The sequence below is a fragment of the Pseudomonas sp. 910_21 genome (genome assembly GCF_052850735.1).
In genome coordinates, this window is the sequence record NZ_VXCY01000005.1 from 173015 (window position 1) to 288357 (window position 115343).

The 115343-nt window shown below is 64.2% G+C and carries 91 protein-coding genes (2 of these 91 running past the window's edge); 52 read left to right on the forward strand and 39 right to left on the reverse strand.

All coding sequences use genetic code 11. From position 1 onward, the window contains the following. From FW796_RS17470 to FW796_RS17485, 4 genes are all read left to right on the forward strand, one after another. On the forward strand, window positions 1-265 hold the final stretch of the coding sequence (locus FW796_RS17470) for a histidine phosphatase family protein (RefSeq protein ID WP_346635313.1). The gene continues 446 nt to the left of window position 1, outside the view; 265 of the gene's 711 nt are visible here — the last part of the coding sequence; its start codon lies off the left edge, out of view; the stop codon is at window positions 263-265. A gap of 50 nt (window positions 266-315) precedes the next feature. Beyond that, window positions 316-630 carry an SCP2 sterol-binding domain-containing protein gene (locus FW796_RS17475; RefSeq protein ID WP_011061945.1) on the forward strand — a complete coding sequence of 105 codons (315 nt, stop codon included), beginning with the start codon at window positions 316-318 and terminating at the stop codon, window positions 628-630. 259 nt (window positions 631-889) lie between these two features. Continuing rightward, window positions 890-2608 (forward strand): hydrogenase maturation protein, encoded by a 1719-nt coding sequence (locus tag FW796_RS17480; RefSeq protein WP_404937211.1) that lies wholly within the window; start codon window positions 890-892, stop codon window positions 2606-2608. Window positions 2609-2713: 105 nt separating this feature from the next. After that, a complete protein-coding gene (locus tag FW796_RS17485) occupies window positions 2714-3607 on the forward strand; it encodes an aminoglycoside phosphotransferase family protein (protein WP_346635311.1) in 894 nt (297 codons plus the stop codon). Between the two features lie 39 nt (window positions 3608-3646). Here FW796_RS17485 and FW796_RS17490 read toward each other — a convergent pair whose 3' ends face one another. Beyond that, on the reverse strand, window positions 3647-6274 hold the full coding sequence (locus FW796_RS17490) for an MGH1-like glycoside hydrolase domain-containing protein (protein ID WP_446439658.1): 2628 nt from the start codon (window positions 6272-6274) through the stop codon (window positions 3647-3649). Between the two features lie 238 nt (window positions 6275-6512). Between FW796_RS17490 and FW796_RS17495 the strand changes: the two genes are divergently transcribed. From FW796_RS17495 to FW796_RS17515, 5 genes are all read left to right on the forward strand, one after another. Continuing rightward, complete coding sequence (locus tag FW796_RS17495) at window positions 6513-6746, forward strand: hypothetical protein (RefSeq protein WP_446439659.1); 234 nt, start codon at window positions 6513-6515, stop codon at window positions 6744-6746. 349 nt (window positions 6747-7095) lie between these two features. Beyond that, window positions 7096-7365, forward strand: coding sequence for a hypothetical protein (locus tag FW796_RS17500; RefSeq protein ID WP_346635308.1), 270 nt, complete (start codon window positions 7096-7098; stop codon window positions 7363-7365). A 258-nt stretch (window positions 7366-7623) separates the two neighbouring features. Continuing rightward, window positions 7624-9018 carry an amidase gene (locus FW796_RS17505; RefSeq protein WP_446439660.1) on the forward strand — a complete coding sequence of 465 codons (1395 nt, stop codon included), beginning with the start codon at window positions 7624-7626 and terminating at the stop codon, window positions 9016-9018. Window positions 9019-9105: 87 nt separating this feature from the next. Next, window positions 9106-10455, forward strand: coding sequence for a citrate-proton symporter (locus tag FW796_RS17510; protein WP_446439661.1), 1350 nt, complete (start codon window positions 9106-9108; stop codon window positions 10453-10455). Window positions 10456-10571: 116 nt separating this feature from the next. Then, window positions 10572-11930: an OprD family outer membrane porin gene (locus tag FW796_RS17515; protein WP_446439662.1), complete on the forward strand. Its 1359-nt coding sequence runs from the start codon at window positions 10572-10574 to the stop codon at window positions 11928-11930. Between the two features lie 95 nt (window positions 11931-12025). Here FW796_RS17515 and FW796_RS17520 read toward each other — a convergent pair whose 3' ends face one another. After that, window positions 12026-12928 (reverse strand): LysR family transcriptional regulator, encoded by a 903-nt coding sequence (locus tag FW796_RS17520; protein ID WP_346635304.1) that lies wholly within the window; start codon window positions 12926-12928, stop codon window positions 12026-12028. Window positions 12929-13122: 194 nt separating this feature from the next. Here FW796_RS17520 and FW796_RS17525 point away from each other — a divergent pair, with 194 nt between their 5' ends. Together FW796_RS17525 and FW796_RS17530 are read left to right on the forward strand one after the other, a co-directional pair. After that, on the forward strand, window positions 13123-13596 hold the full coding sequence (locus FW796_RS17525; protein WP_346635303.1) for a hypothetical protein: 474 nt from the start codon (window positions 13123-13125) through the stop codon (window positions 13594-13596). A 391-nt stretch (window positions 13597-13987) separates the two neighbouring features. Next, on the forward strand, window positions 13988-14614 hold the full coding sequence (locus tag FW796_RS17530; RefSeq protein ID WP_346635302.1) for a response regulator transcription factor: 627 nt from the start codon (window positions 13988-13990) through the stop codon (window positions 14612-14614). Window positions 14615-14636: 22 nt separating this feature from the next. Here FW796_RS17530 and FW796_RS17535 read toward each other — a convergent pair whose 3' ends face one another. Then, entirely contained in the window at window positions 14637-15878 is a 1242-nt protein-coding gene (locus tag FW796_RS17535; RefSeq protein WP_404937215.1) for an EAL domain-containing protein, read from the reverse strand. A gap of 530 nt (window positions 15879-16408) precedes the next feature. On the opposite strand from FW796_RS17535, the gene FW796_RS17540 reads away from it, so the two are divergent. After that, complete coding sequence (locus FW796_RS17540; protein ID WP_346635300.1) at window positions 16409-17032, forward strand: response regulator transcription factor; 624 nt, start codon at window positions 16409-16411, stop codon at window positions 17030-17032. A 10-nt stretch (window positions 17033-17042) separates the two neighbouring features. Further along, entirely contained in the window at window positions 17043-20633 is a 3591-nt protein-coding gene (locus FW796_RS17545) for an ATP-binding protein (protein ID WP_446439663.1), read from the forward strand. 107 nt (window positions 20634-20740) lie between these two features. Here FW796_RS17545 and FW796_RS17550 read toward each other — a convergent pair whose 3' ends face one another. The 4 genes from FW796_RS17550 to FW796_RS17565 form a co-directional block, all read right to left on the reverse strand. Beyond that, the gene (locus tag FW796_RS17550; protein ID WP_446439664.1) at window positions 20741-21490 is read right to left on the reverse strand and encodes a fimbrial biogenesis chaperone; all 750 of its coding nucleotides are present in this window, start codon (window positions 21488-21490) and stop codon (window positions 20741-20743) included. A gap of 330 nt (window positions 21491-21820) precedes the next feature. Beyond that, window positions 21821-22738, reverse strand: coding sequence for a LysR family transcriptional regulator BsrA (gene bsrA / locus FW796_RS17555; protein ID WP_346635297.1), 918 nt, complete (start codon window positions 22736-22738; stop codon window positions 21821-21823). 88 nt (window positions 22739-22826) lie between these two features. Continuing rightward, window positions 22827-23306: a hypothetical protein gene (locus tag FW796_RS17560; protein WP_404937219.1), complete on the reverse strand. Its 480-nt coding sequence runs from the start codon at window positions 23304-23306 to the stop codon at window positions 22827-22829. Then, a complete protein-coding gene (locus FW796_RS17565) occupies window positions 23303-34414 on the reverse strand; it encodes a two-partner secretion domain-containing protein (protein ID WP_446439665.1) in 11112 nt (3703 codons plus the stop codon). Before FW796_RS17565 ends, FW796_RS17560 begins: the two co-directional genes overlap by 4 nt. Before the next feature lie 367 nt (window positions 34415-34781). On the opposite strand from FW796_RS17565, the gene FW796_RS17570 reads away from it, so the two are divergent. Together FW796_RS17570 and FW796_RS17575 are read left to right on the forward strand one after the other, a co-directional pair. Next, window positions 34782-35957 carry an SRPBCC family protein gene (locus tag FW796_RS17570; protein WP_446439666.1) on the forward strand — a complete coding sequence of 392 codons (1176 nt, stop codon included), beginning with the start codon at window positions 34782-34784 and terminating at the stop codon, window positions 35955-35957. A 26-nt stretch (window positions 35958-35983) separates the two neighbouring features. Then, window positions 35984-37087 carry an SMP-30/gluconolactonase/LRE family protein gene (locus tag FW796_RS17575; protein WP_404937222.1) on the forward strand — a complete coding sequence of 368 codons (1104 nt, stop codon included), beginning with the start codon at window positions 35984-35986 and terminating at the stop codon, window positions 37085-37087. A 156-nt stretch (window positions 37088-37243) separates the two neighbouring features. Here the strand turns inward: FW796_RS17575 and FW796_RS17580 are convergent, their stop codons facing one another. From FW796_RS17580 to FW796_RS17630, 11 genes are all read right to left on the reverse strand, one after another. Beyond that, window positions 37244-37477, reverse strand: coding sequence for a DUF465 domain-containing protein (locus FW796_RS17580; RefSeq protein ID WP_446439667.1), 234 nt, complete (start codon window positions 37475-37477; stop codon window positions 37244-37246). Between the two features lie 135 nt (window positions 37478-37612). Continuing rightward, a complete protein-coding gene (locus FW796_RS17585; protein ID WP_446439668.1) occupies window positions 37613-40279 on the reverse strand; it encodes an excinuclease ABC subunit A in 2667 nt (888 codons plus the stop codon). Between the two features lie 116 nt (window positions 40280-40395). Then, window positions 40396-42114, reverse strand: coding sequence for an ATP-binding protein (locus FW796_RS17590; RefSeq protein ID WP_446439669.1), 1719 nt, complete (start codon window positions 42112-42114; stop codon window positions 40396-40398). Between the two features lie 238 nt (window positions 42115-42352). Further along, entirely contained in the window at window positions 42353-43012 is a 660-nt protein-coding gene (locus tag FW796_RS17595) for a DUF799 domain-containing protein (protein WP_346635290.1), read from the reverse strand. Next, on the reverse strand, window positions 43009-43380 hold the full coding sequence (locus FW796_RS17600) for a DUF4810 domain-containing protein (protein WP_402887303.1): 372 nt from the start codon (window positions 43378-43380) through the stop codon (window positions 43009-43011). The genes FW796_RS17595 and FW796_RS17600 overlap by 4 nt, the downstream gene beginning before the upstream one ends. Before the next feature lie 28 nt (window positions 43381-43408). Beyond that, window positions 43409-44068: a CsgG/HfaB family protein gene (locus tag FW796_RS17605; RefSeq protein ID WP_346635379.1), complete on the reverse strand. Its 660-nt coding sequence runs from the start codon at window positions 44066-44068 to the stop codon at window positions 43409-43411. Between the two features lie 277 nt (window positions 44069-44345). Continuing rightward, window positions 44346-47450, reverse strand: coding sequence for an error-prone DNA polymerase (locus FW796_RS17610; protein ID WP_446439670.1), 3105 nt, complete (start codon window positions 47448-47450; stop codon window positions 44346-44348). Next, window positions 47447-48862 (reverse strand): Y-family DNA polymerase, encoded by a 1416-nt coding sequence (locus FW796_RS17615; RefSeq protein WP_346635287.1) that lies wholly within the window; start codon window positions 48860-48862, stop codon window positions 47447-47449. Before FW796_RS17615 ends, FW796_RS17610 begins: the two co-directional genes overlap by 4 nt. A 7-nt stretch (window positions 48863-48869) precedes the next feature. Then, on the reverse strand, window positions 48870-49487 hold the full coding sequence (gene imuA / locus FW796_RS17620; RefSeq protein ID WP_446439671.1) for a translesion DNA synthesis-associated protein ImuA: 618 nt from the start codon (window positions 49485-49487) through the stop codon (window positions 48870-48872). Beyond that, window positions 49487-50104: a transcriptional repressor LexA gene (gene lexA, locus FW796_RS17625; protein WP_404937228.1), complete on the reverse strand. Its 618-nt coding sequence runs from the start codon at window positions 50102-50104 to the stop codon at window positions 49487-49489. The genes imuA and lexA overlap by 1 nt, the downstream gene beginning before the upstream one ends. A gap of 38 nt (window positions 50105-50142) precedes the next feature. Further along, window positions 50143-51060: a LysR substrate-binding domain-containing protein gene (locus tag FW796_RS17630; protein ID WP_446439672.1), complete on the reverse strand. Its 918-nt coding sequence runs from the start codon at window positions 51058-51060 to the stop codon at window positions 50143-50145. Window positions 51061-51163: 103 nt separating this feature from the next. On the opposite strand from FW796_RS17630, the gene FW796_RS17635 reads away from it, so the two are divergent. Beyond that, on the forward strand, window positions 51164-52906 hold the full coding sequence (locus FW796_RS17635; protein ID WP_446439673.1) for an amidohydrolase: 1743 nt from the start codon (window positions 51164-51166) through the stop codon (window positions 52904-52906). A gap of 104 nt (window positions 52907-53010) precedes the next feature. Next, window positions 53011-53748 (forward strand): TorF family putative porin, encoded by a 738-nt coding sequence (locus FW796_RS17640; protein WP_446439674.1) that lies wholly within the window; start codon window positions 53011-53013, stop codon window positions 53746-53748. Window positions 53749-53921: 173 nt separating this feature from the next. Here FW796_RS17640 and FW796_RS17645 read toward each other — a convergent pair whose 3' ends face one another. The 3 genes from FW796_RS17645 to FW796_RS17655 all read right to left on the reverse strand — a co-directional run bounded on the left by FW796_RS17645 (window position 53922) and on the right by FW796_RS17655 (window position 56952). Beyond that, a complete protein-coding gene (locus FW796_RS17645; RefSeq protein ID WP_446439827.1) occupies window positions 53922-54890 on the reverse strand; it encodes a Gfo/Idh/MocA family protein in 969 nt (322 codons plus the stop codon). 17 nt (window positions 54891-54907) lie between these two features. Beyond that, window positions 54908-55795: a Dyp-type peroxidase gene (locus FW796_RS17650; protein WP_446439675.1), complete on the reverse strand. Its 888-nt coding sequence runs from the start codon at window positions 55793-55795 to the stop codon at window positions 54908-54910. Window positions 55796-55914: 119 nt separating this feature from the next. Further along, window positions 55915-56952, reverse strand: a complete 1038-nt coding sequence (locus tag FW796_RS17655) for an AraC family transcriptional regulator (protein WP_404937233.1) — start codon at window positions 56950-56952, stop codon at window positions 55915-55917. A gap of 260 nt (window positions 56953-57212) precedes the next feature. Here FW796_RS17655 and FW796_RS17660 point away from each other — a divergent pair, with 260 nt between their 5' ends. Further along, entirely contained in the window at window positions 57213-58163 is a 951-nt protein-coding gene (locus tag FW796_RS17660) for a SphA family protein (protein WP_346635279.1), read from the forward strand. Between the two features lie 60 nt (window positions 58164-58223). Here FW796_RS17660 and FW796_RS17665 read toward each other — a convergent pair whose 3' ends face one another. The 8 genes from FW796_RS17665 to FW796_RS17700 form a co-directional block, all read right to left on the reverse strand. Then, window positions 58224-59432: a DSD1 family PLP-dependent enzyme gene (locus FW796_RS17665; protein ID WP_404940052.1), complete on the reverse strand. Its 1209-nt coding sequence runs from the start codon at window positions 59430-59432 to the stop codon at window positions 58224-58226. A gap of 85 nt (window positions 59433-59517) precedes the next feature. After that, the gene (locus FW796_RS17670) at window positions 59518-60846 is read right to left on the reverse strand and encodes a D-arabinono-1,4-lactone oxidase (RefSeq protein ID WP_446439828.1); all 1329 of its coding nucleotides are present in this window, start codon (window positions 60844-60846) and stop codon (window positions 59518-59520) included. An 85-nt stretch (window positions 60847-60931) separates the two neighbouring features. Beyond that, complete coding sequence (locus FW796_RS17675) at window positions 60932-61339, reverse strand: c-type cytochrome (RefSeq protein WP_346635278.1); 408 nt, start codon at window positions 61337-61339, stop codon at window positions 60932-60934. 235 nt (window positions 61340-61574) lie between these two features. After that, window positions 61575-62378 (reverse strand): energy transducer TonB, encoded by an 804-nt coding sequence (locus FW796_RS17680; RefSeq protein WP_446439676.1) that lies wholly within the window; start codon window positions 62376-62378, stop codon window positions 61575-61577. Then, window positions 62375-62821, reverse strand: coding sequence for a protein TolR (tolR, locus tag FW796_RS17685; protein ID WP_041118949.1), 447 nt, complete (start codon window positions 62819-62821; stop codon window positions 62375-62377). Before tolR ends, FW796_RS17680 begins: the two co-directional genes overlap by 4 nt. A 16-nt stretch (window positions 62822-62837) precedes the next feature. Continuing rightward, on the reverse strand, window positions 62838-63548 hold the full coding sequence (gene tolQ / locus FW796_RS17690; protein ID WP_236204130.1) for a protein TolQ: 711 nt from the start codon (window positions 63546-63548) through the stop codon (window positions 62838-62840). Window positions 63549-63629: 81 nt separating this feature from the next. Then, window positions 63630-65552, reverse strand: coding sequence for a phytase (locus FW796_RS17695; RefSeq protein ID WP_404937236.1), 1923 nt, complete (start codon window positions 65550-65552; stop codon window positions 63630-63632). A 39-nt stretch (window positions 65553-65591) separates the two neighbouring features. Then, window positions 65592-68114 carry a TonB-dependent receptor gene (locus FW796_RS17700; RefSeq protein WP_404937237.1) on the reverse strand — a complete coding sequence of 841 codons (2523 nt, stop codon included), beginning with the start codon at window positions 68112-68114 and terminating at the stop codon, window positions 65592-65594. Between the two features lie 445 nt (window positions 68115-68559). Here FW796_RS17700 and FW796_RS17705 point away from each other — a divergent pair, with 445 nt between their 5' ends. The 11 genes from FW796_RS17705 to FW796_RS17755 all read left to right on the forward strand — a co-directional run bounded on the left by FW796_RS17705 (window position 68560) and on the right by FW796_RS17755 (window position 80281). Continuing rightward, complete coding sequence (locus tag FW796_RS17705) at window positions 68560-69474, forward strand: GGDEF domain-containing protein (RefSeq protein WP_346635273.1); 915 nt, start codon at window positions 68560-68562, stop codon at window positions 69472-69474. A 9-nt stretch (window positions 69475-69483) separates the two neighbouring features. Continuing rightward, on the forward strand, window positions 69484-70521 hold the full coding sequence (locus FW796_RS17710) for an AraC family transcriptional regulator ligand-binding domain-containing protein (protein ID WP_446439677.1): 1038 nt from the start codon (window positions 69484-69486) through the stop codon (window positions 70519-70521). A gap of 183 nt (window positions 70522-70704) precedes the next feature. Further along, window positions 70705-72330, forward strand: a complete 1626-nt coding sequence (locus FW796_RS17715; RefSeq protein ID WP_446439678.1) for an NADP-dependent glyceraldehyde-3-phosphate dehydrogenase — start codon at window positions 70705-70707, stop codon at window positions 72328-72330. 128 nt (window positions 72331-72458) lie between these two features. Next, the gene (locus tag FW796_RS17720) at window positions 72459-73502 is read left to right on the forward strand and encodes an FUSC family protein (protein WP_346635270.1); all 1044 of its coding nucleotides are present in this window, start codon (window positions 72459-72461) and stop codon (window positions 73500-73502) included. Between the two features lie 334 nt (window positions 73503-73836). Continuing rightward, complete coding sequence (locus tag FW796_RS17725; RefSeq protein ID WP_346635269.1) at window positions 73837-74373, forward strand: CS1 type fimbrial major subunit; 537 nt, start codon at window positions 73837-73839, stop codon at window positions 74371-74373. 196 nt (window positions 74374-74569) lie between these two features. Then, window positions 74570-76705 (forward strand): TcfC E-set like domain-containing protein, encoded by a 2136-nt coding sequence (locus FW796_RS17730; RefSeq protein WP_446439679.1) that lies wholly within the window; start codon window positions 74570-74572, stop codon window positions 76703-76705. A gap of 26 nt (window positions 76706-76731) precedes the next feature. Further along, entirely contained in the window at window positions 76732-77400 is a 669-nt protein-coding gene (locus FW796_RS17735) for a hypothetical protein (RefSeq protein WP_446439680.1), read from the forward strand. Beyond that, on the forward strand, window positions 77400-78446 hold the full coding sequence (locus tag FW796_RS17740) for a hypothetical protein (RefSeq protein ID WP_404937242.1): 1047 nt from the start codon (window positions 77400-77402) through the stop codon (window positions 78444-78446). Before FW796_RS17735 ends, FW796_RS17740 begins: the two co-directional genes overlap by 1 nt. A 14-nt stretch (window positions 78447-78460) precedes the next feature. Next, entirely contained in the window at window positions 78461-78949 is a 489-nt protein-coding gene (locus FW796_RS17745) for a hypothetical protein (RefSeq protein ID WP_404937243.1), read from the forward strand. A gap of 3 nt (window positions 78950-78952) precedes the next feature. Beyond that, the gene (locus FW796_RS17750; RefSeq protein ID WP_446439681.1) at window positions 78953-79498 is read left to right on the forward strand and encodes a hypothetical protein; all 546 of its coding nucleotides are present in this window, start codon (window positions 78953-78955) and stop codon (window positions 79496-79498) included. Window positions 79499-79567: 69 nt separating this feature from the next. Next, a complete protein-coding gene (locus FW796_RS17755; protein ID WP_446439682.1) occupies window positions 79568-80281 on the forward strand; it encodes a hypothetical protein in 714 nt (237 codons plus the stop codon). On the opposite strand, the gene FW796_RS17760 is transcribed toward FW796_RS17755, so the two are convergent. Both FW796_RS17760 and moaB read right to left on the reverse strand, forming a co-directional pair. Beyond that, window positions 80278-81483, reverse strand: a complete 1206-nt coding sequence (locus tag FW796_RS17760) for a molybdopterin molybdotransferase MoeA (RefSeq protein ID WP_346635262.1) — start codon at window positions 81481-81483, stop codon at window positions 80278-80280. The two genes, FW796_RS17755 and FW796_RS17760, sit on opposite strands and share 4 nt — an antisense overlap. Further along, entirely contained in the window at window positions 81480-82019 is a 540-nt protein-coding gene (gene moaB, locus FW796_RS17765) for a molybdenum cofactor biosynthesis protein B (protein WP_102881605.1), read from the reverse strand. Before moaB ends, FW796_RS17760 begins: the two co-directional genes overlap by 4 nt. A 225-nt stretch (window positions 82020-82244) precedes the next feature. On the opposite strand from moaB, the gene mobA reads away from it, so the two are divergent. From mobA to fdhD, 3 genes are all read left to right on the forward strand, one after another. Continuing rightward, on the forward strand, window positions 82245-82862 hold the full coding sequence (mobA, locus tag FW796_RS17770) for a molybdenum cofactor guanylyltransferase MobA (protein ID WP_446439829.1): 618 nt from the start codon (window positions 82245-82247) through the stop codon (window positions 82860-82862). A 108-nt stretch (window positions 82863-82970) separates the two neighbouring features. Beyond that, on the forward strand, window positions 82971-83864 hold the full coding sequence (locus tag FW796_RS17775; RefSeq protein ID WP_346635261.1) for a LysR family transcriptional regulator: 894 nt from the start codon (window positions 82971-82973) through the stop codon (window positions 83862-83864). 54 nt (window positions 83865-83918) lie between these two features. Further along, window positions 83919-84746 carry a formate dehydrogenase accessory sulfurtransferase FdhD gene (gene fdhD, locus FW796_RS17780; protein WP_346635260.1) on the forward strand — a complete coding sequence of 276 codons (828 nt, stop codon included), beginning with the start codon at window positions 83919-83921 and terminating at the stop codon, window positions 84744-84746. Window positions 84747-84833: 87 nt separating this feature from the next. On the opposite strand, the gene moaE is transcribed toward fdhD, so the two are convergent. The 5 genes from moaE to moaA are packed head-to-tail and all read right to left on the reverse strand — an operon-like array spanning window position 84834 to window position 87996. Beyond that, window positions 84834-85292 carry a molybdopterin synthase catalytic subunit MoaE gene (gene moaE, locus FW796_RS17785; protein ID WP_446439683.1) on the reverse strand — a complete coding sequence of 153 codons (459 nt, stop codon included), beginning with the start codon at window positions 85290-85292 and terminating at the stop codon, window positions 84834-84836. 3 nt (window positions 85293-85295) lie between these two features. After that, window positions 85296-85547, reverse strand: a complete 252-nt coding sequence (locus tag FW796_RS17790; RefSeq protein ID WP_346635258.1) for a MoaD/ThiS family protein — start codon at window positions 85545-85547, stop codon at window positions 85296-85298. Further along, window positions 85544-86026: a cyclic pyranopterin monophosphate synthase MoaC gene (gene moaC, locus FW796_RS17795; RefSeq protein ID WP_446439684.1), complete on the reverse strand. Its 483-nt coding sequence runs from the start codon at window positions 86024-86026 to the stop codon at window positions 85544-85546. The genes FW796_RS17790 and moaC overlap by 4 nt, the downstream gene beginning before the upstream one ends. Window positions 86027-86052: 26 nt before the next feature. After that, window positions 86053-86952 carry a bestrophin family protein gene (locus tag FW796_RS17800; RefSeq protein WP_102881610.1) on the reverse strand — a complete coding sequence of 300 codons (900 nt, stop codon included), beginning with the start codon at window positions 86950-86952 and terminating at the stop codon, window positions 86053-86055. 45 nt (window positions 86953-86997) lie between these two features. After that, window positions 86998-87996: a GTP 3',8-cyclase MoaA gene (moaA, locus tag FW796_RS17805; RefSeq protein WP_446439685.1), complete on the reverse strand. Its 999-nt coding sequence runs from the start codon at window positions 87994-87996 to the stop codon at window positions 86998-87000. Window positions 87997-88452: 456 nt separating this feature from the next. On the opposite strand from moaA, the gene FW796_RS17810 reads away from it, so the two are divergent. The 5 genes from FW796_RS17810 (at window position 88453) to FW796_RS17830 (ending at window position 93639) form a co-directional block, all read left to right on the forward strand. Continuing rightward, the gene (locus FW796_RS17810) at window positions 88453-90777 is read left to right on the forward strand and encodes an FdhF/YdeP family oxidoreductase (protein WP_346635255.1); all 2325 of its coding nucleotides are present in this window, start codon (window positions 88453-88455) and stop codon (window positions 90775-90777) included. 132 nt (window positions 90778-90909) lie between these two features. Further along, window positions 90910-92331, forward strand: a complete 1422-nt coding sequence (locus FW796_RS17815) for a cytochrome ubiquinol oxidase subunit I (protein WP_346635254.1) — start codon at window positions 90910-90912, stop codon at window positions 92329-92331. 16 nt (window positions 92332-92347) lie between these two features. Beyond that, complete coding sequence (gene cydB / locus FW796_RS17820; protein ID WP_446439686.1) at window positions 92348-93364, forward strand: cytochrome d ubiquinol oxidase subunit II; 1017 nt, start codon at window positions 92348-92350, stop codon at window positions 93362-93364. Continuing rightward, window positions 93351-93491 carry a hypothetical protein gene (locus FW796_RS17825; protein ID WP_404937250.1) on the forward strand — a complete coding sequence of 47 codons (141 nt, stop codon included), beginning with the start codon at window positions 93351-93353 and terminating at the stop codon, window positions 93489-93491. The genes cydB and FW796_RS17825 overlap by 14 nt, the downstream gene beginning before the upstream one ends. Beyond that, window positions 93484-93639 (forward strand): DUF2474 domain-containing protein, encoded by a 156-nt coding sequence (locus FW796_RS17830; protein ID WP_346635251.1) that lies wholly within the window; start codon window positions 93484-93486, stop codon window positions 93637-93639. The genes FW796_RS17825 and FW796_RS17830 overlap by 8 nt, the downstream gene beginning before the upstream one ends. 58 nt (window positions 93640-93697) lie before the next feature. Here the strand turns inward: FW796_RS17830 and FW796_RS17835 are convergent, their stop codons facing one another. The 3 genes from FW796_RS17835 to FW796_RS17845 all read right to left on the reverse strand — a co-directional run bounded on the left by FW796_RS17835 (window position 93698) and on the right by FW796_RS17845 (window position 98227). After that, window positions 93698-94672, reverse strand: a complete 975-nt coding sequence (locus FW796_RS17835; protein WP_446439687.1) for a Dyp-type peroxidase — start codon at window positions 94670-94672, stop codon at window positions 93698-93700. 127 nt (window positions 94673-94799) lie between these two features. After that, entirely contained in the window at window positions 94800-97085 is a 2286-nt protein-coding gene (locus tag FW796_RS17840; protein ID WP_346635249.1) for an FdhF/YdeP family oxidoreductase, read from the reverse strand. Window positions 97086-97333: 248 nt separating this feature from the next. After that, window positions 97334-98227 (reverse strand): DMT family transporter, encoded by an 894-nt coding sequence (locus FW796_RS17845; protein WP_446439688.1) that lies wholly within the window; start codon window positions 98225-98227, stop codon window positions 97334-97336. A gap of 132 nt (window positions 98228-98359) precedes the next feature. On the opposite strand from FW796_RS17845, the gene FW796_RS17850 reads away from it, so the two are divergent. From FW796_RS17850 to gspK, 15 genes are all read left to right on the forward strand, one after another. Then, the gene (locus FW796_RS17850) at window positions 98360-98797 is read left to right on the forward strand and encodes an Lrp/AsnC family transcriptional regulator (protein WP_346635247.1); all 438 of its coding nucleotides are present in this window, start codon (window positions 98360-98362) and stop codon (window positions 98795-98797) included. A gap of 293 nt (window positions 98798-99090) precedes the next feature. Further along, entirely contained in the window at window positions 99091-99732 is a 642-nt protein-coding gene (locus FW796_RS17855; RefSeq protein WP_346635246.1) for a response regulator transcription factor, read from the forward strand. Window positions 99733-99769: 37 nt separating this feature from the next. After that, window positions 99770-103423, forward strand: coding sequence for an ATP-binding protein (locus FW796_RS17860; protein WP_446439689.1), 3654 nt, complete (start codon window positions 99770-99772; stop codon window positions 103421-103423). A gap of 136 nt (window positions 103424-103559) precedes the next feature. Beyond that, window positions 103560-105146 carry a lytic polysaccharide monooxygenase gene (locus FW796_RS17865; RefSeq protein WP_346635244.1) on the forward strand — a complete coding sequence of 529 codons (1587 nt, stop codon included), beginning with the start codon at window positions 103560-103562 and terminating at the stop codon, window positions 105144-105146. A 242-nt stretch (window positions 105147-105388) separates the two neighbouring features. Beyond that, window positions 105389-106915: an N-acetylglucosamine-binding protein GbpA gene (gene gbpA / locus FW796_RS17870; RefSeq protein ID WP_346635243.1), complete on the forward strand. Its 1527-nt coding sequence runs from the start codon at window positions 105389-105391 to the stop codon at window positions 106913-106915. Between the two features lie 66 nt (window positions 106916-106981). Continuing rightward, on the forward strand, window positions 106982-107488 hold the full coding sequence (locus FW796_RS17875) for a cytochrome b (RefSeq protein WP_404937255.1): 507 nt from the start codon (window positions 106982-106984) through the stop codon (window positions 107486-107488). Continuing rightward, complete coding sequence (locus FW796_RS17880; RefSeq protein ID WP_446439690.1) at window positions 107485-108018, forward strand: type II secretion system protein N; 534 nt, start codon at window positions 107485-107487, stop codon at window positions 108016-108018. Before FW796_RS17875 ends, FW796_RS17880 begins: the two co-directional genes overlap by 4 nt. Window positions 108019-108032: 14 nt before the next feature. Next, window positions 108033-109949, forward strand: coding sequence for a type II secretion system secretin GspD (gene gspD / locus FW796_RS17885; protein WP_446439691.1), 1917 nt, complete (start codon window positions 108033-108035; stop codon window positions 109947-109949). After that, complete coding sequence (gene gspE, locus FW796_RS17890; RefSeq protein ID WP_446439692.1) at window positions 109946-111439, forward strand: type II secretion system ATPase GspE; 1494 nt, start codon at window positions 109946-109948, stop codon at window positions 111437-111439. The genes gspD and gspE overlap by 4 nt, the downstream gene beginning before the upstream one ends. A gap of 2 nt (window positions 111440-111441) precedes the next feature. Continuing rightward, the gene (gene gspF, locus FW796_RS17895; protein WP_446439693.1) at window positions 111442-112659 is read left to right on the forward strand and encodes a type II secretion system inner membrane protein GspF; all 1218 of its coding nucleotides are present in this window, start codon (window positions 111442-111444) and stop codon (window positions 112657-112659) included. Window positions 112660-112677: 18 nt separating this feature from the next. Beyond that, window positions 112678-113112 (forward strand): type II secretion system major pseudopilin GspG, encoded by a 435-nt coding sequence (gene gspG, locus FW796_RS17900; RefSeq protein WP_446439694.1) that lies wholly within the window; start codon window positions 112678-112680, stop codon window positions 113110-113112. Window positions 113113-113115: 3 nt separating this feature from the next. Beyond that, a complete protein-coding gene (gspH, locus tag FW796_RS17905; RefSeq protein ID WP_446439695.1) occupies window positions 113116-113610 on the forward strand; it encodes a type II secretion system minor pseudopilin GspH in 495 nt (164 codons plus the stop codon). Continuing rightward, complete coding sequence (gspI, locus tag FW796_RS17910) at window positions 113585-113980, forward strand: type II secretion system minor pseudopilin GspI (RefSeq protein WP_404937257.1); 396 nt, start codon at window positions 113585-113587, stop codon at window positions 113978-113980. Before gspH ends, gspI begins: the two co-directional genes overlap by 26 nt. Further along, window positions 113977-114612: a type II secretion system minor pseudopilin GspJ gene (gspJ, locus tag FW796_RS17915; protein WP_446439696.1), complete on the forward strand. Its 636-nt coding sequence runs from the start codon at window positions 113977-113979 to the stop codon at window positions 114610-114612. The genes gspI and gspJ overlap by 4 nt, the downstream gene beginning before the upstream one ends. After that, window positions 114605-115343: the 5' portion of a type II secretion system minor pseudopilin GspK gene (gene gspK / locus FW796_RS17920; RefSeq protein WP_346635233.1), read on the forward strand. 149 nt of this gene lie beyond the right edge of the window; the window shows 739 of its 888 coding nt (coding positions 1-739); it begins with the start codon at window positions 114605-114607; its stop codon lies beyond the right edge, outside the window. Before gspJ ends, gspK begins: the two co-directional genes overlap by 8 nt.

A 115343-nucleotide genomic window follows, 5' to 3' on the forward strand; every position in this document is an offset into this window, starting at 1 on the left:
TGTCCAGGGCGGCCTGCAACGGATTCTCGAAGCGGCGGACAACCCGCACAAGATCGCGGTATTCACCTCCGGCGGCACCATCACCGCCCTGCTCCACCTGATCACCCGGATACCTGCCCAGCAGGCGTTCGAACTGAATTGGCAAATCGTCAACACCTCGCTCAACCAGCTGAAGTTCCGCGGGCGCGAGGTGTCTTTGGCTTCCTTCAACGGTCATGCCCATCTGCAACTGTTGAAGGCCCCGGAGCTCATCACTTTCCGTTGAGCCCGGCTTACTGTGACCCTTGCTGTAACCACCCATAAAAGGATCGAACCATGACCTCCGTAGCTGACGCCGTACAAGCCATGCAAGCCAAGTTCAACCCAGCTGCCGCTGCCGGCCTGGACCTGGTTTTCGGTTTCCGCATCGATGACTCCAAGCACTTCTCGCTGGTCGTCAAGGACAGCACCTGCGAACTCAAAGAAGGCGAGAACCCAGACGCACAAGTCACCCTGGTGATGGACGGCGAAACCCTGGACGGCATCGTCAGCGGCGAAACCGACGGCATGCAAGCCTTCATGGGCGGCAAGCTGCGCGCCGAAGGCGACATGATGCTGGCCATGAAACTGAGCGAGCTGTTCCCAGCCTAAGACCCCACAAGGTCCGGCTGCACACAAATCCCGCCCCTGTGGCGGGATTTGTCGTTTCTGCACCACGCAACGCCTCTATCCCCCCGCTTTGCCCTGGATCAATACCACTGGGCGGCTCAGCCTCCAGGCCGCACGCTTGATTGATCTCGGTCAGCTTGCGCCCCGCAACCCCCCTCTACTCTTGCGCCTCCATCGCGGCCAGGGACGGCACAGCCGGAGCCCTTTGCCACACCGCTATCACTCACGGAAGAGTCTGCTTATGCGATCACTGAAGATCATCCTGCTGTCCACCGCCTTCAACGGTCTGACCCAACGGGCCTGGCTCGACCTGCGCCAGGCCGGGCATCGTCCCAGCGTGGTGCTGTTCACCGGCGAAGAAGAGGTCTGCCGGCAGATCGAAGAAGCCCAGGCCGACCTGGTGATCTGCCCCTTCCTCAAGGATCGCGTTCCGCAGCAGCTGTGGAGCCACCCCAAGCGTCCGGTGGTGATCATTCACCCAGGGATTGTCGGCGACCGTGGCGCCAGCGCCCTGGACTGGGCCATCAGCAAGGAACTCAAGCGCTGGGGCGTGACCGCCCTGCAGGCCGTCGAAGAAATGGATGCAGGTCCGATCTGGTCGACCCATGAATTCAACCTGCCCAGCGGACTGCGCAAATCCGAGCTGTACAACGGCCTGGTGAGTGACGCTGCCATCCGCTGCATCCGCGACGTGGTGGAAAAATTCCGCAACGGCTTCAGCCCTGAGCCCCTGGACTACGACAACCCTTCGGTGCTCGGCCGCCTGCAACCGAACATGAAGCAGTGCGACCGCACCTTCAGCTGGCACGACAGCGCACAGTTCATCAAACGCAGCATCGACGCCGCCGACGGCCAGCCTGGCGTCCTGGCCAGCCTCGCCGGCGGCCAGTACTACGTCTACGACGCCCACCTGGATTCACGCACCGGCATGCCCGGGCAACTGCTGGCGGTGCACGACGATGCGGTGCTGGTGGCCTGCGGCGATCACAGCCTGTGGATCGGCTACCTGCGCCTCAAGCCCCAGCCCGGCGAGGAAACCTTCAAACGCCCCGCCCGCCACGTACTCGGCGAACGCCTGGCCGACGTGCCGGTGCTGGACTGGTCAGTGTCCAGCAGCCCGTTCAGCACCGAAGCCTACCAACCGATCCGCTACCGCGAATCCGGCAGGGTCGGCGAGCTGACCTTCGAGTTCTACAACGGTGCCATGAGCACTGAGCAATGCCAGCGCCTGGTCAGCGCCCTGCGCTGGGCCAAGGCCCGGGACACCCAGGTGCTGCTGGTACGCGGCGGTCGCGGCGCCTTCAGCAACGGTGTGCACCTCAATGTGATCCAGGCCGCCCCGGTGCCGGGCCTTGAAGCCTGGGCCAATATCCAGGCCATCGACGACGTCTGCCTGGAGCTGCTCACCGCCCGCCAACTGGTGGTCAGTGGCCTGACCGGCAACGCCGGCGCCGGCGGCCTGATGCTGGCCCTGGCGGCGGACGTGGTTCTGGCCCGCGCCGACACCGTGTACAACCCGCACTACAAGAGCATGGGCCTGTACGGCTCCGAATACTGGACCTACAGCCTGCCCCGTGCCGTCGGCCAGCCCATGGCCAAGCAACTGACCGAAGCCTGCCTGCCGATCAGCGCGCTCCAGGCCCTGCAGATGGGCATGGTCCAGGAAATCGGCCCACGCTGCCCGGATGAATTCGGCCTGTGGCTGCTGCAGCGAGCCAACGGCGTGCTCAACGACCCGCGCTACCAGCACCTGCGCCAGCGCAAGCTGGATGCCGATCCCCAGCTGATGCAGCACTGCCGCAACGCCGAGCTGGAAGACATGCACATGGACATGGTGCAGAACCGCAAGGGCTTCGCCGAGAAGTGCAGCAACTTCGTCTACAAGCGCAAGACCTGCTGCACACCAGAGCGGCTGATAGAAGCCTGGGCCAAGCCCCAGGACATTGCCCTGGTGGGCTGATTCACAGCCTGAGCGACAGGCTTTAAAAGCACCGCCAGGCCACGTACCATTCGCCGCCTTTTATTGCCGCCCCCAGGGGCGGCAATACTTTGCAAGGAGGCGATCATGCAAGACATTCCAGGCCACGCCACATGGCGCAGCATCGAAGCACAAACCCTTGGCTGGTCCAGCGATCGGATCTTTCACATCGTCGACGAACAAGGCCAACACCTGCTGTTGCGCACCAACGACTCATCCCAGTACGTCAACAAACGCGACGAGTTCCAGTGGACCCAGCATCTGGCGGCAAAGGGCATCGCCATGTCCCAGCCCTTGGACTTCGGCCTGTTTGATTCAGGACGCCAGGTTTACTCGCTGTTGTCGTGGATCGAAGGCAAGGATGGCGCGCAATGGGTGGCTGAACAGCCCGCCGCTGCCTGTTATGAGCTTGGTCTGCAAGCCGGTCAAATACTCCAGCAGATCCACAGCGTTGCTGCGCCTGAAGGCACTGAAAACGCCGAACAGCAGATGCGTGCCATCTACCGTAAAAAGCTCGAACAATACCGGAGCTGTGGCCACAAGGTGGCCCATGAGCAAGACTTCCTGCAGTTTCTCGAACAGCACTTTCATCTGCTGGCAGACACGCCGCTGGTGTTTCTCCACGGTGACTATCACCTGAACAACATGATCGTGGGCGCCGATGACCAATTGTCGATCATCGACTTCAACCGCTGCCGTTTCGGAGATCCGGCGCGGGACTTCAACAGGCTGGCGCTGTTTTCCTGCAACCTCAGCAGCGACTTCGCCCGCGGGCAGATCGACGGCTACTGCGCAGGTCATGCCGACCCTGTCTTTCTCACCCGCATGGCGTTCTACGCCGCGTTCGATACCTTCTTCAGCGTGCTCTGGGCCATGGCTTTCGGCGAGCAGGAAGTTCAGGCCACCCTGCAACGCACGCAAAAAGTCTGGGAGGACTTCGCCGGTTTTTCCAGGCATGTGCCGCGCTGGTATGGCGAATGAACGCTTTGGGCTGCGTCCTGTAAGCCGCCGGCAAAGCGATCACGGCTGCAACAGCAACGCCACCAGCGCCGTCCAGCCGGTCTGGTGGCTAGCCCCCAATCCGCGCCCGGTTTCACCATGGAAGTACTCATGGAACAGCACCAGCTCGCGGTCCTCGGCCTCCACCTGCAACTGTGGGTAGCCGCTCATCGATGGCCGATGCCCCTCCTCATCCCGCAAAAACAAACGAGTCAGGCGCTGGCTCAAGCCGTCGGCCACTTCCTCCAGGGACGCCAGGTATCCAGAACCTCGCGGATACTCCACCGAGAAGTTGACGTCGTAGTACCGATGAAATTCACGAAGGGATTCGATCAGCATGTAATTGATCGGCATCCACAGCGGCCCGCGCCAGTTGGAGTTGCCGCCGTACAACCGTGAATCGGACTCCGCCGGCTCATAGCGGGCACACAACTGCTTGCCATCCACCTGCATGGCGAACGGCTGCTCGAAGGCCTTGGACAGGGAGCGGATACCGAAGTCCGAGAGGAACTCGCTTTCATCGAGCATGCGCTTGAGCAGGTCCTTGGTGCGCTCACCTCGCAACAGCGCCAAGAGCATGCGGTTGCCCTTGCCCGGTTCGTACCAGCGCGACACCAGATTCGCCAGGTCCGGACGATGATGCAAAAAGCCCAGCAGACGTTGAGCCAGTCCCGGCAGGTTCTCGTGCTCGTGCTGCTCCAGCACCTGCACCGCGAACAGCGGCATCAGGCCGACAATGGAGCGCAAGCGCAGGGGTTCGTTGTGGCCGTCGGGCCGGTGCAGCACGTCGTAGAAAAACTGGTCCTGTTCATCCCACAGCCCTTCGGCGCTTTCATCCACCCGGTTGATGGCCCCGGCTATATAGAGGAAGTGCTCGAAGAACTTCACCGCAATGTCCACGTACACGCCATTGCGCTTGGCCAGTTCCAGGGCGATGCGCATCAGGTCCAGGGCATAGGCCGCCACCCACGCCGTACCGTCGGCCTGGTCCAGAGCGAAGCCTTCCGGCAACGGCGCGGAACGGTCGAACAGGGCGATATTGTCCAGGCCGAGAAAGCCGCCCTGGAACAGGTTGCGGCCCTCGGCGTCCTTGCGGTTGACCCACCAGGAAAAATTCAGCAGCAACTTGTGGAAAATGCGTTCGAGAAAATCCAGGTCACCGGCGCCGGTCATGGACTTTTCCTGCTGATAGACCCGCCAGCAGGCCCAGGCGTGTACCGGCGGATTGGCGTCGTCGAAGCGCCACTCGTAGGCCGGCAACTGACCGTTGGGGTGCATGAAGCGGTCTTTCACCAACAGCAATAACTGCTGCTTGGCAAAGCCGGGATCGATCAGGGCAAAGGCTACCGCCTGGAAACCCAGGTCCCAGGAGGCATACCAGGGGTATTCCCAGGTGTCGGGCATGGACACGATGTCGCAGTTGGACAGATGGCGCCAATGGGTATTGCGCAGGTGCGCGCGCGCCTTCGGCGGTGCCGGCTGCCCAGGATCACCATCGAGCCACTGGTTGACGTCGAAGTAATACAGCTGCTTGGACCACAGCAGCCCGGCCAGGGCCTGACGCTGGACATTGCGCGCATCCGCATCATCGAGGGGCTGTTGCAGCGCCGCATAGAAGTCATCGGCCTCGCGCCGACGCTGCTCAAACAGGTGGCGAGCATTGACCTGCTCACTGCCCGCCGGGGCAAAGCGCAAGAACAGACTCTTGCTCTCGCCGCCCGCCAGCTCCAGGATAAAATGCGCCGCGGCCCGGGTGCCGCCATCGAGGGCCACCGCAGTGGCCTGCCCGTTCACCAGATAATCGTTGATGCCGTCCTTGAACGGCCCCGCAGAGGCCACCCCGTCCAGCTTGGGAAAGTTGCTGTCGTTATTGCAGAACAGCCATTGGCAAGGCGCCGCCCCCCAGGCGGTGACCTGCCGATCGGCTAGCTGCGTATGCCGCGCCAGTACCTGATCACCTTCCAGGCGCAGGCTGGGCCGAGGCCCATCGCCGCCCCAACTCCAGGTGTTGCGCGCCCAGACCTGGGGCAGCACCCGCAAACGGGCCGGCTGGTGAAAACGGTTGTGCACGGTGACCCGCATGAAGAGGTCGTCCGCCGTGTACTTGGCGTACTCCACCGTCACATCAAAGTAGCGATTGTCCTCGAAGACCCCGGTGTCGAGGATCTCGTACTCGGCCTCAGACAGACCACGCCGGGCGTTTTCCGCCACCAGATCGGCATAGGGAAAGGCCGCCTGGGGGTACTTGTAGAGCATGCGCATATAGGCATGGCTGGGCACGCCGTCGAGGTAGAAATACAGCTCCTTGACGTCCTCGCCATGATTGCCTTCGGCGTTGTTCAGGCCAAACAGACGCTCCTTGAGAATACTGTCGTGTTCATTCCACAGCGCCAGCCCCAGGCACCAGTGCTGGGCCTTGTCGGAGAACCCGGCCAGGCCGTCCTCGCCCCAGCGATAGGCACGGCTGCGGGCGTGCTCATGGGGAAAATAGTTCCAGGCATCGCCGTCGGCACTGTAGTCCTCGCGCACCGTGCCCCACTGCCGTTCACTCAGGTACGGCCCCCACTGGCGCCAGTGCTCGGCATCGCTGCCCTGCAGGCGCTGGCCTTCCAAGGTGTCGAGAATGCTCGCTGGGGTACTTGCCGTCATTGAGGGAGTCCTTGGCCATGGAGGTGAGTTGCAGTGTAGGAGCGACCCGCCCCGCCGGTTCATGACATATGTTTCATGGTGCGAAGGGCTAACACCGGTTAAACCGCAGCAAAAGCTCGATCCAGAGCTGTTGCCGCTAAATTTTCGGCGCCGGGCTCGTTATAATCGGCAACCCTTTTATGGCAATGCGGATTCGATGATGTTCAGTTGCAAAGCGTTTTTCCCAGGCTTGTTGCTGATGGCAACCTGTTCGACCCAGGCCGCAGGCCTGGACCTGAGCTACCCGCAGCCTCCGTTGCCGGCCCCCGCCCAGACCCCGGCGCCAGAGCGCGACACGCCGAAGCTCAAATTGCAATTCAAGCCGACCATCAGCTACGAGCACCGCTGCAGCGGGCAATGCACCTACGAGACCAACATCGATCAACTGCACGAGCGCGAAACCCGCCACAGCGCAAGCGTCGGCTTCGACTGAGCCCCGCCATTGAACCCGCGGCACGCTTGATCCACACTCGCGCTCCTGAGTCCTACAGCAAACTCAGAAAGTCCTGCCCTGCCAGTGCCTTGTTCCGTTTTGGGGTACATGCCTATAGTCCCGGGTCGTCCTGATGACGAACGGGTTTGGCGACCCGATGACCGTGTGCGAGAGCCCTGTGCTTATTTGCAGGGCTTTTCGCATCCGTAACGCTGCCTATATGGCGGCTGTACGCGGGAGACCTTCGGGTCTGCCGGCTCCCCGGTCCCGGTTCGCCAACCTGCGTACAGCTGCCACCTTTCGTTTGGCGACGATCCAGTGGCGCTCTCAACCGACCGAGGCGTTACTTATGAACAGATACATGCCGATCACCGGCCACGACTGCACCATCCCTTCCCTGCTGATCGATACCCAGGCCCCTGCCGATGTGCTGTACGAAGCGGCCGCCTATCGCATCCGCGCCGTCACTCATCTGCTGGAAAACTTCGCCGCCCGCCCCGACATCCCCGGCGATGCCGTGGTGCTGCAAGAGCTAGCGCTGATCTGCGCCATCCCGCTGCGCGATGGTTGCGATGTGCTGGATGTGCTGGGTCGTCAGTTGCAAGCGCAGACCCGCTGAACCGGTAGGAGCCGGCTTGCCGGCGAAGAGGTCCGTGAGCCTTGTGCAAACCTTGAGGCCGCCTTCGCGGGCAAGCCCGCTCCTACAGAACGTCTCGAACGGGTGGGGCCGCATTCAATCAGGCCGAGGAATACGCCGCCGCAGTGCTCACAAAAACGCAACACCAGGCTGCGTCCTTTGTGATGGTTGGGCTAGGGTGGAAGCGATACAGTCGGGCCATCAGCAACCCGACTGACGCCCGACACAAGGATGCGTTCGATGACTGATTTGCACGATCTATCCACCACCCAGCTGCTGGCGCAATTCGCCAGCCGCACGCTCTCGCCTCTGGATTATTACGAGCATCTGCTGGCCCATATCGAGCGCTGGGAGCCGCATGTCCGTGCGCTCTACGCCTTCGATCCGGAGCAGGTGCGCCAGCAGGCCCGGGCCGCCACCGAGCGCTGGAACAAGGGCACGCCCAACGGCCCGCTGGACGGGATTCCAGTGACGATCAAGGAACTGATCGCCACCCAAGGCACGCCGATTCCCCTGGGCAGCGCGGCCACCACCCTGAAGCCGGCCCTGCAGGATGCTCCACCGGCCGCGCGGATGCGTGAAGCCGGGGCGATCATCCTGGCCAAGACCACGGTGCCGGATTTCGGCATGTTGTCGTCGGGGCTGTCGAGCTTCCACGGCATTACCCGCAACCCCTGGAACACCGCCTGCAATACCGGCGGCTCCAGTTCCGGAGCCGCTGCGGCCGCCGCGGCCGGTTACGGGCCGCTGCACATCGGCACCGACATCGGCGGCTCGGTGCGCCTGCCGGCCGCCTGGTGCGCTCTGGTGGGGTTCAAGCCGACCCTGGGGCGGATTCCCATCGACCCGTATTACACCGGGCGCTGCGCCGGGCCCATGACCCGCAGCGTCGCGGATACCGTGCTGCTGATGCGCCACCTGGCCAGGCCCGATGCCCGGGATGCCACCAGCCTGCCGCCCTTGACCACGGACTGGAGCGATGAGCCGGTGTCGGTCAACGGGTTGAAGATCGGCCTGATGCTGGAGCCCGGCGCAGGGCTGCAGCCGGAAGGTTTTGTCTGCGCAGCGGTGGAACAGGCCGCTCGACTGTTCGAGAGCCACGGCGCCCAGGTCCGCCCCCTGGCGCCGATCATGGATCGCGCCCAACTGGACGGCCTCGACCGCTTCTGGCGCGCCCGGCAATGGGCGGAACTTTCGGCCCTGGGTGCCGAGCAGTTCGCCAAGGTGCTGCCCTATATCCGTGACTGGGCGGCGCCGGGGGCCGACTTGTCCGGGGTCGAGGCGGTGCTGGGCTTCAACCAGACCTTCGAGATGCGTCGCCGCGCCGCCCAAGTGTTCAGCGAGTTCGACCTGGTGTTGTCGCCCACCAATCAGATCAACCATTTTCCCGCCCAGTGGCCATCGCCGAGCAACGACCCGCAGCAACCGTTCGAGCACATCGTCTTCACCCTGCCCTGGAACATGGGCGAACAACCGGCGCTGTCGATCAACTGCGGTTTCGCCGCCGATGGCATGCCCATCGGCCTGCAGATGATCGCCCCGCGCTTTGCCGATCAATGGCTGCTGCAAGTGGCCAAGACCTATGAGAGCTGGCGCGGAGCGATCCACAGCTGGCCAAGTCCGCCGTCCCACTGACACACCGAAACTGCCACCTTCACCCCAGCCCCGGGCCTCGCCGCCCGGGGCCTGGGCAACCTATGAATAAAAATTCGAGGGGCCAGTATGCACAGTCACGATTCCACCCACTCCCAGCACCAGGATCCTGAAGCGCCGAATGTCCCGGGGGGCAAGCGCAGCGTGTTCGCGGTGATCCTCGGCAACGCCGTGGAGTTCTTCGATTTCGGGGTCTACGCCACCTTTGCGGTGATGATCGGCCACACCTTCTTTCCCTCCGACAGCGCCTTTGTCAGCCTGATGCTATCGGTCACCGCCTTCGGCGTCGGTTTTATCGTGCGGCCCCTGGGGGCGGTGCTGATCGGTGCCTATGCCGACCGCGTCGGCCGCAAGCCGGCGATGCTCCTGACCCTGGTGATGATGGCCGTGGGCACCGGCAGCATCGCCATCCTGCCCAGCTACGACAGCATCGGCATCGCCGCGCCGATCCTGCTGGTGCTCACCCGGCTGATCCAGGGCCTGGCCTGGGGCGGCGAGGCCGGCCCCGCCACCACCTACATCCTCGAAGCCGCGCCGCCGCACAAGCGCGGCACTTACGCCTGCTGGCAGGTGGTGGCCCAGGGCGTGGCCGCCATGGCCGCCGGCACCGTGGGCTACACCCTGACCCAGGTGCTGTCCCCCGAGGACCTCAACAGCTGGGGCTGGCGCGTGCCCTTCGTGTTCGGTCTCTTGGTGCTGCCAATCGGCATCTACATCCGCCGCAACCTGGCGGAAACCTTCCATGGCCAAGGCGAAGAAGCCAGCACCGGCAGCCTGGTGCGTCAGGTGTTCGGCGAACATCGCCGGGCCCTGGTGCTGGGGCTGCTGATTCTGTCCGGCAGCACCATCACCCAGTACTTCATCAACTACATGACCACCTTCGCCCTCACCGAACTGAAACTGCCCACCAGCATCTCCATGCTTTCGACCCTGGTGGCCGGCGCGGCCATGGCGGTGTGCGCGATTGCCGGCGGCATGCTCTGCGACCGCTTCGGCCGCCGCACCATCCTCATGGCGCCGCGGGTGGTGCTGTTGCTGGTGCTGTTCCCGGCGTTGCAGTTGATGACCGAGCACCCCAGCCCGGCGACGTTCCTGCTGACCCTGGCGGTGTTGTCCGGCCTGCACGGCATGAGCGGCGCGGCGCTGATCGTGTTGCTGGTGGAGAGTTTCCCCAAGGCGGTGCGCTCCACAGGTTTCTCCATCGTCTACGCCTTTGGCGTGGCGGCTTTCGGCGGTACGGCGCAGATCATCATCACCTGGCTGATCGGCACCACCGGCAACCCAATGTCACCGGTGGGCTACCTGCTGGTGGCCAACCTGGTGTGCCTGACCGCCGCCTGGTTCGCCAAGGAAACCCGCCCGCAAGCACCCGGACGCAGCAACCCCGGCCAACGGCTCGCAGAAGCCCGCGCCTGCTGATCGCGCTTCGCACTGCCCAGCACTCTTTTCCGGCACCGCGTTTTTCTCTACCCTGCCGGCCGCGCATAACCGCGGTCGGGCGGTGGCTTGACGCCTTTGATTTGTGGGGAAGCAGCATGAAACAGCTTGTACTTTGCGTCCTGGCCATGAGCGCCAGCAGCACCCTCCTGGCCCAGGACAACCCGCGCCCGAGCCAGCAGGATCAGGCGCCGGGGTTTATCCAGGGCAGCCACCTGGACCTCAACCTGCGTCACTACTATTCCAACCAGCACACCCAGCGCGACACCTACCTGTCGATCAAAAAGGCCGACGGCATCGAGCGCACCCGGGTGCGGGAAACCTGGGTACAGACCGGCATGCTCAAGTACAGCTCCGGCTACACCCAGGGGCTGGTGGGTTTTGGCGTCGACGCCGGGCTGTTCAGCGCGGTCAACCTGGAGCGTGGTCATGGCCGGGTGGCCAACGGCGGCGACCGGGTGCTGGTGGACAGCGACGGCGATGCCCTGCCCACCTGGAGCCGCCTGGGGATCGGCGACGTACGCCTGCGCCTGTCCAACACCGAGCTCAAGGCCGGACGCCTGATGACCGACAACCCGGTGCTGCGCTACAAGGACAACCGCGCCCTGCCCTCGAGCTTCCAGGGCGTGGGCCTGTACAGCAACGAAACCGACTGGCTGTCGCTGCAGGCCGGCAGCTTCGACCGGGCCATCCCGCGCACCGGCACCGGCAGCGAACGCCTGACCACCACCTTCGGCAACCGCGCCTACAGCGGCGAGCGCATCAGCTACCTGGGGGCGACGGTAAAGCCCGGCCTGGGCCTGGAAGGCAGCCTTTATGCCTCGCGCTTCGAGAACATGTGGGACCAGTACTACCTGGGCATGACCCACCGCGCCGGGGACAAAAGCCGGCTGGCGCTGAAGACCGCGTTCAACTACTACCACACCCGGGACCAGGGCCAGCAGCGCCTGGGCTACATCGACAACGACGCCTTCAGTCTGGCGCTGACCGGCAGTCACCAGGCCCACAGCCTGACCTTGGCCTGGCAGCAGGTGTTCGGCAACGAGTACTTCGACTACGTCTGGGAGTCCACCGGCAATTACATGGCCAACTCCCTCTACTCGGACTACAACGGCCCCAATGAAAAGTCCTGGCAGTTGCGCTATGACCTGGATTTTGCCGCCTATGGCGTGCCGGGGCTGAGCGCCAGCCTGTGGCACGCCAAGGGCTGGGGCATCGACGGCACGCACTACGACGGCGATCGCGATGGCCGCAACCGCGGCTACAACGTGCGCGGCCTGGACGGCGCCAAGCACAACGAAAACGGCCTGATGCTGGCGTATGTGGTGCAGTCCGGGCGGCTCAAGGATGCGGTGCTGCGCACCATCGTCTACAACCACCGCGCCAGCGGTGGGCAGATCGATGGCAGCTACGACGAATTCCGTCTGGTGGGGAATTTCCCGTTCAACCTGTTCTGACCCCATCACCCTCCCCCGTAGGAGCCGGCTTGCCGGCGAAGCGGCCCGCCAGCCTTGCATCGCCCTGGCAGCCGTCTTCGCGGGCAAGCCCGCTTCTACGCCAGGCTATGGCGTTGCATGGCGCGGGCGAGCATTTCCTGGCATCTGAGGGTCGCTACCGATAGGGGGCGGTGACGGACCACGCACAAATCGACACGAATCCGTTCCAGGTGCTCGTCGTCAATCGGCACCGCCACCAGGCCATCACCCAGGTCCCGGGCCTCGGCGTCCACCTGGGGCAGGATCAGCACTGCCGCGCGCTGGCGGGCCAGGCTTTTCTGCACCTCCAGGGAGCTGGTGGTGAACACCGGCAAAATGTTCACCCCTCGCTTGCGGGCTGCGCCTTCCAATGCCTGACGCACGCCGTAGGCCGAATCCGGAATGGCCAGTGGCTGCCCTTCCAGGTCCTCCAGGCGAATGCTCGGGCACTGGGCGAAAGGATGCTCGGCGCTGACCAGTACCCGGTGCCACAACTGGCAATGGGCGGTCACTTCCACTTCGACCCGTTCCTGCAGGTAAAAGGCCAGGCCCAGATCGGCCTCGCCGCTGCACAGGGCATCGAGGGTGGCGCCGGCACTGGCGATGACAATGTTGAAGGTGACTTTGGGATGGGCCCGATTGAACGCGGCCAGTACCGGCGCCAACACGCTGGAAACGATACTTTCCGACACATGGATGCTGACGTTACCCGCTACCTGGCTCTGCCGGCTGGCGATCACGTCACGCACCTGATCGAAGCCGCGCAAGGTGGAGCTGACCTGCTCGGCCAGGCACTCGCCTTCCACCGTCAGGCGAATCCCCCGGGGCCCGCGCTCGATCAGCGCGGTGCCAAAGAAGTGTTCCAATTGCTCGATCTGCCGACTCACGGCGGTGGGCGTGACGTACAGCCGCTCTGCCGCCTGGCGCAGGGAGGCGCAACGGGCCACCTCGTGAAAATAACGCAACGCTCGTAACTGCATGGCCGCTCGCCCCCTCGCTGAACTGATCCATGAAGCACGCAATTACTGCGCCAGAGCGCCTGGACTTTGCCTGCCAAGCCCCGACAAAACATTGATCTGGGCGCCAGCCGTGCCTACCCTGCTAGGCAGCCGATTGCACGATTCGGCATGAACCAAGCCCGGCGCCACTGCCGGCCCTTCGCCAAGGATTGTCCATGAGTACTCTGCCCCGCACTGCACCGCTTGCCGCCCTGCTCGCCGCCCTGATGCTGCTCAGCGCCTGCTCCAGCGTCACCCGCAAGATCGACCCTGAACCCACCATCACCTCCGCCGGTATCCTGGCCTTTCGCGATATCTGCCTGAAGTCCGCACCGTCCTTCGCCGGGGCCGAAAGCGCCGCCCGGGCCCATGGCATTGTGGAACTCACCGACGCCGGTTTCGCCAAGATGGGCATGAACCAGGACCAGACCTTGGGGGTCCAGGTCCAGATCAACAAGGAATGTGCGATCACCACCCCCAGCCAGAACGACAGCTCGCTGACCCTGCAGTTCTTGAGCAGCGTCGCCAAGTTTTCCAGCACGCCGGTGGCGCAGAACGTCCCGGCGCGGATCACCCTCGACGGCCAGAGTTTCATCCTCATGCACGATCGCCGTGGCGGTGAAGCCTATGTGATGCTCAAGGCGCCGTAACAGCGCAACAGCCCCTGGGCTGTGTCTGCGACCGGTCGCCCGGCCATCCTCAGTCCCTGGCCGGGCTGAGGACGCCGCGCAAATTTCCCACTTGAGTACAGCCTTCAAGGACAGCGCGCCCCCCCTGGCAAGAAGCGTCTTGGAAATTTACCAGTCGCTTCTTGCACGAATCTTTTGCCCGTTCTTCTGAACTAACATGCTCGCGCCGTTTGCCACGCCTTCACTCTCTTGGGGTTGTGCCGCCGTCATCACGGCCCGGCAAAACAACTTTGATCCCCTGCAAAAGAGTCATCGGGCCTATGACTTCCACAACAAAAACAGTGACTGCCGAGTGACCCATTTTCCGCAACGAGCCCTAACGGCGCTCCCTAGGGTGTCTTCCGAGGGCCCCATGAAAAACAGACGTGTGCTTATCGTCGACGACCATCCCATCATCTGCGCCGCTGTCAGCGAGCTGCTTGAAGAAAACGGCTACAAGCCTATTGGTGAATCCTCTGACGGCTTCGACGCGCTGGACAAGATTCACAAGCTGCGCCCCGACTACATGCTGCTGGACATCACCCTGGACAACCTGGATGGACTCTCGGTCCTGCAACGCATTGCCATGGACCATCTGGAGGTCAAGACCCTGGTGTTCACCGCCAATCGCGCCAGCACCTACGGCGTGCGCTGCATGCAGGCAGGCGCCATGGGCTTCATCAGCAAGAGCGCCGGCCTGCAGGAGCTGGTCAAGGGCCTGAATGCCCTGGCCGACGGCTATCTGTATTTCCCCAGGGAAGTGCTGGAGATGTACCGGGGAACCGGCCACGACCCGCGCGATGCGCTCAACAACCTGACCAACAAGGAGCTGGTGATCCTGCAGTTGCTGGCCAACGGCTACAGCAACCTGGAGATCGCCACCAAGCTCAACTTGAGCAACAAGACCATCAGCGGCCACAAGATCAATGTGCTGAAGAAACTTGGGGTGCGTACCACCATCGAACTGGCCACTATCGCCAGGCAACTGAACCTGATGTGAGAACCGCGGGCCTGCTGCGCAGCTAGCCCTGACGAATCAGCCGCAATGGCGAGTGGCTCGCGCTCAGCACCTGGAGCAGCGCCTGGCCCTGCATCGGCTTGTGGAACAGATAGCCCTGGGCCGCATCGACCCCCAGGCGCTGCAGGTGGGCACGTTGTTTCTCCGTCTCGATGCCCTCGGCCACCAGCTCCAGATTGAGCGAGCGTGCCAGCCCCACCACCGCCTCGATGATCCGGGTTTCCTTGAGCCCCAGGGCGTTGGCGACAAAACCCGAGTCGAGCTTGATCTGGCCAAAGGGAATATCCGCCAGGCGCATGATCGACGAATGGCCGGTACCGAAATCATCAAGGGACAGGCGCACACCGCTTTTCACCAGAACGCTGATGTTCTCGATGCTTTGCATGTCCAGGGTCAGGGCCTGGCGCTCGGTGATCTCCAGGGTCACCTGCTTCTTGGGCACCCCGGCCTCCTCGATCTGCCGCAGCACCTGGGCGGCAAACTCGGGGTCGGTCAGCTGGCTGGCTTCGATGTTGTAGGAGAACACCAGGGCCTCACCCTGGGTGTGGGCCTGCAGTTGCCGCTGCAGCATCAGGCCCTGTTGCAACAGGCAGTCGAACAGCTGTCGCTGGCGCTCCGGGCTGTCGAACAGATCGAGGAAGAACTGTGGCCCCAGCACGCCCTTGTGGGGATGCTGCCAACGGGCCAGAACCTCGGCACCGGTGATGCGCCGGGTCTTCAGGCACACCTGGGGCTGGAAATAGGCAACGATCTGCTGCTGTGCCAGAGCCTCGGCGACATCCAGCTGCGCCATCCAGTCATTGCTGGCGGGGGCACGCCGATCGGTCGCCAGGCTGTTGCTGCGAGAGTGGTTCTTCACCGTGCGCTTGACGGTCAGGGCCTTGAGCAGCAAGCCACTGATCTGCGCCGTGTCCAGGTCGCTATAGCTGCCGACGCAATACTTGCCGGAGCGCACGCGAAAGTTCGCCAGGCCCCAGCGGATAGACGCCTCCAAGGCTTCGCACTCGAGCATCGAGAAGAAACCGTAGTGTTCGCAGAGTCGGCGCAGGTAATAAATGGCCGTCAGGGAGTGCAACGAGTCGCAGATCACCAGGTCCAGTTCACCCAGTTCCGGTGGGAATTGGGTCCACTGGCTTTCCTGGCTGATCACCTGAACCCGGGCAAAGCCCGAAGCCGCCAGTATTCTGGAAAACCGTCGAGCCCGAAAAGCGTTCGAACACAACAACAGTACGCTTAGCGTCGACATGACCTGCGGCTCCGGATAAAAAATCATGCTATCCAAATCAGACTCAACTGAATTCAGGATGCTTCTTGAATGGAGGTAGGAAGCGTCTGAGACTGAGCATCTTCTTCGTCAATAACGCCCAAACGCCTCAGCAACTGACCTTTGCTCTTACTTGCAAGTGAGGGTAAAGGCCGCCCGGGGATTGGCCGTGCCCTTATGAAAATCCGCATAAACATTAGTACTGCCACTGATGCAATCAGCCCGGGCGCCACTACTAATACAACAACTCAAGGACAACAACTGACAACCCATTGACTGCCTCTGCGGTTCTTTTCCAGCACAACTAGAAGAGCCCTCAGACTAACAAAAGCGCCCGCCAAAGAACCCGAGATGCTTCTCGCATAAAACCAAGAAGATCCTTAAAAGTGCACCAGACAGTCAGCTTTAGAGCCGGAAAACGAGTGCCGGAGGGTATAGTAAGTCCGGCGATTCGAAACCTTATTGCATACAGCTATAAGCGTTCTAGAGGTAATAATGAGAATGAGGGAATCATGAGTAAAACCGTACTGATTGTGGACGACCACCCCATCATCTCTGGTGCGATTAGAGCCACCCTTGAGCAAAACGGCTATCAGGTTGTCGCCGAGTCCGCCGATGGCCTGGATGCCCTGGCGAAAGTACGCAGCCTTGCTCCCGAGTACCTCCTACTGGACATCGGGCTTGATAGCCTGGATGGTTTGTCGGTGCTGCAGCGCCTCAACTCGGAAAATCTCAAGATCAAGACCCTGGTCTTCACCTCGCAACTGGCCAGCACCTATGCCGCGCGCTGCATGCAAGCCGGGGCCTTGGGGTTCATCAACAAAAGTGCAAGCATGGATGAACTAATCAAGGGGCTTCACACCATCAACGATGGTTATCTGTATTTCCCCAAGGAAGTGCTGGCCCACTACATGGAACACGGCCAGAACAGCGACTTGAGCGCGCATAAACTCACCAACAAGGAAGTTATTGTCCTGCAACTACTGGTCCAGGGCCTGAGCAACGTGGCCATCGGGGAGAAGCTGCACTTGAGCAACAAGACCGTCAGCGGACACAAGATCAACATCCTGCGCAAAATGGGAGTACGCACCACCATAGAACTGGCCGGTATCGCCAAAGAAATGAACCTGATTTGACTCGCGCAAGATGAAAACCATCCTGCTGACGCTACTCATGACACTGAGCCTGACGCTACTGCCCGGCGTTGCTTCAGCCGCTGAAACCTTCCAACTGTCCTCACGGGGACAGAACCTGCAGTTTTCCGCCCAGGTCAGTCCCGAGGACCAGGCCTGGCTCAATAAAAAGGGCTCCGTAAGAATCGGCGTAACCTTCCCCGACTACCCGCCCCTGACCATCTTCTCCGAGAAAAGGGAGCTGGAGGGCATACTCGCGGAAAACCTGCTGGCCCTGCAGAAAGTCCTGAATATCCGTTTCGACATCATCGGTTATCCGGACCGCTGGAGCGCCTTCAAGGCACTGAAAGCGGGCGAGATCGACCTGGTGGACGCCACCACCCCGCCAGAGGCGGAGAAATACGGCGTGCAGATTTCCGCCCCTTACGCCTATACCCAGATCGCCTTGTACTCCACCACCGGTAGTCTGCTGGATGTGGACCTGCGTGATCCCACTGCGCAGATTTCATCGACCCATGATGGCTTTATCGATGAGGACACCTTCAAGATCTTTCGCAGCGCCACCATAAAGAACTACAACTCGCCCTATGAAGCCATTGCCGCCGTGCTCAAGGGACATGCCCAGGCTTATCTGGGAGATACCGTCAGCACCAACTACCTGCTGAACCAGAGTTTCAACAATCAGCTGGTGACCAACGTCAGTGTCAACGGCCTGGAGGCGAACATAGGTTTTGCCTACACCGACAACAACAGCCACCTGGCGTCCATCCTCGACCAGCAACTGCAGTCCCGCAGTCGCTGCCAGATCATCAGGATGGTCAATTGGTGGGTGGTGACCCTCAAGTGCAGCGATGACGAATTCGTCAGCGTGCTCAACAGCGAAGAGAAACAACTGCTGGGCAGCAAGAAGCCCTTCAGGATTGCCGTCAGCGAAGACTTGGCGCCCTACGCCCTGTTCGACAACAGCGGCCAGTTCGGCGGCACCATGTCCGACATTCTGGAGCTGGTACGCCTGAACTCCGGGCTGCGTTTCGAGATCGTCCGCACCCGCTCGGTGCACAAGGCCATGGAGTTGCTGGACAAGGGCGAAGTGGACCTTGGCATCATGTCGGAGACCGACTCCCGAGATCGCAAGTACCTGTTTACCCGACCGGTCATCACCACGCCCTACACCCTGATCACCAAAAATACCGGCCCCGAGGAGTTCGAGCTCCAGGACAATCCCGAACAAAGCATCGCCCTACCCCGCTCCGATGCCCTGCTGGAGCATATGCGCCAGAACTACCCGCACCTGAAGATCCACACCACGGACAACGTCGCCGACTCCCTGAACCGGGTTCGCGACGGTGGCAGCGACTTCACCCTGACCTCCACCAACCAGGCCCGGTACTACCTGTCGTACAAATACGAGGACGCCCTGAAGGTCTCGGGTCTGCTCAAAGGCGTCAACGCCCAAATCGGTCTCGCCAGCCAGCCGCATAACAAGGTGCTGATTTCCATTATCGAAAAGGCCCTGCTGCGCATTTCACCCAGTGAAACCGCGGCCATCTCCGGACGTTGGCGCGCCAATGCCGCGACCGACAACATGTATTGGGAAGGTGTGGGTCTGAGGGTCTACCAAGTGCTCAGCGCGTCCTTCGTACTGCTGCTGGCCACCTGCATCTGGATCCTCTACCTGAGAAAGCTGATCTTCAAGAAATCCATCGTGCGCCAGCAATTGCAGGAACGCCTGAGCCTGATCCAGAACATCGTCGACAGCATTCCCCACCCCATTTACGTACGTGGCCGCGACGGCGAACTGTTGCTGTTCAATACCCCCTACGCCCAGACCTTCATACCCGGCGCTACCTCAAATACCCACACCCAGATGCTCGACGCGATGCTCGGGCGCGCGGTGCTCGGACAATGGCTACAGGACTACGAGCAGGTCGCGACCAGCGGCGTCGCCCTCTCCCGTGACCAGACCTTGCCCCTGGGCGGCCAGACGCTAGACATCTACCACTGGGTCCAACCGCTGCGGGACGACCGGCAGCAGGTCTTTGGCGTGGTCTGCGGCTGGCTGGACATTGGTGATCGCCTGCGCATCCTCGAAGAACTGCGCCAGGCCAAGGAGACGGCGGATCAGGCCAACAGCGCCAAGTCGATTTTCCTCGCCACCATGAGCCACGAAATTCGCACCCCCATGAATGCCATCATCGGCATGCTGGAGCTGGTACTGACCCGCAAGGCGCCCCAGGGCAAGAATCTCGAGTCGCTGCAATTCGCCCATGAAGCGGCCGTCAGCCTGCTGGAACTGCTGGGGGGCATCCTCGACATCTCCAGCATCGAATCCGGGCAGACCCGCCTGCATCTCGAGACCTGCACCCTGAAGCAGATCGTCACTTCCACCCTGGCAATCTTCGACAGCCTGGCGACCCGCAAAGGGCTGTCGATCAAGACCCGGTTCGATGCCTGTGCCGATCTGCCGTTGCGCCTGGACCGCCTGAAGATCAAGCAGATCCTCTCCAACCTGATGAGCAACGCGATCAAGTTCACCGACAGTGGCGATATCACCCTGCGGGTCCAGGGCGTTGCATTGGGTGAGCGACGTTTCGCCTTTTCCATCAGCGTGCAAGACACCGGCCCGGGCATCGCCACTGCCGACATGGCCACCCTGTTCACGCCTTTCTCCCGGGTCACCGCCAACCGTAACAGTGGCGCCGGCATCGGCCTGTGCATCTGCCAGTCATTGAGCCGGATCATAGGCGGCGACCTGCTGGTGGACAGCGCCCCGGGCAAGGGCACCACCATGACCCTGACCGCCTGCGCCGAGGAAGCCACACCCAGCGACACCCCGCTGGCACTGCCTGTGAGCGAGCCCGCCCCCCCGATCCAACAGCGCCTGAAGATCCTCATCGTCGAGGACCATCTACCCAGCCTGACCCTGCTCAAGGAGCAGATCGAGCTGCTCGGCCATCTGCCGATCCTGGCCCACGACGGGCTTGAGGCACTGTTCATCTGGGAGGACAGCGACGTCGACCTGATCATCACCGACTGCAATATGCCGGAGTTGGACGGCATCACCCTGACCGAAGAGATTCGTCGCCTGGAACAGCAACTGCGCATTCGTCCCTGCACCATCATCGGCACCACCGCCAGCGCCCGGGCAGAAGACATGCAGGCCGGTCTCGCCGCCGGCATGGATGTGTGCCTGCTCAAGCCTCTGAGCGTGTCGATGCTGGCCCGCTACGTGCCATTGTTCGCCGAGAGCACGGCACGGGAGGCGGTGGAGGACGGGAGTTTGGCACTGCAGTTGTTCAACCTCCCGGAGGACAAGCGGCGCAGCCTGCTGGGTAACCTGATCGTATGCAATCAGCAGGATCTCCAGGCCTTGGAGGACGCCATGGCCCGGGTTGATCTCAAGGCCCTGGCCCACACGGCCCACAAACTGAAAAGCTCGGCGCAGATGATGCAGTCCGAGTCGCTGCTACGGTTATGCGAAGCCCTGGAGCAAGCCCTTGAGGACAATGCCGCCACCAGCACCTTGTCGCAGCTGTGCAATGAGGTGCGTGGGCTGATGGACAAACTCAACAGGACCCTGACGGCCTCCGCCAACCCCGACTGAGTGCCGCCGCAGACACGACAACGCCCACACGCCAGAGCGTGTGGGCGTTGCCCGGATTGAGGTCGAGCGCTCGCTACGTTGCAGCAGAGCTTGACCCGGCCAGCGATTCAGAACCTGACACTGGACTTCAAGGGCTCGCTGTAACCGCCGTAATCGTTGATGATCGAAAACTCGACGGTGGCAGTGCCGGACTTGAGCTTGTGTTTGAGCCGGTAGTCCTGGCTGGACTTGGGCGCCACCATGCCGACATTTTTCAACTCGATGGGCCGGCCGCCGTCCATTATCCGGACCTCCATGAAAGTGACGTGATAGGCACTGGGGTTGGTGACGCGCAATACCGTCCCGCAAGGTTGGTCCAGCAGTTTCCATGACAGCTGGCTGGGGGCTTCCCGGGCCGTACCCGGCAACTTCCCGGGGCGGTAGAACAGCTTCACCCGGGTGCGTGCCGCGACGTTCAACGGTTTGTCCTGCTTGTGCGCCAACGGCAGAATTTCCTCGGCATTGAAATAGAACAGCGACTCCCGATCCTCCGGCAGTTGCCCGGGGGTCTTGATGATCCGCACCACTTGTTCTTCGCCTGCCCGCACCTTGAACAGGGCCGGCATGGCAATGAACGGGGTGTACGGATCCTGACTGTCCCTGGCATCGTTGACCCAGGCCTGCACCGCGTAATCGCTGCTGGTGAGGTTGGACACAACGGTCGACGCGCTGTGTTCATCAGCACTGAGGATGATTCGCGTCGCGCTGAGCATGATCTCGGCGGATGCCTGGGAGTCTGGCCAGAGTGTTATCAAGGCTGCGCAGAACAGCCAGTTCCGGTGAGACAAGCCAGTACGCAATAGAAGAGAAGTAGTCATATCCGCTCAACCCCGGGGAGAATACAGGGCATGCCGGGGCCGGCCGCAGAGCACAGGGTCGACTCCCGATTGGGGATTAACTTCATTGGTTTTTTACCTAACTCGTGTGTGGCATTGGCCTTATGCCCAAGGCCCGGAAAGCCTACAAACGTTAACTTCCGAATGAGACAGGACGGCTCTTGGCCTTGACCAAGAAGGCTCTTGATTGCCAGCCGGACACCCACCAAGACCTCTGGCCGGCAAATGCCCGCGAGCCTTGCTACACGAGCGCTGCAACCACTAGGAACCCCTCGAGAGTCGCACTTTCAAGGCGCCGGGACGGTGCGCCCTTCACTGCGCAACCCCACTGGCAATCGCGCTGACCTCTCCCCGCAGCCATTGCAACCCCGGCGCCTGCTGTTGCTGGCGGTGCCAGATCAGGCTGACCTGCACCGGCGCTGCCAGCAGCGGCAGGCGGGCGATGCGGATCGGCAGCAACGCGGCAAAATGCTCCGCCAGATGCCGTGGCACCGTACCCAGCAGATCGGACTGGGCCACGATCAAGGGAATGCTCAGGTAATGGGGCACCCACAACTGCACCTGACGCTGGACCTTGGCCGAGCCCAGGACGATCTCCAGCGGCGAACCGCGCCCGCCGCGATCGGGAATCGCCACATGCCGGCTGCCCTGATAGGCGGCCAGGTCCAGCTCCGGGGTGAAGGCCGGATGGCCGGCGCGCCCGATCACCACCAGTTGCTCCTCCAGCAATGGCTGGTAGCACAGGTCCGGATTGTCGAAGTACAGGTAGTCCACCGCCAGGTCGAGCATTCCGGCGCAGAGCCAGGCCGCCAGCGAATCGGCGCTGTCGCTGCGCACCGCCAGCCGGACTTTGGGCGCCACCTGCTGCAAACGCTGGGACAGCGCCGGCAGCAGCCGCGCCTGGGCGTAATCGTTCATCGACAGGGTGAACAACGGGTCGGCCGCCGCCGGATCGAACGCGGCGGTCGGGTCCAGGCCCTGCTGCAACAGATGCAGGGCCTGGCGCACAGCGATATGCAGGCTTTGCGCCCTGGAAGTGGGCTGCATACCCCGGGCGGTACGCAGGAACAGCGGCTCGTCCAGGTGCCGGCGCAGGCGCGCCAGGGCATTGCTTACCGCCGGCTGGCTGAGGTTCAGGCGCACGGCGGCCCGGGACAGGTTCTGCTCCTGCATCAGGGCGTCGAACACCCGCAGCAGGTTGAGGTCCAGGCGTTGCACATTCAGCTTCATGAATAATGCCCACTGAGGTTATCCGGGGGCTGGATAATTCGCAGCGCCGCCCCCGGCTGTCAATAACGGCAACCGGGGGGCACGTGGATCATTCGGCCACGGTGGGACCAGGATCCTGCTGCGGCAGGAACAAACGCGCGGTCAGCCAGCAGGTCATGGCTGCGGCCAGGAAGATCAGCAACAGGCCAAGCAGGTAATCGGAATATCGGGCCGTTGCAACGTAATTGACCACTTCGCGAATGAACAGCAAGGCCCATGACATGGCAAGACCGCCGCCAATCAGCGACACAGCGCTGCAACTGAACGCGCTCCTCCTGACTTTTATCAGCGCCACCCCCAGGGCCAGCCCGAGGAAAGGCACGAAGAACACCAACAGCGTCATTAGCGGCGCCAACACGGGCATCAGCAACAGCTCCCCTCCCCTGACTTCGCCCAGCAAGCGCGGATTGCTGGTCAGATGAGCAAGCAGCAACACGAAGTTCACCAGGCCGGCAACAAAACCCGGCACCAGGGGACACAGCACAAACACTGCAAACACCTTCAGACGTGGGTATTTCACCTCAGTCATGGAGCGCATCCCTGACTTTTTGAGTAACCCAGCAGCTTGCAACCAAACTCGACCCTGGAGGCGTAATCCAGAATATTGATTCCACCTGGAACACCCTGCCTCTCCTCAATAAAGTGCCCTGCTATTCCTGAAGTATTGGTGGCCTTGCCCGATATCGTCTGAAACAGATCACGGCCCCCCAGGTACTTCTCATGAACCGGCTGCAATATAGTCTGTTCGCCTTTCAACTGCTTGATATCCCAGGCGACCGGATCGGTGGTGGCCTTGTTGTAGAGATTCTTGAAATTATCGAAGCCACCGGTGATCAACGCATCCCCGGCCGCCTTGCGCCAGTCGTAGACCGGCGCCACTACTCGTCCAGCAGCGAAGGTGATGTAGGACGGCAGGTAGGTCCCATCACCATCGGCACCCAACCCGGTCAAAAAGGCCCTGGACACTTCTTCCGCCCCGCCAAACCACTTGGCGCCAATGCCCAGGTTCTGCTCATAGACATTACTGGCACCGAAGAAGTTGGCCCGGTTGTCGATGGTGTTCAGGTAGGTCACCAGGCGCGTCGCTGCCCCTTCAGTGTTGTAGAGGTAGTCGAAGGTGTTCTTCGAGGAACGGACCACGTCCTTGTTCATGATTTTCCAGGCATCCTTCATGGCCACGTACTTGATCGAAGCGTTGACCGCCGCCCGGCAACCGTCGCCGGTCGGCGCCTTGTCGCAGATGCTGCGCATCTCCGAGTCCAGCCACTCGCTGAGTTTCTCGGCCTTGGTCACGGCGGCCTTTTTCTGCTCATCGGTGGAGCAGGTACGGCCCGACAGGCAGTTGCCCAACTCGTCGAAGGCCTGGTGCGTCAGGTAGTTGTTCTGGGTGCCATTGGCCGCCACCGTCGAGGCGATGCTCAGGTCACCGCCGGCGGCGGCCGCCCCGAGAACCCCGACAATCTGCGACAGGGCCATCAGGTTGGCCTGGGCCTGGATGTACTCCGGCGAACCGGGGATCAGGTTGTCCGGTAGCAGCTTGTCCCCCAGCACCCCCACCAACAACTCGTTGGCACCACCGGCGATGGCTCCAGTGCGGAAATCACCGCCCATGGCTTCAGACAGCAGGCCGCCAAGCCCGGCATGCAGGGCAATTTTCGCCAGGCCGCCCTCGGTCAGGCCCAGGTCGCCGATCTTGCCGGCGCCATACGCCCCGCCGATGCTGGCGGCGGTTCCGGCTGCCGAAGCTGCCAGGTTGTCCTTGAAGCTGCCGCCATAGACTGCGGTCTTGATCAAGGCATCGGCCGTGACCTTGACCGCCACGGTCTGCAGGCTCTTGGCATCCAGGCCCATGGCGCTCGGGTTGTAGTTCAACCCCTGGGCCACCCCGGCGGTGGCTGCGGCCACTGTGTAGCCCTTGATGCTCTCCTTGGAAGTCACGTCCTTGAGGACCTTGCCCAGGTTGCCGCGGTTGTCGATGGTGCTGACCGTGGCCTTGGTGGCGACGTTCACCGCCACTGCCTGGAGCATGGTGTTCATCCCGGCCATCATCGGCCCCATCACCGCCGCCAGGGCGATGGCGATGATCAACTGCGCTGCCGGGCCCAGGCCCGAGTTGTTGTACTTGAAGGACTCGTGGATCTCCTTGACCTGGCGCCAGTCGACGTCGCCCCGGGCCTCGGCCTGTTTCAGCCAGGCCAGTTGCGGGTCGGCCTGGACCATGGCGTCGATAGCCTGGCTGACGCTTTTCTGGTCGATGTGCTTGATGTCGATCTTCAAGCCTTCCACGGCCTTGATGGTCAGGCTGCCGCCGGCCACCAGGCTGCTCTGGCGCAGGGTTTCATCGGTGTTGCCGCGGCCTTTGGAGGAATTCCAGAAGGCATTGTTGTTGCTCTTGGTGTGGCTTTCGTCGTGCAGGTCCTTGACCCCCTCGAAGGTGATCGCGCCGCCACTGTCCAGGGTCAGGTCCTTGGCGCTTTCCAGCTTGGCCACCTGGTACTTCTGGTCGCCGCCGCTCTTGAGGGTCAGGTCGCCGCCAGTCGTGATCTCGCTGCCGATGTTGGTGACCTGGGTCACCTCGTCACGCCGGGTCTTCTTGCGGCCCCAACTGCCCTTCTTCTTCATGTCGTACAGCGAGTAGTCGCTGTCCTGGGCCGCCAGCAACTCCAGGTTGTCACCGGCCACCAGGTAGGCTTCGTTGCCGGCGCTGATGCGACTGGAGATCAGGCTCAGGTCCTTGCCCGCACTGAGGACCACATCGGCGCCGGCGGTCAGCGAGGTGCCGACCTGGCTGACATGGTCTTCCTGGCGGGTGACCTTCTTGGTCTTGGAGTAGCTGTGCTGCTCGTCCGCCGCCGAGGCCAGGGTCATGTCCCCTACGGCATCCATGGCGATGTTGCGCTTGGCCTCGATCTGGCTGGCGACCGCCGTCAGGTCGCGTCCGGCGCTGACCGCCAGATCCCGCCCAACGCTGACGCTGGAACCGTGCTGGGTGATGCTTTCGTTCAGATAACGGTCGCGGGTGAGCTTGTCGTGCTCCTGAGCCGATACCAGATTGACGTCACGAGCGGCGATCAGGGTGGTGTCGCCACCGCTGCTCAACACGCCGCCGACGTTGTTGATGTCGCGCCCGGCGCCCAGGTTCAGGTCGTTGCGGGCCTCGATCCGCGCCGCGTTGTTGACGTAGTCCTGGCGCTGGGTGGTGGAACCGGGGTTGCTCTGGAACGTGGTGACGCTGCGCTCGTTGATCACATCCCCCGCCAGGGCGCGGACGGTCACGTCACGCCCGGCAATGATGCCGCCGGCCTGGTTGACCACGTTGTCCCCGGCCAGCAGGTTCAAGCGATTGCCGGCCTCGATCAGGCCACTGTTGAGCAGGTCGGTGCCCGCTGTCGCACTGAGGCTCTCACTGGCACGCAAAGTCCCGGAGTTGACCAGGTCCTTGCCGGCGATCAGGGTCACGTCCCGGCCCTGGACCAGGGCACCGTTGGCCGCCAGACGGTTGTTGGCGTTGGCCAGGTACAGCACCGGCACCAGCACCTTCTCGCCGTTCACTTCCTGTTCTTCGAGCCAGACAATGTCGTGGGTCAGGGCCGCCACTTGCTGGGAGGTCAGGGTCACACCCACCGCCAGGTTGAGCGAGTCCTTGCTGGCGATGGCGTTGTTCATCAGGTACTTGAACATGCCCTCGTCGCTGTTCTGGCCATCGAGGAACCGCTGACCGGTGCGCGCCGTCACCGCCTGCTGGATCAGCCGCTGCTCATAGAAGCCGTCCCCCAGGCGCTTGGCACTCTGGTCCGGGTCATACCCCAGGTTCGAGAGCAGATAATCGGAACTCATGAACTGCTTGAGGTCGGTGAGCAGCGGGTTGGTTTCGATCAGGTATTTGTGGGGATTGCTGCGCACACTGCTGTCCGGCAGGCCCTGGACCCGGCTGACGCTCTGGTTGCCGGTGCCGCCCACTGGCGACAGCACGCCCAGCGGCGAGTCCGCCGCCGTCGCGCTGACCTGGACCGCGGCAGTGCGGCCATCGATGCCGGTGGCCTGGTGATCCTGCAGATTCAGCTCGCGGGCGCCCAGGGCCACCTGCGGCAGCGGTTGGCTGCTCAGGTCCCGAGGGCGGATCGGCTCCGGCCCGGCCTGACGCGAGGTCAGCTCCAGGCTCGCGCCCCCCATGTTCCAGCTTTGCGCCGGCGCTGCGGGCGGCGCAGTGCCCCCCTGGCCACTCAAGCGAAACAGCCCGTTCTGCCCCGACGGCAGGCTGAAGTTCGGCAGGCTCAGGGGATTGACCTGCTGCTGCGCCAGGTCCGGCGGCAGCTGGGAGTTGAGCACCACCATCAGCGGCTTGCTCGATGCCCCGACGCCGGTGTCCCGGGCGCGATCGCCCACGGCAATGGCGCTCTTGATCACGCTGATGTTGCTGATGTCGTTGGCCGCCGTGAGCCGGGCCTTGCCGCCGGCCTGGATGATGGCCGGCGCCGAGGAAGAACTCAGGGTCGAGGTCTCTACCGGCCGGTCGATGCCATAGAAGATCCCCGGGTTGAACTTGGCCACCAGGGCCGCGAAGTCCTGCTGGTTGAAGGCACTGCCCTGGGGGTGCGCCCGGTCGTAGGCCTGCACGTCACGGGCCAGCTGGAAGAACAGCCCGCGCTTGATCTTGACCCCGGCACCGACTTCATAGCCGGAAGACCCGGACGCCACCAGAGAGGCCTGGTTGGTGATGGTGCCGCTGCTGATGGTCAGGTCATTGCCTGCCGATACGGTGCTGTAGCGGTTGAGGAAACTGCTGCTGTTGACCGTCAGGTTGCCCCCCGCGTTCAGGGTCGACTGCGGTGAGTCGCTGGTCACCACCCCTTCTACCGTCCGGTAGATAAACACCGGCCCCCGGACCCAACTGGCGCCACCGCCGCAGTGCTGGGCGCAGCGGATGGTCATGCGGCCATCAGTGATCTGCTGGCTGGCCTCGTATTTTTCCCGGTCGTTGACCAGATCCAGTGCAGCGATATTGATATCGCCGCCGCTCTGGATATTGCCGGAGATGTTTCTCAGGCTTTGGGCCGAGGTGCCGGCCGCCATGCCGGCCACGGTCAGGCCGCCCAGGCTGTAGAACTCGCCATAGCTGTTGGTCAGGGTGTTGATGTTGAGGCTGGCGTTCTGGCCGCTGAAGACAAAACCATGGTCGTTGACCAGAGTCGGGGTGGTCAGGCTCAGGTCCTGGGCGCCGCCCAGGGTACCGGTGTTGAGCACGCCGCCGGCCTTCACGGTGAGTTTGGCGTTGGAAGTCAGGCGCCCGGCGTTGTTCAGTTGCCCGCCGATATTGACCTGGGTATCACCGCCGCCGGCGATGCTGCCGGCACTGCCCAGGTTCACCTGGGCAGCACCGAAGGTCATGCCGCCCAGGCTGGACACCCGGCCATTGCCGGAATAGGTGCCGCCGATCTGCAGGTCCAGGCTGCCATCGCTGGCCAGCAACCCGTCGTTGCTCCAGTTGCCGCCCCGGGCCTGCAAGTGCTGGCTGGCCAACAACTGGCCGCTGGCGGTCTGGGCGAATTGGTTGACGTTGAGGTTCAGGCGTCCGGCCTGGATCACACTGCTGTTGGTCCAGCTGTCGGCAGTGAGGGTCAGGCCTCCACGGGTGATCAGGCTGCCGCCGGCATTGATCACATTGCCGGTGGCGATATCGAAGTTGCCTTCACCCAGGTGCAGCAGGCTGCCACCCTGGTTGAGCAAACCCGACGCCGCCAGGGTCAGGTCGGTGTTGGCGGTTTCCAGCAGGCCGTTGCGGTTGTCGAACTGACCGCCGATCTGCAGTTCGGTCTTGCCCCCGGTCGCCAGGGCCCGCAGCTTGCCGCCCTGGTTGTCGAGGCTGGCGCCTCGCAGGGCCAGGCTCTCGCGGCTTTCAATCAGGCCGCCACGGTTGTTCACTGGCCCCTTGAAGTCCAGGTCGATGTGCTGGCCGTTGACCTGCCCGACACCGTTGTTCAGCGAGTTGCCACTGGCCTTGACCCGCCCGCTGGCGTACAGCCCGCCGTTGCTGTTATCCACCCCTGCGCCACCGCTGTTGAGCAGCAGGTCGCCGCCCTTGGCCGCCATCCGCCCACCACCGTTATCGATCCCGGCCAGGGCCTGCAGGTCCAGGCTCTGGGCCTCGGCCTGGCCGCCATGGTTGTTCAATTGCCCCCAGACACGAGCCTGAAACAGACCCTTGAGGCTCGACAGCACCCCGCCGCGGCTGTCCAGGTTGGCGCCCTGGATACGCAGGTCGCCGTCTTCGGCGATCAGCTTGCCACCCTGGTTGTCGATGTCCCCGGTCATGGTCAGGGTCTGGGCCTTGGCGCTCTGGATCGCTCCCTGGGCATTGTTCAGGCTGCCGGCATTGAGACTCAACCCGGCGTCACGGCTGTAGATCAGGCCATCACCCTGGTTGCTCAATTGGCCAGTGGTGGTGATTTGCAGCGCACCGTTGGCGGCCAGGGTGCCACGGTTGCTGTTGTCCAGGCTGGCGCTGAACAGGGTCATCAGGTTTTGGCTGATCAGTTGCCCGCCCTGGTTGTCGATCCGGCTCGAACGCTTGAGCAACAGCGGACCACTGGCGGCCAACTGGCCCTGGGCATTGACCAGGGCGCCCAGCAGGTCGAGGGTCACCGCGCCTTCACTGCGCAGGTTGCCACCCTGGTTGTTCAGACTATTGCCGGTGAAGTTCAAGGCGCCCACGGCGCTGAGGCGGCCGCCCTGGTTGTCCAGTTCGCCGGCGCCGATGTCGAGGCTGGCGCTGCTTTCAATCAGCCCGCCCCGGGCGTTGTTCAAACCGCCACTGCCAAGGATCAGTTGCTGCTCGCCCTTGCTGGTGACGATGCCCTTGTCGCTGTTGTCCAGGCTGGCAGCCTTGAGGGTCAGCTGACCCTGGCTGGCCAGCCCGCCTTGCGCACTGTTGAGCAAGGCGCCGCTGAGGTCGATATGCAGATCCCCCAGCAGGCTCGACAGGGTGCCTTGCTGGCGGTTGTCCAGGCTGCCACCGCTGAGGTTGAGCCCCTGCCAGCCGGAGACCAGCCCCTGCTGGTTGGTCAGCTGCGCTGCCTCGACCCCTAACTGCTGGTTGCTGATCAGTGTGCCGGCGCTGTTGTCCAGATTGCGCCCGGCCAGGTTGAACCCCTGGGCGCTGGAGATTTCACCTTTGCGGTTCTGCAGGTCCCGCAGGTGGGCGATGCTCAGCACGCCCTGGGTGTTGATCAGGCCCTGGCGGTTGTCCAAGTCCGAGGTCTGCGGTCCCAGATCGATGCTCAGCGCCGTGCCGCCCAGCAGCTTGCCGCCCCGGTTGTCCAGGCCCTTGGCGCTGAGCTGCAAGCCCCCGGCGGACTGGATCAAACCCTGGTTCTGCAGCGGTCCGGCGACCCTCAAGCCCAGGTCGTGGTCACTGAGCAGCGAGCCACTGTTGTCCAGGCTGCCGGCATCGATCTGCAGGGCGGCAGCGGCAATCTTGCCCTTGAGTGCGGTCAGCGCGCCGTCGATACGCAGGGTCAGCGCCTGCTGGCTGAGCAGTTGCCCGGCGCTGTTGTCCAGGCTTTGCGCCGCCAGTTCGAAGGCCTGCTCGCTGGAGATTTCACCCTGGCGGTTGTTCACCGAGCCCAGGTTGTTCAGCACCAGTGGACCGGGGGCGTTGATGAAGCCGCCCTGGTTGTTCAGCGTGCCGTGATTGAGGTCCAGGCTCAGGGCAGTCTTGCTGAACAGCTTGCCGCCTTGCTGCTGCAGGCCACTGACCGAGGCCTGCAAGGCCTTGGCGCTGCCGATGCTGCCCTGGTCGTTGTTGACCTGGGTCGCGGTCAGGTTCAGTTCATCACCGCTGTTGAGGTTGCCGCCCTGGCTGTTGTCCAGTTCGCCCGTCTCCAGTGCCAGCTTGGCCTTGCTGCTGATAACGCCCTGCTGCTGGTTGTCCAGACGAGCGCTGGACAGGGTCAGCGCGGCGTCGCTCAGCAGCTTGCCGCCCCGGTTGTCCAAGGCCTCCCGGGCGCTGATCTGCAGGGCGCCAGCGCTGGACAGACTGCCCTGGCGGTTGCCGAGATTGCGCACCTGGATGCCCAGACGGCCTTCGCTGCTGATGCGGCCTTGATGGTTGTCGAGGTCGCCGGCGAGCGCCAGGTCCAGGCGCTGCAGCCCCACCAAGTGCCCGTCCTGGTTATCCAGGCTCGTGCCTTTGAGGCTCAGGCCCTGGTCCGCGCTAATCAGCCCCAGGCTCCGGTTGATCACCCGGGCCACGGTCAGCGTCAGGTCGCCGCTGGCCAGTACCCGCCCGGCATCACTGTTGTCCAGGCGCTCGCCGACCAGGCCGATCTGCCGGCTGGACAGCTCGCCGCCACGGTTGTCCAGTTGCCCGATGTTCAGGTCAAGCTGCCGGGTCGCCCCCAGCAGGCCGTCCTGGCGGTTATCCAGGGTACCGGCCTTGAGGATCAGTTGGGCGTCGGCCAGGATCACTCCGCCCTGGTTGTCGGCCGCCTCGGTGACCTGCAACTGCAGGTCGCCACGGCTGTGCAGCTCACCCTCGCGGTTGTCCAGACGGGTGCTGCGGCTGTCCAGTGCCGCCGCCGCCATCAGGCCCTTGACGTTGATCAGGGCCTGTTCGATGCGCAGGGTCAGCGCCTGGTTGCTCAGGACCTTGCCGCCACTGTTGTCCAACTGCCGAGCGTTCAGGCTGAAGGCCTTGGCCCCGGAGATCTCGCCACCGCGGTTGTCCACCTGATCGAGGTTGTGCAACAGCAGTTGCCCGGGGGTGTGAAGGTTGCCGCCCTGGTTGTTCAACTGCCCGTGGTTGAGGTCCAGGGTCAGATCAGCGTTGCTGAACAGCTCGCCCCCCTGCTGATCCAGACCGCTGACACTGGCGTTGAGGGCCTGATCGCTGCCGATCCGGCCCTGGTGGTTCGTCAGTTGTGCGGCGGTCAGGGTCAACTGCCCGGCGCTGGTGAGGCTGCCGCCCTGGCTGTTGTCGAAGTCCCCGGTGTTCAGACGCGCGTCAGCCTTGGCGCTGATCACGCCCTTGCCACTGTTGTTCAGGCTGGCGCTGTCCAGGGCCAGGCCTTGTTCGGCGACGATGGCGCCAGCCTGGTTGAGCAGCGCCCCGCGGCTGTCGATGCTCAGGGCCTGGGCGCCGGTCAGGCGGCCGCCGCGGTTGTCCAGGCTGCCGACCTTGAGGGTCAGCAGGTCTTCACCGCTGATCAGGCCACGCTGGTTGTCCAGGGCTGCGCTCAGGGTCAGCAGCAAGGGCTTCTGACTCACCAACTGGCCGCCGCTGTTGTCCAGGCTACTGCCGCTGAGATTCAGGCCCTGCTTACTGAACAGCAGCCCCTGGTTCTGGTTGATCACCCGGGCCACCTTGAGCAGCAGGCGATCGTCGGCCAGGATCTTGCCGCCGTCGCTGTTGTTCAGCCCCTGGCCGTTGATCTGCAGCTCGCCCCGGCCCGACAGCGCACCGCCACGGTTGTCCACTTCAGCGACGTCCAGGGTCAGGGTCTTGAGGGACGCCACCAGGCCTTTGTCGCGGTTGTCCAGGTGCTGGCCTGTGAGGTGCAGATCGCCTTCGGCCACCAGTTCGCCGCCCTGCTGGCGCAGGCTGTCGACCTGGGCCTGCAGGTCACGTTTGCTGGCGATACGCCCGCCGTTGTTGAGCACTTCCCGGGTCTTGAGCTCCAGGCCGGAGGTGGCGCTGAGCAGGCCGCCACTGTTGTCCAGCCGGCGTCCTTCTACAGTCACCGCGGCCTGGCTTTCCAGGCGGCCCTGGTCACGGTTGTCCAGCTCGCTGCTCAGCAGGTTCAGGGCCTGGTCCGCCCGCATCACCCCGCCGCGGTTGTCTGCCATCTCGCCACTGACCTGCAAGGTGTCGCTGGCGGAAACCTTGCCCTTGCGGTTATCCAGATGCCCGGCCTGTACCTCAACGACTCCGGTGGCCTGGATTAGTCCCTTGTCCTGATTGTCGAGACGCCCGGCGACCTCGGCGCTGAGGCGCCCCTCACTGCGCAGATTACCGGCCTTGCTGTTGTCCAGGTCCCCTGCGCGCACCTTCAGCAGTTGCTCCGCCCCCAGGGCCCCGCCCTGGTTGCTGATCTTCCCGCTGGCGCTGATGTCCAGAGTGTCGCCCGCCATCACCAGCCCGGCGACGTTGTCCAGTGAAGTCACTTGCAGGGTGACCTGGGTCAGGCTGGTCAGCTCACCGTGGCGATTGCCCAGGTGGCCGAGATTGGCCTTGAGCTCGCCATCACTGGTGATCAAGGCGTTGTGGTTCAGCAGTTGCCCGGCTTGTAGCACCAACGCATCGCTACTGAGCACCCGGCCCTGGTTCTGGTTGTCCAGGGTGCCGGCACTGAGCGTCACCTGACGTTGCCCACTCAAGGTACCGCCCCGGTTGTCCAGGGTCTGGGCGGTAGTGATAGTCAGATCGCGGCTGGCGACAATGCTCTTGCCGCGGTTGTCCAGGCTCTGGGCGGTGAGGGTGATGTCCGCGTCGGGGTTGCGGCTGTTGTCGACATTGATCCCGGCTTCGATGATGCCCTTGTTGGTCAACTGGCCACCGCTGTCGAGGGTGATGCGGTCCCGGGCGGCGAGGGTTTTCTGGCTGCTCAGGTCGTCCCGGGTCTGCACCTTGAGCTCGCTGCCGGCGTAGACCGCGCCCTGGGCATCGAGGCTGCCGGCCTTGATCGCCACCGCGCCCTTCTCGGCAGTAGCGTCGGCCATGCGCAGCTGGCCATCGGCATCAAGCTGGATGTCGCCGCCACTGGCGATCAGCTTGCCGTCGAGCTTGACCCCGACCCCGGCCTCGGTGCCCACCAGCTTGATGGCCCCGGCGTACATGCCGCCCAGGGCTGAAGAGTCGATCGCCAGTTGCGGCGCATCCGCTGGGTTGGCGGCGCGGGCCGTGGCGTTCAAGGTCTTGGCGTCGACATCGTTGGCCCCGGCGATCACCGCCAGGTGCTTGGCCTGGATCTCGGCGTTGATTTTCGCGCTGCGGGTGATGATTTCGAACTGGTCGATATTGCTCGCGTTGAGGCCCGCGCCCTCGATGGACACGCTGCCCTGGTCCACCTGATAACGCTGGATCTGGCCGTTCTCGATCACCGGTTTGCCGGTGGTCAGGGTGGCCTTGGGGGTGTTGATGAAGCCGCAGCCGTTGCAGCTGACGCCGTAGGGGTTGGCGACGATGACATGGGCCGATTGCCCGGCCACTTCGGTGTAGCCCTTGAGCTGGCTGGGGCTGCCGCCGTTGACTTCGTTGAGAATCACATTAGCCGAACGGCCGCCCAAATTGGCGTTGCCGAGGATGATCCCCCCCAGCTGGGTGGACTGGGTGCGGCCGGTGGCGTTGTTGAGGATCACGCCCTGCTGGCCGACGTTGTAGTCGCTGAACTTGTTATGGGACAAGCCGCTGCCATTGGGCGCGGCAATGTTGACGATGGGCACGCCATTACCCGCCTGACCGAGTGTGGTGCCGCTGCCGTTGACCACAATGCCGTCGGCCATCACCACCAGCGGCTGCCAGAACATCATGTTGGCGAGAATGAACGCTAGGCTGCGCTTGGACAAGCCGCAGAAAGAGTCACGCGATTGCAGGGCAGCCGAAGGCTGGCGGGCCATAAAGGCGAGTTGGCGAACGTCCATGTCAGTCTCTCAACAATGCAGGAGTCAAAACCCCAAAGGCCTTCATCCCGAAGGCCCACGGCGAGCGATAATTGATTTCACGAGGCAAGATCGGACTGGAAATCCATCGATCCGCAGCAGAGAAAAGCGGGTCAAAAGAAACAGAACATCAGCAAAAGTAATATCAATTTGATGGCAAAATACTAAATAGTCACTATTCTGGCGTCAATCTTTCATTCACCCCGTCGCCGCCTCGACACGCTTTCCCCCGGCCCTTTTCACGGTCTTTTCAGCTTGATGAATAATGCTCATTCCCACTATCCATTGGCTGGATAAAGGGTCGACGGCTACGCTGCAGCCCACAAAAACAACAACGGGAAACAGCGCCGTGCGAACCACCACCCAACACTTTCGCGAGCAGTATCGAGCCGCGGTCAGTCCGCGCTACAACCCCTGGCTGCATGGCGGCTTCGTCCTCGGCTACGGCGTGCTGTGCATCGCAGTGCTGTGCAGCACCCTGGAGCGGGTGCTGCCCCTGGAATGGCTGGCGGTGCCGGTGTCGCTGCTGTTCTTCAACCTGTGCATCTACGTGGTGCATCGCTGGCTGGGGCATCACAAGCAGCCTTTCGCCCGGCTGTTCTATGCCCGGCATACCGGCGACCACCACAGTTTCTTCACCCCGGGACTGATGACCTATGAAGGCCGCAAGGACTGGCGGGTGATTCTGTTTCCGGCCTGGCTGATCGTGGTCCACAGCCTGCTGTTCGCCCTGCCCCTGTGGGGGTTGCTGAGTGTCTGGAACAATAACGTCGCGGCGCTGTTCGCCAGTGGCACCTTGATCGGCTACCTGGCCTATGAGGTCTTCCATGCCTGCGAGCACTTGCCCGCCAGCCATCCCCTGGCGCGCCTGCCCTGGGTGCGGCAGATGCGCCGCCTGCACGAACTGCATCACCGCCGGGAGCTGATGCAGGAGCGCAACTTCAATATCGTCCTGCCGCTGATGGACTGGCTGTTTGGCACCTTGTACTGGCAACCGGAAGAGGTGCCGGCCCCCGTTCCCTTTCCTGACGAGTCCACGCCCATGACCCGCATGCAGCATCAGATCGAGATCCCCCGCAGTGCCGCCACCACCCTGGCCTACGCCGCCAGCCCACGCTGCTGGCCACAATGGCATCCATCCTCTCTCAAGGTGTTCGGTGACGATGGGCCCCTGTTCGCCGGACAGGGTTTCGAGGAAGACATCCATGCCGGCGGACGCAGCGGCCACCTGAGCTGGCAGGTCCAGGAGTACCTGCCGGGGCACCGCTGGCGCGCCACTGCCCGGGGCGATCATGGCCTGGAACTGCAAGTGACCTATGAATGCCAACCGCTGGCGGCCGAACGCACGCGTTTTGTGCGGACCCTGGAATACCGCTTCGACAACCTGCTGATGCGCCTGGGCAATCAGCTGTTATTCAAACGGCGGATAGAGCGAGAATCCGCCGCGTCATTGCTGGCATTGTGTGAGACGGCCCAACAGGCCATCCCGCTGCCGACCAGCGACCCGGCCCGCAGCCCATCCTGAAGCCGCCCCACGACAGGAGTCCTTGCATGAATCAGATTGCCCCCCGACGCTTTTCCCCCGGCCGCATCCTCCTGCTGCTGGTGGTCGCGATCCTGGCGTTCCTGCTGCTGGCACCGACCCGGGTCCAGCCAGTGGCCTGGACCCCGGCCCCTGCCCCCTCACTGAGCCAGGGCACCTATGCCGAGAACCACAAGCTCAAGGCGGTACAGCCCGTGGGCGCTCGGGACATCGATGGCCCCGAGGCCCTGCTCCTGGAAAACGACCAACTGATCACCGGCCTGCACGACGGCCGGGTGATCCAGACCAGCCTCGACGGCAGCGTCCTCAAGGTGCTGGTCAACACCGGTGGCCGTCCTCTGGGCCTGGCCCGGCATCCGGATGGCCGCCTGATCATCGCTGATGCCATCAAGGGCCTGCTGGCCCTGGACCGGCAAGGTCAGTTGCAGACCCTGAGCACCGCCGCCAATGGCCTGAAGTTCGGTTTTACCGACGACGTGGCCGTGGACGCCGCCGGGCGCTATGCCTATTTCAGCGACGCCACCAGCCGTTGGGGTTATGGCCACGACGGCGAGGCGGTGATCGAGCATGGCGGCGATGGCCGCCTGTTGCGTTACGACTTCCAGAGCGGCAACACCGAGGTGCTGCTGGAGCGCCTGGAATTCGCCAACGGCATTGCCCTGGGGCCGGACGAGGCGTTTGTCCTGGTCAATGAAACCGGGGCCTACCGCATCAGTCGTTACTGGCTCAAGGGCGACAAGGCCGGCAGCCATGACCTGTTCATCGACAACTTGCCGGGGCTGCCGGACAACCTCAGTTTCAATGGCCGGGAGCGCTTCTGGGTGGCCCTGTATGCGCCGCGCAATGCCCTGCTCGATGGCACCGCGGCCTATCCCTTCGTGCGCAAGATGCTGGTGCGGGCCATGACCGTGTTGCCCAAGCCGGTGGAAAAGCGCGGCTTTGTCCTGGGCCTGGATACCCAGGGCCGGGTGATTGCCAACCTGCAGGATGGCAGCAGCGGCAACTACTCGCCGATCACCACGGTGCGCGAATATGGAGATGACTTGTACCTGGGGTCCTTGAGTGCCAGCCATATGGCACGGCTGCCATTGAAGGAGGCGCTGGCGCCTTGAGGGGATGAGAGGGGTGCGCTGATGAGAGGGCTGCGCTGTAGCGTGTAATGGGGACAGCGCGGCGGGCGTCAGGGCGGCTATGCCGCCCAGCGGGAGCAAGCTCCCTCGCCACAACAAGCCTCTGCTACAGCGAGCGCCCTTGTCACAGGGGGAGGGTCAGGAGCGGGCGGTGAGTTTCTCGGAGATTTCGTCCTTGATCAGCAGGCGCTTTTCCTTGAGTGTCTTCAATTCGTCGTCTGCGGCGGCTGCAGCTTCGGCCTTGAGCACCTGATTGTCGATGCTGGTGTACTTGTCGAACAGCGCATTCAGGTGGGGATCACTGGCCCGACGCTGTTGAATGTCCTCTTTGCTGCAGCTCAGGTCCTGGTAAAGGTCGTGGATCACCGGCATGGAACACCTCCGTGGTTGATGGCAGCAAGGGCTTCATTACGCCCCTGCCAGTCATCAGAATGGCCTTGGCGCCCCGGGTCTGTCGACCGCCAATCAGACCAGCGGTAACCGTTCGTCGCGGGCCCCTGTTCTGGATCAATTTCCGGCCAGGGCCTGGGCCAGAAACGCGGCGGTGCGGCTGTTGCGCTGCGTGGCCACATGCTCCGGCGTGCCGCAGGCCACCAGGCTGCCGCCGTGGTCCCCCGCGCCCAGGCCAATGTCCATGACCCAGTCGGCCTGGGCCACCACGCGCATTTCATGCTCGACCACCACCACGCTGTGGCCCGCCTCCACCAGTTTGTCCAACTGCTCCAGCAGACGGTCCACATCCCGTGGGTGCAGGCCGGTGGTGGGTTCGTCCAGTACGTACAGGGTGGCGCCCCGGGCATTGCGCTGCAGCTCGGTGGCCAGTTTGATGCGCTGGGCCTCGCCGCCGGAAAGCTCGGTGGCCGGCTGGCCCAGGCGCAGGTAGTCCAGGCCGATGTCCCGCAGCACTTCCAGGGCGCGGCGAATCCCCGGCTGCTCGGCAAATACCGGCAAGGCCTGTTCCACACTCAGTTGCAGCACCTGGGCGATGTTCAGGCCCTGCCAGGTCACCGCCAGGGTCTGGGGGTTGTAGCGCGCGCCCTGGCAGGTGGGGCACGGGGCGAAGACGCTGGGCATGAACAGCAGCTCGACGCTGACAAAGCCTTCGCCTTCGCAGGCCGGGCAACGACCCTTGGCGACGTTGAAGGAAAACTGCCCGGCATCAAAGCCCAGGGCCTGTGCCTCGGCGGTAGCGGCGAACAGCTTGCGCACGTTGTCGAACAGCCCGGTGTAGGTCGCCAGGTTGGAACGCGGCGTGCGACCGATGGGTTTCTGGTCCACCTGCACCAGGCGCTTGATCCCCTCCATGCCCGCCGTGATCTGCCCCGTGCCACTGACCGGTGCCTCGTCCGCAAGATCCAGCTCCGGCGCCTCTTCGCGGCCCGACACCTTGCCCAAGTGACTGCCCACCAGTTCCAGCAGGGCCTGACTCACCAGGCTGGATTTACCGGAGCCGGAAACTCCGGTCACCGCGGTGAAACAGCCCAGGGGAAACGCTGCGTCCAGGTCCTTGAGGTTATTGCGGGTGATGCCCTCCAGGCGCAGCCAGCCCCGGGGCTGGCGCGGGGTACGCCGGGCCGGGGCCTGTTCGGCAAACAGATAGGCCCGGGTCTGGGACGCTGCGACGGCCGCCAACCCCGCCGGCGGCCCGCTGTACAGCACCTGGCCGCCGCGTTCCCCCGCCGCCGGGCCAACGTCCACCAGCCAGTCGGCACGGCGCATGGTCTGCACATCGTGCTCCACCACAAACAGCGAGTTGCCCGCAGCCTTGAGTCGTTGCAAGGCCTCGAACAGGGCCTGCGCATCCGCCGGGTGCAGGCCCGCCGAAGGCTCATCCAGCACATAGATCACCCCGAACAACTGCGACCCCAGCTGCGTGGCCAGACGCAGGCGTTGCAACTCGCCGGACGACAGGCTCGGGGTGCTGCGCTCCAGGGCCAGGTAACCCAGCCCCAGGTCGGTCAGGGTGCTGACCCGCTCCAGCAGATCCTGGGCGATGCGTTGCGCGGCCAGACGCTTCTCCACGGACAGGTTGGGGGTATGCCGCACATCCGGCGCGCCACGGTGCTCCGGGGCACCCTGGGCATGGCGCTGCTGGCGCGCAGCCCGGGTCTGCGCCTGGCTCAGCACCTCGTCACCGGCCGCCGCCTGCTCCAGGTAGTCTGCCGCCGCCACAGGCCGGAGCACCTCGGCCAGCTGCAGCAACGGCAGGCGCGACAGTTCGCCGATATCCAGCCCGGCAAAGGTCACCGCCAGGGCCTCGCGCTTGAGGCGCTTGCCTTCGCACAGCGGGCACGGGCTGCCGCGCATGAACTGCGACACGCGCTTTTTCATCAGCGCGCTCTGGGTGTGGGTAAAGGTGTGCAACACGTAGCGCCGGGCACCACTGAAGGTGCCCATGTAGCTGGGTTCCTGTTTACGCTTGAGGGCTTCGCGGGTCTGCTCCGGCGTCAGCCCGGCGTACACCGGCACCGTGGGGGTTTCCTCGGTGAAGAGAATCCAGTCGCGCTGCTTTTTCGGCAGTTCGCGCCAGGGAATGTCCACGTCGTAGCCCAGGGTCACCAGAATGTCCCGCAGGTTCTGCCCCTGCCAGGCCAGGGGCCAGGAGGCCACGGCGCGCTGGCGAATGGTCAGCGAAGGGTCCGGGACCATGGTCGCTTCGTTGACTTCATACACTCGGCCCAGGCCGTGACACTCGGGGCAGGCCCCCTGTGGCGTGTTCGGCGAGAAGTCCTCGGCATACAGCATCGCCTGCCCCGGCGGGTAACTGCCGGCCCGGGAATAGAGCATGCGCACCAGGCTGGACAAGGTGGTGACGCTGCCCACCGAAGAACGCGTGCTCGGCGTACCGCGCTGCTGTTGCAGGGCCACTGCCGGCGGCAGGCCGTCGATCCGGTCCACATCCGGCACCCCCACCTGATCGATCAGCCGTCGGGCATAGGGCGCCACCGATTCGAAGTAGCGGCGCTGGGCCTCGGCATACAGGGTCGAGAAGGCCAGGGACGACTTGCCCGAGCCGGACACCCCACTGAACACCACCAGGGCATCCCGGGGAATGTCCACGTCGACATTCTTCAGGTTGTGTTCGCGGGCCCCGCGCACCCGGACAAAACCGGAACTGAGGGTCGGCAGCGTGCTCGTCAGGGGATCAATGGGGGCGTTGCGCGAAGAAGTCATGGACCTGCCTGGTGTTGAAATTCGGGATGTGTCGCGCATGCAAACGGCGCGAGCGGCGATCATCACACAACCCGCAGGTGCCGGGGCAAGCCCGGCAGCGGGTAGGCGAAGGTGCTTCAGGCCCCCAGCAAGGACCGCACCATGGCGCTCAGGTCCTCGGGCCCGTAAGGCTTGCTCAACAGATGAGTATCCGGGCTGAGCTGATAATTGCGCGAGATCATGTCCCGGGTGTGCCCCGAGGTGAACAGCACCGCGATGGGCGGTGCCTGGGTCCTGGCCCAGATGGCCAGGTCGGTGCTCTTGATCAGGCCGGGCATCACCACGTCGGTGAAAATCAGGTCGACCTTGAGCCCTGCCATCAGCAAGTGCATGGCGGCATCGCCATTGGCCGCGGTACGCACCCAATAGCCCTCGTGCTTGAGCATTTCCACCGCCGCACTGCGCACATCGGCGTTGTCCTCCACCACCAGGATGCGCTCCTGCCCTCCTGGCTCACGCGCCGGGCAGGCCGATGTTGGCTGGGCCTCCTGAGCGGCACTGCGGGCGAAATACATCTGCACCCGGGTGCCCTGCCCCGGACGGCTGAGGATGTCGATATGGCCGCCGCTCTGCTTGACGAAACCGAACACCATGCTCAGGCCCAGGCCGGTGCCGTGCCCATCGGACTTGGTGGTGAAAAACGGCTCGAAAGCCTGCTTGAGCACTTCAGGGGACATACCGCTGCCGCTGTCGGCCACGGTCAGGCGCAGGTACTCGCCGGGCTTGAGGTCCTTGCCGGCACAGAAGCTGCGGTCCAGCAGCAGATTCTCGGCGCTGATGCTGATGGTGCCCTCGCCGCCCATGGCGTCCCGGGCATTGATCGCCAGGTTGAGCACGGCGTTTTCCAACTGATTGCGGTCCACATGGATGCACCAGGGCTGGTCGGGCAATTGCACCTTGATAGCAATGGTTTCGCCCAGGGCTCGCTGCAGCAATTCACCCAGCCCCTCGTACAGATGGCGCGGATTGTAGATCGCCGGCGACAACGGCTGGCGCCGGGCAAAGGCCAGCAGTTGGGTCGACAGCTTGGCGCCGCGCTCCACCGCCGCCAGCGCGGCTCCGGTACGGCGCTGCACATTGGCGTTGTCCGGCTCATGGCGGGCCAGCAGGTGCAGGTTGCCGGAAATCACTTGCAGCAGGTTATTGAAGTCATGGGCCACGCCACCGGTGAGGCCGCCAATGGCTTCGAGCTTCTGTGATTGACGCAACTGCTCCTCGGCGCTCAGGCGCGCATTGACCTCCTCCAGCACCCGCTGCTCGAGGTTGCGGGTCATCTGCCGCAGGTCATCCTCGGCGGCCTGCCGGCGCTGCTCGGATATCACATGGGCGGTGGTTTCCACGACGATGGCAATGACCCCGGCCGGCGCCTGGTCATCACCGGCCACCGGGCTGTAGTAGAGGTCCAGCCAGACGTTTTCCGGTTCGCCGTTGCGCAGCAGCACCAGTTCCTTGTTGCGGTAGGACAAGGTGCCGCCACTGAGGCAGGTGTTCATCACGCCACGATTGAACTCGGCCACTTCCGGCCAGCCCAGCTCCACCGCGCAGCCCAGCAGATAAGGGTGGCGACCGCCAGCGAACACCGCGTAGGCATCGTTGTAGATCATGTAGCCCAGCGGGCCCCAGAGCATCACCATCGGCACCGGCGAGCCGAGCATCAGCTGCACCGTGCTGCGCAGGCTATGGCTCCAGTGCTGCAATGAGCCCAGGCTGGTGACGGACCAGTCGAAGGCGCGGATGCGCTCGGCCATCTCGCCTTTCCACCCCTGGCACCCGTGATGATCTGATAAGAACGGCATGAACGGACTCTACGAAAAACGTGATACAGCATGGGTTTTCAAGAGGTTGCGCACAGCCTCCAGAGCCTTTGAGCACGGCCCGGGCGGATGGTTTCACGGTTTTCAGCCCTGGACCGGAAAACCTGGACACGCCCGGTTCAACAGCACTGAACACTCAGGATAGGCGATCCCGGCAAGTCCAGGAGGACGCCGGCAAGCGCCTCCCTGGCAAAGGGCGGATTGCCCGCCCGCGAGGACCTCAGTCGGTGCCGTATTTCGGCGAGCGCGGACCGTACAGCAGACCGGTGCGTTGCCCGGCCGACAGCAGGCGCTGGCTGGTGATGCCGGCGATCGGGTGCCCGGCGTCGGTGGAAGTGTTGATGATCTGCTTCACCGCAGCGGTGATCAGCATGCCCACCAGGCCGCCGTTGTTGCCGTTGTTGCCTTCCTCGCTGGAAGCACGGGCGCTGCCGGTCCACAGGGTGGTGCCGGTCTTCAGGTCCACCAGGGTGGCACTGGCAGTGACCACGGTCTCGCTGCTGATCAGCATGTAGCTGGTGCCGTATTCCTTGACCGTGATGTACAGCCCGGCGTCGGCGCCGAAGATCTCGTTGAGCTTGGCCGGCGACAGGCCGTGGATGTCCGCCGGGTTGGTCAGGCCGTTGTGACGGAAGGTTTCATCCACCAGCGCAATCGGCATCACGTAGTAACCGGCTTCGGCCAGGGGAAAGGTCACCTGGGACAGCATGCTGTAGGTGGCCTTGACGTCCGGCGACTCATTGAGCGGCGGCAGCACCAGGATCGACTTCGGCCGGGCCTGCTTGTAGGCCGAGTAGTCCACGGTCTTGGGCGCGGCGCAGCCCACCAGCAAACTGACACTGAGCAGGCCCAGCAGGTTGCGCAGGGTATTGAGGCTCATTGGGCAGCTCCCTTCTTGGCGCTCTTGAGCAGAAAGTCCATGTAGCGCGCCGACTCGGGGAACAGCGCCTTCTCGGTGTTGAACTGCTGCACCATCTGGTCATCCTTGCCCAGGTCTGCATAGAGCATGCCCAGGTGGGCGTGGTAGCCCGGTGGCACGGCCTTGCCGGTGGACTTGATCTTCTGCAGGTCGCGCTCCAGCGCCTCGACCTGGGCTTCCCTGGCTTCCTCGCCCTTGAAGTACTCGTAGGTCTGGGCCTGGTAGGTTTCCCACTGGTATAGCGTCTTGGGCCCACTGCAACCGGCCAGCAAAACGCTGCACAGCAGGGCGCCGGCCAGCAGTGGCCGCGCGGTGATTGTCTTGAACATGCTTACGTCTCCCTGTCAGCAGTGTTGATCAGTGGCCGGGTTTCCAGGCACCGGCGTCGATGGCCTCGACCATGCGGTTGACCGCCTCGCGCATGGCCAGGTCCAGCACTTTGCCGTTGAGGGTCGAATCGTAGGAAGCGGTGCCGCCGAAGCCGATCACTTCACGGTTGGACAGGGCATACTCGCCAGCGCCCTGGGTCGAATACACCACTTCGGAAGTGCTGATATTGACGATGTTCAACGCCACCTTGGCGTAGGCCACCTGGGTCTTGCCACGGCCGAGAATGCCGAACAGCTGGTGGTCGCCGGTTTCCTTGCGGCCGAACTCGGTGACGTCACCGGTCACCACAAAGTCCGCGCCCTTGAGCTTCTGCGCCTGGCCCTTGATCGCCGCTTCCTGCTGGATCTCGCCCATGTTGTCGCGGTCCAGCACGTTGAAACGGTTGGTCTGCTGCAAGTGAGTGATGAGGATGGTCTTGGCCTGGCCGCCGAGGCGGTCGACGCCATCGGAGAAGATCCCGCGCATGTAGCTGGAACGGTTATCGAACTTGCCCACCGCCATCGGCACCCGAGCGCCGGTCCACACCTGGCTGGCGCTCTGGACTTTTTCCACCGGCAAGGCCCGGGAGCTTTCGGTGGCACAACCGCTCATGCCCGCCAGCACCGCCAGCGCTGCGCCGGACAACATCAACTTCGAGATCAATCTCACTCTATGTTCCTTTTTGAGTATCCATTTAGAGGCACTGTCTAGGTGCACTTTCGCCCTGCCGTACTTCTGCAAACCCCAGTCTGTGCGGGCTCGAAATCGTCGGCAGGGCGTTCTGAAACTTGATGCGGGGGGCATCATCGGCGGCGATTATGCCAAAGCGCCATCAGGCCGAAAAGGAATAAAAAACCTTGGCGCCATTTCATTGACTGCTTGATTCCTCAGTGCACCCAAGCACTTCAGACAAGTGCCTGATCCCTCAACGAAAATCCCGACTGCGCACGCTGATGCCGTCCAGCAACGGACTCAGGTCACTCAGGCGCCCGGCAATCAGGTGACGCACTTCACCTTCTGCTTCCAGGGTGCCGTCGACCCGGAGCAACTGCGACCCCACCAGTACCCGACGCTGGCGTTCGGCCAGGTCGCGCCAGACCACCACGTTGACGTTGCCGAACTCGTCTTCGAGGGTGACGAAGGTCACCCCGCTGGCAGTGCCCGGGCGCTGGCGCCCGGTGACCAGCCCGGCCACGCTCACCGAGCGCCCGTGCTCCACCTCCAGCAGTTCCCGCGAGCTGCGGCAACGCTGGGCCTTGAGCTGTGGGCGCAACAGCGCCAAAGGATGCGGCCCCAAAGTGGTACCAAGGCTGTGGTAATCGGCCTGCAGGTCCTCACCGACGCTGGGCCGGGGCAGGTTCACCGGGATCTCCTCCTGGCGTGGCAGCTCGGCGAACAGCCCTAGCTGCTTCTCCACCCCCGCTACTTCCCAACGCGCCCGATAGCGATCCCCCGCCAGGCCGCGCAAGGCCCCGGCATCCGCCAGCAACTCCTGGGCACGCAGATCAAGCCGGGCACGCTGGCCCAGGTCGGCGACATCGGCAAAGGCCCGTTGCTGCCGGGCGCTCTCGATACGTTGGCCATCCTCCTGGCGAAAGCCCTTGATCATGCGCAGCCCCAGGCGCAGAGCCGGCTGCCCGGACATGAGGTTTTCAGCGCGTCCGGGGTGGCTGGGGATCGGCTCCAGGCTGCAGTCCCAATCACTGGCCCCCACGTCCACCGCCAGAATCTGCAAACCATGGCGCCGGGCGTCCTGGAGGATCTGGTCCGGACTGTAGAAGCCCATGGGCCAGCTGTTGATCAGGGCGCAGGCGAAGGCCGCCGGTTCGTGGCACTTGAGCCAGCAACTGGCGTAGGTCAGCAAGGCAAAACTGGCGGCATGGGATTCGGGAAAGCCGTAGCTGCCAAAGCCCTTGATCTGCTCGAAGATCTGCGCCGCGAACTCGTCGCTGTAGCCGTTCTTGCGCATGCCTTTGCGCAGCCGTTCACGGTGCGGTTCCAGGCCGCCGTGGCGCTTCCAGGCGGCCATGGAGCGGCGCAACTGATCGGCCTCCCCCGGGGTGTAGTCGGCGGCGACAATGGCGATCTGCATCACCTGCTCCTGAAACAGCGGCACTCCCAGAGTACGCTTGAGCACCGCTTCCAACTTCGGCGACGGATAAGTCTCCGGCTCTTCACGGTTACGCCGACGCAGGTAGGGATGCACCATGCCGCCCTGGATCGGCCCGGGCCGGACGATGGCCACCTCGATCACCAGGTCGTAGAAGTTCTGCGGTTTGAGCCGGGGCAGCATCGACATCTGCGCCCGGGACTCGATCTGGAACACGCCAATGGTGTCGGCACGACTGATCATCGCGTAGGTGGCGGGGTCTTCAGGCGGAATGCTGGTAAGGCTGTAGCGCTGGCCACGGTAGCCGTGGATCAGGTCGAAGCAACGGCGGATGGCGCTGAGCATGCCCAAGGCCAGGATGTCCACCTTGAGCAGGCCGACCATGTCCAGGTCGTCCTTGTCCCACTGGATCACCGTGCGCTCAGCCATCGTCGCGTTCTCCACCGGCACCAGGCTGTCCAGGGGCTGCTCGGAAATCACGAAGCCGCCGGGATGCTGGGACAGGTGCCGGGGAAAGCCGATCAATTGCCCGGTCAGGCTCAGGACCCGGCGCAGCACCGGGCTCTCGGGGTCGAACCCGGCCTCCTGCAGGCGCTCGACACTGGGCGGCGTATCGCTCCAATGGCCGCAGCAGTCGGCCAGGGCATTGACCTGATCCGGCGGCAGGCCCAGGGCCTTGGCCACATCGCGCACCGCCCCGGCGCCGTGGTAGGTGCTGACCACAGCGGTCAGCGCCGCGCGATGTCGGCCATAGCGCTGGAACACGTACTGCAGCACCTCTTCCCGGCGCTCGTGCTCGAAATCGACATCGATGTCCGGCGGCTCGTTGCGTTCCCGGGACAGGAAGCGCTCGAACAGCAGGGTCGAGCGGTCCGGGTCGATCTCGGTGATGCCGAGGACGAAACACACCACCGAGTTGGCCGCCGAACCCCGGCCCTGGCACAGGATGCGCTGGCGCCGGGCGAAGTCGACGATGTCGTGCACGGTGAGGAAATAACTCTCGTAGCCCAGGTCGCCAATCAGCTCCAGCTCCTTGTCGATCTGCTTCAGCACCTCGGCCCGAGCCCCGGCCGGCCAGCGGCGCAGAATGCCGCGCTGGGTCAGCACCCGCAGCCAGGAGCCGGCGTCGTGCCCCTCGGGCACCAGTTCCCGGGGGTATTGATAGCGCAGTTGGCCGAGGTCGAAAGCACAACGCCCGGCAATCTTCAGTGACTCATCGAGCAGGGCTTTGGGGTACAGACCTTGCAGCACTTCGACGGGCCGCAGGTGGCGCTCGCCATTGGCGAACAGCCGCTGCCCGGCCTCGGCCACCGGCAGGTGATGGCGGATCGCGGTCATGGTGTCCTGCAGCGCCCGGCGCCCGCGCACATGCATATGCACATCGCCACAGGCCACGGCCGGCAGCCCCGATTGAGCGGCCAGGGCCAGCAACGCCTGCAGGCGCCGGGCATCGTCCTGGCCGCAATGCAGCTCCAGCGCCAGCCACAGGCGCTGGGGAAATACCTGGCGCAGCCAGGGGCCGTGGTCCGCCGCCTGGCCATCGTCCGCCAGCCACAGGGCCAGCAGCCCCGGCAGCGGTTCGACAAAGTCTTCCCGCAACAGGCGATAGTTGCCCTTCTCGGCCCGGCGCCGGGCCCGGGTGATCAGTCGGCACAAGCCCTGGTAACCCGGCAGGTCCTCCACCAGCAGCACCAGGCGCGGGCCGTCCTCGACCTGCATTTCGCTGCCGACGATCAGTTTGAGTTGCGCCTCCCGAGAGGCCTGCCAGGCCCGGACAATTCCCGCCAGGGTGCATTCGTCGGTGATCGCCAGGGCCTGATAGCCCAGGGACTTGGCGCGCTGGAACAGCTCCTGGGCACTGGAAGCTCCACGCTGGAAACTGAAGTTGGACAGGCAGTGCAGCTCGGCGTAACCGCTCATGCGAACCAGCCTTGCAGCAGCAAGGGCCCAGGCTCGCCGACCTGGCGATAGGCCCAACCCTGCTGGCCGGCGGGGGTTTCGATCAGGTAGTAGTCGCGGCGCACATCGGCACCGTCCCACCAGCCGGACTCGATGCGCTCCGGGCCCATGAGAACCCGCACCGAGCCCTCGCCCAGAACCTGGGGTTCGGTGAACAGCCAGCCGGGGCGGCGCAACCCGGGGCTGGCCGGACAGGGTCGCGGATCGGTCTGGGGCTGCCAGCTGCGCTCCGGTCGGTGATCGGCGCGGTGCCCCAGGCCTTGCACCGCGTCATCCCCCAGGCGCGCCCGCAGGCGTTCGCGCAACTGCTCCCAGGGCAGGTTCTGCTGCGGGCGCTCGTCGAACAGTTCGCTGTGCTGGGGCACGAACAGCGGCAAGTCCTCGGCCACCAGCCGCAGGTTGCGCACCGGCGCCGGCACCTGGATCTGCTCCAGGCGCCCGCGGGCCAGTTCAAACAGCATCGCCGGGTCGCGCTCGGCACTGAGCAGCCCCACCGGAATCAAGGTGTCGGCGCCGTCGGCATGCTCCAGGTGCAGGGCGAAACGCTGCACCCCGCTGTCACGGCCACAGAGGAAGGCCGCCAGATCGGCGGTCAGCCGGCGCAGGGGGAACAGCAGCGCCTGATGGGACAGCACATCGAAATTCAGCTCGATGCGCAGGTCGAAGCGATCCGGCGGCTGATAGAACGCCAACCCCAGCGGACGCTCGCCGAGCAAGGTATCCAGGTGCTTGAGCAAGCGGCCGTCAAAACGCCGGGCCAGGCTGGGCCGGGGCAGATCCCGCAGTTGCTCGAAGCTGCGCACCCCCATGCGCGACAGGGCCGTGGCCTGCTCCGGGGCCAGGCCCAGGCGCTCGATGGGCATCGCTCCCAGAGCCTGGGCCAGGGCCTGCCGATCGGCCACCGCCAAGCCGTCATAGGCATTGGCCAGGACCCGGGCCGCCGCCGGGTTCGGCGCGGCCACGATGCGATGACGAAAACCCAGAGCCTGCAACTCCCGGCGCAGGCGCGCTTCCAACTGCGGCCAGGGGCCGAACAGGCCCAGGCTGGACTCGATCTCGAACACCAGGGTACGGGGGTAGGCCACGCTGACCTGGGAGCTGAAACCGTAGGCCCAGGCAGCAAGAAACTGCTGCCAGTGCTCGATCTGCTGCGGGTCGTATTCGGCGCTGGCAAAGGCCTTGGTCAGGGCCTGGGCGGCGGTCAGGGATTGCCCGGGGCGCAGGCCCAGCTCCCGGGCGGCGCCATTCACCGCCTGGATCACCCGGCGTTGCGGGGTGCCACTGAGCAGCGCCAGGGGCGCATCGGGTTCGGCGCGCTGACGCAACACCGCGTCCAGCGCCAGTTGCGGGAACAGGATACAGACCCAGCGCATGCCAACCTCAGTGCCCGGAATACAGGGCAATCGGCGCCGGATGGGCCAGCCCGCCCCGGCACTTGAGCACTCGCAACTGCGGGGGACGACCTTGCACGGCAATCCGCAGGGCCGCCGGCGACGGGTTGTGCGCGGCGTCCAGGGGCCGATAGGCAAAGGCCAGGGTCTGGCCGCTTTCCGCCGCCACCTGCAAACGGCGCAGGGCACGGTCGTCGGCCTGCTGCGGCCAGCACAGCACCGCGCCGCAACTGCCGGAACGCAGGCACTGCCCGGCGGCCCACAGGGCATCGCGCTCCCCGGCCTGGATGAGCGACAGCTGGCGCACATCCACCCCGGCGCTCTGCCAGGCCTGGGGATAGGGCACGAAGGGTGGCGCCACCAGCACAATGCGCTCCCCTGCTGCGGTCAAGCGCGCCAGGCTGGGCCACAACAACTGCAACTCGCCCAGGCCCTGGGCGGCGATGAGGATTTCCGTCAGCGCCGCCTCCGGCCAGCCGCCACTGGGCAGCACCGCATCCAGAGCAGCATGCCCCGTGGGGTGCAGACTGACCGGCGCGGCGGCCGGGCGGCCTTTCCACACCCGTCCGGCATTGAACAGGGAATCCAGTGCGACCACGGCGCCCATCAGCCTTGCCTCACCAGACCGCAGAACACGCCTTCGATAAACAGTTCGTGGTCGGCCGTGACCTCGATCGGCTGATAGGCCGGATTGCGCGGCAACAGGCGAATGCCCTGCCCCTTGCGCTCGAAACGCTTGATGGTGACCTCACCGTCCAGCCGGGCGATCACGGTCTGACCGTTGCGCACCTCACTGCTGCGGCGCACCGCCACCAGGTCGCCGTCGAGAATGCCGTCATCGATCATCGAATCGCCCTGGACCCGCAGCAGGTAATCCGGAGTACGAGAGAACATCCCCGGGTCCAGCAGCAACTGGCCGTGGACTTCAGCATCGACGCCGATAGGTGCACCGGCGGCCACCCGCCCCAGCACCGGAATTTCCAGCAGCTCGGGGCGCCGTGGCTGGTTGAGCAGGCGAATGCCCCGGGCCTGATGCGGGTTGACCTCGATGAACCCGGCCTCGGTCAACGCCAGCACATGCTTGCGTGCCACGCTGCGCGAGGCGAAACCGAACGCCTCGCTGATTTCAGCGAGGCTTGGGGGCTGACCGTGATCGGCGATGCGCTCGCGGATAAAGGTCAGGATGGCACTGCGGCGGGGAGATAAAGTCGTCATGGAGTACATTTGTACTCCTCTCGGATTTATCTGACAAGAACCGCCAATCAGTCCAGGCCACGGCTGGCCAGAAAGCCGCCGACATAGTCGATGAACGCCTGCACCTTGGCGGTCGCCCGCCGATGGCTGGGGTAGACCGCGAGGATGTGCGGCCCGAAGCTGTCCGGGTCGATCTCGTAGTCGGCCATCACCCGCACCAGGCGCCCGTCTGCCAGGTACGGCGCGGCGCTCCACAACGGGGTGTGCAACAGGCCGCGCCCGGCCAGGGCATTGGCCAGCAGCAGGTCGTAATTGTCACTGCGCAGGCGTGGTGCCTGGGGCTGGGGCAGGCTCAGGCGCTGCCCGTCGCGCTCGACCCACCAGAACTCGCGGCTGAGCAAGGGGTGGCGATACAGCAGCCATTCATGTTCTTCGAGGCTCTGCGGGGTCACCGGCCGCCCCTTGCGCGCCAGGTAGGCCGGGCTGGCGCACAGGGCCAGACGGTTGCGCCCGACCACCCGGGCAATCAGCCCCGGCAGGTCGTCATGGCCTTCGCGCAGGGCCAGGTCGTAGCCGCTTTCCAGCAGGTTGACGAACTCGTCGCACAGGTCCACTTGCAGATTGATCTGCGGGTACTGCTCAAGAAAACCGTCACACACCTGATCCAGAAACGCCTGGCCGTAAGCCAGCGGCGCGGTGACCTTGAGGTTGCCGCGCAGGCCATGCTGCAACTGCTCCACCTCCTCGCCCACCTCTTCCAGCCGCTGCAGCACCTGGCGTGCAGTTTCCAGATAAAGCCGGCCGATTTCGGTCAGCACGATGCGCCGGGTACTACGCTCGAACAACCGCGAGCCCAATTCGGCCTCCAGGTGATTGACCGCCTTGGTCAGGGCCGACGGGGTCTTGCCCAGCTGCTCGGCGGCCCGGCTGAAACTGCCCAGCTGGGCAGTGACCACGAACATCTTCAAGGCATTCAACTTGTCCATGGTTTTTCCATCCAGGCAAAAATGTTTTTCGTGAAGCAGCCGTTCTGCCCGCTATGGACAGCCCCTAATCTGGCGATCAGACGCAATAACAAGGAAATGTTCAATGAAAAGATTGACCCCCACGCTGTTACTGGCCGCCATGAGTTTTGCCTCGTTGGAAGCCGTGGCGGCAGCCGACCTGGTGCTGCTCAACGGCCAGATCTTCACCGCCGACCGCGCCCAGCCCAAGGTCCAGGCCCTGGCGGTGGAAAATGGCAAGATCCTGCAAACCGGCAGCGACCCGCAGATCAAGGCGCTGATCGACAGCCACACCCGGGTCGTCGACCTGGGCGGCAAGACCCTGATGCCGGGCCTGATCGACACTCACTCTCACGCGATCTTCGGCGGCCTGGAAATGACCGGCGCCAACCTGCAGGACGAGGTGGTCAGCCTCGACGAACTGGAGAAACGCCTGCGCGCCTGGCGTGACGACGGCAGCGCCCGGCATGCCGACGTGCTCAACATCGCCGGCATGAGCTCGGCCTACTGGGCCCAGGCCGAGGCCCTGGGCCAGCGTTTCAACCAGGGTGAATGGGCCGGGGCGGCGGTGGTATTCACCGGCAGCGATCACCATACCGCCTGGGCCAATGACGTCATGCTCAAGCGCGCCGGGATCGACGCCGCCCTGCTCAAAAGCCTGCCCGAGGCCGAGCGCAACACCATCGGCCAACTGCCTGACGGCCGCCCCAACGGTTTCCTGGTGGACGCCGGCTGGGACCGGGTGGCCGCGAAAATGCCAGTACCTGGACCCGCCCAGATGCTGCGCGCCGCACAATCGGCCCTGCACTACAACAACAGCCTGGGGATCACCGCCTGGATGGACCCGGCCGCCAACGCCGCCCCCGGCGAGGCGGTGTTCGCCCTCAAGCCCACCGAACACACCGTCGGCGTCCTGCCGGCCTACAAGGCCCTAGCCGAGAGCGGCGGGATGACCGCCCACGTCGCCGCGCTGCTGGTGGCCAACCCCCGCAGCCGACCGGCCGACCTCGACACCCTGGACAAGGTGCGCCAGCAGTTTCAGGGCATCCCCAACCTGACCCTGCCGGGCATCAAGATCTTCGCCGACGGGGTGATCGAATACCCGGCCCAGAGCGCGGCGATGCTCGAGCCCTACAGCAACTCGCACAAACCCGGCGAGCTGCTGATCGACCCGGCGCATTTTGGCGAACTGGTCAGCGCCATCGACCAGCGCGGCTGGCTGGTGCACATCCACGCCATCGGCGACCGCGCGGTGCGTGAATCGCTGAACGGCATCCAACAGGCGCGCCAGGATCGCCAGAGCGGCATCAGCCACTCCATCACCCACCTGCAGATGGTCAACCCCAAGGAATTCGCCCGCTTCAAGCCGCTCAACGTGATTGCCTCGATGCAACTGCTCTGGGCCTCGGCCGACGACTACACCCTGGACATGATCAAGCCCTACGTCAGCGCCCTGGCATTCCGCTACCAGTACCCGGCGCACTCGCTGCTCAAACAGGGCGCGACCATCGCCGGCGCCAGCGACTGGCCGGTGTCGTCGCCCAACCCGTGGAACGCCATGGCTCAGGCCATCACCCGCCAGGGGCCCCTGGGGGTGCTCAACGCCGACGAACGCCTGGACCGCGAAACCCTGTTCTACGCCTACACCCTGAATGCCGCGCGCACCCTGGGCCTGGAACAGCAGATCGGTTCGCTGACGGCCGGCAAGCAGGCCGACTTCATCGTTCTCGACCGCGATGTGTTTACCGTGGACGAAAAGGCCCTGCATGAAACCCAGGTACTGCAGACCTGGTTCGCCGGCCGCGAGATCTACACCCGCCCGCTCTGACCCAGCCCCACCGTTGCACCGCCTGCCCCGCGTCCTGGTGACGCCGGGGCACGGCACCACCTTGCCCGCTCCACGCCCATAACAATCACAACAACGGGATACCCATGAAGACCCTCACCCTGCTCACCCTGGGCGCCGCGTGCCTGCTGCCCCCGGCCAGCCACGCCCTGTCCCTGACCGACGAACTGGCCGTGGAACTGCAACTGACCCTGGCCAGCGACTACCGCACCCGCGGCATCTCCCAGACCCAGAACGACCCCGCGGCCCAGGCGGCCGTGACCCTGCTGCACAACAGCGGCCTGTACCTGGGTGCCTGGAGCTCCAACGTCGACTTCGGCGGCGGCCTGAAGACCCGCCAGGAGCTCGACTACTACGGCGGCTGGCTGTGGCAGGCCAGCGAAGACATCAGCCTGGACCTGGGCTACCTGAAGTACAGCTACCCCCGGGAAGCCCAGTTCAACCAGAGCGAGGTGTACGGCATCCTCAGCGTCTACGGAGTCAAGCTGGCGACGTATTACTCCAGCGATGCCCCCGGCATCGACAGTCAACAAAGCACCCTGTACCGCTACCTTGGCTACGAGACCCGACTGCCCCTGAAGCTGGGGCTGCAACTGCGCTATGGCCAGATGGACTTCAAGGACCCGCGGCTGATCCGCGCCTCGGGCCAGGGCGAGGACAGCTACCACGAGTGGGAGGCCAAACTGACCCGGGACCTTGCAGGGCTGGAACTGGGCCTGAGCTACATCGACACCGACCTGTCCCGCAGCCAGTGCACCAGCAACTACGGCTTCAGCGACCTGTGCGGCGCCTCCTGGGTGGCCAGCGTCAAGAAGACCTTCTGAGCGACCAGCCGCCCGCCCCCGTAGGAGCCGGCTTGCCGGCGAAGAGGCCCGAAAGACTGGCACCCTCCTCAAGGCCGCCTTCGCTGGCAAGCCAGCTCCTACAAAAGCTCGCTGGAAACCGCCGGCAATGCCCCCGCAAACCCCGTAGAAGCCGGCTGGCGGGCGCCCCGGGATCAGCCGCGCTGCAGAATCCGGTCCATGACCCAATCGGTCTTCAGGGCTTCGCTGGCCAGGGCCGGGTGCCGGGACTCGCCGCGGATATGGGCGTTCATGCCCTGTACGTGATGCCACTGGATGTGCACAGGGTTGTCGATGACCAGGCTCAGGGGCGCTTCGGCTTCAAGTTGCAGCGGATGCTCGTCGAACACGGAAAAGCCGATGCGTCCCTGGCTGCCGATGATGTCCACCCGGTCCACCCGGCGGTCCGCCACAAAATTCCAGGCGCCGCTGCCCAGGGCCCCACAGGCGAAGCGCCAACTGGCGCTGACCGCATCCTCGGCGGCATAGAGTCCGGCCTGGCGGGTACTGATGCCGGCCACCTCGACGATGTCGCCCAGCAGGTACTGGAACAGGTCCAGGCCATGGCTGGCCAGGTCGGCGAAATAACCGCCACCGGCAATCTGTGGATCGGTACGCCAGTTGGCCGCGCCGCTGCGGTCGGCCTCGGAAGCGGCCTTGCTCAGGCTCCAGTGCAGATGCCGGACCTCACCGATGCGCCCGTCCGCCAGCCATTGCCGCACCTGCGCAAAGCGCGGCAGGGATCGCCGGTAGTAGGCAACGAACAGGTGCAGCCCGGCCTGCTCGAAGACCTGCTGCATGGCCAGGCTCTGCCCGGCATGCAAAGCCATGGGCTTTTCCACGCAGCAATGCTTGCCGGCGGCAGCCACTTGCAGGCTGTAGGCGTAATGGCTGTCGGGGGGCGTGGCGATGTACACCGCGTCCACCTCGGGGTCGTCGATCAGCGCCTGAGCATCGGTGTAGTACCGGGCAATGCCGTGGCGCTGCGCGTAATCGCGCACCGCCTCGGCCCGGCGTCCCATCACCGCCACCAGCGCCGAACCCGCAACCTTGTAGAAGGCCGGGCCGCTCTTGCGCTCGGTGACGCTGCCACAACCGATCATGCCCCAGCGCACGGTGCGCAGCGACGCGGCCTCGGTGTTCATTTCGGCGCTTGCAGCGCGCGCAGGTCGAGCTGGCCGTTGTGCAGCGGCGGGCACCAGTAGTAGCCACCGGTGATCGGCCGGCTCATGCGGTACAGGCCGTCGGTGATGCCGTCTTCCAGGCCGCTCATGCGTCGCAGTTGGACTTCGAAGGCGTTCAGGGTGTGGCCAAAGGCAAGGAACATCAGGCCGCCCTTGTCACCTTCGATCCACGGCATCGAGCGGCGCACGATAAAGGCTTCCGGAGTGAAGCTTTCCTGGGCGGTGCGCTTGACGTGGGCCGAGACCGGTGCGTCGTCCAGCTCTTCGTTGTCGCTCAGGCGCCGGCCCATGATGTGGTCGCGCTCTTGCTGGTGCATCGCGGCAAAGCCCTTGAAGTCATGCTGCCACTGCTGGATCGCGGCAAAGCTGCCACCGCGCAGGCCGTCTTCACCCTCGGCCAGTGCGGCGGCTGTGGCGGCTTCATCCTGAGGGTTTTCGGTGCCGTCCTCGTAACCGGTGAGGTCGTGGCCGGTCTTGTGGCGGAAGGTCTCGTTCATCTGCACCAGGCGAAAGGCCGGAGCCAGGGCAGCCTCCAGCTCGTTGCTGCGGTGCAGCAGCTCGCCGCGCTCGTCACCGTGCAGCCAGACCCACAGCGCGTGCTGGGTCGAAGGGTTGTCCACGCCCACGCCAGTCAGCGCCGGGAACGCCTTGAGGCCCTGCACCCGAGCGCCCAGGGCCTTGACCAGCGACGCACCAAAACCTGCCACCGCCGAAGCACCGTTCACCCGTGCCAGCAACTGGTCGAGGGCCTGGGGCAGCGCTTCAATGGATTCAAGGGCAAAGAACAGGTGACGGGCCTGGGACGGAACGGGTGCAGCGAGGATGCCGGGCTGGTAGTAACTCATGGGAACTCCTGAATAAAGGCCGCGAGTTTACCGCCATGGGCTGCCGGCGTCAGCGCTGTCGAACAATCCGCGGGAACCTATGGCCGGCCGCGGTGGTCGCGCCCCAGGCCGCTGCGGCTTCAATGCAGCGCCGCCTCTTCGCGAAAGGCGCTGGGGCTCAGCCCGGTCCAGCGCTTGAAGGCCCGGCGAAAACTGCGCACGTCGCTGTAACCCACCTCCTCGGTGATGCGTTCGATGGACAGCTCCGGGTTGCCCAAGAGGTTCAGGGTCCGCGCCTGGCGCACCCGTTCCAGCAGGGCTTCGAAGGTCAGGCCGTGCTCGGTCAGGCGTCGGCGCAGGGTGCGCCCGCTCATGTTCAGGTCCCCCGCCACCTGCTCGATATGGCTGCCGGCCCGCAGGTCCCGGCTCAGGGCCCGCTCCACCGCCTGGATCAGGTCCATCTTCTGGTGCACCTGGGCGCTTTCCAGCTCCAGCAGCTTGAGGGCCTGGCGCAGGGCCACCGGATGATGGTTGGGCAAAGGCATCTGCAGCCAGCGCGCCTCGATCACCATGCGCGCGTGCAGGCAGCCGAAGCGGACATGGGGACCCAGCAACTGCGGGTAGAGCTCGGCGTAAGCCGGCGCGGCGTGCATGAACTCCACCCGCAAGGCCTGGAAATCCGTGCTCAACAAGGCCCGGCCATAGATCAGTAGACTGGCGAAGAATTCTTCCGCAGCAAAGATCTGCACCTCGCCATAGGGCAGGCGGCACTGCAGTTCGACAAAGAACTCCTCGCCCTGACGCCCGACATCGGCGGTGACGATGGTGCCCGAGGTGTGCTGATGACGGATGCCCAGTTCGAAGGCGTCCCCCAGGGTCCGGCACAGGGACAAGGCATGCCCCAGCAACCCCAGGGTGCCCAGCACATTGCGGCTGCCGACCCAGAGCCCCAGGCCTTGCTGGGGCAGCGCCGCCAGGGCGCGCTCGATCATCGCCACCGCCTGGCGGTAGGAAATGCGCAGGGTCGGGTCCTGCAGGTCTTCCAGGGTGAAGCCCAGGCCCCGGCACAGGCGTTCGGCGCTGATCCCTTTGTCAGTGGCGACGTCCGCCAGGGTCTGCAACAGAAAGGGTGAAACCAGGGCCAGCTGGTCGTGGGGATCGACGGCTTTGATCTGCATGGGTATCGGCTTCCGGGCCGCTTGAGCGGCTGTTTTTATTGTCTGCTACGGCCGGTGCCAAGGCATCACCGACCGCTGGAGCATATCCCGTCCCACGGGGTTTTACGGAGGAATGTAACAAAGCATTGCAGCCTGTCCGACAAAGTCCCCCTCCCTGTCCGCCAATACCCTGCCCCGCGTCCGGCCCAGGGCTTATTTCTATGGGGCCTGCGGCGCGCCTGCCGCCGCGCTCCCCACTAACAATAAGAATGAGCCCAACCATGCACCCGACCCGCCTCACTCGCTCTCTGCCCCTGCACCTGGGCGTGGCCCTGGCCGCCTGCGCCAGCCTGAATGCCCAGGCCAGCGAATCCGGAGTGGACAATATCGGCCCCGGCACCGACGGCTTCTACGTGCTGCCCCTGAGCCCCGACCAGCTGCCGGAGCACATGTTCGCCTTCAACCTCTACTACAACCACTACCAGGCCAAGAAGCTCGACATCAGCTCCTTTGGCGGCAAGGTGCAGGAGGTCAAGATCACTTCCGACGCGATCATCCCGCGCCTGGATTACCTGAGCCCGCTGCGGGTCTTCGGCGGTCGCCTGGGGGGCTACGTGGCCCAGCCCTACCTGCGCCAGCAAGTGTCGCTGTACGGCCAGAGCGATCGCCGCGAAAGCATGGGCGATACCACCTTCGCGCCGATCATCCTGTGGGACATGGGGCCCAGCCTGACCCTGGGCGCGGCCGTGGAAGTGACCCTGCCCACCGGCCAGTACGATGCCGACCGGCTGGCCAACACCAGCAACAACTTCACCACCTACAAGCCGCTGTTTTCCATGACCTGGCTGCCCAGCGAACGCACCGAGCTGTCGTTCAAGAGCACCTACAGCTTCAACCGGGAAAACCGCGACACCCACTACCGTTCCGGGCAGATTTTCCACTTCGACTATTCGGCCAGCTACCGCCTGACCGACGACCTGAGCCTGGGGCTCAACGGCTACTACCTGAAGCAGACCACCGACGACAAGCAATATGGCAAGACCGTGACCTTCATGGGCGAGGACGTGAGTGACGGGGTGCGCGGGCAAGTGTTCGCCATCGGCCCGGCGCTGCACCTGCGTTTTCTCAAGTACGCCAGCGCCGAGATCCGCTGGGCCAAGGAATTCGACGTGGAAAACCGCCCCGAGGGCGACATGCTCTGGGCCAAGCTGAGCATTCCTTTCGCCTTCTGAAACCGACAGCAATCTGCGCCCCTGTAGCCGAAAACAGGCTACAGGGAGCGAGCTCATACCTCAGCCATACACCGGCCAGCGCTCGACGATACGCCCGCCACGCAGCGCCAGCAGATCGCCGAATTGCAGCAGCACCGCCTCGCTCTGCTGCGGGCGCAGGAACACCTGATCGTCCACCTGCAAGCCCACGGCGCGGGAGCCATTGACCATCTCCTGGTTGGAACTGCGGCCGAACAGCTCGTTGCTCTGCAACCCGGCCGGCGCTGCGAAATCCGCCAGCCAGTGGCCGCCATAGATGAAGAAGGTCTGGCGCTGGTTGCGGTCCCACCAGGAGAACAGCCGCGACTGGTCATCCAGGGCCGGAATCCGCACCGGGCCGGTGCTCTTGAGCACCGGGGTGGCGATAAAGGCGGCCGGCACATGCTGTTCCAGAGACGCCAGGTCGTAATGGCTGGGCTTGAGCAGCGCGGTGCCCACCGACACCTCGGTGCTCAGGGCCTCCTGCTCGTGCCGGCGATAGCTGGGGCTGCCGGCGGTGTTCAGGGTCAGCTCGGCCTGCCACAGCGCCGGGTACTGCTGGCGGGTGAAATCGGCAAAGCCGTTGTAGAGCTGCATGACCTTATCGAACAGGCTTTGCGGCGAGCCCAGAATCCCCGGCACGCCCATGTCGACAAAGGGGTCGTAGCCCATGAATCCGGCAAACTCCAGGTGCCGGGGGTTGGCGCTGATCAGCGCCAGCATCTGCCCCAACACGCCGTGGTCGGCCACACCACCGCGATGCAGCCCCACATCCAGCTCGATATTGATGCGCATTCGCGTGCCCAGGCCCTGGGCCAGCCCCAGGTATTGCTGCAGGCGCTCGGGAGTATCGAGCAGCCATTGCAGTTGCCGGCGCGGGTCGAACGGGCCCTTGAGCTGCTGGTAGAACAGCTCGGCGGCGCGGACCGGCAGGGGTTTGCCAAGGAGGATATCGGCGTCGGCAAACACCTCGGCGTCGTGGTTGAGAAACGGCTGGTGGAAGGACATCAGGCGCCGGGTGCCGGCGCGCTGGGCGATATAGGCCAGGAGCCCCGGCGACGGCAGGGATTTTTCCACCAGCCGCAGGTGCTTGCCGCCCCGTTGCACCGACTGCATGACCACCTCGATGTTGTGGTCCAGGCGATCCAGGTCGATCAGCATCACCGGCTGCATCGGCCCGTTGGCCTTGAGCTCGCGATTGAGCTCGGCGAAATAGGGGCTGTAGGGCGCTCCCCGGTCGCCGGGCCGCAGCCAGGCACCGACACCGGCCAGCAACACACCGGCCCCCAGGGTGCCGGCCATGAAATGACGACGATTCATGGGTCTGATCTCCTGTTCAAACCACACCCAGCACCGAGGCCAGGTGGGCGTTGATGAATTTGCCTTGCGGGTCCAGCGCCTGACGCACCTTGGCGAAGGCCGACCATTGCGGGTACAGCCCCTGCAGGGAGCGGGCATTGAGGCTGTGGTGCTTGCCCCAGTGTGGGCGTCCCTGGTACTTCCAGAAGATTGGCTCCACCGCAGCGAAGAAGTTGTGGTGATCCATGCTGTAGTGCTGATGCACCGAGATCGAACAACTGTCGCGCCCCTCGAACATGCTCAAGGGAATGTCGTCGGCCTTGACGTAGCGGTACTCGATGGGAAACCAGGTACGCAGGTCCTTGTCACGGATCAGCGCCAGGATCTCCCGCAGGCACTCAGGCCCCAGGTGCGCCGGCACCGAGTACTCCATCTCGTTGAAACGCACACTGCGCACATTGGCGTAGACCTGATAGGAATCCCCCACCCGCTCATCGAACCGGGCCAGCCAGCGCAGGCTGTTGAGCAGGTGGCGGCGAGTGCCGGGGAAATCGCTGAGGTACTTGTCGAGGTTCTCGATCAGGCCGACGAACTCGTTGCCGCCCTCCTCGGCCGGGTCCCTGGGCGGGGTCGCCGGGTCGTCGGTTTCGTTCAGGGCCACCGCCAGGGCGTAGTCGGAATGGGTGACCACGAGCATTTCCCAGTGCTGGTTGTCGCGAACATTGTTGGCCATGTCTTCCAGCAGTTCATCGGTCCTGGCAATCCACTGTTTTTCCCGCAGGCGATAGGCGGCGCGGTTCTGCAGGCGCACCCGGGTCGCCACCCCCAGCGCCCCGAGGGACACCCGGGCAGCCTGGAACACCTCGGCGTTGCGCTGTGGATCGCAGTCCAGCACCTCGCCACTGGCGGTCACCAGTTGCAGCCCGCAGACCTGGGACGAATAGGAGCCAAAGCCGATCCCGGTGCCGTGGGTCGAAGTGGCAATCGCCCCGGCGAGGGTCTGGTAGTCGATATCCGCCATGTTCCACAACGCCTGCCCCACCTCCTTGAGCGCCGGGCCCATCAGCGCCATCGGTGTGCCGGCGGCGAACTCGGCTTGCAGGGTCTGGGGATCGTGGGCCAGCAGGCCATTGAAATAGGCCAGGGACAGCAAGGTGCCGTCGGTGGGCACCAGGGCGCTGAAGGAGTGGCCGGAGCCCACTGGGCGGATCTTGCCCGGGGCCTGGCGGATCACCTGCCGCAGCTCATCCAGGTCCTTGGGCGCCAGCCGCGCTTCGGGCAGGCAGCTTTGCGCGCCGGACCAGTTGCGCCAGGGAATCAGCCGCGGGGCGCGGGCCAGCTCGGCCAGCAGCGGGTTGCTGCACAGCGCGCTGAAGGCGCCGAGGGCACCGGCGCCTTGCAGCAGCCGGCGTCGAGAAAGGTGCGTGACCATAAACGAAGACCTTGTCTTTTTATTGGAATGAGTGGCCGGACATGAAGCTGATCAGGGCCAGGAACTGCTCTTCGCTGCACTGCATGCACTGGCCCATGGGCGGCATGCCCTGGTAGCCGTTGATGCTGTGATCCAGCAGGGTATCGGCGCCCTGGGCCAGGCGCGGGGCCCAGGCCTTGGCATCCCCGGCCAGGGGCGCGCCGGAGGCCGGGTTGGCGTGACACAGCTGGCAGCTGCTGGCATAGACCTGGGCCAGGGCCGGGTCGGCCGGGCTCTGGCGCACAGCGTCGAGGCGCACGGCAGCAGGCGGTTCAGCCTCACCGCAAGCGCTCAGCAGCAAGCCCAGAGACAGGCCCAGGGCGCTGCGAATCAGCGAGCAAAAGTGACGCCGCAACGGGCGCGAACAGACGGGGGTAACAGTGGGCATCGGCGGTCCTCAGTGCGGCCAGGGCAAAGGGCCCGCCCCGACAACAGAGGCGGACCACACAGGGCAACACTAAGACACCCGGCCCTTGGGGTTGAGGGCATTGGCGGCCAGCCAAGGGGACAGGCTGAGCCAGCCAAGGGACAGGCTCAGCCAGCCAAGGGACAGGCTCAGCCAGGGCGCGCACGGTCAGCCAGGTGGCGGTCTGCACGGCGACGGGCGCACGCCTACCCCCGCCTTACTTGATCCGATAGTGAAAGGTGTTGCGCACCGCCGGCACTGTCACCGCCTGGCCATCGATCAGCCGTGGCTGGTAACGGAAAGTCGCCACCGCCGCCAGGGACGGGCGCATGAACAGGGGGTGGCAACCGTCGATGACCTTGGGGTTCTCCACCCGTCCCTGAGGGTTAACGCTGTACTCCACGGTGCAGTCGCCTTCCAGGTTCTTGTCCAGGGCCCGTTGCGGATAGTCCGGGGCCTCCTTGCTCAGGGGCTGGTACTGGCGGCTGTCGGCCGCCGCCTGGGCCGCCTGCTGACGCCCGCGCTCGGCAGCCAGCCGCGACTGTTCGGCGCGCTGGGCCTGCTCCTGGGCCAGGCGCTCGGTATCACGCTGACGCTGTTCGGCGTCCAGGCGCTCGCGCTGCTGGCGTTGCTGTTCCTGCGCCTGCTCACGCTTCTTGTCTTCCACACGCCTGCGCGCCAGGGCCGCCTGTTCCAGCTTCTGCGCCTGCACCTGGGGGTCCACCCGGGGCTTGGGGGGCTCCAGCGGCGCCGTAGGTGCCGGAGGTGGTGGTGCGACTTCAGCCACCGCCGGCAACACTTCCGCGGGGGCGGCCGGCGGCGCCAGCATCACCAGTTGGGTGGTCAGTACCGGCGGTGTCTCGACCTGCGGTTTGTCCACCGACCAGCCCAGTACCAGCGCCGCCAGCACCCCGGCGTGCAGGGCCAGGGCCAGGGTCGCCGCCAGGCTGTTGCGCCAGAAGCCGGCAGTTGCGGAGCCCATAGGCAGGGCTATCGGGCTGTGCATGATCATCGCCGTCATTGCGGGGCCTCGGTCACCAGCCCCAGGTTGTGCACCCCGCCCTGCTGCAACGCCGCCATGGCCGCCACCACGCTGGAATAAGCGGCGTCCTGGTCGGCGCGGATATACACCTGGGTGTCGCCGCGCTGGGCAATCACCTGGGCCACCTTGGCGCGCATCTGCTCAAGGTCCACGGCGCTATCGGTCTGGTGGCGGGTATCGAGTTCGCTGCCCAGGTTCCAGTAGTAGCCGCCGCCGGCCTGCACCGACAGGGTGAGGATCTGCTGGCGGCTGTCGGTGGCCAGGGCCTCGCTGGCCACCTTGGGCAATTCGATCTTCACCCCCTGGGTGAGCATCGGCGCGGTGACCATAAAGATCACCAGTAGCACCAGCATCACGTCGATGTAAGGCACCACGTTCATTTCCGCCTTGGGTCCGTGCTTGCGTTGCGGCCGGGTCAACATCAGTTTGCTCCTTCTCTCAGGCGGCCACGGCCAGGTGACTCGGGGTGCCCTGCAAGGTGCGATGCAGGCGTACTTGCAGTTCATTGCCGAAGGCGTAGTAACGGGTCAGCAGGGTCTGGCTGCGGGCGGAGAAGCGGTTGTAGGCGATCACCGCAGGAATTGCTGCGAACAGGCCGATGGCGGTGGCGATCAGCGCCTCGGCAATGCCCGGAGCCACGGTGGACAAGGTCGCCTGCTGCACCTGGGACAGGCCGAGGAAAGAATTCATGATCCCCCACACGGTGCCGAACAGGCCGATATAGGGGCTCACCGAGCCCACGGTGGCGAGAAACTGCAGGCCCTTTTCCAGACGGGTTTCCTGCTCGCTGATGGCCACATACAAGGCCCGCTCCACGCCTTCCAGCACCCCTTCGCCGGCACCGCCTGCCTGGCCCCGCAGGTGGCTGAACTCCTGGTAGCCGGCGGCAAAGATCGGCTCCACGCCGCCTTCGGCGTTGCTGCCCTTGGCCACTTCGCGGTACAGCGGCAACAGCTCGGGGGCGCCGCGAAAGCGCTGGATGAAATCGTTGAAGCGCTGCTCACGACCGCGCAGCACCGCGCCACGCTGAATGATCAGGTACCAGCTGAGCAAGGATGCCAGGAGCAAGGTCAGCATCACCGCCTTGACCAACAGGCTGGCATCGCTGATCAGCCCCCAGATGCTCATGTGTTCGAGTGTGGCCTGCATGGTGGAACTCCTTCTCGGGTGCCCGCCAGGGCTGGCGGGGCTATTCGATGAAATGCAAATGACAAGGTGATGACCGCCACCTCAGGGCAGCTTCAGGGCCTGGGTGACCTCGGCCCAGGGCACGAACTTGAAGTTCTGGGTCTGCTCGGGCATGCGCTTGCGCCCGTCCTGGACCACCAGCAGGCCCTGGCTCCAGGGCCCGCCGAGGTTGGCCGAGGTGACTTCCAGGCCGTCGGTTTCCGCGGCACCGTCGATCCCCGCCCGGGCATTCAGGCTGACCCGGAAGGCGCCGTGGGAGGCGAACGGCGGTTCGGCATCCAGCACCAGGTAGCTGTCGTTGCCCTGGCTGGAAATCACCAGGTAGTCCCGGGCGCTGCTCTGGTACAGGGCCAGCCCCTCGACATCGGCCTGCAACAGGCCGCCGACCTTGATCACGCTGTGCAGGGTCGCCGGTTGCTCGGGCCGGGCATCCACCGCCCAGACGCCGACGTCCTCTTCACCGAGGAACAGGCGCTGGCGCTGGTCGTCGGCGACACAACCCTCGGGCTGGCTGGCCACCTTGAACTGGCGCACCAGTTCGCCCTGGGCGGTGCCGCCGGGGGCGCTCAGGCGGTACTGGACGAAGGTGCCGTCCTTGTCGTTGGCAATGGCGTAGATCTCGCCGCTGGCCGGCTGGAACAGGCAGATACCGTAGATTTCCTTGAGCGGCGTGGGCACCTCTCCGGCCTCGCTCAGCTCGCCGCTGGCCCGGTCGATGGCAAACAGGCTGAGGCTGTTGCGGTCGCGGTTGCTGGCCACGGCCAGGTCCACACGGCGCTCGCCGAGCTGGAAGTTGGGCCGCACATCGACATTGTTCAGGCGCCCCACTGCCAGCTCCTGCAACAGCTTGCCCTGCAGGTCGTAGGCCAGCAGACCCTGCTTCTTGTTGGTGCCCAGCACCCGACTCTGGGACGGCTGCTGCGGGTGGACCCAGATCGCCGGGTCATCGGCGGCGTCGCCCTGGCGCCCCACCGGCTCGCTCTGCACCGCCGCCTGCACGGTGGGCAAGACCGGCGGCAGCGCCACTGGGGTGGCTTGCCAGTTCAATTGGCCCTGGTACAGGCGCCCGTCTTCGTCGTCGCGCAGCAGCACTTGCAGACCCTTGTCGCTGGCGCGCAGGGCAAGGTTTTCCGGCTCCTTGAGGCCGGCCAGGGGCAGTGTGGCCTGGGCCGCCCAGCCTTTTTCCTGCTGCTGGTAGAGGTGCAGTTGCGCGGCTTTCGGGTCCAGGCCGAGCATCCCGCCCGGCACCAGGGCCATGGCCCCGGCGCTTTTCCTGATCTCGCCGAAGGGCGCGCGCAGGGCCACCGGCTGGCGCGTGGTGTCGGCCTCGGCATGGGCCGGGTAGGCCCACCAGCCGACATTCTGCTCATTGACCAGCAGGTGCTGGGCGGCATCGTCCACCTGGCAGAACTTGGCCTCGGGAGGCAGTGGCAGGCCACGCACCCGCTGCGGCTCGACGCTCAACTGCGCACCGTGGCCCACCAGCCACTGCTCGCCCTTGCCCTCCTCGCCCACCAGGAACAGGAACAGGTTACTGGCCTCGTCGCGGTACAGGCACAGGCCGTTGACCGGGTAGTCGCGGGGTGGCAGGTACAGCGGCTGGCCCCAACTGCGGCTGGCCGGGTCGAGGCTCACCAGCAGCGCCTGCTGGCGCTGGTTGTCGAGGCTGGCCACCAATACTTGCTGGCCGGCGGCGCGGCTGTCCAGGCCATTGAACGAGCCCTTGAGCCGGGCCAGTTGCCGGCCCTGTTCATCCAGCAGCAACAGGCCTTCGCGCTCGCTGGCCAGCAGCCGGTCGGCGCCTGTGCCGGCGGGCACGAAACCCAGGCCGGTGACGCCCGGGGTCTGCTCGGCCCAGGGCTTGAGGTTCAGGCCGGGCACGCTGGGCGCGGCCAGGGCGGCGCTGCCGGCCAGGGCCATGCACAGGGCCAGCAGGCCGTTTCTTGCGGTCGATACAGTGCTCATCACAATCCTTGGGTGTGCAGTCGGGCAAGGGCCCGGTACTTAGAAATGGGTGAAGGTCAGGCCGAGCTTGTAGGTCGGGCCGTATTCCTCGTACTGGGCGTTGTAGGAGCGCTTGCCGGTGTAGACGAAGTACGGCTGGTCGGTGAGGTTCTGCGCCTCGAAGCTCAGTTGCAGGTTCTTGGTCAGGGAATACTTGGCGCTGAAATCGACGAAGGTCTGGGCATCCACGTGCAGGTCGTGGGCCTTGTCGTTGATGGACGCCAGTTCGAACAGGTAGGCCGACTTGTAGTTGGCCGACAGGCGCAGGCTGAGCTTGTCGTCTTCCCAGCCGAGCATCAGGTTGCCCACGGTGTCCGACTGGTTGGGCAGGTCGATGTCGCGCTTGCGGTTGACCCCGGCCTTCTGGTCGAAGCCCTCGATGCTCGCGCTGGAGCGGCTGAAGGTGCTGTTGGCGCCCACCAGCAGGCCGTTCCACGGCGCCGGCAGCCAGTCGAACTTCTGCGAGTAGGCCAGTTCCAGACCATACAGCTTGGCGCTGTCGCCGTTGGCGAAGCTGTGCGCCTCGGAGAACCCGGTCCAGGCGCCGGTGCCGGCCAGGTCGGTGTTGTAGACGAAGTTCTGGATGTCCTTGTAGAACATGAAGGCCGAGACGGTGCCGGCATGGCCCATGTAGTGCTCGATGCCCAGGTCCAGGTTGCTCGACTCCAGGGGCTTGAGATCGGGGTTGCCGAAGGTCGCCTCGTCGCCGTCGATGACAAAGCCCGGGGCCAGTTGGCCGAAGGTCGGGCGCACCACGCTCTTGGTCCAGGCCGCGCGCAGCTGGGTGTTCTTGTCCAACTGGTAGCGCGCATGCAGCCCCGGCAGCCAGTGCTGGTAGCGGCGTTTGGTGTCGGTGGCAGTGAAGGCACCGTCGGTGACCCCGGTACCCTTGGCCTCGAACTCGGTACCCTCGTAGCGCAGGCCGGCGATAAAGCGCCAGTCGTCGATGTCCAGGGTGTTCATGAAGTAGCCGGCATTGATGTCTTCGCGAATCTTGAAGTCGTTGACCCGGGATTCTTCCTCGTCATAGAAGGCCGCCTGATTCAGGCCGCCGATCAACTGCTTGATGGCGCCGCCACTGATGCCCGGGCCGAAGCGGCCCAGGGAATAGTCCACGCTGCCCTTCTGGAACTGCCCGAGGTTGAGCTGCTGATCAGTGAAACCCAGGGTGTCGAAATCCTTGTAGACCCAGGCCTCCAGATCGTTGTCCTTGTTGCGCCGGCTGATTTTGCCGCCGAACTTGAACTGCGCGGCATAGCCACTGAGGTCGTAGTCCCGGGCCAGGTCCAGGCGCAGGTTCTTTTCGGTGTCGGTGGTGTTCTGCTTTTCCCAGTCGACCTTGTCCAGGGTGAAGTTGGCCGCATCAAAGAAGCCTGAGCCGATCACCGGGCGCGGCTTGCCGTTGTCGTAGAAGCCGCTGTCGGAAAAATCGCTGTTGCCCTTGAAGGTGGCCCCGGCGATATGCGCCGGGCTGTCTTCGCTGGAGCGGCTGTAGCCGGTCTGCCCGCTGAGAGTCCACAAGCCCAGTTGGCGCTCGCCGCCGAACACGTAGGACTGGATTTCCTGGGTTTCCTCGCGCTGCTTGAGTTTGCGCTTGGCCTCAGCGTCGCCGCGATCACCGGCGGCCAGGGGGTCGGCGAACTCGATGCTGGTGGAGTTGCGCGTCTCGCTGTCCTTGTAGCGGCTGTAGAGGGTGCGCAGGTAATAGCTGCTGCTGTCGTCAGGCTTGTAGTCGAAGTTCAGGCCGCCACCGGCGCGCTCGCGGCTGATGGCGTAGTCGCGCTGCTCGAAAGACTGCAACTTGGCGCCCTGGTCGAAGTCCCAGGCGCCGCCGGTCTCGACATTGTCGGAGCCGAAATCGCGCTTCTGCCAGCTCAGGGCCGCGGCCACGCCGAAGTTGTCGATGCCGTCGCCGAGGCTGAAACGGTTGCTCGCCGCACCGGAGAATTTCGGGCTGGTCTGGCGCGTGTTCTGGTCGTAGCTGGCCTCGCTGCTGCCGGTGTAGAACAGGCCCTTGTGGTCGAAGGCCGAGAGGCTTTTCACATCCACGGTGCCGCCCAGGGAATTGGCGTCCATGTCCGGGGTCAGGGTCTTGATCACCGACAGCGACTGCACCAGCTCCGATGGCAGCACATCCAGTGCCACGGCCCGGCGCGCGCTTTCCGGCGAAGGCACCAGGGTGCCGTTGATGGTCACGCTGTTGAGGTCCGGACCCAGGCCGCGGACGCTGACAAAACGCCCCTCGCCCTGATCGCGCTCGATGCTGATACCCGGCAGGCGCTGCACCGCCTCGGCGACGTTCTGGTCCGGCAACTGAGCCACGCCGTCGGCATGCACCACGCTTTCGATGCTGTCCGAGCGCCGCTGCTCCTTGAGCGCCTGATCGACGCTGGCGGCCTGGCCGACCACTTGCACATGCTCGGTGGCGGCCGTTTCGGCGGCGCTCAAGCGTTCACTGGCGATGGCCATGGCCAGCGCGGTCAAGGTAAAGCTGACAAGCCCGGGACTGCTGCGCTTGTACATGATGGTCCTCCCCCAAGAGTCCGCTAACGCCGGGCAAGGGGCCCGGCAACTGGGAGGGCACGCTAGGGTTGGCGAATGACGGTTCTGTGACAGGCCTGGTCGACAGGTCGCCAAAACAGCCGTTTTCCCGGGTTTAGCCCCGGCAAATGAGCTGAATTGACCCCTGTGGGAGCGGGCTTGCCCGCAAAAGCCATCACCCGTCGGGCGCAGGTCTTGCGGGCCCCTTCGCCGGCAAGCCGGCTCCTACACATCCGTGGCGCACCCGCCGCCCCGTAGGAGCGGGCTTGCCCGCGAAGAGGCCCTTGAGGCTGCCCCATCCAGCAAAAAAAAAACGCCTGAACCCTGAGCTGATTCGACCCCCGGCGGTTTTTTCCGGCGTCACCCCAGTGTCATAAACATCTGCTGTGCTGACGCCCTCTCACTCCTGGCAAAAAGGATCGCGGCCATGTTCTGCGTGCTCAAACCCCACCGCTGGAAACTCGCCGCGCTGTTGCTGGCGGCCAATGCCGGGCTGCTGCTGCACCTGGCTTGCGGCAGCCTGAAAGCGGTCAGCGAATGGCAGTGGCTGGACATCATCGGCGAAGGCGGCTCGGCGCTGCTGGCCCTGGTCTGGCTGGGGCTGGTGCTCAAGAGCCGCCCCGCCGGGCGGGTCACCAACTACCTGGCCCTGGGCCTGAGCTGCATCTTCTTTTCCTGGTGGATCGACAGCCTCGACGAGTTCATCCGCCTGCCCGACAGCATCACCTGGGACCACTGGCTGGAGTCCGGGCCGATGCCCATCGGCATGATCCTGCTGACCCTTGGCATCTACCACTGGCACCGCGAACAGCTGGCCATCAGCGCGCAGATGGAAAAGAAGGAGCGGCTGTTTCGCGAACACCGCCAGTTCGACAAGCTCACGCCCCTGGCCGGCGCCGACTACCTCAAGCACCAGCTGGCCAGTAGCCTGGCCGACAGCCGCCGACAGCAGCAGCCACTGTCGCTGCTGGCCCTGGACCTGGATCACTTTGCCGCGATCAACCAGGACTACGGCCATGCCGAGGGTGATGCGGTGCTGCAGGCCCTGAGCCATGTGCTGCTGCTCAACCTGCGGCGCCAGGACCTGCTGTGCCGGCTGGCCGGTGACCGCTTCGTGGTGCTGCTGCCCAACACCGGGGAAAGCCAGGCGCGGCTGCTGGCCCTGGAACTGCAACAGGCAGTGCAGGGGCTGGCGCACAAGACCCGGCAACACGGCGAGCGCCTGCACCTGGCAGCCAGCACCGCGGTGGTGATGGCCCTGGAGGAAACCCCGGAGGGGCTGCTCAAACGCCTCAACCTGGCCCTGGCCCGGGCCAAGCAGCCCCTGGCGAAAACCGCCTGAGGCGCCGTCATGACCGTGAAGACCAGTTGGTACGAAGCCGATACGCGGTTTATCCCCGGGCACTATCAACCGGCAGCGCTGATCGATCTGGCGCTGTCCCGGGACATCGACAGCCACCGCCTGCTGCGCGGCACCGGGCTGTTCCATGAGGACATCCTGGCCGGCCAGACCCGCCTCAGCCCGCAGCAGTTCCTGGCGCTGATCGGCAACGGCCGGCGCCTGCTGGATGCCGACGACAGCAGTTTTCTGTTTGGCCAGCGCCTGCTGCCCGGGCATTACGGCGCCGCCAGCCATGCCCTGCGCCATGCACAGAACCTGCATCAGGCCCTGGATGCCCTAGTGCAGCAGCAGGCCCTGCTCAGTCCCCTGGCCAGCCCGCGCCTGGTGATCGATGAACAACACGCCTACTGCTACTGGCTGGACAGCTGCGGCGCCGGCGAGCACTGGCGGTTCCTGCTGGAAGCCAGCATGACCTCGCTGGTGGCCATGAGTCAGTGGCTGGCCGGACAGCGCCTGCCCTGGGAATGCAGCTTCAGCCACAGCGAACCGCGCTACGTCGAACAGTACTGGGTGCACCTGGGGGAACAGACCCAGTTCCAGCGCCCCCTGGACCTGATGCGCATCCCCCGGCAATACCTGACCCGGCCCTGGCCGGGCGCCTCGGCCACCGCCGGCCAGGTGGCGCGCCTGGAGGCCGGCGAGCACCTGCGCCAGCTGGGGTTTTCCAGCAGTTTCCTCGATGCCCTGTACCGCTACCTGAAAGCCCATGTGCGCAGCATCCCGACCCTGGAACAGGCGGCCCAGGACTTCGCCATGAGCCCGGCGACCCTCAAGCGCAAGCTGAGCAAGCACCACAGCGGCTACCAGCAGCAGGTGGACCGGGTGCACAAGCACGTGGCCCTGTACCTGTACCAGATCAAGGGCTGGAGCAACGAGGCGGTGGCCGAGTACCTGAACTTCAATGACCCGGCCAACTTCCGCCGTTCGTTCAAGCGCTGGACCGGCAGCACCCCGACCCTGATCCGGCAGTTGCTGGGCAGCGGCTGAAACGTTTAATCTCGAACCACGACCGCCGACGCGCCGCTGGTCCGCACGCTTGTGCCACGGGCCGTCGCGCTCGCACGCCCGGTGCACAAACCGCTAAAGCGCCGGGCCATTCAGGCGTATAAACCATGGAGCGATGCCGCCGCTGTCACCGCGCCGGAGCCATTTCCAACACGGGGTAGAGTCATGACCACAGCCAATGTCCTCAACAACCTGTTTCCTGCTGCCGCCGACATCCCCGAAGCCTATCGCCTGCCCGAGCCGGTGGAGCAGCGCGACTACCTGGTGGACGGTGAACTGCGCACCTGGAACGGCCCCCTGGCCCAGGTCCGCAGCCCGATCTACCTGAGCGGCGCCGAGGGCGACACCCAGGTGATACTTGGCAGCACACCGCTGCTGGACGCCGACACCGCCCTCACCGCCCTGGACGCCGCCGTGCGCGCCTACGACCGCGGCCAGGGCGCCTGGCCAACGATGCGCGTAGCCGAGCGCATCCAGCACGTGGAAGCCTTCCTGGCGCGCATGCGTGAACAGCGCACGGCGGTGGTCAAGCTGCTGATGTGGGAAATCGGCAAGAACCTCAAGGACTCGGAAAAGGAATTCGACCGTACCTGCGACTACATCGTCGACACCATCGGCGCGCTCAAGGAACTGGACCGGCGCTCCAGCCGCTTCGAACTGGAGCAGGACACCCTCGGCCAGATCCGCCGCGTGCCCCTGGGCGTGGCCCTGTGCATGGGCCCCTACAACTACCCGCTGAACGAGACCTTCACCACCCTGATCCCGGCGCTGATCATGGGCAACACCGTGGTGTTCAAACCGGCCAAGCTCGGCGTGCTGCTGATCCGCCCGCTGCTCGAAGCCTTCCGCGACAGCTTCCCGGCCGGGGTGATCAACGTCATCTACGGCAGCGGTCGCGAGACCGTCAGCGCCCTGATGGCCAGTGGCAAGATCGACATTTTCGCCTTCATCGGCACCAACAAGGCCGCCAGCGACCTGAAGAAACTCCACCCCAAGCCCCACCGCCTGCGTGCAGCCCTGGGCCTGGATGCGAAGAACCCGGGGATCGTGCTGCCCGACGCCGACCTGGACAACGCCGTCAGCGAAGCCCTCACCGGCTCGCTGTCGTTCAACGGCCAGCGCTGCACCGCGCTGAAGATCCTGTTCGTCCATGAAAGCGTGGTGGAGCGCTTTATCCAGCAGTTCAACGCCAAGCTGCAAGGCCTCAAGCCGGGCATGCCCTGGGAGCCGGGCGTGGCCCTGACGCCGCTGCCGGAAAACGCCAAGGTCGACTATCTGCATGCCCTGGTGGCCGATGCCCAGGCCCACGGCGCGCGGGTGGTGAACCCTGACGGCGGCGCTTCCCGGGCTTCGTTCTTCTACCCGGCGGTGCTGTACCCGGTGAACCCGCAGATGCGCGTCTACCACGAGGAGCAGTTCGGCCCGGTGGTGCCCATCGTGCCCTACCGCGACCTGGACACGGTGATCGACTACGTCCTGGAATCGGACTTCGGCCAGCAGCTGAGCCTGTTCGGCAGCGACCCGGCAGTGATCGGCCGGCTGGTGGACACCTTCGCCAACCAGGTCGGGCGGATCAACATCAACGCCCAGTGCCAGCGCGGGCCGGACACCTTTCCCTTCAACGGTCGCAAGAACTCCGCCGAGGGCACGCTGTCGGTGCATGACGCCCTGCGTACCTTCTCGATCCGCACCCTGGTGGCCACCAAGTTCCAGGAGCGCAACAAGCAGCTGATCAGCGACATCATCCGCAATCGCGACTCCAGCTTCCTGACCACCGACTACATTTTCTAGACAGTGTTGCCGGGCTCGCCAGGGGGCGAGCCCCTCCCTTAATCTGCCTCTGAATCAGCCACTCATCAGCTATTGGAGAAACCGGTCTGGGCCCGTTCAAACACCTGCGGGGCATCCACCTGCCCCCCTTGCTGCAGCGCCTGCTGCGTCCCGTGCTGGACCCGTACCGGCGCTACCGTCACGCTCGTCTGATCCACGCGGTGCGGGTCGCCCTCGGCCTGATCGCCACCATCCTGCTGACCACCGGCCTCAACCTGCCCCACGGCGAGTGGGCCTCGGTGACCATGCTGGTGGTGATCGGCGGCCTGCAGCACCACGGCAATATCGGCAAGAAAGCCGCCGAGCGGGCCATCGGCACCCTGGTGGGTGCCGGGGTCGGCCTGGTGCTGGTGGTGCAGCAGGCGTACTTCGGTCATCCCTGGCTGACCTACCTGGGGATGTCGGCGGTCTGCGGCTACTTTTCCTACCACGCCATCGGCAAGGGCGGTTACACCGCGCTGCTGGCGGCCATCACAGTGTTCATCGTCGCCGGCCATGGCGACAACCAGATCAGCGACGGCCTGTGGCGCGCGGTGGACATCCTCATCGGCATTGCCCTGGCCCTGGCGTTTTCCTTCGCCATTCCGCTGTACGCGGTGTACTCCTGGCGCTACAACCTGGCCAGCGCCTTGCGCGACTGCGCGCAGTTGTACGGACGGATCATCCAAGGCCAATCGGTGACCGACGACGAACACCTCAAGCTCCTGGGCCGGGTCAACGCCGCCATGCTGCAACTGCGCTCGCTGATGCCTTCGGTGTCCAAGGAAGTGCGGATTTCCATGACCGAGCTGGACGCCATCCAGCGCAATCTGCGGATGTGCATCAGCACCCTGGAGATCCTCGGCAACACCCGCCCCGACGCCAGCGACCCGCACGCCATGGCGCAGATGCAACTGGCGCTCAAGACCGAGCACCGGCAAATCCGCGTGCAGCTGATCGGCATGGCCCGGGCCCTGCAAACGGGTGTCACCCAGCGCCTGGAGAAACCCCTGGAAGGCCATGCCGATAACGCCCTGGAGGCGCCGCTGTATAGCGCCCTGGACGGTTACCGGCTGCTCACCCGGCAGTTGGCCGCGACCCTGGGCGAGATGCGCCAGCGATTGGCCAAGAACGCCCGGCACTGGAAGATCTGAATCAAGTGCAACCCTCAAGCGTCGGTCCAGAGTGACTTCTGGACACTAGCCAGACAGTCACTCAGTTTTTCAACCCGCTCGCACAACACTTTTCACAGACCCGACCTTATTATAAAAACAACTTAACAACGCCACTTCCGCCCCTGACAACATATTGAATCACCCCCGCTTTCAGGAGGTTCTTGGAGAATTCCAAGAACCTTCTTGTTCCTTTCCAAAACTAAAATAGCGATCATTATTGCGGGTTACTTACTACTAGTCACCCATGCATATCAAAAAGTAACCCACATAATAAAGTTACTTTTCCGCCTCACTTTTTAGTACGGAAGCCATCATGAAACTTAAAAACATCCTCATCGCCATGGGCTTGAGCGGTGCACTTATTGGCATGGCACATGCCGCGCCAAGTTCGACGAACATCGTCTCCAAAAAAATTACACTCACCGCACAAATCAACGATGCCATGTTTGTTTCCAAAGCGGATGGCACGACCTGGTATGAAACTGAGGAACTGGAGCCCCTGGACCAAACCCAGAAAGCTTTCACCAAGACTCTGCCGATCCGGGTCTGGACCAAAAATAGCGAGTTCAATGTTTCGCTGGCACAACCGTTGAAAATGTCCAACGGCACTTATGAGATGACCAACACCACAGTCAGTATTTTTCATGCCGGCGGCGAAGGTGCAGTGACCTTCGGCAAGCCGTTGAAAGTGACCCAGACAGTAGCCGGCAACGGTGGTTATGACGAAGTGCACAATCTGAAGATCAGCGCCAAGGCACCGACCAAGACCGAAACCGGCCCCAGCACCGATGGCAGCTACAGCGGCGACCTGGTCATGCTTTTCGAGCCTGTTGCCGCCTCCGGCAGCTAAATCGCAGCGCCCCGTCTCATGAGCCCTCCCGAGGGCTCTTCTTTGCTGTCACTGGAAACACTCAGGCATGCGCCCGTATAAACTTTCCCATCAACTACACAGACTTCTTGTGTGCGTCATTTCGCTTGTCTCGACCCAAGCGCTCGCTCAAGTAAAGATCACCTATGGAGTTCCTGAAGGTTTTAGCGCGGTGGAGATGGAAAATACTGCACGTTATGTCGCCACCTATAATGGTCGAACCTTACCCGGCTTTATCAGTTATTCCCTGGAACAGAGTGGCCTGGTGTTCGACTCGGCTCAATACAGAGAGAATGGCATTGCACTTGAAGACCTGCGGACAATCAAACGCATTCTCGCCGAAATCAACTATAAGCAATGCACTAACGGTTGCGACCTGCGCGTGGCCGATCATTATGTAACCCTCGATAAAACCCGGCGCACGCTGATCATTCGCAATACCCGCGAAGACTATCTCGCACCCACAACTTCCTGGGGGCTGATCAACAATCAGTCCCTGGACCTGCGCGGTTCTTCCGACCGTTATCGCGCCCTGAACTTCAACGGCAATACCTGGCTCGGGTTACCGGGGCGCAGCTTTGGCTACATGAACTGGTATGCCAACCGCAGCCGCAGCAGCAACGGCCAAAGCAACAGCGATCAGGGCATATCGTCCTATTACCTGCAAAAGAACTTTGCCGACACCTATGTGCGAGCCGGCAAGCAAAACAGTATCGACTTCGGCTCAGGTTCGGTCAGCACGGTGCTGTCGCCCAGTTTCGACCAGTTCTTGACCTTGGGCAGCCAGGGCAACCTGCGCAGCAACCGTGACGCCGGTTCCCTGGTGCTGTTCTCCACGGCCGAAGGCAACTACGAGTTTTATCGCAACGGACGTCTGATTCTCAAACGACCTGCTGCGCTAGGCCGCAATGAAATCAGCTTCCTCGATCTTCCGGGTGGCTACTATCCCATCGAAATTCGCCTGGTGGACCGCAACGGCGGTCTGGTGAGCCAGGAAACCCAGGACGTCAACAACCTGAACTTTACCGGTGAAGGGGCAAACTCCTGGCGCGTCACCGCGGGCAAGGATATGGAGGAAGGCGGACAACTGTTCGAGGCCGCCCTGAGTCGCAACCTCAGCCAGCTCTATTTGAATGCGGCGGCCGTGGCCAGTGACAGTGCAAGCTGGGCTTCGGAGATCAACCTCTCGCGCCCCACCACAGTAGGCAGCCTGAACCTGTCACCCACGCTGGGGATGTTGTCCGGCGAGCGGGGTTCAGGCGGCTACGTCAACCTGAACCTGAGCGATGAGGTGCTCGGTAGCCTCATGCTCAGTCGTTATCAAAGCCGTGAGGTATCGCGCTTCTATTGGGGAACGCCCAGCACCAGCCTCTCGTACAGTAAAAACCTGGGGGGTGTGCTGTTCGCCTACAACTATCGAACCTTCAGTGGCGCCGAGACCCAACAGGCTGAAATACGCTGGAACTACCGGCCCAACGGCCTATGGTCGACGTTTTCGCTGGGGGTGCAAAAAGGCGGCTCCCTGCCGGGTGATAGCGATTACACCCTCTACGTCAACATGTCGTGGATGCTCGATCGGTCCCAGGCGAGCTTGCGCGCCGCGCAGTTTGGCGGCCAGACACAGGTGACCGCTGACTACCGCAAAACCTTCCAGGACAGCTACGGCACCTCCTCTAGCGGCCTGACCGTCAATCGCAGCAATGGCATGAACAACATCAACGCCTATGGCAGCCGCTCCGGTACCCGGGGCGACGCCTCGCTGAACGTCGGCCACAGCGATGACGCCAACAACCTCGACTTCAACTACCGCGGCATGCTCGCGGCCAATAGCCAGGGCATGGCCCTGGGACGCTACAGCAGCAGTGGCAGCGCCATGTTGCTGGAAACCCCCGATCTCCAGGGCACCCCCTACGGCTTCAGCGTGGAAGGTCACCCCGTGGCGGGAGGCAGTACCTACGCCGTGCCCCTGGGCCAATACGGCGATGTGCCCTTTGCCCGAGTCGTGAGTGCCAGCCAGGACATGGACATGAACATCGAGGTGCCGGCGAACATCGTCCGGGCCCACCCCGGGCAGGTGTACAACGCCCGGGCCAAGGTGGACATCAACATGGTCTACAGCGGCCTCCTGGTGGACGCCAGCGGCCGGCCCGTGGGCGGCAGAATCCTCGAAACCGGCGATGCCGCCTATCCCAACGGCCTGTTCTCGATCAGCCACAAGGCGGTGCTGCACAGCATCACGGTGGAACAGCCGGGGCGCCAATACCGGTGTGACCTCACACGTACCGTCAAAGGCAGCTACTACCCGTGCCAGTAACCCAACCCTCCAAACAGGAACCCACCATGACACTGCGTACCACGCTGCTGGCGCTACTGAGCTGGACTGCACTGGCTCAGGCCGAGGGCGAGTTGCTGGTCATGCCCGCCAGCCTCAAGGTCTACAACAACCACGAGCACTCGGTAACCGTGCGAAACGTCGGCGACGCTCCACTTTACCTGTCGATCAATCTGCTCAAGGTGATGAACCCGGGGCTGGAGCCGGAGCACAAGGTGCCTCTGCAGCAACTCGATCGCCCGGGCATTCTTGCCAGCCCGGACAAACTCACCCTGGGCCCTGGCCAGAGTCGCGCCATCAGCCTCAAGTCCCTCGCCGAGCCGGGAGCCGAAGAACTGTTTCGCCTGTACATAGTGCCGGTGCGCTCCATGCAGGTGGAAGAAGCCCCCCAGGACAAGATCAGCGCGCCGATGTCGGTGGCCGTGGGTTACGGCGTGCTGGTGCGCCATATGCCGCCGCCGGCCAAACAGCAATCGGGCTGGTCACATCGCTGCGATGCCACGGGCCTGACCCTGGAGAACACCGGCAACGTCCGCCTGGTGCTGTCGGAAGTCGAGGTGGATCGCGGCTCGCACAAACGCAAGGTGGCCTTGTTCCCTGGAACGCCCCAGCACTTCAACGGCAAGCGCCTGAGCCTGCTGGCCAATGATCAGCCACAGACCCTGGAATGCCCCTGATGGATACACAGCAGCGGTCACCGGTCAGGATCACTCCAAGCACCGCCCTGCCCCTCAAGGGCTGGAGCTGGAAATTGCTTTGCTCTGGGTTGCTGGCCTACCTGGCGCTGGGAGCGGGCGAGGCATCCGCTCTGGTCCTGAAATACAGCGACCTGAGCAACAGCTATAGCAACTGTAGCTTCAAGGACAACGGCAATGGCACCAGCACTTTACAGGTGACCATCAGCTACAAGACAGCATCGGGTCATACCAACGGCAACACGTTTGAATCACGGGGAGTTCTCATCTACACCTACGACGCCAATGGCAAGCTTAAAACCAGTTCCACAGTTGCCAAGAATCTGACGCTCGACGGAAATAAATACTCGAGAACCTACACCGGGGAGGACTACGTCATCTATCGCGGCAGCTCTGGCTCATGGACAACCCTGAGCCCCATTACCGCCTCCGTTGAAGTACAGGTCGACAACTCAAATATCGCAGCCTGGCCTGCCGTCGGTATACGCGCAGGCAACTACACAAATAGCAATGACGTGGGCGAAAGCAACGGTCTGGCCTACCTGTCATCAACCACCAAGGGCGGCGACTGTCGCGTGCTGACTAACCCGGACCTGCCTCCTCCGCCTGTGGATACGACCATCACCATGACGGCGCCGGACTGGGATCTGGGTGAGCTGCTCAGGGGCGAGGAAACCCTGAAGACTTTCAACGCCAGCCAGGATCAGCTGTGCTTCACCTATGACGGATCGAAGTTCATCACCTATCAAAAGTTCATCATCAACGCGAGCAACGAAAACGGCCTCTCGGCCAACGGCCGCTACCAGCTCAGGAACCTAGAGGACAGCTCGCAAACCGTGCCGTACACGGTAGCGCTGAACAGTGGCAGCACCCTGGTGCCCTTGCCCAACACCCAAAATGCCCTGTTGTCCCTGAGTTCCGACGGCCGCACCTGCTTTGTGCCGACGTTCAGGACATTGGCCGAGAAGTGGGTGAAAGGTGGGGCGTACAGCGATGTACTGACCTTCACCATCGTGGCCAAGCCCTAGGAACACCTCTGCCGATGAACTATCCCATCGTGGTTTTTCTGCTCTTGCTGTCGCTCTGGTCACCCGCGGGCCTGGCAGCCGGCGTCCTGAAACTGTCTCGCACAGAGTTGCGCTTCACCCCCGACGAACCTCAGGGCGAGCTCTATGCACAGAACACCGGCGATACCCCCTTGTACCTGGAAGTGGATCAGCGGCTGGTGCTGAACCCGGGGCAGTCCCCCGAGCACCTGCTAGCCATTCATGAAGTGCAGCGGCCCAGCTTGCTGGTCACCCCCGGTCGGCTGGTACTGGCACCGGGGCAGAAGTACCGGATGACCTTGAAAGCCCTGAAGACCCCCACCAGCAATCAGGTCTGGCGCATTACCTTCAGGCCCCGGGAGCGCCTGATCGTGGAGGCCGGTACGGACGCCGGACAGCCGGCGCCCCTGGCCGTGAGTGTGGGTTATGGCGTGGTGATTTATCAGCGGGCGGCGAACCACCGTTCCCCGGCCCATCTGGAGTAGCACATGAACAAAACAGTAATCGCCTGCTGGCTGGCGGCCCTGGGGACGCTCCCGGCCCTGGCGTCGGCAGATGTGATCCTGCAAGGCAAGACCAGCAGCAAGATCAGCGCCTACCTGAAACCGAACAACAACCTGTTCGTCACCGACGACCAGGGCGGATGGTTCGATCAGGGCCTGGAGATGGTGCAACTGGGAGGCTGGAACACCCCCTACGAAGTGCAGGCGCGGCTGCGGATTGTCTCGTCCACCGGGGTATTCCAGGTGCGCCTGGATGAACCGTTGCAGATTCGCAACGCCAGCAACGCCGCACAGGTGTTCCTGCGCCCCAAAGTGAACCTGGGCGCAGAAGGCGAAATGCCCAAGACCCTGGCGGTCGGCCTGGGCACGGAATTCAACAACCCTCCCCGGCCAGCGCCCGGAGAAGACTCCACCGGCTATTACGGCCTGACGGTCTCGGCCTATCCACCCGATGGCAGTTTCAAGGAGACCACCGGCGCCTACAGCGGGGTCTTGTCGCTGACCTTCGAGCCGGTGATTACCGACCCTTGATCCGTACCGCTCGCGGCCGTGCCTAGCGAGGGTCGCTGGCCTGGCTTTAGTCCTTCCCATGGGAACCTCATGAAACTCTTTAACCTGTGTACGCACGTGCTGTTGTCGTGGTTGGCAATGATTGCGCCGGCCTTGGCACTCATCGATATCCAACCCCAGATCAGCGAGGTTCGGGACACGCCGATGACGGTGGAAATCACCAACAAGGGGCAGCGTCCTGAATATGTCTCGATCAGCCTGTCGCGACTGATCAACCCGGGAGTCGAGCTGGCGGATGAGCGCCTTGAACCCATCACCCAAACGGTCCGGCCCCAGCTCTATGCCTCACCCTTCCAGCTCAAGCTCGCCCCGGGGCAGAGCAAGACCGTCACCTTGAAACCCCTTGAGTCGGTGGAGCAGGAGCAGGTTTACCGCCTGGACATAAAGCCGGTCATGAACCTGCTGGACCCCAAGCAAACGAATATCGCCGGCAGCGTAGTGATCAACCTCGCCTTCAGTGCACTGGTGCGCCAATTACCGCTGAAAGAGACGGCTCGGCTGGAGGTGCACTGTGAAGCCGAGGGTGCGCGTTTTTTTGCCACCGGCAACACCCGCTATCTGGTTGAAAACGCCATCGTCGATGGCTCGCCCAATGAGCCATTCAATGTGTATCCAGGCGTCCCGTTGCTGTTGAAAGGCACGCAGATTCAAGCGCCTGAACAACCGCCCTGCTCAGGTGCCGGTCAGGGTGGGCCTGGCGCATCAAAACAGCACGCCACGGCCCGCCTCGCACCGGGAATCTAGAACAACTCGCTGAAGGGAATGAAACGCGCCGAGTCGCCCACCTGCAGGGTATGGCCTTCAAGGATCTCCACCAGGCCATCGGCCCAGGACGCTCCCAGCAGGACCCCCGAGCTCTGGTTCGGATAGAGCACGGCGCGGCCGTTTTCCAGGCGTGCCCGCAGGTATTCCCGGCGGCTGCCGGCCTTGGGCCAGTTGAAGGCCACGCTGACCGGCACACTCAAGGGCGCGACCTGCTCCACTCCCTGAATCCGCAACAGGTAGGCCCGGGCCAGCAGGCCGAAGGTCACCAGGGCCGAGGCCGGATTGCCCGGCAGGCCGATCACCGGCACCTGGCCGAAGTGGCCCACCGTCAGCGGTTTTCCGGGTTTGATGGCGAGCTTCCAGAACAGCGGCCGACCGTTGTTCCTCAGCACCTGGCCCAGGCAGTCGGCATCCCCCGCCGAGACGCCACCGGTGGTCAGGATCAGGTCCGCGCCGTGCTGCAACTGCTCCAGCCTGAGCCGGGTCTGCTGTGGCTGGTCGGGAAGAATCCCGGCGTCGATGACCTCGCAGCCCAGGGTGTCGAGCCAGTGGCGCAGTAAGGTGCGATTGCTGTTGTAGATACAGCCCGGGCGCATGGGCATGCCCGGCTCCAGCAGCTCATCGCCGGTGGACAGCAACGCCACTCGCGGACGGCGCACCACTTGCAGCTCGGTGCAGCCCTGAGCGGCAGCCACCGCCAGTTCGAAAGCCCCCAGGCGTTTGCCGGCTTGCAACAGCACCTCACCGGCCCGGTTCTCCTGGCCTTGGGGACGGATGTTCTGTCCCGGTTTCAGCGCCTGGGTGAAGCGTGCCCGGCCATCTTCCAGCCACTCGACATTCTCCTGCATCTCCACGCAGTCAGCGCCAGCGGGCACCGGGGCGCCGGTGAAGATCCGCGCACAGGTGCCCGGCTGCAAAGGGTCGCCGGGCTGCCCGGCAAACACCGTCTGCGAGACCGGCAATGGCTCACCGTCCCAGTGCTGCAGGTTCAGGGCGTAGCCGTCCATGGCGCTGTTAGGCCAGGGCGGCAAGTCCAGGGTCGCCACCAGGTCAGTGGCCAGCACCCGTTGCCGGGCTTCATCCACGGCCAGGGTTTCGCTCTCTGGCAGGCGCTGGGTATCGGCCATGGCCAGCAAACTGGCCAGTGCTTCTTCCAGCGACATCAAGTGGCCCTGGCTCATCCCCGGGACTCGCAGGCCTGCACCGGTTTGAGGTGCGGCACGAAATTGCACGGCCGATGGCGGGCATCCAGTTGCTCGGCAAGGATGCCTTCCCAGGCGGTGCGGCAAGCCCCGGTGGAGCCCGGCAGGCAGCACACCAGGGTGCCGTTGGCCAGCCCGGCCAGCGCCCGGCTCTGTACCGTGGAGGTGCCGATATCGAGGATCGAGATGGCGCGAAACAGCTCGCCAAAACCGTCGATGTGCTTGTCCAGCAGGCAGCTCACCGCTTCAGGGGTGCTGTCGCGGCCGGTGAAGCCGGTGCCGCCGGTGATCAACACCACCTGGATGCGCTCATCGGCGATCCAGGCCGCCACCTGGGCGCGGATCTTGTACAGATCGTCCTTGAGCAGGTTGCGTTCGCTCAGAGTGTGGCCGGCTTCCAGCAGACGACTGACCAGCAGTTGCCCGGAGGTATCCGTGGCGTATTCCCGGGTATCGCTGACCGTCAGCACGGCCATGTTCAAGGGTACAAACAACGCATCCGACTTCACGCTCATGTCATTCTCCGACCGGCAAGATAAAAACCATGGGTGCAGGCTAAAGGCCCGAAAGCGCGGCTGTCTAATCGTTCTGGCTGACCGGATTATCGAGGCGCTCTATCGTCTGGCCCCAGGCAACGGCGCGTTGATAAGCCGGATCAATCGGCCATTCAACAGTTCCGATTGGACGTGCCCGAAGGACAATGCCATCGTTTGCGCCACCTACTTGATATGCGTCCCGCCATGACCCCGATCCAGCCTGCACCCGCCTGTTCCCTGCCCTGCTCGATCCTGCTGCTGGCCGGTGGCCGCGGCTCGCGCATGGGCGGCCAGGACAAGGGCCTGGTGACCTGGCACGGCCAGCCGCTGATTGCCCATGTGCAGGCGGTGGTGCGGCCCTTCAGCGATGACCTGATCATTTCCTGCAACCGCAACGCCGAGCAGTACCGGCCCTATGCCGATCGTTTGGTGGCGGATGAACAACAGGACTTTCCCGGCCCTCTGGCGGGCGTGCTGGCAGGCCTGGCAGTGGCCCGGCATCCCTGGCTGTTGGTGCTGGCCTGCGACGCGCCACGGATCGACAGCGCGCTGATCCAGGCGCTGCTGGATGCTCGCGCAGAGGACGCCCCTCATCCGCTGATGGTGCAACAGGCCGGGTACTGGCAACCCATGTTCAGCCTGATTCCCACGGCGCTGGCAGCGAGCTTGCGCCAAGCCTGGAACCTGGGTGAACGCAGCCTGCTGCGGGCCCTGGCACCCCATGGACTGAGCGCCCTGCCCTGCGCCGCGGACGACCCGCGACTGAGCAATTTCAACACCCCTGAACTACTGTCTGAAACAGACCCCAGGCCCTTGGCCTGAACGCCGAAGGTGTTCCCCGAAGGTCCGGCCCGGGAAGATTGAAGGCCTTTCCATAGGCCGGACACCTGCGTTAATACTGACTCCGATTTCCTCACAACAGGTGCCATTGTGGACATCAAGCAACTCAAGTTTCTCATCGCCCTGGAACAGACCCGGCACTTCGGCCAGGCCGCCGCGCGCTGCCACATCACCCAGCCGACCCTGTCCATGCGCCTGCGCAACCTTGAGGACGAACTGGACCTGATCCTGGTGACCCGAGGCCAGCGCTTCGAAGGCTTCACCGAGGCCGGCGAGCGGGTGCTGGCCTGGGCCAAGACCCTGCTGGCGGCCCACGACGGACTGTTCGCCGAAGCCGCTGCCTGTCGCGGGCAACTGGTGGGTAACCTGCGCCTGGGCCTGGTGCCGCTGAGCGGCTTCAACCCCATCAGCTATGTGCAGAAGCTCTCGGCGAGCTTTCCCGAACTCAAGTTCAGCCTGTCGTCCGCCAGCTCCGACCGGATCATCGAGGACATCGGCAACAACCAGCTGGACCTGGGGGTCTGCTACCTGGACCACGTCAACCCCAACTACCTGGACTTCTTCGAGATCGGCGAGACCCGGGTCGGCCTGCTCTATGACACCCGGCACTTTCATTTCGAAGGCAGCGAGATGAGCTGGGAGGACGCCGCCGAACTGCCCCTGGGAATGCTCAGCACCGGCATGCACTATCGCAAGTCCATCGACCTGAGCTTTCGCAGCCGTGGCCTGAACCCGACGCCGATCCTGGAGAGCGATTCCACCTACCAGCTGTTCCAGGCGATTCACGAAGGCTTCTGCTGCTCGATCATGCCCCTGGACAGCGGCCTGGATTCGCCCATCGACAACCTGGCCTTTATCCAGCTGCCGGATGCCAGCGTGCTGGCGCCCCTGGGCCTGGTGATGCGCAAGACCGAGCCGCGCTCGGCGATTGCCGAAAAGTGCTTTGCCGAAGCCAGGAAACTCTTTGCCATCAAGGCCGAATGAACGCCCCCGGGGCCAGCGTGCCCCGGAGTGAATCGACTGTATTGAGGTGTCGTCATGGTTTGCCGTATCGAACAAACGGAACAACAGCCCGAGGCCAATGCACCGGCGCCCGCGCCGCAGCGCGTGGCCTATCGCGAATACAGCCCCGAGGGCGGAGTGGCCGAGGCGCCGCTGGCTGCGGAAATTGCCCTGGCCATCACTTACAACGGCCTGAGCCAGGCGGTGATGATGGTGTCTCCCGGCAACCTGGAAGACTTCATTCGTGGCTTCAGCATCACCAACGACATCGTCAGTGACCTCAGCGAAATCTACGACATCCGCCTGAGCCACTTTCCCCAGGCCTGCCAGGCCGATGTGCAGATTTCCAGCCGGGCCTTCTGGGCCCTCAAGGACCATCGCCGGCAAATGGCCGGAACCAGCGGCTGTGGCTTATGCGGCGTGGAAGCCCTGGAACAGGCGCTACCGCAACTGCAGATCCTCGAACCTTCGCCGCTGCCCCCCGCCGTACACCTGCAAGGCCTGCGCGAGCGCATCGAACAGGCCCAGCACATGGCCCGCAGCAGCGGTGCCCTGCATGCGGCGCTGTACTTTGACGAACAGGGTGACGTGCGCCTGTGCCAGGAAGACATCGGCCGCCACAACGCCCTGGACAAGCTGATCGGCGCCCTGCTGAACGCCGGGATCGACGGCCGCCGGGGCTTCACCGTGGTCACCAGCCGCTGCAGCCTGGAACTGATCCACAAGGCCGTGCGCGCCCGTCTCGGCACCCTGGTCAGCCTCTCCGCGCCTACCGCACTGACCGTGCAATGGGCCAACAAGCACCACCTGAACCTGATTCACGTGCCCCACCGCAACGCCCCGCGGATCTACAGCCCGGTGTAAATGCACAACGCCGGATGACAGGCATCCGGCGTTGTTCCCCCCTTCCCTCAAGCCTCACTCACCGGCATAAACTCAACGTTCTGCTGCTCAACGTTCTGCAACCCAACGTTCGGCAGCCTGCCGGTCGCTCTCGCGTCCGTCGATCCAGCGTTCGCCGCTGGGGGTGACTTCGCGCTTCCAGAACGGGGCGCGGGTCTTGAGGTAATCCATGATGAAGGCGCAGGCCTCGAAGGCGGCTTGCCGGTGGGCACTGGCCACGCCGACGAAGACGATGGGCTCGCCCACCTGCAGCAGGCCCACCCGATGCACCAGGCTCACGCGGTTCAGCGGCCAGCGCTCCTGGGCCTGTTGCACGATGCCCTGCAGCGAGCGCTCGGTCATGCCCGGGTAGTGTTCCAGGAACAGGCTCTGTACCGCCTCCCCCAGGTTGAGGTCACGCACATAACCGACAAAGGTCACCACGGCGCCGACACGGCTATCGCCGGCCTGCAATCCGGCATTGAGTTGATCAAGGTTGAAGGCCTGGGTCTGCACCTGAACGCTCATGCTTCAGCCTCCGGTCACTTGGGGAAAGAAGGCGATTTCATCGAAGTCCTCGATCACCGCATCGAGCTTGCACAGGTCCTGGTTCAGCGCGCACATCAGGCTGTTCTCCCCCAGCACAGCGGCCCAGTTTTCACCCCGAGCCATCAGCAACCGACGCACGTCATCGACGGTGCGCAAATCGGGGTCCAGCGGCAGCTTCTCGCCGCCGCTGCCCAGTTGTTCGCGGTAGCGGGCAAAGTAATTGACCAGAATCATTGCGTGTCTCCAGCGATGAATAGCCCTGATTTGCCGCCCTGCTTCTTCAGCAGTTGCAGGCCCTCGATGACCATGCCCCGGTCCACTGCCTTGCACATGTCGTAGATCGTCAGCGCCGCCACGCTGGCGGCGGTCATGGCTTCCAGCTCGACCCCGGTGGCACCGTTGAGGCGGCAGCAGGTGGTGATCCGTACCCGGTCCGGCGGCAGCGCTTGCAGTTCAACGCGGATGCCGCTGAGCAGCAGCGGATGGCACAGGGGAATCAGCTCGTGGGTCTTCTTCGCCGCCATGATCCCGGCGATGCGCGCCACAGCGAACACGTCGCCTTTGGGGTGGCCGTTGTCCTGGATCAGTTGCAGGGTCGCCGGGAGCATGCGCACCCAGGCCTGGGCCTGGGCTTCGCGGTCAGTGGCCGGCTTGGCGCTGACGTCCACCATGCTGGCCCGACCCTGGGCGTCCAGGTGAGTGAGTTCGTTCATGTGCAACCTCGGAAAAAGACAGTGGATCAGCTCAGGACATAGTCCACCGGCACCAGGGCCGGCGGCAGTTCAGTGGCCCCCAGGGCGTCGAGAATCTCGCGTTCGAGGGTGCGCACCAGGGCGTCCATCGGCAGGTCGTTCTCATCGTGGCCAAAGGGGTCCTCCAGCTCGTCGCCAATGGCGTCCAGGCCAAAGAAGGTGTAACTGACGATGGCGGTGAAGATCGGCGTCAGCCAGCCCAGGGGCTCGGCCATGGCAAAGGGCAAGAGGATGCAGAACATGTAGCTGGTGCGGTGCAGCAGCAAGGTGTAGGGGAACGGCAGCGGCGTGCCCTTGATCCGCTCGCAGGTGGTTTGCGCGGCGGTGATCCCGGACAGCAGATTGGCAATCAGCAGGTAGCGCCACTCGCTGATCACGCCCGAAGTCGCCAGCGCCGAGCACTGGCGCGACACCTGGCGCAGGATGCTGTCCGGCAGGTTCGGCGTCCGGGCCGCCGGCCAATGGCTGAGCCAGGTGCCTGCCGCGCTCAACTCGTCCTCCTGGCGCAGCCGGGCCTTGAGGGCGTGGGCGAAACCGCACAGGTCCCGCAGGATGCTGCTGCGGGCCTGGGCATCGCCGAGCACCTGGGTTTCGCGGATCAGCGAACGCACCTCGGTAAGCACCGCGCCCAGGGCCTTGCGCCCTTCGTACCAGCGGTCGTAACAGGCGTTGTTGCGAAAGCTCATGAAGATCGACAGCGACAGCCCGAGCAAGGTGAAAGGCGTGGCATTGACCTTGGAAAAGTACGCCGGGTGCAGGGTTTCGATCAGCACGATGGCCGAGGCCAGCAGGGTCACCAGCAGGCTGCGCAAGGCGATGCGCTTGGCAATCGAGCCCTTGAGGGAGATCAGCACGCTGATCAGGTTGGGTTTGGATCTGACGATCATCGGGGCACGACCTGTAAACCAGAGAAGAGAGCGACAGCGGGCCGATCAGCCGCCGGTCATGTTCATGAAACGCACCACCTGGACCTCGTCGTTGAGCTCGAAGTTATGACGGTAGGGCTTGAGTTTCATCGCCTCGACAATGGCCCGCTGCAGGCGCTCGGCATCGCCGGGATGTGCGCGCAACACGGCCTTGAGGTCCACCGAGTGTTCGTTGCCCAGGCACAGCAGCAGGCGCCCTTCCACCGTCAGCCGTACGCGGTTGCAGGTGCCGCAGAAGTTGTGACTGTGGGGCGAGATGAAGCCCAGGCGGATCTGCGGCGCCTCAGCCAGGCGCCAGTAGCGCGACGGCCCCTGGGTCGACTCGGCGGACTCCATCAGGGTGTAGCGCTCGGCGATCCGCTCGCGGACCTGGGCGCTGGAAAAGAACGCATCGCTGCGGCTGTGCTCGCTGATGGTGCCCAGGGGCATCTCCTCGATAAACGAGAGGTCCAGGCCGCGGTCGATGGCGAACGCCACCAGCTCGTTGATCTCCTGGTCGTTGCGCCCTTTCATCACCACGCAGTTGAGCTTGGTGCGCTCAAAGCCCGCGGCGTTGGCCGCGTCGATGCCGGCGATGACCCGGGACAGGTCACCGCTGCGGGTCAGTTGGCGAAACAGCGTCGGGTCCAGGCTGTCGAGGCTGATGTTGAGGCGCTTGACCCCGGCCTCGAACAGCGGCGCCGCCAGCTTGCCCAGTTGCGAGCCATTGGTGGTCATGCACAGCTCCCGCAGCCCCGGCAGTTGCCCGATGCGCTCGCACAGTTGCACCACCCCGGGACGGATCAGCGGCTCGCCCCCGGTGAGGCGGATCTTGCGCGTACCCAGGGCGACGAAACGCTGGGCCAGCTGGTACAGCTCTTCCAGGGTCAGGATGCGTTGGCGCGGCAGGAACTGCATGTCCTCGGCCATGCAATACACGCAGCGGAAATCGCATCGGTCGGTCACCGACATACGTAAATAGTCGACCCGTCGAGCAAAGCCATCCACCAATACTTGATCTGACATCACAGCCTCTATCGACGGTTGCGACCTATAGGTCTTAGTTGTAATTCGCGGCCACAAACGACCGTTAAGGAGTTATTGGCGGCAAGACTAAGAGCGATTAAAAGTTGCGTCCAATCGCTATTTGCAACTGATTGATCAATGCAATCTATCACCGAAAAAACCGCCAGCAATTAGTACCGTAAAGTCTACTCAAGCCATTGTTTATAATGACTTTTAATTCTTGATAGAGGCTTTCGATCAGCCGGTCATTAATTGCGATTAGACAGCCGACACAGGCGCCGAATAGGCTTTATTCGTGGCCCATGAAACAGGCCTTCAAATCACTCCGTAGCCCTAAGCAGATCCAAACTTAAACGGCTTCACAACAAAACCGCATTTAGCCTGTGCAGTAAAACAATCACTGACATTGATTCATTGTCGGGCGGTTGCCTGCGTGCGCTGTATTGGAGAAATATCATGAGCGAAGTTGATCGATACAAACCCTACAAGGGGGCGGCCGCCGGTTGGGGGGCACTGATCGCCGTGACCAAGAACTGGCTGGGCAGTGAAAACGCCTTCAAGAACATCCGCGCCATGCTCAAGACCAACCAGAACGGCGGCTTCGACTGCCCGGGCTGCGCCTGGGGCGAGTCGCCGGAAAACGGCATGGTCAAGTTCTGCGAGAACGGCGCCAAGGCAGTCAACTGGGAAGCCACCGGGCGCCTGGTGAACCCGGCCTTTTTCAACAAATACACAGTCTCGGCCCTGGCCGCGCAGAGCGACTACTGGCTCGAGTACCAGGGCCGCCTGACCCACCCGATGCGCTACGATGCGTCCCAGGACCGCTATGTAGAAACCACCTGGGACGAGGCCTTCGAGCTGATCGCCAGCCACCTCAAAGGGCTGGACTCGCCGAACCAGGCAGAGTTCTACACCTCGGGCCGGGCCAGCAACGAAGCGGCCTACCTGTATCAGCTGTTCGTGCGCGCCTATGGCACCAACAACTTTCCCGACTGTTCGAACATGTGCCACGAGGCCAGTGCCGTGGGCATGTTCGAAAGCGTCGGCGTGGGCAAGGGCACGGTGGTGTTCCATGACCTGGAAGAAGCCGACGCGATCTTCGTCATCGGCCAGAACCCCGGCACCAACCACCCACGGATGCTGGAGCCACTGCGCGAGGCGGTGAAACGCGGTGCCCAGGTGATCTGCTTCAACCCGCTCAAAGAGCGTGGCCTGGAACGCTTCCAACATCCGCAACACCCGCTGGAGATGCTCACCAACGGCTCCGAGCCCACCTCCTCGGCCTACTTCCGCCCGGCCCTGGGCGGCGACATGGCGGCCTTTCGCGGCATCGCCAAGTTCCTCCTGCGCTGGGAGCGCGAAGCCCTGGCCAACAACGGCGAAGCGGTGTTCGACCGGGCCTTCATTGCCGAGCACACCTCGGGCCTGGACAGCTACCTGGCCGAGGTCGATGCCACGTCCTGGAACCACATCGTCGAGCAGTCCGGCCTGACGCTCGCCGACATCGAGCTGGCGGCGCGCATGTACCGCAAGGCCAAGCGCGCGATCATGTGCTGGGCCATGGGCCTGACCCAGCACACCCATTCGGTGCCGACCATCCAGGAAGTGATCAACGTGCTGTTGCTGCGGGGCAATATCGGCCGCCCCGGCGCCGGTCTGTCGCCGGTGCGCGGCCACAGTAACGTGCAGGGCGACCGCACCATGGGTATCAACGAACTGGCGCCCACCGAGCTGCTGGATGCCCTGCAAGCGCGCTTTGGCTTCAAGCCGCCACGGGAGCACGGGCACAACACGGTGATGGCGATCTCGGCCATGGAACAGGGCCGGGCCAAGGTGTTCATCGGCCTGGGAGGCAACTTCGCCCAGGCCACCCCGGACACCCCGCGCACCCACGCCGCCCTGCGCAACTGCGAGCTCACCGTGCACATTGCCACCAAGCTCAACCGCAGCCATCTGGTGACCGGTCGCGAGGCGCTGATCCTGCCGTGCCTGGGCCGCACCGATATCGATATCCAGGCCAATGGCCCGCAAGGCATCACCGTGGAAGACACCTTCAGCATGGTGCACATCTCCCATGGCCAACTCAAACCCAAGTCGCCGCACCTGCGCTCGGAACCGGCGATCATCGCCGGCATCGCCAACGCCACCCTGGGCCAGCACCCCATCGACTGGCTGTGGACCATCGAAGACTACGGACGCATCCGCGACCTGATCGCCGATACCATCCCCGGGTTCGAGGACTTCAATCTCAAGCTGCTGCACCCCGGCGGCTTCCACCTGGGCAACGACGCCACCCAGCGGCGCTGGAACACCACCACCGGCAAGGCGCGCTTCATCCCCAGCGTGCTGCCCGAGCACCTGATCAGTGCCGGGGTGCGCAAGCTCAAGGTCAAGCCGGACCTGATCCTGCAGACCATGCGCTCCCACGACCAGTACAACACCACTCTGTATGGCCTGGATGACCGTTATCGCGGGGTCTACGGCATGCGCGAGGTGCTGTTCGCCAACGAACAGGACATTCGCCAGCTGGGTTTCGAGCCGGGGCAGAAGGTCGACATCGTCTCGCTGTGGGATGACGGCCGGGAGCGTCGGGTCAGTGGTTTCACCCTGATCGCCTACGACATTCCCGCCGGCCAATCCGCCGCCTACTACCCGGAAACCAACCCCCTGGTGCCCCTGGAAAGCTATGGCGACCGGACCTACACGCCGACCTCCAAGTTCATCGCCATCCGCCTGGAGCCGGCTGCGGCCAGCAACCTGATCCAGTCCGTCGGCGTGTGACCCAGCCTGGGGCGGTGCGACCACCACCCCAGCCTTCACCCGCGCAGTGCCCCTGCCCCCGCCGCGAGCCCATGGGTTCGCGACGGCCGCGCAGTGCCTGCTCGGGCATCAAGCCAATACGAGGGTATCGTCATGTTTCATCTACAGGCGCTCGACCTTGCACGCATCCAGTTCGCGTTCACGGTCTCGTTCCACATCATCTTTCCCGCCATCACCATCGGCCTGGCCAGTTTCCTCGCGGTGCTCGAAGGGCTGTGGCTCAAGACCCACAACAGCACCTACAAGGACCTGTATCACTTCTGGTCGAAGATCTTCGCCGTCAACTTCGGCATGGGCGTGGTCTCCGGGCTGGTCATGGCTTATGAGTTCGGCACCAACTGGAGCCGCTTCTCGGACTTTGCCGGGAGCATCACCGGCCCTCTGCTGACCTACGAGGTGCTGACCGCGTTCTTCCTTGAAGCAGGCTTTCTCGGGGTCATGCTGTTCGGCTGGAACCGGGTCGGCCGCGGGCTGCACTTCTTCGCCACGGTGATGGTGGCCATCGGCACCCTGATCTCGACCTTCTGGATTCTCGCCTCCAACAGCTGGATGCAGACGCCCCAGGGCTTCTCCATCGTCGATGGGCGGATCATGCCCATGGACTGGCTGGCGATCGTGTTCAACCCGTCGTTCCCCTTCCGCCTGGCGCACATGGCGATTGCCGCGTTCGTCGCCACGGCGTTCTTCGTCGGATCAAGCGCCGCCTGGCACCTGCTGCGGGGCAACGACACGCCGCCGGTGCGCAAGATGCTGTCCATGGCGCTGTGGATGGCGCTGATCGTGGCGCCGATCCAGGCGGTGGTCGGTGACGCCCACGGCCTCAACACCCTGGAACATCAGCCGGCAAAAATCGCCGCCATCGAAGGCCACTGGGAAAACCACGGCAGCGAACCCTCGCCCCTGGTGCTGTTCGGCATTCCCAACATGGACGGCGAAAAAACCGACTACGCCGTGGAACTGCCCTACCTGGGCAGCCTGATCCTGACCCACAGCCTGGACAAGCAGATCCCTGCGCTCAAGAGCTTCCCCAAGGAAGACCGTCCCAACTCGGCCATCGTGTTTTTCAGCTTCCGCATCATGGCCGGGCTGGGCATGTTGATGATCCTCACCGGGGTCCTGGGCCTGCTGTTGCGGCGTAACGGCGCGCTGTACCGCAACCGCCTGTTCCTGCGCCTGGTGCTGTGGATGGGCCCCACCGGCCTGATCGCCATGCTGGCGGGCTGGATCACCACCGAAGTCGGGCGCCAGCCCTGGGTGGTGTACGGCCTGCTGCGCACCAGCGACGCCGCGTCCAACCACAGCGTGACCCAACTGAGCATCTCCCTGGCGCTGTTCGTGGTGATCTACTTCTCGGTCTTCGCGGTGGGCATCGGCTACATGATGAAGCTGGTGCGCAAGGGCCCGCAGCCCCACCACGAGCACCCGCCGACCCACCCTGTCGGCCAGGAGCCAACACCGCGCCGTCCACTGTCCGCCATCGCCGAGACCTTCGCGTCCAGCGACCACCACCACTGAAACAAGGGATATCGACATGACGATTCAAGGCATAGACCTGTCGTTGATCTGGGGCGTGATCATTGCCTTTGGGGTGATGATGTACGTGATCATGGACGGCTTCGACCTGGGGCTGGGGATTCTCTTTCCGCTGATCCCCGATGCCCGGGAACGGGACGTGATGATGAACACCGTGGCCCCGGTCTGGGACGGTAACGAGACCTGGCTGATCCTCGGTGGCGCAGCGCTGTACGGGGCCTTCCCCATGGCCTACTCGGTGATTCTCGAAGCCCTGTACCTGCCGCTGATCTTCATGCTGGCGGGGCTGATCTTCCGCGGTGTGGCCTTCGAGTTCCGCTTCAAGGCCAGCCCGCAGCAGCGGCATATCTGGGACTGGGCCTTTATCGGCGGCTCGCTGCTGGCGACCCTGTGCCAGGGCATTGTGATCGGCACTTACATTTCCGGCATCGCGGTGGTCAATCGCCAGTTCGCCGGCGGCTCCCTGGACTGGCTGGCACCCTTCCCGCTGTTCTGCGGCCTGGGGCTGATCGTGGCCTATGCGCTGCTGGGCAGCACCTGGCTGCTGGTCAAGACCGAAGGCATGCTCGAAGCGCGCATGCGCCACTACACCCGGCCCCTGGCGTTCGCGCTGATGGCGGTGGTGGCGGTGTTGTGCGTCTGGACCCCATTGCTGCACCCGGAAATCGCCACCCGCTGGTTCAGCCATGCCCATATCGTGATCTTCGGTGCGTTGCTGGTGCTGGGCCTGCTGGCGTTGTGCGGGCTGCTGGGGACCTTGCGCCAGCATCATTCCCACTGGCCGTTCGTGTTCACCCTGGTGCTGGTGTTCCTCGGCTACATCGGCCTGGCGTTCAGCATCTGGCCGAACATCGTGCCGCCGTCCATCAGCCTGTGGGACGCGGCATCGCCCCTGTCCAGCCAGTTGTTCATCCTGATCGGCACCCTGTTCATCCTGCCGATCATCCTGATGTACACCTGCTGGAGCTACTACGTGTTCCGCGGCAAAGTGAGGATTGGCGATGGCTACCACTGATCGAGCAAAGGCCCTGACCAGCCAGCCCTGGCACAGGCAAGTGGCGCAGTTGAGCCTGCTGTTCTTTGGCCTGGTGCTGATGCTCGCCTGCAGCGGCGCACTGATGCTGGAGCTGGCTCATGGATAAGATCACGACCCGGCCGGCACAACCGGCACCCGGTTGGCAGCGCCTGCTGTGGATGTTCGGCATCTGGCTGAGCAGTGTCATCGGCCTGGGGCTGGTGGCCGGCCTGTTGCGGCTGCTGATGCAGGCCGCTGGAATGCACAGTCACTGAAGATGGCTGCATAACGCCTGGAACCTCGGCCCGCAGCAGCGGGCCGGGGTTCTGTCGTTTACTGGCCGGCCGCGGCGCGCTCGGCCAGGTCTTCCAGCAGATCGGCGGATGGCACGAAGAACAGCCCGCCGGTGACCGCGGTACTGAAGTCCAGCAGGCGATCGTAGTTGCCCGCCGGGCGACCGACGAACATGTTCTCCAGCATCTGCTCCACCGGCCGTGGCGAACGGGCGTAGCCGATGAAGTAGGTGCCGAACTCCCCCGCGCCCGGACGGCCAAAGGGCATGTTGTCGCGCAGGATCTTCACCTCCTCGCCGTTCTCTTCCAGGGTGGTCAGGGAGCTGTGGGAACAGCTGGGTTTGACTGAATCATCCAGTTCGATATCCGACAGCTTGGTGCGGCCGATGATGCGTTCCTGAGCCTCGACCGTCAGCTCGTTCCAGGCCGCCATGTTGTGCAGGTACTTCTGCACCAGCACGTAGCTGCCATTGCAGAACGACGGGTCTTCGTCCCCGATCAGGGTGAAATCCACGGCCTCGCGGCCTTCCGGGTTCTCGGTGCCGTCGACGAAGCCAACCATGCTGCGCATGTCGAAATAACGGAAGCCCTGGACCTCATCCACCACCTTGACTGCATCCCCCAGGGGCTTGAGCAGTTGTGTGGCCAGCTCGAAGCACAGGTCCATCTGCTCGGCACGGATATGCAGCAGCAGGTCGCCCGGGGTGGAGGGCGCACGGCGGCCTTCTACGCCCACTTCACGGAAAGCGTGCAACGACGCCGGGCGCGGGCCGCCGAACAGCCGGCCCCAGGCATTGGAGCCAAAACCGCAGACACAGGACAGATTGCCCCCCGGCACGCGCTTGCCCACCGAACGGGTCAGAGCGGCGACATCGGCGCACCACTCACGCACGGTTTTCGCCGCGCTGGCGCCGGGGGCCAGGGTGGCGACGATAAAGATGGCGCTACGGGTGATGGGGTTGCAGATGGCTTGCGGCTCGGGCAGACGCTCGGCCATGGATGAAAGGTCGGTCATTGATGGTTTCCACAGGCTGCGGTCGAAAAAATCACCGACAGGAAAATAGCAGATTGTGGCCGTGGCGAGGGCGCTTGCTGCCGCTGCGCGACCGAGCGCAAGCAAGCTCCCTCGCCACATCGGCGGTTCAGGAGGCGGCGCTGCCCAGGGTCGAGCGCAGCACCCGCACCGGCACCGATTTGTAGGACGGCGTGCCGCTGTCCACATCCAGGTAGTCCAGGGGCACCAGGCGGTTGGCTTCGGGGTAATAGGCGCCCACGGTGCCCGGGGCGATCTTGTACTCGATGGCGGTGATGTTTTCGTAACGCAGCCGACGCCCGCCGATGACCGTCTCGATGTCCACCAGATCGCCGTGGGCCAGGCCACGAGCGGCCAGGTCCCCTGGGCTGATGAACAGCACGTCGCGCCGGCCGAAGACCCCGCGATAGCGGTCGTCCAGGGCGTAGATGGTGGTGTTGTACTGGTCGTGGCTGCGCAGGGTGATCAGCCGCAGCACATCGGCGCCGTCCACTTCCTTGTCCTCGTGCAGCCCGGGGAAGACGAAGAACTCGGCCTTGCCCGAGGGCGTCAGCCATTGGCGTTCGGCCGCCGCCAGGGGCATGCGGAAACCACCCGGTACACGGATGCGGGCATTGTAGTCGTCGAAGCCGGGCACGGTCTGTTCGATCAGGTCGCGGATCTTGTCGTAGTCGGCCACCAGTTCCAGCCAGGGCACGCGGCTGCCGGGCAGCGTGGCCTTGGCCATGCCGGCGACAATCGCCGGTTCCGAGAGCAGCAACGGCGACGCCGGGGTCAGCTTGCCCGCCGAGGCGTGGACCATGGACATCGAGTCCTCCACGGTGATGGCCTGGCGCAGACCGTCCTGCAGGTCCAGCTCGGTGCGGCCCAGGCAGGGCAGGATGAAAGTCTCCTTGGCCACCAGCAAATGGCTGCGGTTGAGCTTGGTGGCCACGTGAACGCTCAGGTCGAGCTTGGCCATGGCCGGGAAACACTGGCCAGGGTCCGGCAGGGCCACGGCGAAGTTGCCCCCCAGGCACAGCAGCGCCTTGGCACTGCCGGCAATCATCGCTTGCATCGCCTGCACCGCATCATGGCCGTGGGCCGAAGGCGGCTTGAAGCCGAACGCCTGTTCGAGCTTGTCGAGGAACGCTTTCGAAGGCTTCTCGGTGATGCCCACGGTGCGGTTGCCCTGCACGTTGGAATGCCCGCGCAACGGGCAGATCCCCGCCCCCGGCTTGCCCAGGTTGCCCCGCAGCATCAGCAGGTCGCAAATCAACCGCACATTGGCGGTACCTTCGTTGTGCTGGGTGATGCCCATGCCGTAGGTGACGATGGTGGCATTGGACTTGGCGTAGGCCGCGGCGACCATTTCCAGGTCCGCCTGGTGCAGGCCGCTGGCCTGTTCGATGTCCGCCCAGGCGGTGGCGTGCAGATCCGCCACCAGGGCCTCGAAGCCCAGGGTGTGCTCGGCGATGAACGCCTTGTCGAGGACTTGCCCGAGGCTGTCCTCCAGGGCCAGCAGGGCCTTCATGATGCCCTTGATCGCCGCCGCGTCGCCGCCGGCCTTGACCTGGAAGTACGACGAGGCAATGCGGGTCGAGCCGTAGGTGGCCATCTCCACCATGTTCTGCGGGTCGGCGAAGCGTTCCAGGGCACGCTCGCGCAGCGGGTTGAAGACCATGATCGGCACCTTGCGCCGCGAGGCTTCATGCAGGGTGCCCATCATCCGCGGGTGGTTGGTGCCCGGGTTGTGGCCGATGGAAATGATCAGCTCGCAGAAATCGAAATCCTCCAGGGACACCGTGCCCTTGCCGATGCCGATGGAGCGCGGCAAACCGACACTGGTGGGCTCGTGGCACATGTTCGAGCAATCGGGAAAGTTGTTGCTGCCGTATTCCCGGGCGAACAGTTGGTACAGGTAGGCTGCTTCGTTGGAGGCGCGGCCGGAGGTGTAGAACTCCACCTGCTCGGGTTGCAGGCCGCGCAGGATCTGGCCAATACGCTCGAACGCCGCCTGCCACGCTACCGGCTTGAAAGTGTCGCTGACGCGGTCATAGACCAGAGGCTCGGTGAGGCGGCCCAAGTCTTCGAGCTGGTAGTCGGAGCGCTGCAACAGCGAGGTCAGCGGATGCTCGGCGAAGAAGGCCGGGGTCACGCGTTTGTTGGTGGCTTCCCAGGTCACTGCCTTGGCGCCGTTTTCACAGAACTGGAAGGTCGACTTGTGCTCCTTGTCCGGCCAGGCACAGCCGGGGCAATCGAAGCCGTCGGGCTGGTTGGTGCGCATCAGGGTCAGCGGCGCCTTGAGGGTATCCATCTGTTCGCGCACCGCGGTGGCGGTGGCCTTGAGTGCACCCCAGCCACCGGCGGGGCCATCGTAGTTGCGGATTCCGGGAACCTTGCGTCGAGTGCTCATGATCGCTCCAGGGCCGACCCGGCACGACGCGAGTCGGTGGTTGCGGATGATCGAGGCGTACCCGGGCGAGTTGCCAGGGGCCCGGATCACCGGGGGAAAGTGCGTGGCCAATCGGCCGACACTGGATAAAAACTAGCGCTGCACCCCGGCCTGTCAAGGTCAGGTGCCGACCGGTACAGGCGCGGCACTACCCCCCAGGCCAGCGGGCGTGGAACCCATTGCAGGTCTGCGCCCTGCGTCCCCTGCGCTCATTGCAAAACGCTGCGCCGGCGCTTCAGGGTCCAGCCCTGCTGCATGCCGGCGGCGGCCAGCAGAATCGCGCCGACGCCCATCCATTGCAGCAGTCCCAGGCGATGACCGAAAGCCAGCCAGTCGACGAAGATCGCCGCGATCGGATAGATGAAGGACAAGGCCCCGGTCAACGCCGTCGGCAACTTCTGAATCGCCCCGTACAACAGCACGTACATCACCCCGGTATGCACGATGCCCAGGGTCAGCAGGCTGGCCCAGGCCGTAGCCTGCTGGGGCGGCGCGCCGAGGTTGGCCCAGGGCGCCAGCAACAGCACCCCGGTGCAGACCTGGATCAGCGCAATCAGGTGTGGCGGCGTACCGCTCAGGCGCTTGATCAGCAGCGCGGCAAAGGCATACAGCAACGCGGCGCCCAGGGCCAGGGCGATGCCCAGCAGGTAGTCGTTGCCGGTTTCGCCCTGGGCGCCGTGGGCACTGACGATGGCCAGCATCCCGGCAAAGGACAGGCACAGCCAGAACAGCTTCTGCGGGGTGATCTTCTCCCCCAGGAACAACGCCCCCAGGGCCACCAGGATAAAAGGCTGGACGTTGTACACCGCGGTGCCAATGGCAATCGAGGCTCGGGAATAGGAGCCGAACAACAGCACCCAGTTACCGACAATGGCCACGCCACTGAGCACCGCCAGGATCAGCGTGCGCTTGGTCAGAATGTTCTTACGAAGAAAACCGAAAGCGCCGCAAATCAGCAGCAAGGCCCCGGCGCCGAACAGGCAACGCCAGAACACCACGTCCAGTACCGGTTGCCCGGACACCAGGACGAACCAGCCGATGGTTCCGGAAATCAGCATGGCGGCGGTCATTTCCAACGATCCGCGACGAGTCAGTGCATCCATCATCAAGCTCCTCTGGCAGTGGGCAAATTATGCCCAGCGCGAACTGACCATCGCCAGTTCAAAACCTAGGCTAGACTGCCACAAGGCCTTTTTTATCAAGGCAAAATAGCCATCCAACCTAACGAGATCGCCATGCTTGATGCCATCGACCAGGCACTGATCAGTGCCCTGATGCAGGACTCCCGCCGCTCCCTAAAGGCCCTGGCGCAGATCAGCGGCCTGTCCGCTCCCAGCGTCGCCGAACGTTTGAAAAGACTGGAAGAACGCGGCGTGATCAGCGCTTATACCTTGGAGATCGATCCAAGACTTCTGGGCTACCAGTTGCAGGCCATCGTCCGCATTCGTCCCTTGCCGGGCAAACTGCAGGAAGTGGAACGGCAGATTCTGGCGATTGCCGAGTTCACCGAATGCGATAAGGTCACCGGTGACGACTGCTTTATCGCCCGCCTTCAAGTGCGCTCCATGGAACAGCTGGACACCCTGCTGGACCGCCTCAACCATTTCGCCGAAACCAACACCGCAATCATCAAGAAGTCGCCAATCAAACGGCGTTTGCCGCCCCTGGAGTGACGGGGTTGCCCCGGGCACCAAAGGCTGTAGATCCGACAGGGAAAACACCGATGAAACGTCTGTACTAGAGGCGTTTCTTGCAAGATCTTTAGTAATTCCCCTACAACTTCTCAGGAAATTTCCTGGCAAACATAAGACGATTCTTAAAGTGCCAAAGACGTCTTTTTGGCGTCAATTTCAGTGATACCCTGCGAATCCTCTGACGACCCCACAAGCAAAATGCCCGCTCCTTGATAGGAAGCCGCGCGTTTTTGTGGGCTCATGCCTGTCGAAAAGCCGAGTAAACAAACACGATGCCGATCCGCGTCCAGATAGCCGATGACCATCCCCTGACTCTGATTGGGATTCACACCCTGCTGGAAAGCCGTGCCGACCTGGAGGTCGTCGCTCAGGCCCACAGCGTGGAAACCCTGCTGGAGAACCTGCAGCGCCAGCCCTGCGACCTGCTGCTGACCGACCTGATGATGCCCGGTGGCGACCAAGTGGACGGGATTCGTCTGATCCGTCGCCTGCGTTCGCTCTATCCAAAACTGGCGATCGTGGTGATCACCATGCTCGACAACCCGGCGCTGATCAGCAGCGTGCTCAAACTGGGGGTCCAGGGGCTGGTGAGCAAGCGCGGGCTGCTCAATGACCTGCCCAAGGCGGTCGCCGCCAGCCCGCGCTCGCCCTTTGTCTCGGCCTCGATCCAGCACTTGCTGGACACCAGCACCGCCCTGCACGGCAAGCCGCTGATGCAACCGGAGCAACTGTCCGCGCGGGAGATCGAGGTGCTGCGCCTGTATGGCACCGGCATGAGCATCGGTGCCATCGCCCAGCACCTGTGCCGCAGCAAACAGACCATCAGCACGCAAAAAAGCAGCGCCATGCGCAAGCTCGGCCTGGACACCTCGGCCAGCCTGTTTCTCTACATCCAGGAACACGGCCTTTCCTGAGCCGCCCCGTGCGGCAGAATCCCGGAGCTTCCCCCCTATGCCCCTGATTTCGCTTTCCTTCGTGCGCCGGAGGATGCAGCGCTTTTGCCTGCTGCTCATTCCCCTGGCGCTCCTGGGCACGCTGCCAACCGCCTGGGCCGACAACCCGGACACCGCGACGGACGGCAACCTGCCCTTGAACAAGCTGCTGGCGATGCGCAACAGCCTGCCGCGCAAAACCCTCAAAGTGGCCCGCATCGTGCCGCCCGACCGGCCTCTGGAGAGCGCCGGCAATCAGGTCCTGAAGTCGATCTCCGATGACTACCTGAAGCTGATCGGCGAACAACTGGACCTGCACTTTCAGAGTGTCGAGGTACCCTCGCCCCAGGCCGCCGTGGAGGCTCTGTTGGAGCACCGGGTCGATTTGCTGGCCCGGGCCACCGAGTTCGAAGAAGCCAACCCGAACCTGCGCCTGAGCCTGCCCTACCTGCGCAACCAGCCGATCATCGTCGGCCGCACCAACGACCAGAGCCTGCCCCTGGACCTGCAGAACAAGCAGGTGCTGGTGCTGGACAACTACCTGCAACCGGAGCAGGTCCGCCAGGCTTACCCCCAGGCGCTGATACGCAGCGTGCGCACCACGGCACTGGCCTTCGAACAAGTGGCCCAGGGCGAGGCCGATGCCTTTATCGGCGATCAGTTCCGCGCCAACCTGTATCTGCAGGCACGCCCGGACCTGGCCCTGCACAACAAGTTTTCCGCACACCTGCCCACCACCGGTTTCGCCTTTGCCGCGCGCCGCGACGAGCCCACCCTGCTGGCCCTGCTCAACCATGTGCTGCACAGCATTCCCGAGACACAGAAACTCAAGGTCCAACAGCACGCCAGCCACGGTCCCTTCCCCTATTCGCCCACCGATGCCTTCATGCTCAGCCCCCAGGAACTGGCGTGGCTGAAGGACCATCAGCAGATCAACCTGCTGGCCCAGGAAGCACCGCCGTACCTGTATCGCAACAACGACGGCGAGTGGGCAGGACTGAGCATCGACCTGCTGCAGACCCTGGCCAGCTCGTTTCGCCTGAAACTGAACATCCAGCCCAGCCTGTCCCGGGCCAACGATCTGGAACAGTTGAGCCAGGGCCAGGCCGATCTGACCAGCCGCACCCTGGGCATGGTCGACGGCGCGCGCGGCGTGCGTTTCAGCCAGCCCTATGGCACTCGCACCTGGACCTTCATCATCCGCACCGGCGACAGCTCTCCCAGTTCCCTGGAAGCCCTGGAAGGCCGCAAGCTTTCGCTGTCGCGCTATCACCCGCTGTATGACCATTTGCGCCTGCGCTACCCCAAGATCCAGCTGCTGCTCACCGAGAACTACCAGCAGTCCCTGGACCTGGTGCTGCAGCGCCGGGTAGACGCCACCCTGGACACCCCCAGCGCCAGCCAGACCCAACCCGGAGCGGGCCTGCAATACGGCCTGTCGATCAAGGCCACGCCCAGCCCCCATCAGTTCGCCGTGGCCGCAGGCTCCGGCGAATTGCTGAGCATCCTCAACAAGCTGCTGGACTCACTGTCGCGCACCCCGCAGAGCGATATCCAGGTGATCGCCGAACGCCCCCGGGACAACTTCTGGGAATGGGCGGCCGAACAGGCCTGGCACATCGGCATCGTGGCGCTGGTGATCTTCGTCCTGTCCCTGGTGTGGAACTGGCGACTGAAGATCCAGGTCAAGGAGCGGATCTGCGCCCAGACCCGGCTGCAGGACAAACTGGCGTTCCAGTTCTCCCTGCTCAACGGCCTGCCGACTCCGCTGTACGTGTGCGACCTGCACGGACGCTTGAGCACCTGCAACCGCGCCTACGAAGAGTTTTTCTCCACCGCCGAGGATCTGGTCCAGAACTGCCTGCCCACCGAACAGCCGAACATGCCGGCAGATTTCGCACAGATCCTGCAGGACGAACACCGGCAACTGCTGAACAACCACCGGCCGCGCTTTCTCGACACCAGCCTGGTGATCAAGGGCGAGCAGCGCTACCTGTATCAGTGGCTGGTGCCGTTCTACAACGCCCGGGGCCAGTTGCAGGGGCTGCTGGGGGGTTGGCTGGATATCTCCGAACGCAAGCACCTGGAGATCAAACTGCGTGAAGCCAAGCAGGTGGCACTCAAGGCCAGCGCCGCCAAGAGCGAGTTCCTGGCCTCCATGAGCCACGAACTGCGCACCCCGCTCAATGCCCTGGTGGGCCTGCTGGAGCTTGAAACCAGCGGCCGCAACACGCCCTCGCACAACCTGCGGGTGGCCCAACAATCGGCGACGTCGATGATCGACCTGATCGGCAACATCCTCGACCTGGACAAGATCGAGAGTGGCCTGATGCAACTGGCCCCGCACCCCACGGCACTGGAACCGCTTTTGACCAACAGCCTCGGCCTGTTCGCCGCCCAGGCCCGGGAAAAGAACCTGCAACTGCACTTCGACTACCAGGCCGACCGCCAGCGCCTGCACTGGATCGACTCCCTGCGCCTGCAGCAGATCTTCCACAACCTGATCAGCAACGCGCTGAAGTTCACTGACCACGGCAGCATTCAGGCCCGGGTCAAGGAAATCCCGCTGCGCGAAGGCGTGAGCCTGCTGACCCTGAGCGTCTGCGACACCGGCATCGGCATTCCCCAGGCCTTGCAGCCCCTGATCTTCGAGCCCTACCGCCAGGCCAGCGCCCGCACCGCACACCTGTACGGTGGCTCGGGCCTGGGCCTGAGCATCTGCAGCCAGCTGGCCCAGTTGATGGACGGCCACATCTGGCTGGAAAGCGAACCCGGCCAGGGCTGCTGCGTGCATGTGGAACTGCCCCTGAGCTGGCAGTTGCCCCTGGCGCCGTCACCCGAGCCGCTGACGCCACAACAGCAAGCCGCCGAATCGCTGCGGGTGCTGGTGGTGGACGACGTGTCCACCAATGGCCTGGTGCTGACCCTGCAACTGGCCCGCCTGGGCCATCAGGCCGAGCATGTGTGCAGCGGCGAGCAGGCCTTGCTGGCCCTGAGCGAATCGCCCTACGACGTGCTGATCAGCGACTGCAACATGCCGGACATGGACGGCTATGCCCTGACCCGTGCGGTGCGCGAAGACGAGCGGCGCCGGGGCACGCCAGCGCGCCTGATCATCGGCTACACCGCCAGCGCCCTGAGCAACGAGGCCACCCAGTGCTCCAACGCCGGGATGAACGATTTGATGATCAAGCCGGTGACCCTGGCGCGTCTGCGGGAAGTGCTCGGCAGCCATGCCCCGGCTGACGAGGATGTGGAGCACGAGCGCTCGTTCAACCTCGACCACCTGGACGAAGTGGGCAAGAACAGCTCGATCCTGCGCCGACGCATCCTTCTGGAACTGACCAAGAACCTGCAGCAGGAAATCGCCCAGTTGCGCGAAACCGATCTGACCGCGGCGCCCCAGACCATCGGCGACCTGAGTCATCGCCTGACGGGCGTGGCCTGCCTGATCGATGCCAGCGAAATGGCCGCGGCCTGCCATGGGCTGAGGCAGGTCAATGTCCAGCAGCCTGACGCCGTGCGCCGCTGCCAGGCCAGGCTGCTGGCGTCCATGGAACGCATCTTCGAACAGGCCAAGGCCGACCTGGCTGCCCTGCGTCAGCCCCTCAGGCCCTGGTCCCGGGGTATCGCCCGGGCGCCCCTGGTGCACTCTCGTACCCGTCCCATGTGAACCGACACTCACCCGTCCTACTCTGGCGCCTGCTTTCGGGGGGCGCCAGACAGGGATGCCAGACTCAACTTGAGCTCGTCCATCCTTCCCCACGATCGCCTGTTGAATCCAATAATTTCAAACTAAGGATCAATCGATGATCACGTTGCACCGAGCCCGTTCATTCCTCAAATTGCCTTTGGCCATGGCCATCGGCATGGCTTCGCTCGCGGCTCAACAAGCCAGCGCCCACGGCTACATCGAAAGCCCGAAAGCCCGTTCGTTCATGTGCAGTGCCGGTGGTGGCAACCAGAACGGCAACTGCGGCTCTGTCGCCTATGAACCGCAAAGCGTCGAGTACTTCGGCACGCCGGGTGGCGGCCGCGAGCACTTCCCGAGCAACGCCAAGGCCTGCACCGGCGACTTCCGCGTTTGCGGCCCGGCCGACGGCACCATTGCCGCCGGTGGCATGACCGGCTTTGCCAAGCTCAACGAACAGTCGAGCAGCCGCTGGACCAAGAACACCATCAAGCCGGGCCCGCAGACTTTCACCTGGAAGTACACCGCCGGCCACGCTACCCGTTACTGGCAGTTCTACATCACCAAGAAAGACTGGAACCCGAACCAACCGCTGACCCGCGACTCGTTCGAAATGACCCCGTTGCTGGATGAAAAATGGAACGGCAGCATGCCGGCCAAAGCCGGGCAGAACACCAAGCACGTGGTCAATATCCCGGCCGACCGCAGCGGTTATCACGTGATGCTGGCGACCTGGAAAGTGCATGACAACTCCAACACTTTCTACTCGGTGGTGGACCTGAACATCGACAACGCCAACGCGGTTGAATCGCAGTGGAGCGACATCGGCGCGGTCCAGCCCGAGCCGCTGAAAGTCGGCGACAAGGTCATGACCCGGGTGTTCACCAACAGCGAACAACAGGCCAAGCAAGTGGTGCTGAATATCGATTCGGCAGCACTGGCCAACGAAAACGTCTGGCCGTTCGAACTGGCGAAGAAGGTCAACGCCGCCAAACTCGGCTACCAGATGGGCTTGCTGGACGACAAGGATCAGATCGTGCCCAACCGTGGCAAGAACAGCATCTTCGTCAACAAGGGCAGCGACATCAGCAGCGTGATCATCGCCAAGGAACTGGCTAGCCAGCCGAGCGAGCTCAGCGTCACCGGCGTGCAGCCTGAATACACCGCGAAGAACGGCCAGGTCGACCTGCACTTCAACGCCATCGTCAAGGCCAGCGACCCGAAAGACGAATACACCGTCTACGCCAAGGTGTTCGACACCGCAGGCAAGACCCTGGCCTATGAACATGCACCGATCGGCAACCTGACCCCGCACTTCTCGATCTCGCTGAAAGACACCAAGGCCGGCAAATACGACCTGGTGGTGGTCTCCAGCTCGAAGAAAGGCGAGTTGATGCAGCAAACCGCACGCTTCACCGTGAAGGCTGAAGAGAACGTCGGTGGCGGCGAAACACCAGGCAACGGTGGTGACAAGCCGGGCAACGGCGGCGACAAGCCCGTTGAAGGCGGCAAGTACGACCACGTCTTCCCGCAAGGCTTGAGCGCCTACAAGGCCGGCACCCTGGTGCTGCAGCCCAAGGACGGCAAGACCTACAAGTGCAAACCGCACCCCTACAGCGGCTACTGCGTGCAGTGGAAAGCCGGCGCCACTCAGTACGAGCCGGGTACCGGCAGCCACTGGGGCATGGCCTGGGATCGCCAATAACCATTAAAGCGAAGGTTTGACCCTTGAGCGTGGCATGTGAATGCCACGCTTTTTTTTGCCCTCGGGCTCGGCATTAGCGGACGACTCTCGTACTCGTCCCATGGGACCGCTCTGCCCCGCCACGTAGCCTGTCTCTGCTCTCGGGGATGCGTCGGCACGGAGGCCAGCCGCCCCATCGGTCGGACCCCATCCGCACCCCCGGGACCTTTTGTATCCATTTCTAATTGCTCAAGGCTTTCTCGATGATCAACTCCACCCGAGCCCGCTCGTTCCTCAAACTGCCTCTGGTCCTGGCCATGGGCGCTGCCGGTCTTGCCGCTCAACAAGCGTCCGCCCACGGTTACATTGAATCCCCTAAAGCTCGCTCCTTCATGTGCAGCAGCAATGGCGGTCAACTCAACGCCAACTGCGGCGCCATCACCTACGAACCGCAAAGCGCCGAGTACATCGGTCGTCCGGGCGGTGGTTTCTCGCACTTCCCAAGCAGCGCCCAAGCCTGTACCGGTGACTTCACCAAGTGCGGCCCAGCCGATGGCACCATCCCTGCCGGCGGCCTTGACCGCTTCGCCGAGATCAACGAGCAATCGGCCACTCGCTGGACCAAGACCACCGTCAAGCCGGGTCCGCAAACCTTCACCTGGAAGTACACCGCCGGTCACGCCACTCGCTACTGGCAGTTCTACATCACCAAAAAAGACTGGAACCCGAACCAGAAGCTGACCCGTGACTCCTTCGAGCTCAAGCCGCTGCTGGATCAGCCATGGCCAGCCCTGAACACCCCGGCCCCCGCCGGTGGCAAGACTCAGCACACCGTGAACATCCCGTCTGACCGCAGCGGCTACCACGTGCTGCTGGCCACCTGGAAAGTGCACGACACCGACGCCACCTTCTACAGCGTGGTCGACCTGAACATCGACAACGGCGCAGTGATTCCATCCTCCTGGTCCACCGTGGGCGCAGTTCAGCCTGAAGCACTGAGCATCGGCGACAAGGTCAAGACCCGCGTGTTCAACGCACAGGGCGAAGTGAACGCCAAGCAAGTCGTGCTGAACATCGATTCTGCCGAACTGGCCAAGGCCGACGTCTGGCCGCGCGAACTGGCCAAGAAGGTCAACGCCGCCAAGCAGGGCTACCAGATGGGCCTGCTCAACGACAAGGACGAAGTGGTGCCCAACTTCGGCAAGAACGACATCCTGGTCAAGAAAGGCAGCGACATCGTCAACGTGATGATCGACAAGGAACAGGCGGCCAAGCCGGGCGAGCTGGCCATCACCGGCATGCAGTCCGAATACACCTTGAAGGACGGCAAGGTCGACCTGCACTTCAACGCCATTGCCAAGGGCGGCGACTACACCGTGAAAGCCACCGTGTACAACGCCAAGAATGAAAGCGTGGCGTTCCAGCAGGCTCCGGCCGGCAACACCCCGCACTTCTCCATCCCGCTCACCGGTCAGAGCGCCGGCAAGTTTGACCTGATCGTGGTAGCCACCTCGAAGAAGGGCGACCTGCTGCAACAGACCGCCAGCTTCACCCTCAAGCAGGAAGAAAGCAGCGGCGGCGGCGAGAGCGGTGGCAAGTACGACCACGTGTTCCCACAGGGCCTGAGCACCTACAAAGCCGGCACCGTGGTCCTGCAGCCTAAAGACGGCAAGACCTACAAGTGCAACCCGTTCCCTTACAGCGGCTACTGCATTCAGTGGAACAGCGGTGCCACTGCATTCGAGCCGGGTGTAGGCGCCAACTGGCCGTCGGCCTGGACTCGCCAGTAAGTCACACCTTCGTCAACCCGAGCGTGGCGCCCCGGCGCCACGCTTCTTTTGCCAGTCATGCCCCCTATGCCTACTTGCAATTACTCCAGACCCCACGTGCTGCTGCACTGGACGTTCGCCTGCATCATCATCTGGGCGACTGTCAGCGGCTTCGGCAACGCCTTGCTTGACCTGCCAACCGTGATCGCCGATGGCATCAGCTTCGTCAATGTGTCCTTGACCTTCATGCTGATTCCCCTGTTCGGCCTGCGAATTCTCTGTGCCCTGGATCATCGTGAACCGGTGCACGCCAATCGAACCCTGCGCCTGCTGGCCAAATGCGGCCACCTGGCGCTCTACGTCGTGACCGGTTTTGTCCTGGTCACCGGCGTGCTGATGATGGAGCGACCGATCAACCTCTTCGGCGTGCTGTCTCTGGCTCAGCCCCTTCAAGAACCCCTGCTCACCGACTTCTTCAATGTGCTGCACAAGTACGCCTGTATGGCCCTGGCGCTGCTGGTGGCCGGGCATGTGGCGGCGGTGGCCGTGCATCATTGGCACGGTGAAAAACTCCTGCAGCGCATGTCCCTGTGAACGCCTTGCGCTTTTGCCCACGCGTCGCCCTGCGGGCCGGCGCGCTGCTATTGCTATTGAGCTGGCTGGGCTGGCTTGGCCGTGACAGCTGGCTGTGGCTGCAGAATCTGGAGCAGAGCGGCACCGCAGTGCCTGCCGAAGCCCCGGCCCCGGCCCATCAGCCACCCGACACCGCAGCCATTGCCCAACTGTTCGGCGTGCAGCCCCAGGAGGCCAGCGGCAACCAGCCACGGGTGCCCCTGACGCTGCTGGCGAGCCTGGTGGAAAGCCGCCCGGAACTGTCCCGGGCCTTGATCGAGTCCCCTGAAGGCAGCCGTTTCTACCGCATCGGCGAGCCCCTTCCCGGGGGCGGCAGCCTGCGTGAAATCGGCACCACCCAGGTTCGTGTCCAGCGCTATGGCGAGGACCAGGCCCTGTCCCTGGCCGGCCATGCCACCCCCTTGCTGATCCCGCTGCCCGCTGTCCGCGACGTGCCTTCGAGCACCGCGGCACGGGGCGAGCCCGACAGCCCTGTCCAACCTTCCTTGTGACCCCCCAAGACACCATGAAACGAGCATTTATCGCAGGTTCCCTGCTGGCCCTCGGCACGCTGATCGGCCCCCTTCACGCCACTGAAAAACTGCCCCTTGCGCAGCAGTGGACCTTGAACATGAAAGACGCGGAACTGCGCGATCTGGTCAACGAAGTCGGGCAGATCACCGGCAAGACGATGATTCTCGACCCACGCCTGAACGGCAAGGTGACGGTGCAGTCCAGCACCGCCATGGACCAGAAAGGCATCTATTCGCTGTTTCTCACCGCCCTGCGCAGCCAGGGATATGTGGCCATGGACCAGGGCGACCGGGTGCTGATCCTGCCGGTGGCCGAGGCCAAGACCAAGGCCCATGTCGAAGCCAGCGGAGCCAGTGAAGAGTTCGTGACCCAGGTCATCGAACTGCACAACGCCAATGCCAGCGAAGTGGCCGCCGCCGTGCGCCCGCTGGTGGCGGTGGATGCCTACATGGCGCCGTCCACCACCTCCAACGCGCTGATCGTTTCCGACAGCGCCAACAATGTGCAGCGGGTGCGCCAGGTAGTGGAAGAACTGGATAACGCCGGTGGCCGCCAGTTCAACATCCTGCAGCTCAAGCACGCCTGGGCCGGTGATGTGGCCAAGACCCTGACCGACAGCCTGACCGACAGCAACGGGGCCCAGACCAGCGCCAAGGCGATTGGCGATGCCCGCAGCAACCGCCTGATCCTGGTGGGCCCGGCGCCCATTCGCCAGCAAATGCAACGTCTGGCCCAGAGCCTCGACGTGCCGAACAACGCCGGCGAAAACGCCCGAGTGCGCCGCCTCAACCACAGCGACGCGAAGAAGCTCGAAGAGCTGCTCAGCGGCATCGGCAAGCGCCTGGAATCCGGCGGCCGCGGTGACGGCCAGAAGCAGGACAATCCGGTACTGGTGAGCGCCGACGAAAGCCAGAATGCCCTGGTGCTGATGGCCTCGCCGGCACAACTGGCGACCTTCGAAACCATCATCGACGAACTCGACCAGCCCCGCGCCCAGGTGCTGGTGGAAGCGGCCATCGTCGAAGTCAGTGGCGACATCAACCAGGCCCTCGGCGTGCAGTGGGCCGGAGGCCGGGGCAAATGGGGCGCGGCCAGCAACTTCAACAGCGCCGGCATGACCATCGGCACCCTGCTGGGCAACCTGGAGAGCGGCAAGAGCCCGACCCTGCCGGACGGCGCCGTGATTGGCATCGGCAGCAGCAACTTCGGCGCGCTGATCACCGCCCTGTCCAGCGACTCCAACAACAACCTGCTGTCCACCCCGAGCCTGCTGACCCTGGACAACGAGCAGGCGGAAATTCTCGTCGGCCAGAACGTCCCCTTCCAGACCGGCTCCTACACCACCGACACCGCCGGTGCCAGCAACCCCTTCACCACCGTGGAGCGCAAGGATGTGGGAATCACCCTCAAGGTCACCCCGCACATCAATGAAGGCAACTTCCTGCGCCTGAAAGTCGAACAGGAAAGCTCCGAGCTGGCCGCCGCGCCGCCGGGCATCAGCACCAGCGACGTGATCACCAACAAGCGCTCGGTCAAGAGCACCATTCTGGCCAACGACGGGCAGATCATCGTCCTTGGCGGCCTGATCAAGGACAACATCAAGGTCCAGGTGAGCAAGGTGCCGTTGCTGGGTGATATCCCTTGGGTCGGCAAGCTGTTCAGCAGCAGCAAGGAGGTCAACGAGAAGACCAACCTGATGGTGTTCCTGCGCCCGACCCTGCTGCGCAGCAGCGGCAACGCCGACAAGCTCAGCACCCAGAAGTACAACAACCTGCGCTCGCTGCGCACCCTGGACGGCAAGACCCGGGGCCAGTTGCCGCAGAACCCGCACCAGCTGTTCGATGCCAACAGTGACGGCGATCAGGGCCTGATCGACATGCGGGCGACCGAGGCCGCGCAGCAACCATGATCACGCCTATCGAAAGTCCGCGCCTGGCCTTTGCCTATGCCCGGCGCCATGGCGTGGTCCTGGAGCATCAGGCCCAGGGCGCCGTGCTCTATTGCCGGGTCAATACGCCCTGGTCGGTGATCGCCGAGGTGCGCCGCTTCAACGGCGCGCCCCTGCGCAGTGAAGTGCTCGACGAACAGGCCTTCGCCGAGCGCCTGGCGGCCCACTATCGCGACGGCCAGGACGGGGCCAAGCAGGTGGCCGATGGCCTGGGGGAGCAGTTCGACGAAGAGTTCGATCTCTGCAGCCTGGCCGACCAGTTGCCGAAAACCACCGACCTGATGGAACAGGAAGACGACGCGCCGATCATCCGCCTGATCAACGCGATCCTCAGCGAGGCGGTCAAGAGCAAGGCCTCCGACGTGCACCTGGAGGCCTTCGAGGAACATCTGTCGGTGCGCCTGCGGGTCGACGGCCTGCTGCGTGAAGTGCTGCGCCCGCGGCGCGAACTGGCGACCCTGCTGGTGTCGCGGATCAAGGTCATGGCCAAGCTCGACATCGCCGAAAAGCGCATCCCCCAGGACGGGCGCATTGCCCTGCGCATTGCCGGGCACGAGGTGGATGTGCGGGTCTCGACCCTGCCCTCCAGCCACGGCGAACGGGTGGTGATGCGCCTGCTGGACAAGCAGGCCGGGCGCCTGGACCTGGGCCACCTGGGGATGAACCCGCAGGTACGCCAGCGCCTGGAACACGCCCTGCACAAACCCCACGGCATCCTCCTGGTCACCGGCCCCACCGGTTCCGGCAAGACCACCACCCTGTACGCCGGGTTGGCCAGCCTCAACAGCCTGGAGCGCAATATCCTCACCATCGAGGACCCGGTGGAATACCACCTCACCGGCATCGGCCAGACCCAGGTCAACGCCAAGGTCGACATGACCTTCGCCCGGGGCCTGCGAGCCATCCTGCGCCAGGACCCGGACGTGGTGATGGTGGGCGAGATCCGTGACCGCGAGACCGCGGAAATCGCCGTCCAGGCCTCCCTCACCGGGCACCTGGTGCTCTCGACCCTGCACACCAACAGTGCCATCGGCGCGGTGACTCGCCTGGTGGACATGGGCATCGAGCCGTTCCTGCTCTGCACCTCCTTGCTCGGCGTCCTGGCCCAGCGCCTGGTGCGCCTGCTGTGCCCCGAATGCAAGGAGCCCCATGACGCCGACCCGGCAGCCTGCGAACGCCTGGGCCTGAACCCCGCTGGCGCACCGCTGCTGTACCGCCCGGTGGGTTGCCCGAGCTGCCAGCAGTCGGGTTATCGCGGTCGCCGGGGGATCTACGAGCTGGTGCTGTTCGACGACACCCTGCGCCAGTTGATCCACACCGGCGCCGGTGAATATGAACTGCTGAATCACGCCCGCCAGCACAGCCCCAGCCTGTTCGACGACGGCCAGGCCATGGTGCTGCAAGGGCTGACCAGCCTGGAAGAGTTGCTGCGGGTTACCCAGAAGGACTGAAGATGGCCGCCTACGAATACCTGGCCATGTGCGCCGCCGGGAAAAAAACCAGCGGCGTGCTGGAAGCCGACAGCCCGCGGCAGGCGCGGCAGATGCTGCGCGAACGGCAACTGATCGCCCTGAAGCTCAGCGCCAGCCAAGGCAAGCGCAGCAGTGGCGCCGGCAGCGCCAAAGTCTCCGGTGGCGGCTTGAGCAGCGCCGAACTGGCGCTGCTGACCCGCCAGTTGGCCACCCTGGTACAGGCCTCGCTGCCCCTGGAAGAAGTGCTGGCCGCCGTGGCCGCGCAGTGTGAAAAGCAGCGCCTGAAAAGCATGCTGCTGGCCATACGTGGCCGAGTCCTGGAGGGCTACAGCCTGGCGGTGGCCCTGGGCGGCTACCCCAAGGCCTTTCCCGATCTGTACCGGGCCACGGTGGCCGCCGGCGAACGCTCCGGACACCTGGATCAGGTACTGATGAACCTCGCCGACTACACCGAGGCCAGCCAGGCGGCGCGCCAGCAGATTCAGTTGGCCATGCTCTACCCCAGCATCCTCATGGTGGCGGCCATCAGCATCGTCGGTTTTCTCCTGGGCTTCGTGGTGCCGGACGTGATCAAGGTGTTCATCGACAGCGGCCAGGAGCTGCCGCTGCTGACTCGCGGCCTGATCGCCAGCAGCGCCGTGCTGCGCGATTACGGCCTGCTGTTGCTGATCCTGATCGGCGTCGGGATCACCGCAGGACGGGCCGCGTTGCGCAAGCCGGGCAACCGTGAACGCTGGCACGCCCTGGTGCTGCGCCTGCCGGTGATCGGCGGCCTGGTCAGGGCCAGCAACTGCACGCGTTTTGTCAGCACCCTGGCGATTCTCGGACGCAGTGGCGTACCGCTGCTGGACGCCCTGGCGATTGCCAGTGAAGTGGTGGCCAACCAGAAAATTCGTACCGGTCTGAAAGACATCGTCCGAGGCGTGCGCGAAGGTATCAGCCTGACCCGAGCGCTGGAGCTCAACGGCAGTTTCCCGCCGATGATGCTCTACATGATCGCCAGCGGTGAACGCTCCGGCGAGCTGGACAGCATGCTCGAACGCGCCTCCCAGCAGCAGGAACAACAACTGGCCAACCGCATTGCCTTGCTGGTGGGCCTGTTCGAGCCGGCGATGCTGGTGTTCATGGGCGCCTCGGTGCTGGTCATCGTGCTGGCGATCCTGATGCCGATCCTCAGCCTGAACCAATTGATTACCTGAATCTGGAAAGCCCCCAACGTGTACACAGCTAAAAAACAACGTGGTTTCACCCTGATCGAAATCATGGTGGTGGTCGTGATCCTCGGCGTCCTTGCCGCCCTGGTGGTGCCGCAGATCATGAGCCGGCCCGACCAGGCCAAGGCCTCCGCCGCGCAAAGCGATATCAAGGCCATCGCCATGGCCCTGGACATCTACAAGCTCGACAACCACCAGTACCCCAGCAGCCAGCAAGGCCTGCAGGCCTTGGTGAGCAAGCCCAGCGGCGCGCCAGCGGCCCGTAACTGGAACCCCGACGGTTACCTCAAGCGCCTGCCGATCGATCCTTGGGGCACCCACTACCAGTACCGGGTTCCGGGCACTCGGGGCGGCGTCTACGACCTGTTCTCCTTCGGTGCCGACGGCAAGATCGGCGGCGAAGGCCTGAACGCGGAAATCGGCAACTGGGACCGTTGACCGGTGCAGCGACGCCACGCCCGGGGCTTCACCCTGCTGGAATTGTTGGTGGTGATCCTGTTGATTGCTCTGACTGCCGGCCTGGTGGGCCTGGTCAATCCCGACTCCGGCCCGCGCCAGGCACGCCAGGAAGCCCAGCGCCTGCAAGCGCTGCTGCAGTTGCTGCGCCAGGAAGCGGTGCTCAGCTACAACGACTACGGTCTGCGCATCGAATCTGACGGCTATAGCGTGCTGCGCCTGGACGCCCGTGGACGCTGGGTGGCGGACCCTGAATTGCGCCCCCACCGCCTGCCCGACAAGTTGCGCCTGCGCCTGGAAGTGGCCGAAGCCGGGGCTGCCCTGGGCAGCGGGCACCAGCGCGATGGCCTGCCGCAACTGCTGGTGCTCTCCAGTGATGAAACCAGCGCCTACACCTTGTGGGTCGAATACCGTAATCAGCCGCTGGTGAGTCTTTCCAGCGACGGCATACAGGATGCGCAACTTGATACCCAGGACTGATCGGGGCTTCACCCTGCTGGAGGTGATGGTGGCCCTGGCGATTTTCGCCACCTTATCCATCGCCCTGTTCAGTGCGGTGCAGCATATCGCCGTGAACAGCGCCAACCTCGCCGAACGCACCCAGGCCTTGTGGATCGCCGACAACCGCATGAATGAGCTGCGCACCGCAATGCAGCAACCGTCCATGCGCTCTACGCAAGAACGCATCGAATTCGGCGGCCGCAGTTGGTGGCTGTCGAGTGACGTCGAGGCCGCGCCGGATACCCGCTTGCTGAAGATCGAACTGCGGGTTTCCGCCGAATCCAGCCCGCAGCGCGCCCGCCAGTACAGCCGCGCGCGGCTGCTTGGCTACATTGAGGCACGCCCATGAAGCAACGGGGTTTCACCCTGCTGGAGGTGGTCGTGGCCATCGCCATCTTCAGCCTGCTGGGCCTGGCCACCTATCAGTTGCTCGACCGGGTACTGCGCAGCGACCAGCGCATCGGCTTGCATGAGCAGCAACTGCGGGACCTGCAACGGGCCATGAGTCTGTTCGAGCGGGATCTGGTCCAGGCCCGTCGCCAGCCCCTGACCGATGATCCCAGCCACAGCCAGGCACTGATCAGCCAGCCCGACGGTATCCGCCTGGTGCGTGGCGGTTGGAACAACCCGCTGGACTATGCCCGTAGCGACCTGCTGCAGGTCAGCCACCGCTGGCAGGACGGCGTCTGGCTGCGGGAAACCCGCGCCCTGTCGCAAGCCATTGCCGAGCCCGGAGCCCAGGAGCGCCCCGTCGGCCCCACCCGCCAACAGCAGCAACTGCTGAGCGGCGTGCAACTGACCCGGTTGCGCTTTATCGACGCCCAGGGCCAGGCCCACGAACATTGGCCAGTGGGCACCGAGAGCCTGAGCCTGCCGGCGGCACTGGAGATCGAACTGGATGCCCCGGGCTATCCCCAGGTGCGCCGGGTAATCCTGTTGCCCGGCGGCCTCGATAGCGAAGAGGAACCCGGCCATGACTAGCCCGGCCCGGCAGCGAGGCGTGGCCCTGCTCAGCGTGTTGCTGATCACCGCCCTGGTGACCCTGGTGGTGAGCAACATGCTGGCTCGGCAACGGCTGAACCTGCACAGCAGTAGCAATCTGCTGCAACAGCAACAGCTGTGGAATCTGGCCTTGAGCGGTGAAAGTTGGGCCCGCCAGCAACTGCTGGAAGACGCCCGCAGTGAAGGCGGCCTGCTGGTGACCCACCTGGGCCAGCACTGGGCACAACCGGCGCCGCTGTTCGAAATCGACGGCGGGCGCATCCACATTCAGTTGGAGGACCTCGGTGCCCGGCTCAACCTCAACAGCCTGCGTCAGGGCAACGACCTGAATCTGCGGGCGCGCTACCAGCGCCTGCTGGCCCAGCAAGGCATCAGGGCCCATGACCCGGCGCTGCTGATCGGCCAGAACAATCGCGACGGCATGCCGCTGCCCTTGAGCGACCTCAGTGAACTGCGGCAACTGCCCCAGGTGGACAGCCAGGTCCTGCAACAGCTCGAACCCCTGGTAGGCGCCTTCGGCAACAGTGCAATCAACGTCAACACCACCCGCGCCGAGGTGCTGGCCAGTATCGAGGGCATCGACCTGCCCACCGCCCGTACCCTGGCCAGCTCACGTCCGGCCAAGGGCTACCCCGACGTGGCGGCCTTTCTCTCCAATCCCATGCTCCAGGGGCGGGATATCAGCCCCCGGGGACTGGGGGTCAGCAGCC

Bases quoted from the DNA above. Each gene is read 5' to 3' on its own strand.
- FW796_RS17605 (WP_346635379.1), bottom strand. From the start codon at position 44,068: ATGTTGTCCGGCGCAGCGCTGGCGGTGCTGGCGGGCATGAGCGGTTGT.
- FW796_RS17515 (WP_446439662.1), top strand. From the start codon at position 10,572: ATGAAACAGCTTGTACTTTGCGTCCTGGCCATGAGCGCCAGCAGCACC.
- FW796_RS17660 (WP_346635279.1), top strand. From the start codon at position 57,213: ATGCACCCGACCCGCCTCACTCGCTCTCTGCCCCTGCACCTGGGCGTG.
- FW796_RS17860 (WP_446439689.1), top strand. From the start codon at position 99,770: ATGCCCCTGATTTCGCTTTCCTTCGTGCGCCGGAGGATGCAGCGCTTT.
- FW796_RS17495 (WP_446439659.1), top strand. From the start codon at position 6,513: ATGGCAACCTGTTCGACCCAGGCCGCAGGCCTGGACCTGAGCTACCCG.
- bsrA (WP_346635297.1), bottom strand. From the start codon at position 22,738: ATGAAGCTGAATGTGCAACGCCTGGACCTCAACCTGCTGCGGGTGTTC.
- imuA (WP_446439671.1), bottom strand. From the start codon at position 49,487: ATGGGCGCCGTGGTCGCACTGGATTCCCTGTTCAATGCCGGACGGGTG.
- FW796_RS17750 (WP_446439681.1), top strand. From the start codon at position 78,953: ATGAACAAAACAGTAATCGCCTGCTGGCTGGCGGCCCTGGGGACGCTC.
- FW796_RS17510 (WP_446439661.1), top strand. From the start codon at position 9,106: ATGCACAGTCACGATTCCACCCACTCCCAGCACCAGGATCCTGAAGCG.
- FW796_RS17545 (WP_446439663.1), top strand. From the start codon at position 17,043: ATGAAAACCATCCTGCTGACGCTACTCATGACACTGAGCCTGACGCTA.
- FW796_RS17815 (WP_346635254.1), top strand. From the start codon at position 90,910: ATGTTTCATCTACAGGCGCTCGACCTTGCACGCATCCAGTTCGCGTTC.
- FW796_RS17595 (WP_346635290.1), bottom strand. From the start codon at position 43,012: ATGAGCCTCAATACCCTGCGCAACCTGCTGGGCCTGCTCAGTGTCAGT.
- moaC (WP_446439684.1), bottom strand. From the start codon at position 86,026: ATGAACGAACTCACTCACCTGGACGCCCAGGGTCGGGCCAGCATGGTG.
- FW796_RS17520 (WP_346635304.1), bottom strand. From the start codon at position 12,928: ATGCAGTTACGAGCGTTGCGTTATTTTCACGAGGTGGCCCGTTGCGCC.
- gspF (WP_446439693.1), top strand. From the start codon at position 111,442: ATGGCCGCCTACGAATACCTGGCCATGTGCGCCGCCGGGAAAAAAACC.
- FW796_RS17480 (WP_404937211.1), top strand. From the start codon at position 890: ATGCGATCACTGAAGATCATCCTGCTGTCCACCGCCTTCAACGGTCTG.
- lexA (WP_404937228.1), bottom strand. From the start codon at position 50,104: ATGTACTCCATGACGACTTTATCTCCCCGCCGCAGTGCCATCCTGACC.
- FW796_RS17695 (WP_404937236.1), bottom strand. From the start codon at position 65,552: ATGAGCACTGTATCGACCGCAAGAAACGGCCTGCTGGCCCTGTGCATG.
- FW796_RS17700 (WP_404937237.1), bottom strand. From the start codon at position 68,114: ATGTACAAGCGCAGCAGTCCCGGGCTTGTCAGCTTTACCTTGACCGCG.
- cydB (WP_446439686.1), top strand. From the start codon at position 92,348: ATGACGATTCAAGGCATAGACCTGTCGTTGATCTGGGGCGTGATCATT.
- FW796_RS17715 (WP_446439678.1), top strand. From the start codon at position 70,705: ATGACCACAGCCAATGTCCTCAACAACCTGTTTCCTGCTGCCGCCGAC.
- FW796_RS17830 (WP_346635251.1), top strand. From the start codon at position 93,484: ATGGATAAGATCACGACCCGGCCGGCACAACCGGCACCCGGTTGGCAG.
- FW796_RS17850 (WP_346635247.1), top strand. From the start codon at position 98,360: ATGCTTGATGCCATCGACCAGGCACTGATCAGTGCCCTGATGCAGGAC.
- FW796_RS17530 (WP_346635302.1), top strand. From the start codon at position 13,988: ATGAAAAACAGACGTGTGCTTATCGTCGACGACCATCCCATCATCTGC.
- FW796_RS17615 (WP_346635287.1), bottom strand. From the start codon at position 48,862: ATGCGCTGGGTCTGTATCCTGTTCCCGCAACTGGCGCTGGACGCGGTG.
- FW796_RS17740 (WP_404937242.1), top strand. From the start codon at position 77,400: ATGGATACACAGCAGCGGTCACCGGTCAGGATCACTCCAAGCACCGCC.
- FW796_RS17485 (WP_346635311.1), top strand. From the start codon at position 2,714: ATGCAAGACATTCCAGGCCACGCCACATGGCGCAGCATCGAAGCACAA.
- FW796_RS17855 (WP_346635246.1), top strand. From the start codon at position 99,091: ATGCCGATCCGCGTCCAGATAGCCGATGACCATCCCCTGACTCTGATT.
- FW796_RS17580 (WP_446439667.1), bottom strand. From the start codon at position 37,477: ATGCCGGTGATCCACGACCTTTACCAGGACCTGAGCTGCAGCAAAGAG.
- FW796_RS17845 (WP_446439688.1), bottom strand. From the start codon at position 98,227: ATGGATGCACTGACTCGTCGCGGATCGTTGGAAATGACCGCCGCCATG.
- gspE (WP_446439692.1), top strand. From the start codon at position 109,946: ATGATCACGCCTATCGAAAGTCCGCGCCTGGCCTTTGCCTATGCCCGG.
- FW796_RS17810 (WP_346635255.1), top strand. From the start codon at position 88,453: ATGAGCGAAGTTGATCGATACAAACCCTACAAGGGGGCGGCCGCCGGT.
- fdhD (WP_346635260.1), top strand. From the start codon at position 83,919: ATGGTTTGCCGTATCGAACAAACGGAACAACAGCCCGAGGCCAATGCA.
- FW796_RS17535 (WP_404937215.1), bottom strand. From the start codon at position 15,878: ATGTCGACGCTAAGCGTACTGTTGTTGTGTTCGAACGCTTTTCGGGCT.
- FW796_RS17835 (WP_446439687.1), bottom strand. From the start codon at position 94,672: ATGACCGACCTTTCATCCATGGCCGAGCGTCTGCCCGAGCCGCAAGCC.
- FW796_RS17650 (WP_446439675.1), bottom strand. From the start codon at position 55,795: ATGAGTTACTACCAGCCCGGCATCCTCGCTGCACCCGTTCCGTCCCAG.
- mobA (WP_446439829.1), top strand. From the start codon at position 82,245: ATGACCCCGATCCAGCCTGCACCCGCCTGTTCCCTGCCCTGCTCGATC.
- FW796_RS17865 (WP_346635244.1), top strand. From the start codon at position 103,560: ATGATCACGTTGCACCGAGCCCGTTCATTCCTCAAATTGCCTTTGGCC.
- FW796_RS17680 (WP_446439676.1), bottom strand. From the start codon at position 62,378: ATGACGGCGATGATCATGCACAGCCCGATAGCCCTGCCTATGGGCTCC.
- FW796_RS17745 (WP_404937243.1), top strand. From the start codon at position 78,461: ATGAACTATCCCATCGTGGTTTTTCTGCTCTTGCTGTCGCTCTGGTCA.
- FW796_RS17840 (WP_346635249.1), bottom strand. From the start codon at position 97,085: ATGAGCACTCGACGCAAGGTTCCCGGAATCCGCAACTACGATGGCCCC.
- FW796_RS17875 (WP_404937255.1), top strand. From the start codon at position 106,982: ATGCCTACTTGCAATTACTCCAGACCCCACGTGCTGCTGCACTGGACG.
- FW796_RS17725 (WP_346635269.1), top strand. From the start codon at position 73,837: ATGAAACTTAAAAACATCCTCATCGCCATGGGCTTGAGCGGTGCACTT.
- FW796_RS17585 (WP_446439668.1), bottom strand. From the start codon at position 40,279: ATGACTTCTTCGCGCAACGCCCCCATTGATCCCCTGACGAGCACGCTG.
- FW796_RS17635 (WP_446439673.1), top strand. From the start codon at position 51,164: ATGAAAAGATTGACCCCCACGCTGTTACTGGCCGCCATGAGTTTTGCC.
- FW796_RS17475 (WP_011061945.1), top strand. From the start codon at position 316: ATGACCTCCGTAGCTGACGCCGTACAAGCCATGCAAGCCAAGTTCAAC.
- moaA (WP_446439685.1), bottom strand. From the start codon at position 87,996: ATGTCAGATCAAGTATTGGTGGATGGCTTTGCTCGACGGGTCGACTAT.
- FW796_RS17630 (WP_446439672.1), bottom strand. From the start codon at position 51,060: ATGGACAAGTTGAATGCCTTGAAGATGTTCGTGGTCACTGCCCAGCTG.
- FW796_RS17760 (WP_346635262.1), bottom strand. From the start codon at position 81,483: ATGAGCCAGGGCCACTTGATGTCGCTGGAAGAAGCACTGGCCAGTTTG.
- gspI (WP_404937257.1), top strand. From the start codon at position 113,585: ATGCGCAACTTGATACCCAGGACTGATCGGGGCTTCACCCTGCTGGAG.
- FW796_RS17540 (WP_346635300.1), top strand. From the start codon at position 16,409: ATGAGTAAAACCGTACTGATTGTGGACGACCACCCCATCATCTCTGGT.
- FW796_RS17710 (WP_446439677.1), top strand. From the start codon at position 69,484: ATGACCGTGAAGACCAGTTGGTACGAAGCCGATACGCGGTTTATCCCC.
- FW796_RS17500 (WP_346635308.1), top strand. From the start codon at position 7,096: ATGAACAGATACATGCCGATCACCGGCCACGACTGCACCATCCCTTCC.
- FW796_RS17730 (WP_446439679.1), top strand. From the start codon at position 74,570: ATGGAAAATACTGCACGTTATGTCGCCACCTATAATGGTCGAACCTTA.
- moaB (WP_102881605.1), bottom strand. From the start codon at position 82,019: ATGAGCGTGAAGTCGGATGCGTTGTTTGTACCCTTGAACATGGCCGTG.
- gspD (WP_446439691.1), top strand. From the start codon at position 108,033: ATGAAACGAGCATTTATCGCAGGTTCCCTGCTGGCCCTCGGCACGCTG.
- FW796_RS17565 (WP_446439665.1), bottom strand. From the start codon at position 34,414: ATGGACGTTCGCCAACTCGCCTTTATGGCCCGCCAGCCTTCGGCTGCC.
- FW796_RS17755 (WP_446439682.1), top strand. From the start codon at position 79,568: ATGAAACTCTTTAACCTGTGTACGCACGTGCTGTTGTCGTGGTTGGCA.
- FW796_RS17790 (WP_346635258.1), bottom strand. From the start codon at position 85,547: ATGATTCTGGTCAATTACTTTGCCCGCTACCGCGAACAACTGGGCAGC.
- FW796_RS17655 (WP_404937233.1), bottom strand. From the start codon at position 56,952: ATGCAGATCAAAGCCGTCGATCCCCACGACCAGCTGGCCCTGGTTTCA.
- gspJ (WP_446439696.1), top strand. From the start codon at position 113,977: ATGAAGCAACGGGGTTTCACCCTGCTGGAGGTGGTCGTGGCCATCGCC.
- moaE (WP_446439683.1), bottom strand. From the start codon at position 85,292: ATGAGCGTTCAGGTGCAGACCCAGGCCTTCAACCTTGATCAACTCAAT.
- FW796_RS17525 (WP_346635303.1), top strand. From the start codon at position 13,123: ATGAGTACTCTGCCCCGCACTGCACCGCTTGCCGCCCTGCTCGCCGCC.
- FW796_RS17800 (WP_102881610.1), bottom strand. From the start codon at position 86,952: ATGATCGTCAGATCCAAACCCAACCTGATCAGCGTGCTGATCTCCCTC.
- FW796_RS17640 (WP_446439674.1), top strand. From the start codon at position 53,011: ATGAAGACCCTCACCCTGCTCACCCTGGGCGCCGCGTGCCTGCTGCCC.
- FW796_RS17735 (WP_446439680.1), top strand. From the start codon at position 76,732: ATGACACTGCGTACCACGCTGCTGGCGCTACTGAGCTGGACTGCACTG.
- FW796_RS17675 (WP_346635278.1), bottom strand. From the start codon at position 61,339: ATGCCCACTGTTACCCCCGTCTGTTCGCGCCCGTTGCGGCGTCACTTT.
- FW796_RS17575 (WP_404937222.1), top strand. From the start codon at position 35,984: ATGAATCAGATTGCCCCCCGACGCTTTTCCCCCGGCCGCATCCTCCTG.
- FW796_RS17825 (WP_404937250.1), top strand. From the start codon at position 93,351: ATGGCTACCACTGATCGAGCAAAGGCCCTGACCAGCCAGCCCTGGCAC.
- tolQ (WP_236204130.1), bottom strand. From the start codon at position 63,548: ATGCAGGCCACACTCGAACACATGAGCATCTGGGGGCTGATCAGCGAT.
- FW796_RS17505 (WP_446439660.1), top strand. From the start codon at position 7,624: ATGACTGATTTGCACGATCTATCCACCACCCAGCTGCTGGCGCAATTC.
- FW796_RS17705 (WP_346635273.1), top strand. From the start codon at position 68,560: ATGTTCTGCGTGCTCAAACCCCACCGCTGGAAACTCGCCGCGCTGTTG.
- tolR (WP_041118949.1), bottom strand. From the start codon at position 62,821: ATGTTGACCCGGCCGCAACGCAAGCACGGACCCAAGGCGGAAATGAAC.
- FW796_RS17550 (WP_446439664.1), bottom strand. From the start codon at position 21,490: ATGACTACTTCTCTTCTATTGCGTACTGGCTTGTCTCACCGGAACTGG.
- FW796_RS17600 (WP_402887303.1), bottom strand. From the start codon at position 43,380: ATGTTCAAGACAATCACCGCGCGGCCACTGCTGGCCGGCGCCCTGCTG.
- FW796_RS17490 (WP_446439658.1), bottom strand. From the start codon at position 6,274: ATGACGGCAAGTACCCCAGCGAGCATTCTCGACACCTTGGAAGGCCAG.
- FW796_RS17590 (WP_446439669.1), bottom strand. From the start codon at position 42,114: ATGCCGTTCTTATCAGATCATCACGGGTGCCAGGGGTGGAAAGGCGAG.
- FW796_RS17610 (WP_446439670.1), bottom strand. From the start codon at position 47,450: ATGAGCGGTTACGCCGAGCTGCACTGCCTGTCCAACTTCAGTTTCCAG.
- FW796_RS17560 (WP_404937219.1), bottom strand. From the start codon at position 23,306: ATGACTGAGGTGAAATACCCACGTCTGAAGGTGTTTGCAGTGTTTGTG.
- gbpA (WP_346635243.1), top strand. From the start codon at position 105,389: ATGATCAACTCCACCCGAGCCCGCTCGTTCCTCAAACTGCCTCTGGTC.